This is a genomic window from Sphingomonas qilianensis (genome assembly GCF_039614825.1).
Lineage (GTDB): Bacteria > Pseudomonadota > Alphaproteobacteria > Sphingomonadales > Sphingomonadaceae > Sphingomonas > Sphingomonas qilianensis.
This window is the reverse complement of the sequence record NZ_JBDIMF010000002.1, coordinates 281,588-394,454: the sequence shown is the minus strand read 5'-3', so window position 1 is coordinate 394,454 and position 112,867 is coordinate 281,588. Positions and strand designations below refer to the sequence as shown.

Here is a 112,867-nt window from a genome sequence, read left to right as displayed (position 1 = left end):
ACGAGGCCCGTGACGTTGAGATCGCCCTTCAGATTATGCTCGATGCTCGATTTGTAGCTGATGCCGACGGTGGCGAAATCGTTGTGCAGCTGCACGCCCGCGGTCCAGCCGAAATCCCAGCCATTGCCCTTCAGCTCCTGCCGGCCATCGGCCTGGCTCGCCAAAATATTGGGCAGCGCGTTGCTCAACGTGGCATCGGTATATTCGACGTTGAGCGCACCGCCGACGCGCAACCAATCGGTCACCACCACGCCGATCGAGGGCTGGATGTCGATCGTGATCAGCTTGGTCTTGTCCGCGCTGTAGCGCGCCCAGCTGTCGCCATCATAATCGGTGGTGAAGCTGAACGGCGAGGTCACCGCCACGCCGAGCGCGATGCGATCGTTGACGCGATAGGCAAACGCGCCGGTGGGCACCACGCCCTTGTTGATCGGATCGCGCGACACGCGGTTGCCGGTGATCGGCACAAACGTCTGCCCGGGGCGGCGGATCAGCGTGCCGGTGTCGATCACATCGCCCTTGGGGAGCACGGCCGACGCCGCGATGGTCGCTTCGCTCTGCTCGATCCCGGCGATCGCCGCCGGGTTCCACCACAGCGAATCGGCACCGGTATCGGCGCCTTCACCCGAAAAGGCGCGGCCGGCGCCGCGCGCGGACTGCTCCTCGAGATAAAAGGCATTGGCATGCGCCACACCCTGCAGACCGAACATGGAGACAAGCGCGGACACGGCCAGCAACGGGGCCTTGGTACGAAACGACATTGGGGGGACTTTCTGGAAGATGTTTTAAAGGTCGGAACGCGGCGGCTTTAGCGCACGCGCGTCCAGGTCTGGGTCTTGCACAGCGGGAAGAATACGCAGCCGCGCAGCTTGAGCTGGCTGGCGCCGAGCGGGGTGATCTTGCCGCTATAGGTCTTGCCGTCCTCGGCATTGTAGACCTGGCCGGCGCTCCACACGCCATCGCCATCATGCTTGAAGCCGCTGAGCATCTGCATGCCCTGGATCGGGCGGCTGCGCAGCGCGGGGGCGGCGTTCTTGCTATCCTTCATTGCCGGATTGGCGCGCAGCGCATCCGAGCTCAGGATCTTGCCGCAGATCGATGGGCCGCAGCGGCTGATCTCGACGATCGCGTTATGCGTTTGCGTCTTCCAGCGGCCGAGCACGGTTTCCGCGGTGGCGGCGCCGGTCGGCCCGGCAAGCAATGCGGCGAAAATCAATAGCGACATTTTCTTCCTCTCCCGCCCGGGCGTGCCGGGCAAAACGACAATCTTGGATGCCAGCGCCGTATGATACGGTCTGTTCTCGTCGGCGGGGCGGCGCTGAAAGCGTCCGCCCGTTGACGTATACGGCATCTACCGTGTCCCGTAGAAATGTTTGCCGGCATGTCAACAACGCTGATTTGGCGAAGCGGCGCTTTTGCGACGAACAGCCCCCAAGAAGGCGCTTCCCCAGCGCGCTGAAATGCGCGACACGTGTGGCAGAACGATGGCCGGCCAGGCGATCCTCAACGGACCCTGGCCAGCCGCCCCGCAGGTAAGCGGGGCGGATACATCGCCCAGGGGGACGGATGACCGAGCACGAGGATCTGACCGGTATCAACGAAGTCGCGCGGATGCTCAGCATCACGCCGCGCACGTTGCGCTTCTATGAGGATAAGGGGCTGATCACACCGTGCCGCGTCGGCGCGATCCGCGCTTATACCAAAAAGCAGATCGCGCGCATGCAACTGATCCTGCGCGGCAAAAGGCTGGGCTTTTCGCTGCGCGATATCGAGGAGTTTCTCGATCTCTACGATGCCGATCCCCAGCATGTGGAACAGATGCGCGCGCTGGCCGAACGCTGCCGCCAGCGCATCGACCTGCTCGAGGGCCAGCGCGCGGCGATCGCCGAGACGCTGAGCGAGTTGGAAGAGATCGAGCGCCAGGCGCTGGCACGCGTCCCCGCGCGGCGCGGGCGACCGCCGCGGGCCCGGCTGGACGACGCGGGCGCGCATGCGGGCGGCGGGCACTGATCGGCGATTGGCAGCGGCGGGCGGAAGCGTCGCGGAGGCCGGAATGAGAATATTAATCTTCTATGCCTTGGTGGCGGGATGGCTTTTCTGGGTGTTCGCTGTTGACCGCTATAGCGCGCGGGGCATTCAAAACGCGCGCAGCGAATGCGACAGCAAGGGCATTTTGCGCGTGCTTGACCACCAACAATGAAAAAGTCTAATATCTAAACCGGCAATACGGACGCAACTAAAGAAGACGGTGCGTGATTATCAAGCCGACAGCCGCTTTTTTCGCTCGGTTTACACTTTATCTATTAATGATAAACCTATCGCAGAACTAAACATTCTTCGCGCTTATCATGTATCATCGCTATCGTGGACTGGCCTAGCGACGCCATCACCAGCCTTTATCTCTGCTACGGATGTAAGATCCGATCAGTACTAGCAATTACTTCCATCTTTTACGTAAGCCCGTACGCTTCTGACCGAAAACGGCGAGAAGCCGCTTAATCCGCTGGTGCAAAAAGCTGACGCAATTTGAAGCGCATTCAGTCGGCTTCCTATGGCACGATCCCGAAAGTGGTCATTCCTCTTTCCACAAAAAAAGCCGCCGTCCGACTCCCCGCTACTCCTTCGCCCACTCGGTCAGCAGCGTATAGGCGATGGCATAAGGCGGGGGCGGCAGGAATGGCCCCTCCTCGCCCGCCAGCACCGCGCGGACCATCGCGCGGGGCACCCACATGGCGTCTTCCAGCTCGTTCGTGTCGAGCGTGATTGCATCGTCGTCGGCGGTTGCGACGCAGGCGATCATCAGCGAGGAGGGGAATGGCCAGGGCTGGCTGGCGATATAGCGGACGTCGCGCACCCGCACGCCCGATTCCTCCTCGATCTCGCGCGCAACCGCTTCCTCGACCGATTCGCCGGGTTGGAGAAAGCCGGCCAGCGCGGAATACCGCCCGGCCGGCCAGTTCTTGCCGCGCCCGAGCAGCGCACGGCCATCATGTTCGGCGATCATGATCACCACCGGATCGACGCGGGGGAAATGCTCCGCCGCGCAACTGGGGCATTTGCGCGCCCAGCCGGCGCGATAAATGTCCGTTGCCGCGCCGCAATTGGCGCAGAAGCCGTGCCGCGCATGCCAGTCGATCAGGCTGCGCGCGGCGGCATAGATCGCCGCCTCGCCCGGCGCGAGATTGGCGAGCATCGCCATCAGCGCCGGGCTGCGCATCGCCGGCGCGCTGCTCGCCTGGAAGCCAGGCAAGAACGCGGCAAAATGCGGCCGGCCCTCTGCCAGCCCGAGCAGGATCGGCACGGCATCGTCGGGCAGATCGGCGAGCGTGGTCCAGACCAGCCGGCCGTCGCCGCCGATTTCGGGCATCAGCCCATCCAGCCTGAGCCACCGTGCCCGCCAGTCCCCCGCCGCCGCCGCGAACGCCGCCGGATCGTGGCGCAGGTCATCGGCGCGGTCGAGCGTGTTGCCGGTGAAACCGATCACTTCTGGAAGCGCGCCAGATCGCTGAGGAAGGCGGGCAGCACTTCCTGGCGCAGCGGATAGGTTTCGCCGGGGAAATAATTGACCATGATCGTGCCGCGCACGCGGCGCGCGGGATCGACGAACGCCACCGTGCCGGCCGCCCCGCCCCAGCCATAGGTGCCCTTGCTCGCGCCGCCGGCGAAATCCTCGAGATAGACCGAGCCGCCCGCGCCAAAGCCCATTTTCGGCCCCGCCGTATTGCCGCCCGTGCTGGCCACGGTGCCACCGAAGGTGACGCCGGCGGGCAGCAGATTGGACATGGCGAGCCGGGCCGTCTCTTCCTTCATCACGCGCGTGCCGTTCAACGTGCCGTAATTCTGCAGCATGTGCAGGAACGCGTCGTAATCGCGCGCCGACATGACGAGCCCGGCGCCGCCATAGGGAAAGCTGGGCTTCTTGAGCCAGGTCGACGTCGCCGCGGCATCGAGCGGCATGCGCGCCTTGGGGTCGATCTTCGACGTATCGAACGCCGGATTGATCTGCGCCATGCTGGCCTTGGTGAACGCGTAATTGGTGGCGAAGCGCGGGATCTCGCTCTGCGGCACCGTCCAATAGCTCGATGTCATGCCCAGCGGATTGAAGATGCGCTGCTGCACGAAGCCATCGAAGCTCATGCCGCTGGCCACTTCGATCACGCGGCCCATCACGTCGAGCCCGATCGAATAGCTCCATTTGGTGCCGGGTTCGTACATCAGCGGCACGCTGGCGACACGATCGGCGAAGTCCGCCAGCGTGGCCGGGCGGTTCTTGCGCGCTTCGGCCTCGAACTGGTTGTTGACCTGCGCCGGGTTGATGCCGAGCCGGTTATATTCCGCGAGCAACGCGCCCTTGGTGACGGTGCTGTAGCCGAGCCCGGCGCTGTGCGTGAGCAGCATGCGGATAGTGATCGGGTTTTTGGCCGGATGGCTCTTCAGGCTGTCCGGCCCATCAATCACGGTCACGGTCTTGAACGCCGGGATGAACTTGCTCACCGGATCGTCGAGCCCGATCTTGCCATCCTCGACCAGCATCATCGCCGCCATGCCGGTGATCGGCTTGGTCATCGAATAGACGCGCCACAGGCTGTCCGGCGCGGCGCGGGCCGCGCCGGCGCCGTCGGCGATCTTGCCCGCGGAAAGGAAGATCGTCGGCCTATCGGCCACGCCGAACGCGGCCGTGATGCCGGGCATCTTGTTGTCGCGAACATACCCCTCGATCACCGCCTGCGTGGTGGGCAGCAGCGACGGGACCGCGGTTATCGGATCGCGTTGCGGCTTGAGCCCGGCCTGTTGCGGCGCCGGCGCCGTCTGAACCTGCGGCGCCGCCTGCTGCGCCAGGCCCGCGCCGGCAAGCATGGTGGCGAGCGCGCCGGCGGATACCAAAAGCTTAAAACGTATCATGTCAGTCTCCTGATAGCGCCGCCCGGATGGCAGCCCCGGCCTTGGCAAAAACGGTCGGCAACCCGGCCGAATCGAGCTCGGCCACCGGCCACCACTCGCCGGCGTTCGAATGCCTGTCCAGCACGCCCACGGCAAGCGCCAGTTCGAGCCGGAAGTGCGTGAAAACATGGGCGACCGTGCCACCAAGCAGGCGCCAGTCGGCCGCGGTGGGCGGATCCGCCAGCCCCGGCGCGGCGTCCGCCCACGGCCCGGTCGGCAAGGCGCGCATGCCGCCGAGCAGCCCGCGTGGCGGGCGGCGGACGAGCAGCACCTGGCCCTGCCGCTCGGCCCAGAAGATCGTGCCATAACGCTGCGGCTTGGCCGCCTTGGCAGCCTTGACCGGATAGGCTTCAGGCGCGCCGCTGGCGAACCCGGCGCAGTCGTGATTGAGCGGGCAGGCCAGGCATTTGGGCGCGCGCGGCGTGCAGATGCCCGAGCCCAAATCCATCAGGCCTTGCGCGAAATCGCCCGAGCGCATGTCGGGCACGATGCGATCGGCGGCGGCGCGGATCGCCGGGCGCGCCGCCGGCAAAGGCTGATCGATCGCGAACAGCCGCGCGACGACGCGCTCGATATTGGCGTCGACCACCACCGCGCGCTGCCCGAAGGCGATGCTGGCGATCGCCGCGGCGGTATAGTCGCCAATGCCGGGCAACGCGCGCAGCGCCGCCTCGGTGCCGGGAAACGCGCCGCCATGCCGCGCCGTGACGACCTTGGCGCAGGCGATCAGGTTGCGCGCGCGGGCATAATAGCCAAGCCCCGCCCAGGCGGTCATCACCTCGGCTTCGTCCGCTGCCGCCAGCGCCGCGAAATCGGGCCAGCGCGCGGTGAACAGCGCGAACTTGGGGCGCACCGTCGCCACCGTGGTCTGTTGCAGCATGATTTCGGACAGCCACACGCGATACGGGTCCGGTGCCGGCTCCCCCGGCGGCGCGCGCCACGGCAGGGTACGGGCATGCGCATCATACCAGGCTAACAACACGGCAGAAATGGATCGGGGCTTTGCGGGCACGGTGCCGCTATGGCATGGAGCCCCAGATGAGCAAGCGCGCCGTTCCTCCCCCCAAGCCCGAGCATGTGCGCGGTGGCCGTGCGCGCAGCGTGGCCGAGTTGCTGCCCGATGCCGGGCGCGCCGCCTTCCGCCGCTTCGGCTTCGTGCAGAGCGCGGTCGTGACGCGCTGGGCGGAGATCGTCGGGCCGCGTTATGCCGGCGTGTCGGCGCCCGAATCGATCCGCTTCCCGCCGGGCAAGCGCGCCGAGGGCACGCTCAACCTGGTGGTGCGCGGCGCGCATGGCACGATGATGCAGCATATCGCGCCCGAGATCATCGACCGGGTCAATCGCTTCTTCGGCTATGCCGCGATCGCGCGCGTGCAGATGCGCCAGGGCGACGTGCCGGCGCCCCGCGTCCGCGCCGCGCCCCCCTCGCTCAAGCCGATCCCGGCGGACCTGGGCGAAAGCCTGCGGACAATCGCCGATCCGGAACTGAAAGCGGTGCTGGAGGCGCTGGCCGCCGGCGTCGCCGCCACCAGCGGCCCGCCGCGTATCGCCCCCCTGACTGGACATTACGACGAATGATCCGCCTGATTTTCGCGTTGCTGCTGCTGCCGCTGCTGGCCGGGGCCGCCCCTGCTCCCCGCGATTGGAGCAAAGCCGTCACGCGCAGCGCCGACGGCGCCTATGTGATCGGCAATCCGGCGGCCAGGGTGAAGCTGGTCGAATATCTCAGCTACACCTGCCCGCATTGCGCACGGTATGCGCAGGCCTCGACGCCGACCCTGCGCGATACGTTCATTCGCTCGGGCTCGACCCGTGTCGAACTGCGTCACGCGACGCGCGACCGGCTCGATCTCGCCGCGACGGTGATCGCGCGCTGCACCGGGCCGGCCGGCTTTGCCGCGACCAGCGAGCGGATCTTCGCAACGCAGGAAGACTGGTACGAGCGCGGCACTCGCTTCGAACAGCCCAATGCCGCGCGCATGGCGCTCTATCCGCAAGGCGCAAAGCTGCGCGCGCTGGCCTATGGCGCGGGGCTGGCCGAGATCGGCAAGGCGCGCGGGCTGAGCGATGCCGCGCTCACCGCGTGCTTCGATGACACCGCTGCGTTGCTGCAGATCGCCCGCATGAGCGATGCCTCCTGGAAGGCGATCGCTGCCGCCTCCGCCCCGCAGCCGGGCGGCACACCGACCTTCGTGGTCAATGGCAAAGCCTATGCCACGCTCGATTGGGCGGGGCTGGAAAAGATCCTCCGTGCCGCCGGCGCCAGATAATCCCTTGGAGTATTCCCGCATGAAACTGCCCATCGCCTGCCTCCTCCTGCCGCTCGCGCTCGCTGCCTGCGGCGATGACAGCAGCGGCAACGTGTCCGCCAATTCCCCCGCCACGCCGGTCGCCGCGGTGACCGCGCCCGCCGGCCAGACGTGGGAAGAAACCGTCGTCGCCACGCCCGAGGGCGGGCATCGCATGGGCAACCCCAACGCGCCGATCAAGCTCATCGAATATGGCTCGCGCTCGTGCCCGACCTGCGGCCAGTTCGGCCGCGAGGGCATGCGCCCGCTGGCGGAAAAATACGTCAACACCGGCAAGGTGAGTTACGAATTCCGCGATTTCTTCGTCCACGGCGCGCCCGATCTGGCGCTTGGCCTGCTCGGCAATTGCGCCGGCGTGCAGCCGTTCTTCCCGCTCCTCGAGCAGATGTACCAGAACCAGTCGAGCTATCTCGACAAGCTGCAGGGCATGTCCTCGGCGGTACAGGCGCAGCTCCAGAACCAGACCCCGGCACAGCAGCTGACCACGCTGGCCGAGCAGATGGGCATGATCGATTTCGTCAAGCAGCGTGGCATTTCCGAGCCGCAGGCGCGCGCCTGCCTGGCCGACAAGGCCAAGATCGATGCGCTGGCCAAGTTCAGCGATGCCGCGCAGCAGGATGGCAGCGTGACCGGCACGCCGACCTTCCTGATCAACGGCACCAAGGCCGATGCGGTTGGCTGGTCGACGCTCGAGCCGTTGCTCAAGGCGGCGGGCGCCTGACGCCTCACGTCTGAGCGAGGGCGCGAGAGTCTAGTGCAGATCAAGCGGCTCCGCCTGTCGGGCTTCAAGAGCTTCGTCGATCCGGCGGATCTGCGCATCGAGCCGGGGCTGACGGGGATCGTCGGCCCCAATGGCTGCGGCAAATCCAATCTGCTCGAAGCGCTGCGCTGGACGATGGGCGAGACGTCTGCGCGGTCGCTGCGCGGCGCGGGGATGGAAGACGTGATCTTCGCCGGTACCGCGACGCGGCCGGCGCGCGAATTCGCCGAAGTGTCGATGCTGATCGAGGGCGCCGACGCCGAGGAGACCGAGATCGTACGCCGGATCGAGCGCGGCGCGGGCTCCGCTTACCGCATCGACGGGCGCGATGTGCGCGCCAAGGACGTCGCCTTGCTGTTCGCCGATGCGGCGACGGGCGCACATTCCCCCGCCCTGGTCAGCCAGGGGCGGATCAGCGCGGTGATCTCGGCCAAGCCGACCGAACGGCGCGCGATGCTGGAGGAAGCGGCGGGGATCGCCGGGCTGCACGTGCGGCGAAAGGATGCCGAGCAGAAACTGCGCGCCACCGAGGCCAATCTGCTGCGGCTCGATGACGTGATCGCCGATCAGGATGCGCGCGCCGCCGCGCTCAAGCGCCAGGCGCGGCAGGCCGAACGCTACCGCGCCCTATCGGAGCAGATCCGGCTGGCCGAAGCGCGAACGATTTTCGCGCGCTGGCGTGAAGCGGCGGCCGCCGCCGATGCCGCCAAGGCCGAGGCAGCGGCGGCGGAGACGCGCGTTGCCGACACCGCCGAGCAGCAGCGCGCCGCCGCCGCCTATCAACAGCAGGCGGCGGAACAGCTGGCCAGCGCGCGCGCCGCGGCGCTGGCGGCGCGCGACCGCGCGAGCGAGGCGGGGCATCACTTGGCCGCGCTGCGCACCGAGCGCGCGACGGTCGACCGCCGGCTGCGCGAACTGGCGGAGAGCCGCACGCGGCTGGCCGACGACCGCCAGCGCGAGGGCGCGCTGGCGCATGACGCCGCCGAAGCGCTTGCCCGACTTGCCGCCGATGGCAAAACGCTGGAGGCGCGCATCGCCGACGCCACCGCGCAATTGCCGAGCATGGATGCCGCGCTGGCCGTGGCGGAGCGCGCCGCGCGCGATGCCGAGGTCGCATTGGCCCAGGCGCTCGCCGCGCAAGCCAGCGAAGCGGCCGAGGCACGCGTGGCGGAAGCCGCGCTGGCCGCGGCGCGCACGCGCGTCGAGCGCAGCGCGCGCGATCTGGCACGCGTGACGAGCGAGGCCGAAGCGATCGGCGATGCGGCACCGCTCGCCGCCGAACGCGACAACGCCGCGACCCGCCGGACGCAGGCGCTGCACGATGCCGAGGCGGCACGCGCGGCGCTCGCCGAGGCGGAGGCGCAGGAGCGCGCCGCGCTCGAGGCACGCGACGGCGCGCAATCCGCGCGGGCCGCCGCGCGCGCCGATCTTTCCGCGCTCGACAGCGAAGCCGCCGCCTTGACCCGCGCGACGCAGCATAGCGGGCGCGAGCGCGTGCTCGATCAGCTGCGCGCCGATGCCGGATATGAGCGCGCGCTGGCGGCGGCGCTGGGCGATGATCTGGAAGCCGGGCTGGACGCGGCCACCGAGCGGTTCTGGGGGGGCGCGACGGCGCTGCCCGGCGATCCCCCTGCCCCACCGCGCACGATCGCGCTGGCCGCTCATGTCGCAGCCCCCGCCGTATTGGCGCGGCGGCTGGCGCAAGTGTTCGTCGCGGATGCGGATGATGGCCAGCCCCTGGCGGTCGGGCAGCGGCTGGTGACGCGCGGCGGCGTGCTGCGGCGCTGGGATGGCTATATCGCCAAATCGGGCGGTGCGGCGGCGGCGGAGCGGCTCGAACGGCTCAACCGGCTGCGCGCGATCGCGGCCGAGCGACCGGCAGCAGCGGCAGGTGTAGATGCGGCAGAGGCCGCGCTGGCGCGCATCGATCAGGACATTGCCGCTGCGAAGCACCGTGCCGGCGGCGCGCGGCAGGCGCTGACCGCCGCCGAGGCGCAAGCACGCGAGGCCGCCAAAGCGGAGGATCGCGCCGCCGCCGCGCTGGAACGGCTGGCCACGCAACGCGCCGATCTGGAGGCGCGGCGTGACCGGATCGCCGCCGATCTGGCCGAAGCGCAAGCCGAGCTCGACGCCGCGATCCATGCCAGGGCGGCGCTCCCCGATGGCAGCGCGACGCGTGGCCGCGTGGCGGCTCTCTCCGCCGATGCCGAGCGGCGCCGCACTGCTGTGGCCACCGCGCGCGCCGATCGCACCGCGCTGGATCGTGCGCTGGCGCAGGATCGCGATCGGCTGGCCGGCGGCACGGGCGAGGCCAAGGGCTGGCGCGCGCGCGCCGGCGAGGCCGCACGGCGCATTGCCGATATGGACAAGCGCGATACGGAGCTCGCGCGGGAGGCGGCGGCGCTGGCCGATACGCCGGCGCAGATCGACACCGCGATCGCGGCGCTGGATGCCACGCATCAGGCAGCGCGCGCCGAGGCGGAAACGGCGCACGCCGCCGAACGCGCCGCAGAAACCTTGGTGCGCGATACCGAAGCGGTGGCGCGGCAAGCCAATGAGGCATTGTCGGCGGCGCGCGAAGTTCGCGCCGGCGCCGTGGCGCGCGCCGAAAACCAGGAATTGCGCCGCGTCGATCTGGGCCGCCTGTCGGGCGAGCGGTTTGAATGCCCGGCGCCGGTATTGCCCGAGCGGATCGGCTTTGCGATCGATAGCGTCGGCAATCCGGCCGACGAAAACCAGGCGCATGACCGGCTGACGGTCGAGCGCGACCGTATCGGCCCGGTCAATCTGGTCGCCGAACGCGAGCTGGCCGAGCTGGAATCGGCGAGCAGCGGCAATGCCGCCGAGCGCGAGGAACTGGGGCTGGCGGTCAACCGGCTGCGCGGCTCGATCGGCACGCTCAATCGCGAAGGCCGGCAGCGGCTGCTGGCCGCGTTCGAGGCGGTCAACGGCCATTTCCAGCGGCTGTTCACCACCTTGTTCAACGGCGGGCAGGCGCATCTCGAACTGATCGATTCGGACGATCCGCTGGAGGCCGGGCTGGAGATCATGGCGCAGCCGCCAGGCAAGCGCCTGCAATCGCTCACCTTGCTCTCGGGCGGCGAACAGGCGCTGACCGCCGTCGCTTTGATCTTCGGGCTGTTCCTGACCAATCCCGCGCCGATCTGCGTGCTCGACGAGGTCGATGCGCCGCTCGACGACGCCAATATCGAGCGCTTCTGCGGATTGCTCGATGCGATGACGCGCGAGACGCAGACGCGCTATCTGATCGTCACGCACAATGCCGTGACGATGAGCCGCATGCACCGCCTGTTCGGCGTGACGATGATCGAGCAGGGGGTCAGCCGATTGGTATCGGTCGATCTGGGTGGCGCGGAGAGTCTGCTGGCGGCGTGACCCAATCGGGCGCGGGCTGGCGCAGCGCCGCGACGATGATCCACAGCATCGCCGCCCCGCGGAACGCGGCGGCAAGCGCGATATCGTTCATCGTGGCGGAGGGGGTGCGCCCTTCCATCCCGGCAAACCACCAGAATTCGGCGAAATGGGCCGCCACATCGCCCAGCGCGAACCAGGCGAGCGGCCATAAGCGATAACTCGTCAGCACCAGCAACGGATAGAGCCACAGATCGAATTGCGGCGAATAGACTTTGTTGGTCAGCAGGAACCAGGCCAGCACGGGCGTGAACAACAGCCACAGCCGGTCGCCGTGCCGGCGCCAGCCGAGCAGCACGATCGCACCCGCGCCGATCATGAAGGCGGCGAAGCTCGCCACGTTGCGTAGCGGAACGGGCGCCTGCCACACGCCGAACGCGGCGAGCAATTCCCACACCGATGCCGCCGTGCCGCTGCGCGCGCCGGAAAAGGCGTAGAATTCGGACCAGTTGGTAAAGGCGGCGAGCGCCACGGGCAGATTGACCGCGCCCCATGCCAGCACCGCCGTGAGCGCCAGCAGCGCGGTGGAGAGGAGGCGATCGCGCCATGCGGTATCGCGGCGGAACAGCGCGCCAAGCCCGACCAAGGGCAGCAGCAGCACGGGAAACAGCTTGGCCGCCGCCCCCAGCGCAGCAAACTGCACGGCGCGGAATGCCGCCCCGCGCCGCGCCGCGAGCATCGCCGCAACCGCCAGCGCCGCCGCCGCCAGATCCCAATTATGCCCGAGATACAGGATCAACGGCGGCGCCGCCGACCAGGCATACAGCCGCGCCCGCGGCACGCCGGCGCGCTGCATCAGCCACAGGATGACAAAGGCGAGCCCGCTATTGACCGCCACGACGACGAACAGAAAGGTCGCCGGGTTAGCCCCCGCGCCACCGATCAGGCGCGCAATGCCCCCCTCGATCCAGATCTGCGCGCCGGTCAGCACGGGATATTCCATCCGCGCCTGCAGATACGGCACCGCCCCGTCGGCCACCCCGCGCAGCCCCCAGAACGGCACCACATCGCTGTAGCAGCCGCTGGTATACTGGATGCCGTCGATCCACCCGATGCCGCAATGCGCCTTGAAGAAATATCCGAACAGGCAGGTCAGGCCGAGCACGAGATAGGGGAGGCGAGTACGGTTATCGACTTCCATAAATCCCCCGTCACCCCGGATCTGTTCCGGGGTCTGCCAAGCGGCTTCCGCCACGCGCCATTGCAGTGCGCGTCCTAGCGGCACGGCAGACCCCGGAACAAGTCCGTGACGCATTTGCTACTTCAGCGCGCAATTCATTTCCCACACGGAACAACATTTCCCACTCGCTTGTTTGTCGCCTGAAAACACCAGGGAGTCCCATCATGTCCGAGATCAATTCCGACGAACGCGTCGTCGTCGCCAAGAGCAGCTTCAATGTCGCCAACATCATTCTCGCCATCACCGTGCTGATCGTCGCCGTCGCCGTGCTGCGCTATTTCGGCATGATCTGATGGATGAAAGCCGGCCCGGTCGTTCCGGGCCGGCTTGAGCCTGATCTATCGACATTGCCCCTATAAGAACATATGCCGAACGCATGGCCCAACTCGACGTTCAGCAAAAGCTCGCCATTCTCGCCGATGCGGCCAAATATGATGCTTCCTGCTCGTCCTCCGGCACCTCGAAACGCAACTCGCGCGACGGCAAGGGCATCGGCTCCACCGATGGCGGCATGGGTATCTGCCACGCTTATGCGCCGGATGGCCGCTGCATCAGCCTGCTCAAGATCCTGCTGACCAACAGCTGCATCTTCGATTGCCATTTCTGCATCAACCGCAAGAGCAGCAACGTGCGCCGCGCGCGCTTTACCGCGCCCGAAGTGGTCAATCTCACGCTCGCTTTCTATCGCCGCAATTATATCGAGGGGTTGTTTCTCTCCTCCGGCATCATCGGCTCATCCAATTACACGATGGAGCAGATCGTCGAGGTCGCGCGCAGCTTGCGCGAGGATCATCATTTCCGCGGCTATATCCATCTGAAAACGATCCCCGACGCCGATCCGGAGCTGGTCCATCAGGCCGGCCTTTATGCCGATCGCGTCTCGATCAACGTCGAACTGCCCACCGCCAGCGGCTTGAAACGGCTCGCGCCGGAAAAATCCGAAGGCCGGATCGAGACCGCGATGAAGGAAATGAAGACCGCGATCATCGACACGGCGGATGCCAAGAAGCGTTACAAATCGGCGCCGCGCTTTGCCCCCGCCGGGCAATCGACGCAGATGATCGTCGGCGCGGATGCGGCGACCGATGGCGACATCGTCACCAAGGCTTCCGGCCTGTACGACCGCTTCGGGTTGCATCGCGTCTATTATTCCGCCTTCTCGCCGATCCCCGATGCCAGCGCGATCCTGCCGCTCAAGCGCCCGCCGCTGATGCGCGAGCATCGCCTGTACCAGTCCGACTGGCTGATGCGCTTCTACGATTACACGCCCGCCGATGTGGTGGCGGCGACCGACCAGGCGACGGGCATGCTGCCGCTGGATATCGATCCCAAGCTCGCCTGGGCGCTCAAATTCCGCGGCTCCTTCCCGGTCGACGTCAACCGCTCCCCGCGCGAGATGCTGCTGCGCGTACCGGGGCTGGGCGTCAAAGCCGTGAGCAATATCCTTGCCGCGCGGCGCTGGCGGCGGCTCAGCCTGGCCGATGTCGGGCGGCTGACGCAGTCGATCGCCAAGGTGCGGCCATTCCTGATCGCCGATGACTGGCGCCCGCTGGCGCTGAGCGATCGCGCCGATCTGCGCCCGGTGATCGCACCCAAAAAGGAACAGCTCGAGCTGTTTGCGTGAAAACGAGTCGCAACTGAAACAAGCGCGCGCAAGATCGGTTGTGCTGCCAACCCCTCAGGAGCACGACATGGCCGACGCCCGCATCTTCGCCGATCTCAAAGCCGATCACGATCGCCACCGCGAATTGCTCGTGCAGATCGCCAGCACCGCGCCGGGCGATGCCGAGCGCGACCGTCTGTTCGCGGCGTTCCGCATCGAGGTCTCGGCGCATGCCGCGGCAGAGGAAGAGTCGCTCTACGCGATGATGCTGGGCAAGCCCGATCTGCGCGACGATGCGCGCCACTCGGTCTCCGAGCATAAGGAGATCGACGATTTCTTCGGCGAGATGGCCGAGCTGGATTCGGCCAGCGACACATGGCGCAAGACGTTCGACAAGATGCGTCATCGCTACGAGCATCATATCGACGAGGAAGAGCAGGAGATGTTCCCGGCGGCGGCGGACGAGCTTTCCGACGACGAGGAAGCAAAGCTCGCCCAGGTGTTCGAGGAGCGCAAGCCCGCGGAACTGGAACGCGCCGAGGCCGAGCCGGCGGGCGGCGACGCGCGCGAGTGAGCGAGCCCTTTGTCCGTCATCCCAGCAAAAGCTGGGATCTCATCGGGGCGTGCGCCACGCTCGCCCCACAAAGACCCCAGCGTTCGCTGGGGTGACGCTTAGGTGAGACTCGTAACCCTCACGGACGAAGACGATTTCGACGGCTGGCGTGATGCCGCCCGCGGCCTCGCCGCCGAGGCCATCCCCGCGTCCGACGTCGTCTGGCAGGTCGGCGACGGGCCGACCGATCTGTTCGCCGCCGACAGCGCCCCGCCCCCCGCCCCGCCGGCGGGCGGCTTCTCCGTCCCCCGCGCCTTTCTCGATCTCGCGCGCAGCGTCGTGCTGCACCGCGACCCCACGCGCTTCAGCCTGCTCTATACCTTGCTCGCCCGGCTGCGCACCGAGCCCAAGCTGATGGAGGACCATGCCGATCCGCTGCTCCGCCGGCTCGATCTGCTGGCCAAGGACGTGCGCCGCGATATCCACAAGATGCGCGCTTTCGTGCGCTTCCGCGAACTGGACGATGGCGGCGGCCCGCGCTTCGTCGCCTGGTTCGAGCCCGATCACCATATCGTGCGCACCAATGCCGCGTTCTTCATCGATCGCTTCGCCAGCATGCACTGGTCGATCCTCACGCCCGACATTGCGATCCACTGGGATGGCAAGAAACTGGAGGAAGGCCCGGGTGCTGCCAAGAGCGATGCGCCGGGCGGCGACCCGATCGAGGATGTGTGGAAGACCTATTACGCCTCGATCTTCAATCCCGCGCGGCTGAAGGTCGGCGCGATGCTCAAGGAAATGCCGCGGCGCTACTGGAAGAACATGCCCGAGACCGCGCTGGTCCCGGGGCTGATCGCCGGCGCGCAGGCGCGCGAGGCCGGCATGATCAGCACGGCGCGCGACGCGGTGGGCGGGAACATTCAATTGGCCTGGGCGGCGCTCCGCGACGAGGCGGCGGGCTGCGCGCGCTGCCCGTTGTACAAGCCCGCAACGCAAACCGTGTTCGGCGAAGGCCCGGTCGCGGCGCGGCTGATGTTCGTCGGCGAGCAGCCGGGCGATCAGGAGGATCTGGCCGGGCGTCCGTTCGTCGGCCCGGCGGGGCAGGTGTTCGATCGCGCCATCGCCGAGGCAGGAATCGATCGCGCGCAGGTCTATGTCACCAACGCGGTAAAGCATTTCAAATTCGAGCAGCGCGGCAAGCGGCGCATCCATTCAAAACCCGGCGCGGGCGAGATCGAGGCGTGCCGCTGGTGGATCGATCAGGAACGCATGCTGGTAAAGCCCCAGGTCACCGTGGCGCTGGGCGCGACCGCGGCGCGCAGCTTGTTCGGCCGCGTGGTGACGATCGGGCGTGAACGCGGGCGCGCGCTGGAACTGCCCGAGGGCGGCGGCGAAGCATGGATCACGGTCCATCCGAGCTTCCTGCTGCGCCTGCCCGACGAGGCGGCCAAACGCGCGGAATATGCCCGGTTTGTCGAGGATCTGCGCGCCGCGGCGGCACGGATCGCGGCGCCCTGAGCATCCTCCCGGCGGCTGCCGGACAGGGTCGCCGACCTATGCCGGCGACCGCCTATCCTCAGCGGCGCTCAGGCGCCGCCTGCCTCCCGCGCGCGCAATTGGCCGGGGGAGACGAACCCGATCGGCTGCAATGCCGCCGCATCCTGCTTCAGTTGCGCGGCGATCTGCTGATAATCGCGCTCCATGTCCGGCGTCACCGAGGCCCGCGAGTCGGTCAGCGCTTCCTCGAAATGCGCCATCGTCACCTGCGCCACCGACAGCGACTGGCGCAGCGCGATCAGCCCGGCGCGCCGCACCAGATCGCCCAGATCCGCACCGGTAAAGCGATCCGCGCGCGCCGCCAGCGCCTCCAGATCGACATCGTCCGCCAGCGGCATCTTGGCCGTCTGGATCTTCAGGATCCGCGCGCGCCCCGGCGCATCGGGCAGCCCGACATAGATCAGCTCATCGAACCGGCCCGGCCGCAGCAGCGCCGGATCGATCAGGTTGGGCCGGTTGGTCGCCCCGATCACGACGACCGATTGCAACTCCTCCAGCCCATCCATCTCGGCCAGGATCGTGTTGACCACGCGTTCGGTCACCTGTGGCTCGCCCATCCCGCTGCCGCGCGTCGGCACCAGCGAATCGAGTTCGTCGATGAACAGCACGCACGGCGCCACTTGCCGCGCGCGGCTGAACAGGCGCGCAATCTGCTGCTCGCTCTCGCCATACCATTTGCTCAGCAGGTCGCTCGATTTGGTGGCGATGAAATTGGCCTTGGCCTCGCGCGCCACTGCCTTGGCGAGCAGCGTCTTGCCGGTGCCGGGGGGGCCGTAAAGCAGAAAGCCCTTGGCCGGGCGGATGCCCAGCCGGCGGAACGCGTCGGGATCCTTGAGCGGCAGTTCCACGCCTTCCTTGAGCCGCGCCTGCGCGCCGTCCAGCCCGCCGACATCGTCCCACCGCACCTTGGGCGCCTCGACCATCACTTCGCGCATCGCGCTCGGCTGCACGCGCTTCAGCGCATCGAGGAAATCCTCGCGCGTGACGGCGAGTTCGTCCAGCACCTCGGGCGGGATCGTGCCTTCGGCCAGGTTGATGCGCGGCATGATCTTGCGCACCGCCTCGATCGCCGCTTCGCGCGCCAGCGCGGCGATATCGGCGCCGACAAAGCCATAGGTCGTGCTGGCCAGTTCATCCAGATCGACCTTGTCGCCCAGCGGCATGCCGCGCGTGTGAATGCCCAGAATCTCGCGGCGGCCGCGTTCATCGGGCACGCCGACGACGATCTCGCGATCGAACCGGCCCGGCCGGCGCAGGGCCTCGTCGATTGCCTCGGGGCGGTTGGTGGCCGCGATCACCACCACATTGGCGCGCGCCTCCAGCCCGTCCATCAGCGTCAGCAATTGCGCGACCAGCCGCTTTTCCGCTTCGCCCGACACCTGCCCGCGCTTGGGCGCGATCGAATCGATCTCGTCGATGAACACGATCGAGGGGGACGCCTTCTGCGCTTCCTCGAACACCTGGCGCAGCCGCTGTTCGGATTCGCCATAGGCCGAGCCCATGATCTCGGGCCCGTTGATCAGGAAGAATTCGGCGGCGGATTCATTGGCCACGGCGCGCGCGAGCCGCGTCTTGCCGGTGCCCGGCGGGCCATAGAGCAATACGCCCTTGGGCGGGTCGACGCCGAGCCGCTGAAACAGTTCGGGGTAGCGCAGCGGCAGTTCGACCATCTCGCGCAGCTGATCGATCGTGCCCGCCATGCCGCCGATATCGTCATAGGTGACATCGGCGCGGCGCGCTTCCTTGGGCTCCTCATATTCGGGGCGCAGCTCGATTTCGGTCGTCTCGTCGACATGCACGACGCCCTTCGGCGTGGTCGAAATCACCGCAAGGCGGATTTCCTGCAGCGCATAAGCCGGCGCACGGAGGAATTGCTGCACGCCCGGCGGCATATTGTCGACGCGCTGTTGCCCCGCCGTGGCGACGATGTCGCCCTGCGTCAGCGGGCGGCCGAGAAAGGTGCGCTTGAGCGCCTGTGACGAGCCCTGCAGCCGCAGATTCTGCTGCGCGGGGGCGAATACGACGCGCGTCGCCGGCTTCGATTCAACCTTGCGCACCTCGACGAAATCACCCGATCCGACCCCGGCATTGGCGCGCTGCAGGCCATCGATGCGCACGATTTCCAGCCCTTCGTCCTCGGCATAGGGGGCGACGGCGCGCGCGGGCGTGCTGGATTTGCCGACGATCTCGATCACATCGCCTTCGATCAAGGCCAGTGCCGCCATCAAGGACCGCGGCACATGCGCCAGCCCGCGCCCGCTATCTTCGGGGCGCGCATTGGCTACCTGCAATTTGCGTACGGGGTTTTCGCTGTCGGCCATCAACTCTCTCTTCGAACGCTGAAGTATGTCAGCGCGGGAGATAGGGGCCCGGTTCCGCTTATACGAGCCGGGCGGCATGATTAGGCCGCGCTGGCCAGGCGCGCAGAGCAAAAAAAGGGCCGGCTCCCGAGGGAACCGGCCTTGAAAGTTTTAGGAGAGGATGCCTGAAAGGCACCGCTCAAGTGGCGGCCGAACGCATATTGTGCAAGTGCGAAAGGATCCGGTACGATTGCAATTGCTGCAATCATGGCCTTAGGCGTGCTTGGACAAACGATCGTTACGGTGCAGAAATGGTTGGTGCGGCGCACAGCGTTGCACACCGATGGAGTTTTGATGCGTAGATTGCCGCCCCTTACCGCGATCGAGGCCTTTGTGCAGGTCGCCCGCCTGGGCTCGATCAAGGCCGCGTCGCAGGAGCTGGCGCTGTCGCCCCCCGCGCTCAGCCGCCGGGTGCAGGCGCTCGAGCGCTTCATCGATAAACCGCTGTTCGAGCGTCGCCATCAGGCGCTGGTACTCAACATGGATGGCGAACGGCTGCTGGCGCAGATCGCGCCGGCGATCGACAGCCTCTCCGATGCGGTCGAGATGATGACCAGCGGCACCGAGGTGTTGCGGCTGCGGCTGGGCATCCTGCCGTTGTTCGCCTCGCAGCGGCTGTTCCCGCGGCTGCCCGAATTGCGTGCGAAACATCCCGAACTGCATCTCGATATCGATACGGCGGGGCACGGCGTCTCGCGGCTCGGCGACGGGCTCGATGCGGTGATCGCCTTGGCGCGCGAGATCGATCCGGGCCTGTATGCCAAACGGCTCGATCGCAATTCGGTCTATGTCATCGGCGCCAGGTCGCTACTGCAGGGGCCCAATCCGGTCACCCGCCCCGAGCAGCTCGCCGGGCTCACCGCGCTGGTGCACCGCGAGATGGCGGATACGTTCACGGCCTGGCGCAAGGCGGCGGGCTTGCGCGACATGGAGCCGCTGGCGATCGATCATTTCGATTCGGGCGCGCTGATGCTGGAGGCCGCGGCGCAGGGTCTGGGCGTCGCCTTCATGCACGAAAGCCATTTCGCCGATGCGCATGACGAGCGGCTCGTACGTCTGTTCGATATTCCGGTCGAAAGTCCGTACAGCTACTGGTTCGTCTGCCGCCCCCGCGCGCTTACGCAAAAGCCGGTGAAGCTGTTTCATGACTGGCTGATCGAGGCAGTGGCCGATCCGGGGATCTGACGGCGCTTAACTGCCCTCTCTCCTCAATCGTCACCCCAGCGCACGCTGGGGTCTCGTGCGGCTCCTGCTGCGCCTAAGCCGCTTGAGATCCCAGCTTTCGCTGGGATGACGGTCGGGCTCGCGGCAGGGTCCTCGGGGCAGAGTCCCGGAACCGGGTCAGTCTAAACGATCGAACCCCCGCCACGGCAATGGCGGGGGTTCGGATTCAAGCGGCTAACCAAGCCGTTTGGCACCGACGATATACGCCTAAGCGCGCGCCAATTACTCAGCCTTGGCCGACACGATCTTGCCTGGCGTGCGCGGTGGCTCGCCCTTGGGCAGCGCGTCGACGGCGTCCATGCCCTCGGTCACTTCGCCCCACACGGTATACTGACCGTCGAGGAAGCGCGCATCATCGAGGCAGATGAAGAACTGGCTGTTGGCCGAATCCGGGCTCTGCGCACGCGCCATCGACGCGACACCGCGCTTGTGCGGCTCCTTGGAGAATTCGGCCGGCAGATTGGGGTGGTTCTTCGAGCCGTGCATGCCGGTGCCGGTGGGATCGCCGCCCTGCGCCATGAAGCCGGCGATCACGCGGTGAAACACCACGCCATCATAGAAACCGGCATTGGCCAGCTCGGCGATGCGCGCGACATGCTGCGGCGCGAGATCGGGGCGCAGCTTGATCTTCACCTCGCCGGTGTCGAGCGTCAGGGTCAGCGTTTCGAAAGTATCGGCCATGATGGGCTCCTGGAATGGGGAGGCAGTGAGGTAGCGATGGCGGCGGTCAGTTGCAATGTTGCGGCGGGGATGACGCGCGGGAAGCGCTGGTCTAGGGGTCGCTTTCTGCACTCGATCGGCCGGAGGTCCATTTCATGAGCGAGACCGACCTGATCCAGGACCAGCACGACGCGGCGACGCAGCTCGACGAGGACGATCGGCTGAAGCCCGCCTTCGTGCGCAACGTGCTCGATGCGGTCGAGGCCGGCGATAATGAGGCGGCACGCGCGCTGGTCGAGCCGCTGCACCCGGCCGACATCGCCGATCTGTTCGAGCTGACGCCCAATGATCGCCGCGCCGATCTGGCCAAGGCGATCACCGATCTGCTCGACGGCGATGTGTTCGCCGAGATGAACGATTATGTCCGCGAGGATCTGATCGATGCGCTCGAGCCGCACGAAGTCGCCGATATCGCTTCCGAACTCGATACCGACGATGCCGTCGCGATCATCGAGGATATGGAGGAGGACGATCAGCGTGCCGTGCTGCGCGCGCTCGATCCCGATGATCGCGCGGCGATCGAGGAGGCCTTGTCCTACCCCGAGGAATCCGCCGGCCGCCTGATGCAGCGCGAGCTGATCGCGGTGCCCGAGCATTGGACGGTGGGCAACGCGATCGATTATCTGCGCGGGCATGAAGAGCTGACCACCGATTTCTGGGAAATCTTCGTCGTCGATCCCACGCACAAGCCGGTCGGCACATGCCAGCTGTCGTGGCTGCTGCGCACCCCGCGCAGCATCCCGATCGGCGATGTCATGCAGCGCGAGCAGACCCTGATCCCGGTCGATATGGATCAGGAAGAGGTTGCGCTGCGCTTCCAGAAATATGCGTTGATCTCGGCCGCGGTGGTCGATCCCAATGGCCGGCTGGTCGGCATGATCACGGTCGACGATATCGTCCACATCATCTCCGAGGAAGCGGGCGAGGATACGCTGCGCCTCGCCGGCGCCGGCGATGGCGACATCAACGAGCCGTTGCACCTGACGATCCGCACGCGGATCACCTGGCTGGTGGTCAATCTCGGCACGGCGATGATCGCCGCCTCGGTGGTCGGGCTGTTCCAGGGGCAGATCGCGCGCTTTGCGCTGCTCGCGGTGCTGATGCCGATCGTCTCGGGCATGGGCGGCAATGCCGGCACGCAGACGCTCGCCGTGGTGGTCCGCGCGCTGGCGACCAACCAGCTGACCAGCAGCAACACGGCCCGCATGATCCTCCGAGAATTCCGCATCGCCGTCGCCAATGGCGTGATGCTCGCTTTGCTGATCGGCGGCGGCACCTGGCTGGTGTTCGGCAACGGCGATCTGGCCATCGTCATCGCGCTGGCGATGGTGATCAACAACATGATCGCCGGGCTGGCCGGGGTGCTCGTGCCGGTGACGCTGGAGCGTGCGGGGGTCGATCCGGCAGTATCCTCTGCCGTGTTCGTGACCACCAGCACCGATGTGATGGGATTCCTGTCCTTCCTCGGGCTGGCCACCTTGTGGGGGCTTGGCGGCTAGCGCCGCACTGACCACATCCGCACCATGCCGCTTCATCTGACCAAAGTCGCGTTCGGCGCCACCAGCGTCGAGCATCTCGCCGAACGCCTGCTGCTGCGCGGACAGGACGGCCCGGTATTTCTCACCACGCGTTATCTGCCCAAGCGGCATGAAGAAATCGCCGGTCCTAACGTCACCGGAGGTTCCATGTTCTGGATCCTCAAGCACCAGTTGATCGCGCGCTCCCCCATCCTTGGTTTCGGCGAGGCGGAGGGCGGGCGCGTGGCGATCCATATCGATCCTGCGCTGGTGCTGGTGCAGGGCCAGCCCAAACGCGCGCATCAGGGCTGGCGTTATCTCGAGGGTGCCGATGCCCCGGCCGATCTCGGTGTCGGCGCGGAAATCGATGCGGCGATGCCCGCCGGGCTGATCGGCCGGCTATCGGCGCTGGCGCTGCTCTAGCTGGGAAGCGGGCGGCATCATCTCGCCGCAGCTAACCCGCCCCGCGGGCACCCCGCGGATCGTGCAGGCAGGCTTGCCGTACACGGTGATCGCGCCGACCCCGGCCGGGAATATTTCCGCCGTGTAGCGCGCCTGCGCGACCAGCGTGCCATTGCCATCGGTGCGCACCCGCAGATCGCCGGCGATCAACGCGCCCGCCTGCAGCTCGACGGTGCCGTTGGTCGACAGCCGCACCTTGGCAGCGCGCCCGCCCAGCGTCAGGCGCCCCGCCCCGATGGCGCTGGCGACCAGTTGATCGGCATCGACAGCACGCGCCTGGAGCGAGCCGCTACCGGTCAACATCACATCGATGCGCTGGCCCTTGAGCGCCCCATTGATCGTCACGTCGCCGCCGCCGATCAGGCTCGCACTGCGGATCATACCGGTCGACAGGCGGATCAGCGGTGGCGCGGCGCCGCGGCCCGGCATCGCCTGCTCGCCCCAGCCGCTCAGCCCGGCACGCACCACCAGCGTGCTGCCCTCGACGCGGATATCGATCGTGTCGGTCACGCGCGGATCGCCTTCCGCCGTGGCGCGAGGCGATCGGCCGGTGGTCAGCACGACGCGAAACGGACCATCAACGCGCAGCCGATCGAAGCTGCCAACCGAATATTGCCGCTCGGCGGGCGCGGCGAGCGACAGGAGCAGCAGGGCGAGCGGCCGGATCATGCCGCACGGCATTCACCTTCCGCGCGCCCGAAGCAAGATCAGTTACCGCAGCGCACCTCGCCCGATCCCATCTTGCTGGTCGTGCACTCCGCGCCCTTGCCAAGATCGACATCGCCTGAACCGAGAATATTGATCTGCGCCGGTCCGTTCACTTCGGCGCGCACGCTGCCCGAACCGGCGATCGACACCTCGGCGCCTTCCGCCTTGAGCGCTGCGGCATCGACATCGCCCGATCCGGCCAGTTCGACCGACAATTGCTTGGCAGTGCCAGCGGCCTTGGTATTGCCCGATCCGGCAATCTCGAACTTGGCGCTCTGTACGCTGAGCGCGGCGATCGACAGATTGCCCGAGCCGGCGAGCTCACCGGAAAACTCCTGCCCCTCGGCGCGGTCGATGGTGAGATTGCCCGAGCCTGCCAGGCTGGCCTTGGCGATCCGCGGCATGGTCACGTACACGGTGACATTGCGCTTGCTGCCGCCCCAGCTGATGCCATTCGCGCTGCGCCGACCGATCTTCAACGTAGTGCCGTCGCGCTCGATCTTGAGCTTGTCGAGCTCCTCGCTTGGCCCCTCGGCGCGCACCGAGAAACCAGAGCCGACACGCACATCGACATCATCCGATCCGCGCAGTTCGATTGCGCTGAAATCGGTCGCGGCGAAGCTGCGCGTGTTGCCACTGCCCGACGCAGCCAGGCCGGGCGTCGAATCGCCATCCGAGCTGACCGAACATGCCGATAGCGACGCCATGATCAATGCCGAAGCGGCAGCGAAGCCAAATGAGCGCATGACAATCTCCCCCAAGACACTTTACCGTGTATTGTTAGGCTAACACACTCACATTGCCGCTGCAAGACCACGAAAAAGGGCGGCCGTTGCCGACCGCCCTTGGACGTTACGAACAGGATCGCCGTTCAGACGGCAACCTTGTCCTTGTTATGAATGGCGGCTGCCTTGCGCAGGATATCGAGGATTTTCTCCTGGGCAGTTGGCTCGTCGACCTGCTCCATCGCGGCCAGTTCGCGCGCGAGGCGGCTGGTCGCGCCTTCGAAGATCTGGCGCTCGGAATAGCTCTGCTCGGGCTGGTCTTCGGCGCGGAACAGATCGCGGACCACTTCGGCGATCGACACTAGGTCGCCCGAATTGATCTTCGCTTCATATTCCTGCGCGCGCCGCGACCACATGGTGCGCTTGACGCGCGGCTTGCCGGTCAACGTGTCGAGCGCTTCACGCAACGTCTTATCGCTCGACAGCTTGCGCATGCCGACGCTTTCCGCCTTGTTGGTGGGGACCCGGAGCGTCATGCGCTCTTTTTCGAAACGCAGGACATAGAGTTCCAGCTGCATGCCGGCGATTTCCGACTTTTGCAGTTCGATCACACGGCCTACGCCGTGCTTGGGGTAAACGACATAATCGCCGACGTCGAAGGACAGCGCCTTAGCAGCCATTCCGTTGAGCCTTTCCGTGAACTGGTCCCCTGTGGAAGCACTGCGAGGCTTGAACTAGCCGGCGCGGCGCGCGATACGGGGATTGGGGTTTTGGGTACGTCTCCAGATCGGACAACGCGCGAGCGCGCCTTCCGTCTCCATGTCTATAGCAGAGTCGTAATAAAATTACCAGCGGCGCGTCACATAGGGATGTGGACGTGCGCGCTATCCTTACAAAGACGTGCTCGCATCCTTACAAACCAGCACTTCCTGAACACGAAACAGGATCCGTTCCGCCGCTCGGACAATTACGCCTGAGACCCGATGATCCTGAACCAAGTTCAGGACAACGCCGATAGGTAGGCCCGCCAAATGCGGCGGCAGCCGTTGGCCGGATCAGGGGTTTGCCCCGTCCGCCGGCCGCGCCTGCGTCCGTCGGCGCCTATCAGTCCCCCGCGCCCGGCTCTGGCGAAAAGTATTTGTCGAACTTGCCTTCGACGCCCTTGAAGGCATCGGCATCGGCCGGCGTCTGGTTCGCATTGCGCGTCACGTTGGGCCATTGCGCGGAGAAGGTCGTGTTGAGTTCGAGCCATTGCTCAAGCCCCGATTCGGTATCGGGCAGAATCGCCTCGGCCGGGCATTCGGGCTCGCACACGCCACAGTCGATGCACTCGCTGGGATTGATCACCAGCATGTTTTCGCCCTCGTAGAAGCAATCCACCGGGCAGACCTCGACGCAGTCCATATACTTGCACTTGATGCAGGCGTCGGTGACGACATAGGTCATGGTAAGCGTTTCCTGAAGGCGACGAAGCGTGTCTGCTATGCGCGGGCGTGGCGGGCGTCAATCGGATGCGGGGCTTGAAGCGACATTCTGCCCCAACTCGCAATAGCAGGCGCGGGCTTCCGGGGCGGGGCCGCGGCGCGGCGGCAGCGCCTCGATGCGGATCACGCGCACGCGATCGTTGCACAGAAAGGTCAGCACGTTGCCCGGCCGCACCGGCGCGTGCGCCCGATCGATCGCGCGGCCATCGATGCGCAGCCGGGTATGCGTGGCGATGGTCTGCGCGGCGCTGCGCGTCTTGGCCAGCCGCGCGAACCACAGGAAGCGATCGAGCCGCATCGCGCCGGACTCGCCGCGCTCAGCCATGGCGCAGATCGAGCTCGGCCAGCGCGGCAAAGGCATTGTCGCGCGGCGGTGGCACCGCGCGGACCGGCGCACGGCCGCGCCATACCCAACGCGGGGATGCATCTTCCGCGCGGGCGATCTTGAAACCCAGCCCCGCCATCAGCCGCTCAAGCGTGGCGGGATGCACGCCGATCGAGATCGCCAGCGCGGGATCGGGCGCAAACGGCTTGCGCCCGGCGCGCGCATCGTGCGCCGCGCGGGCAATGCGTTCGACCAGATCGACACGCACCGCCTGCAGCGCGATCGCGCGATAGCCTTGCGCCAGATGCGCGCCGGGGGCGGTGCGCGGCAGCACGGTGGCGCCATCCGCCGGCGCGGCCGCAATCGGGGTGCCATGCCGCGCCGCCACTAACGCGCGGCGCCAGCGCGCGGCGGCGGGCTTCATCAGCCGTGGATCGAACAGATCGAGCGCGCCGATCGTCACGCCCAGGCTGCGCAGGCGCTTGCGCGCGGGCTGGTCGAGACCGTCGACCGCGATCTGGTGATCCATCCGCGGCAACAACCCGCCATGATCGACGAGCGCCGCGGCAATCGCGCGCAATGCTGGTCCCGCCGCCGCTTCCCGCGTTGTCGCATCGAGCGCAACCAGGGCGGGCACGTGTCTCGCCATCTGCCGCTCGAGCCAGGCGGTAAGCCGCGCCTTGATCCGCTCGCGCAGCGCGACGTCCAGGCAATCGAGCGCGCGATCGAGCTGGATCTTGGGGCGGGCCAGCGAAGTGCCCTGCTTGAGCGCGGCCACGACGAGCCCGTCCCAAGCCAAGCTCGGTTGCGCGCCTTGGTCGGCCAGCAAGGCCAGCGCCGCATCCTCGGCATTGGCCAGCGCGGTGCCCCGCCGCGCCCGTTCCTCGCCCAACCGGCGCTCGGCGGCGGCAAGCAGCAGCCGTCGATCGGTGGCGCGCGCATCGGGCGCAACGGTGAAGGCGAAACCGTGGAGATGCCCGATGGCGTGATCCTCGACCATCACTTCGCCCTCAGGCCCGATCGTCACCGGCAGGTCATGCGTGTTGGCGCCGATCTGACGCAACAGCATCGTCGTGCGCTTGTCGACGAAGCGCTGCGTCAGGCTGAGATGCAGCGCGTCCGACAGCCGTTCCTCGACCGCGCCGGCGCGCGCTGCCCACAAGGCCGGATCGGCCAGCCAGTCGGCCCGGTTGGCGATATAAGCCCAGCTGCGCGCCGCGGCGATGCGCCCGGCGAGCGTCTCGACATCGCCGGCGACGTTATCCAGCCGCGCGATTTCCTCGGCGAACCAGGTGTGCGGGATATGGCCCTGTGCGTCGCTCAGATAGCCGAACAGCTTGGCCACGAAGCGGGCATGCGGATCGAGCCCGACCTTGCGGAAATCGGGCACGCCGCATGCCGCCCATAGCCGCATGATCATCGCCGGCGCCCGCGCCCGATCGCGCACCCAGCCTTCCTCGGCGAGCCGCTTGAGCACCAGCAGATCGAGCGCCTTGGGCGCCGCGCGCAACTCGCGGGGCGCCGGGCGCACTTCGAGGCTGGCGATCAGATCGTCGATGCTGGAGAAATCGGGCTCGCCATCGCGCCAGAACAGATGATCCAGCTTGGGAAAGCGATGTTCCTCGATCGCCAGCACTTCTTCGGGCGTGAACGCGCCTGGCCCTTCCGCGACCAGCGCGCCGAACGTGCCGTCGCGCTGATGCCGCCCGGCGCGCCCCGCGATCTGCGCCATTTCGGCCACCGTCAGCCGGCGTGTGCGCTGCCCATCGAACTTGTTAAGGCTGGCGAACGCGACATGCGCGACATCCATGTTAAGCCCCATGCCGATGGCATCGGTGGCGACGAGATAATCGACCTCACCGGCCTGAAACATCGCCACCTGCGCGTTGCGCGTGCGCGGGGATAGAGCGCCCATCACCACCGCCGCGCCGCCGCGCAACCGGCGCAGCATTTCGGCCACGGCGTACACTTCCTCGGCCGAGAAGGCGACGATCGCCGAGCGCTTGGGCAGCCGGCTGATCTTCTTCGCGCCAGCATAGCTGAGCGTCGAAAAGCGTGGTCGATTGAGGATGTCGATGCCGGGCACCATCGCCTTCAACATCGGGCGCAACGCCTCGGAACCGAGGATCATCGTCTCCTCGCGTCCCCGCGCGCGCAAGATGCGATCGGTGAAGACGTGGCCACGCTCGCGGTCAGCGCCCAGTTGCGCCTCGTCGATCCCGACAAAGGCCAGATCCTTGGCCAACGGCATGCTTTCCGCGGTACACAGGAACCAGCGCGCATCCTTGGGCACGATCTTCTCTTCGCCGGTGATCAGCGCGACCTGGTTCTTGCCCTTGATCTTGACCACCCGGTCATAGACTTCGCGCGCCAGCAGGCGCAGCGGGAAGCCGATCATGCCGCTCGAATGGCCGCACAGCCGCTCGACCGCGAGATGCGTCTTGCCGGTATTGGTCGGGCCCAGCACCGCGGTGACCGGACGTTCTTGATGGGCGGTCATGTCATTGCCAACATCGGTGCGCAGCCTGCCTCGCGCAACCATAGACTGGCGCTGCCCGTGCCCAACCGCTCGAATCCTTTGTGGTTCCCATGTTGCTGATCGCTTCGTCGTGCGCCGGTACCATCTTGTCCGGAAGCCGCAGCCGGGCGGCGGCGGTTAATTTGACTTTAGCAGGTTGCCCCCACAGTGCTCGCACCTTGCCGAGGGGCTTTCGGCGACAACGATATGGGGCTGCTCGCCTTGTTCTTGCGTACCGATCAAGGAAACGATCAGGCCGGCGGCACGGCCACGGTGTCGTTCGGGCGCGCCGTGGTCCTCCCCACCCGGCTGTCGCGCGTCGATCGCTGGCGCGCGCGCCTTGCCCGCACCGATTGGGCGCCCGATCTCGGATCGCGCATCGGCTCGCGCGACTGGTGGCGTGGCGCCGCCACCTGCACCGCGCTGATCGCCGCCACCTGTTCTTTGGCGCCCGGCTTCGATCGCACGATCACCGGCAAGGTCGCCGCGCCGCTGGCGGGTGCGCAATGGCAAGAGGCGCGCGCGCAATCGATCGCGCCACTCGCCTGGGGCGCGGCTACCGGCCGCAGCATGGCCGCGGGCGATCTCGTCGCGCCGCTCGCGCATACGCCCGAACGTCCAATGATCGAGCTTACTGCGACCTATGGCAAGGGAGACGACTTTACCCGCCTGCTGCAACGCGCTGGCGTGTCGGCCAGCGATGCGTCGCGCGCTGCCGGGCTGGTTGCGGGCGTGGTGCCGCTCGAACAACTGCGCCCAGGGACGCGCATGGACATCATGCTCGGGCGTCGCGCCAACCGCAACGTGCCCCGCCCACTGCAGCGGCTGGATTTCCGCGCGCGCTTTGATCTAAATCTGTCGCTGGCGCGCAGCGGCGATGCACTGGCGATGACGCGGCAGCCGATCGCGATCGACAGCACGCCATTGCGTATCCAGGGACTGGCCGGCGCCAGCCTGTATCGTTCCGCGCGCGCCGCCGGCGCCCCGGCCAAGGCGGTCGAGGCGTATATCAAAGCGATCGCATCGCGCGTGTCGATCGGCGCGGTATCGCCCTCCGACCGCTTCGATTTCGTGCTGCAACAAGCGCGCGCCGCCACTGGCGAAGTGCAGCTCGGGCAATTGATGTTCGCCGGGCTCGATCAAGGCCGCAAGAAGACTCAGCTGGTCAAATGGGACGACGGCACCTGGTACGAGGCCAATGGCCAGACGCAGCGCCGGGGCTTTATGGGCATGCCGGTCAGCGGGCGAGTTACTTCGGGCTTCGGGCTGCGCATGCACCCGCTGCTGCGCTACGCCCGGATGCACAAGGGGCTGGATATCGGCGCGCCTTGGGGCACGCCGATTTATGCCGCAATCGCCGGGGTGGTGCGCATGGCCGGGCGCAATGCGGGTTACGGCAATTTCGTCAAGCTCGATCATGGCGGTGGGGTCGCCAGCGGCTACGGCCATATGAGCCGCATCCTGGTGCGCTCCGGCCAACATGTTGCGCGCGGGCAGCAGATCGGCACCGTCGGATCGACCGGCATGTCGACCGGGCCGCACCTGCACTGGGAAGTGTGGAAAAATGGCGTCGCGGTGAACCCAAAATCAATCAGTCTGGCGAGTATCACCGTGCTGTCCGGCGAGAAATTGCGCGCGTTCAAGGCGCGCGTCGCGATGCTGTTGGCGGTCAAACCCGGCGGACGCTGAGACCCGCGCTACCGCCCCTGCGAGCGCCACTTCTTGATCGTGCGCGCGATAATCTCTTCCTCGCCGCCCGTCTGGTGCCACAGGTTGGAAAACAGCGGATCATCTGACGCCGGGCGCTTATTCTCCTCCAGCCCGTCAAATGACACGCGGATCGGAATCGCCACGCCTTCGCCGCAGATAATGCATTCGCGGTTGCGCAGCGCCGGAATGGCATCGAGGAAACCACGCGCGCCTTCCGGCATGGCCGCGCGGACGAACGCCTGATCGCGATCGTTGTTGAGCCGCATCGCAATGATCGTGCCGCATTGCGACAGCACGCCTTCGGCCAGATCGGACGGGCGCTGCGTGATCAGCCCCAGCGACACGCCATATTTGCGGCCTTCCTTGGCGATGCGCCCGAGAATACGCCCCACCGATGAGGCATCGGCATTGCGCTCATTGGGGATGTAGCGATGCGCCTCCTCGCACACGAGCAGGATCGGGCGTTGCGGCTCGCCGCGACTCCAGATGGCGAAATCGAACACCATGCGGCTGAGCATCGCCACTACCACCGAGGTAATCTCGCTCGGCACGCCCGACACGTCGATGATCGAAATGGGTTTACCGTCGCCCGGCAAGCGGAAAATACGCGCGAGGAAGTCGGCCATGGTATCGGCCACCAGCATACCGGAGAACATGAAGCCGTAGCGCGGATCAGCCTTGATCTCGTCGATCTTGGTCTTGAGCCGCAGATAGGGCGCCGTATCGCCCGCGCGATCCATCTTGCCCATTTCCAGGCTGATCAGGTTGGTCAGATCGCTCAGCAGATACGGGATCGGCGCATCGACGGTAAGCTTGCCGATCTCCTGCCCCAAGCGGCCCTTGGCGCGTGCCATCAGGAGGCATTTGGCGAGAATATCCGAATCGATCTGGTTTTCGGAGCCATCGCTGGTGACGAACACTTCGCAATGTTCCTCGAAGTTCATCAGCCAGTACGGCATCTGCAGATTGCCCACATCGTACAGCGCGCCGTTGGTCTTGAACGCGGCAGAATATTCGCCGTGCGGATCGATCATCACGATGTGGCCCTGCGGCGCGAGCTCACAGATCTTGTGCAGGATCAGCGCCGCGCTGGTCGACTTGCCCGTACCGGTCGAGCCCAGCAACGCGAAATGCTTGCCGAGCATCGCATCGACATACAGTGAGGCGCGGATATCCTTGGTGGGATAGACCGTGCCGATTTCGATATTGGCGCGATCCTCGGCAGCGTAAACCTGCTGCAGATCGGCGGTCGAAACAGGATAGACCGGGCAGCCGGGCACCGGATAGCGTGTCACGCCGCGGCGGAAGCGGTAAAGCTTGCCGGTAAGCTTTTCCTCATCGCCTTCGCCGAGGAAATCGACCTGCGCGGCGATGCGATGCTCGCCGCCGTCAAGCAGCTTGAGCGAGCGGACATTGGCGATCAGCCAGGTGCTGCCGACGCGCATCTTGATCTGGCTGCCGACCGATCCCGCGCTGGCCATCACCGGATCGGCATGATCGACGAGCACCTCCAGCGCCTGCGGATCTAGCATCACCTGGCTGCTCGATCCGGCGATCTCAAGCACCATGCCAATCGGCGCGCCCAGCAGCAGGCCCGCCGGCGCCGACTTCGGCGTGGTGGAGGCAAACGCATCCCGGCCCAACAATTCAGTCATTCGGGGATGGTCCTTTGGGATGCTGCGAGGAAATCCTTGCCCATCAAAGGTAAAGATTGGGTTCGCCGACGTTACAGCCGCCGCGCAACCCACCCCGCCGACCAACCGAACAGGACTGACAGCCCGACCGCGATCAAGCCATAGAGAATCGAATGATTGTCGGCCGCACGCGCGACGAAACGCTCGAAACCGGATTTGCGGATGTCGATATCGCGCGTGGCGGCGGCGAGCACGCGGCCATCGCGGATCAGAAATGTTTCCGCGGTAAAGCGCCCTACCGGAACGCGGGCGGGGATCGAGATACGCGCGCGATACAGCACGCCGTCGGTGATCTCCACCGCGCCCGGCGCCTCGTAATACAGGCCCGACCGGCGCTTGAGATCGACCAGCCCGCGCGCGAAGCGATCCTGCTCGGCCGGCGGGGCACTGCTGGCGGGCGAAAGCTGCAGCGAATCCAGCCCGAGTTCGTAAATCGCCTGTGTGCGCTCATCGACCAATTTCTGGATCGGGCGCGACGAGGCGATGGCGTAAAAGCTCGGGGCCGAGCGATAACTGAGCCGTGCGGCATTGATCCAGATGCCGGCAATCTGCTCCTTCTCACGCATCAGGATCGATTGCACCGGGCCTTTGACCACGATCACTACGTCGGTCGGCTTGGTGTCATCGGGCAGCCGCCCGCCGGGATATAGGATCGCGCCGAACAGCAGCAGCTCTGCGCCGGTGAAACTGTAGGCGATCTCGATATTGCGCTGCGAGACATCGGGCACCAGCACCGGTTTGCGCCCCGGCACGCTCTGGCCCATCAGCAGCGGCGCGAGCAGCAGCGCGCCCCACGCCTTCACGACAATTCCACCGAATAGAGTTCGTCCGGCCGCCAGCCGAGCCCGATAGCCACACGCAGGCACACCAGCAGGACGATCACCGCCAGCGCAAAGCGAAGATATTCGGGCTTCACCTTATTGGCGAATCGCGCGCCGACCTGCGCGCCGACCACCGAGCCGAGCAGCAGCAGCACGGCGAGCACGATGTCCACCGCCTTAGTCGTCATGGCGTGCACCATGGTCGCCGCGGCAGTGACGAACAGCGTCTGGAACAGCGACGTGCCAACCACCACCTGCGTGCCCATGCCGAGCAGGTAGAGCATCGCCGGCACCATCACGAAACCGCCGCCGACGCCGAGCAGGATCGTCAGGATGCCGGTTAAGAAGCCGAGCAGCAACGGCGCGAGCGGCGAGATATACAGGCCCGAGGCATAGAAACGCGTGCGGAACGGCAACGACGCGACCAATGGATGATGCCGCCGCTTGCGCGGGCGCGGCGCAACGCGGCCACGAGTCGCCAGGATCGTGGTCAGCGATTCGCGCGCCATCAGCCCGCCGATCGAGCCCAGCATGACGACATAAAGCAACGCAATCACCGTATCGATCTGCCCGCTCGCCTGCAGCAGGCGGAACAGATAGGCGCCGGCGAAGGAGCCGAGCACGCCGCCCGCAACGAGCACCCCGCCCATTTTGAAATCCACGCCTTGCCGGCGGACATGCGCGAACACGCCCGACACGCTCGCGCCCGTCACCTGGCTCGCGCCCGACGCCGCAGCGACGGTCGGCGGGATGCCATAAACGATCAGCAGCGGCGTGGTGAGAAACCCCCCGCCGACCCCGAACATGCCCGACAACACCCCCACCCCGCCGCCGAGCAGCACGATGACGATCGCGTTGACCGACAGATTGGCAATGGGCAGATAGATGTCCACGACACCCGCGTTACCGCGAAGTGCCGCAGGGCGGAAGCGCCAGCGACCGGCGATCGACCTAGAAATCCGCGCCCAACGTCACCACCGGCCCCGAACCCGGTGCCGCATTGCCGGCCACGCGCTGGCGCCAATCGAGTGAAAGCCGCAGCGGTTGCGGCCCGATCGGTAGCGTGGCTGACAAGGATGGCCCGACATCCAGCCGCCGCGTGCCTTTCTGTGCGGCGCCCCAGCTGCCGCCGCCGAGATCAATCCGCACGCCGCCCAGCGTGGCGATCGGGCGTGCCACGCGTAGCGCGCCATCGGCATAACCTTCGCCGCCATCGCGGGCGATGACGCCGCCCTGCGCATAGGCCTCGAGCCGGAAGCCCGCGGCAAGCGGCGTCGGCCCGACTCCGCCGACCGCCGCCAGCGTCGGCCCGCCACGCCCCTCGCCCAGCGCGATGCGTTGTTCAGCGACGAGCCGCAGCGGCAGCCGGGTCGGTTGCCATTCGACGCCCAGCGCCAGCTCGCGCATGCCGTTGCCGAGCGGCGAGCTCACGCGCGCGGCAAGCGCCAGCCGACGATCCTCGCGCAACGCATAAGCCAGACGCAGTCCGGCTTGTGATCCGCCGAGCTGCGCCGGCGGGATTCCACCGGTGGCGTTGCCGCCGCCGCGCACGAACAGCCAGGCGCTGCCAAACAAGCGGGAGCGCGTGGCGTGTGCGGCAAGCGCCGGCCCGGCGACGGGCAGGCCCGCGATAATGCCGGATTCGTGCGAGGCGGGTTCGTGCAAGGCGGGGACGTGGGTCGCCTGGCGTTGCGGCGGCGCAGGGACGGTCTGGCGCGCTTCAGCTACGGACGTGGATGCAGCGCGCAAATGCGCCGCGGCACCGGCCGGCTCGGCGTGCCGTGACGTTGGCCGGGCAACTGGTGCCCAGGGGGGAACATTTGCAGCAAACGCCACCGGCGGCACCGCCGTCACCGGACGTGCGCGCGCCTGTTGCATGGCAATGTCGGGCGTTATCGGCCACAGCATCGCGGCGCGTATGCCGGTCCAGCCGCCCAGCACCACGATCAGGAAACGCAGCGGCCGGCCAGCGCCAGTCAGCATGTATCGCGCACCACATCATCGGGAAAGACGTGCGCGGTTTTGTCCCAGCGCGGCGGGCTGCCGCGTAGCATGGCAATGTAGCGGACCAGCGCGCGTTGCGCGGCGGCAATGGCGATCAGGTTACCGACGAACAGCCGCACAATCGACCACGCCGCCTGCCTTTTGCCATACACGCGCCCAGTGAACGTGGCGCGCACGGCAAGACGCCATAGAAACAGGCTGGCGTTGATGCTCAGCAATAAGGCGAGCGGCTCGGCCAGCGGCGCGATCGCTTCGCCTGTGGCCAGATGCAGTGCGACGCTCACCAGCCATAGGGCCGCCGCACAATAAGCCGCGGTCAAAACAACAACGGCGAGCGGGGCGCGCCGATCGCGCATTCGCATCCAGTGATCGCGCCAATCACGCCAGCGCGACCAGCCGATGCGATCCCAGCCGGCCAGCGCGATGCCGATCATCCAGCGCGTCTTCTGCCGCACTGCTGTTTCGAGCTTAGAGGGAAAATAGGCGCGTACCGCCACGAGCGGTCCGCCGTTACATTCCGCGACGCGGGCGAACACGCCGGTTCCCCCGAGCGCCGCGATCTGCAGGCCCAATTCGTAATCTTCCGTCAGACTGGCGGCATCGAACGGCGTACCGCCGCGTGCCGCGGCGATCCGTTCGAGGCAAGCGCGCTCGATCGCGCAGCCGACGCCGGCCAGCGGCAATCCCGCCCGCAAGACTTGGCGGACGATCAGCGTCTTGCCGTGGCTTTCGGCGAACTCGTCGGCATAATGACCGGAGACCAATCGCGCGCGCTGGTCGATCAGCGGCAGCACGGGTAGCTGGACGACGCAATGCGGCCCGATTAGCGCATCGAACACGCGCAGCTCGCCCGGATGAACGAGATCTTCGGCATCATGGAGCACCACTGCCTTGGCGCGCCAGCCGTCCGCTGCCTCGTCGCGCAACAATGCGCGCCAGACCGTATTGAGGCAATCCGCCTTGGTCGTCGGCCCGGAGTTGCCGCCAATCACCAGCCGCACCCGCGCGTCGCGCTCGGCTACCGCGCCGACCGCCTGAACCGTCGCCGGATCGTTGGGATAGCAACCGACATACAGCCGGTAATCAGGATGATCGAACCGCGCCAGCGCGGTACGCAACATCGCGCCGATCACCGCGGATTCGTCCCATGCGGCAACAAACACGACAAGCCGGCCGGGATTGGCCGCAACAGGATATTCGCCGAGCGTCGGCAAGGCGGTATTTCGTGAGAGCCGGCGGGCGCCGCGGTGCCACAGATACACCGCGTCCACCGCCAGATCGTCGAGCCCACCGATCAGGAAGCCGATCGCGGCAAACAGCATCGCCTCGCGCGCGATGACATCGACGACAACAATGACGTCCCCCCAGCCGCCCATCGCCTGCCCCCAATGCGAGTCGCGAACAAGCCACTGTTTCGGAAGCGAACCAGACGCGCAAGTATTGCCAACGCGGCGGCAATCGTTGCTACGCCAAAAAAAATGGCCCGGGCGTCGCCGCCCGGGCCAGTCTTCCTACCGGGAGCTACCAGTAGAAGTTGCGGATCACGTCCATCACGATGCCGCGCCGCGTATCGACCAGCAGCACGTCGTTATAATGCCGCACCCAACGCTGGTTGAAACCGGCATTGCGCAGGCGATAGCGGCCGGGATCGGTGATGAAATAGCGCGAGCCATAATAGTTCGGCGCGATCCGGATGCCGGTGCGGAACTGCGTGTAACGGAACGGCGCGTTCCAATTGCCGCGGGCATAGAGCGCGCGGTTACCTTGGCGATAGCCGCGCCAGTCGTTGCGGCCCCACTGACGGTTGCGATCGCGGCGGTCTTCGCGCAATTCCTGCCGCGCGTCGCGCACGTCCTCGCGCTGGTCGCGAATCTCGCGGCGGTCGCCGCTGCGATAGGCGCGGTTCAGTTGGCGCTGCTCCTGCCGCAAATCCTGGCGGTCGCGGCGGACTTCGCCCTGCGATTGCGCGCTGGCCATGGCAGGAAACGCCATGGTCGCCATCAGCGCAGTTATAATCAGTTTACGCATCGTCGCTCTCCATTCGTTGACCGGCCGCCTCATCGGCTACCGTCGATCTCCTTTTTGGAACACCGCCGCTGAACGATGCGCGAACGACTTGGTCAGCCAAATGAAAGGCGATTATGGCTCGTCGCGGCTGCCGCCCTGGCCACCCTGCCCGCCGATCGCGCCGACCGTGCCGATATTGCCGAACAATTCGTCGAAGAAGCCGCGCTTGCGGCCCAAGGTCGGCGTGCTCTTGTTCGACGGATTGATCGAGGCGACCTGCGACTGATCGCCCTTGGCAATGCCGGTGACCACGCCGCGCGGATCGAAGCTGATGCGGATCGTCGTCTGATCACGCACCTTGGGATTGTTGAACGCGTAATTGCGTGCATCGCGCGAGATATAATACCAGTCGCCCTGGTTGAACTGGCTGGTGAAGCTCGGTTTGCCCAGCACCTGCAGCACCGATGCGCGGTTATCGACGCCCGGCTGCACCGAATTTACCAGATCGGCATCGATGATATAGCCCTGATGCGAGCGGAGCGGGGTGCACGCGCCGGCGGCGACGCAGGCCAGGCCCAGCGCCGCGGCCGTCATCAACCGGTTCTGAAATACGCTCATCACATTCTCCCGAGGGCACCCGATCCGGGGCCGCCCGCCTAAACCCATGGCCACGATACGTTGCATCACGCGCCGATCGCCTCAATATGCCGAGCTTGATGGCCAAACAAGGGCCGTGCGGGAACGGATATGGGTTGGCTGGGAAGACTGTTTGGCGAGAAGCGCGATGAGGCGCTGCCGCTCTATACCGCGATTGTCGCGCGCGCGCGGCAGCCGCATTGGTATCTGGCGGGCGAGGTACCCGATACGATCGACGGGCGATTCGACATGATCGCCTGCATCCTGGGCTTTGTCGTGCTGCGGCTCGAGCAGGAGCCGGCAGGTGCGCCGATCAGCGCTGTTCTGACCGAGCGCTTCGTCGACGACATGGACGGGCAACTGCGCGAACAAGGCGTGGGCGACGTCGTTGTAGGCAAGCATATCGGCAAGATGATGGGCATGCTCGGCGGGCGGCTCGGCGCCTATCGCACCGGGCTGGCGGGCGACGGCATCGACGCTGCCCTGGTACGCAACCTGTATCGCGGCGAGGCCCCCGACCCGCAAGCGCTGGCGCACGTGCGCGATGGGCTGCTGGCATTCCGTGCCGAGCTCGTCGCCACACCGATTACGGCGCTCGCCGAAGGAACATTGGCATGACCCAGCCCGAATTTTCCCGCCTCGAACGCCGCGACACGATCGGCACGACCGAGCATAGCGTTTCGATTACCGCAACCGAAGCCGAACGCGCTGCGCTCGCCCAGCGATTCGGGCTGCGGGCGGTCGATCGGCTCGAGGCGACGCTGCGCATTCGCACCGAGGGAGGCGGGATCGTCGCGCGCGGCACCGTCTCCGCCAAGGTGGTGCAGTCCTGCTCTGTGACCGACGAACCACTGCCCGTCACGGTCACCGAAGACATTGCCGTGCGCTTCATCGAGGAACAGGCCGTCGACGGAGAAGAAATCGAGCTGTCCGAAGACGCGCTGGATACGATGTTCTATTCCGGCGGCGCGGTCGATCTGGGCGAAGCGGCAGCAGAGACCGTCATGCTGGCGCTCGATCCCTTCCCCCGCGGGCCAAACGCAGCGCGTGCGCTGAAGGCCGCGGGGGTGATTGGCGAAGATGAGGTCCAGCCGGTCAAGGCGCTTGCCGGGCTCAAGGATCTCCTAAGCAAAACTTGATCATCAAGCATCATATAAAGAATTCTTTATATGATGCTTGACAATGCATTGCGGCAAGCGGATGCGCGGCGCACAGCAGCGTGAAGCTGATGCTGACGACCTATTTCGGCGCGCTCGACGACAATCTTGCGCTGGCCGCCGCCTTGCCGACGGCGGGGCTGCACATCGATCTGGTCCGAGCGCCCGAGCAACTCGACGCCGTCCTGGCCGCCGTCTCTGCCGACAAGCTGTTGTCGCTTGGCGTGATCGATGGTCGCAACGTGTGGCGCGCCGATCTGGCGGCGCTGCTCGAAAGGCTCGAGCCGATCGCGGCGACGCGCGATCTGATCCTCGCGCCATCCTGCTCGCTGCTGCATACCCCGGTGGATCTGGCGCTCGAGCGCAAGCTGGATGCCGAGCTGACGCAGTGGCTGGCCTTCGCGGTACAAAAGATCGACGAACTGGCGATCCTCAAGCGCGCGCTCAACGACGGGCGCGACAGTGTCGCCGAGCAACTGGCCGCCTCCAGCGCCGCGGCCCGGGCACGCACCACGTCGCCGCGCATCCATGACGCGACCGTCGCCGCGCGCGCCGCCGCCGCCACGCCCGACATGCGCCAGCGTCGCTCGACCTATGACGTGCGGCGCGGCGTTCAGGCCGCCGCGCTCCGCCTGCCGGCCTTTCCCACCACGACGATCGGCTCGTTCCCCCAGACCGCCGAGGTGCGCCATGCCCGCGCCGAGCATAGCCGTGGCAATCTCGACGCGGCGGCCTACGCCACGTTCCTGCAGGACGAGACTGCACGGGCGATCCGCTGGCAGGAGGACGTCGGGCTCGATCTGCTGGTGCACGGTGAATTCGAGCGCAACGACATGGTGCAGTATTTCGGCGAGGAACTGGCGGGCTTCGCCTTCACGGTGAGTGGCTGGGTGCAATCCTATGGCTCGCGCTGCGTCCGTCCGCCGATCCTGTACGGCGATGTGTCGCGCCCCGCGCCGATGACGGTGGACTGGTGGCGCTATGCCCAGTCGCTCACCGACCGCCCGGTGAAGGGCATGCTCACCGGCCCGGTGACGATCCTCAACTGGTCGTTCGTGCGCGACGATCAGCCGCGCGCCGCGTCGTGCCGTCAGATCGCGCTGGCGATCCGCGACGAGGTCGTTGATCTCGAAGCCGCCGGCTGCCGGGCGGTTCAGATCGACGAAGCGGCGCTGCGCGAGGGCCTGCCGCTGCGCCAGCACGACTGGGAGCAGTATCTCGCTTGGGCCGTGGAGTGCTTCCGGCTGTCGGCCGCCGGCGTTGCCGATGCCACGCAGATCCATACTCATATGTGCTATTCGGAGTTCAACGATATCCTGCCGGCGATCGGCGCGATGGACGCCGATGTCATCTCGATCGAGACGGCGCGGTCGCAGATGGAATTGCTCGAAGGTTTTGCGCGCTATCGTTATCCCAGTGCGATCGGGCCCGGCGTGTACGATATCCACGCGCCGCGCGTGCCGGGCGAGGCGGAGATGGTCGCGCTGATGCGTCTCGCGCAAGCGCATCTCCAACCCGAGCAATTGTGGGTAAACCCGGATTGCGGTCTGAAGACGCGCAACTGGGCCGAGGTGAAACCGGCGATCGCCGCAATGGTCGCGGCGGCGCGAACGCTGCGGGCCGATCTGGTAAAGGTATAACGATGACGACGAACAGCGTGATCAGGGTGGCGGGCGGCGCCGTGCAGTTGATCGATATGATCTTCCCCGGCGATACCAATCATCACGGCACGTTGTTCGGCGGCGTGGCGCTGGCGCATATGGACAAGGTCGCGTTCCTTGCCGCTGCGCGCCACGGCCGCGCGCCCTTCGTCACCGCATCGTGCGAGCGGATCGATTTCACCGCACCGGCGCGGCTGGGCGAGCTGATCGAGGCGACCGGGCGCATCGTCCGCGTCGGCAACAGCTCGCTCGATGTCGAGGTCGAACTGGTCGCCGAGGAATTGATCAGCGCGAGCGGCGGCTGTGCACGCGTGGTCTGTTCACGCTGGTGGCGATCAAGGGCGCCGATACGCGGTTGCCGCTGCCCCCGCTTGAGGCGGCGATCACCGATAGCGACGATGGCGCGCTGCACATGGCCGACATCGTCTTTCCCTCGCAGACCAATCATTACGGCACGCTCTACGGCGGCGACGCGTTGAAGATGCTGGGCCGCGCCGCGTTCATCGCCGCCACGCGCCACGCGCGCGCCGTGATGGTGATGGCCGCCTCAGACCGGATCGATTTCCGCGCGCCGATCCGCGAGGGCGAAATGACCGAATGCATCGCGCGCGTGCGCATGACGGGGCGCAGCTCGGTCTCGATCCTGGTCGATCTGCATGCCGAAAATCTGCTCACTGGCCGCCGCGAGCATGCGGCGACGGCCACGTTCACGATGGTGGCGGTGGATCCGGCAGGGCGGCCCTTGCCGCATGGGGTGGGCACCCCGACCAGGTAGGGGCAGGACAGCGGGCGCCCACCCTAGTGGTGCGGCTCGAGCCCTTCGTCGCGCAAATATCCCGCACGGTGCGCAGCGCGGAACAGCGGGTTGATCACCGGATTGGACCAGCCGCAATTGGTGGCGAAATCCTGCTTGAGCGTCGCATGGTGCTTTTCATGCGCTGCCGGCGTCATCAGCAGGCGGCAGGCGCGCATTACATGGACAATGCGGGGATTGTCGTCGCGGTGCAGCGTGCCGTGGAAATATTGCGCGAAGGCCGAGCCCAACAGGAAGGAAAAGCCCCCGGCCATCACCGCGCTTGGCAAATCGACCACCGCCCATAGCGCGAGCAGCAGCAGCGACACCGGCAAGGTGCCGACAATGACCGTCGAGCCGATCTGCCGCCACACGCTGCGCCGCCCCAGCGCATCGGGCCGCGGATGATGATTCTTGAAATCATAGGTCAGCCGATCGAGTGGCCCGATCCGCGCCATCGCGGCATCGCGCAACTGCACGTAATCCGCCGATTCACGGCTGCCTTCGTAAAAATAAATCTGCGCCAGCCCCCGCCCCGACGGGCAGGGACGATAATCCATGATCATATGCGTCAGACCGGACGCGGCATCGGCGAGAAACCAGCCGACCAACAACGCCGGCACCGTCCACAGCCCCACATCGCGCACGGCAAGGGCGAGGATCCCGATCATGGCCGCCACAAAGGCGCCGACCGCAAGACGCGAGAGCAACATGACGCGGCTCTGGTGACCGAGCCCACCGGGCAGGTCAAGCTTTGCCATCAGCCGAACAGGGTTGCCGCGCCCGTCTCCCACAGCGCCGGCGAGGCTGCCGCCAGCAGCCCCTTGCCGCCGATCGCCGCGCGATAATCGCTGCCATCGGGACGCGCGACCTTGCCGCCGGCTTCCTCCACCATCAGCGCGCCAGCCAGATGATCCCACGGCATCGTTCGTTCGAACAAGGCGATATCGTTCTGCCCGTCGATCAACCGCGGATATTGCTCGCCGGCGCAACGCGGGATCGCCACCAGATCGAGCCGCCCGGCAGCGCGTGTCTCGATATCAGCGCGTCGCTCTGGCAACAGGAAATGCAGCGCAATTGCCGCACGGGGCTGCGCAGCGCCGGTCGGCCGCGCCATGACGCGTGCACCATCGAAGAACATGCCGCCGCCGCGCACTGCATGGCACATCCGCCCGGACACCGGATCGAGAATCCAGCCGGCTTCGCACCGGCCCTCGTCGAGCAGCGCGACCATCACCGCGAACGGCGTCTTGCCCTCGGCAAAATTCTTGGTGCCGTCCAGCGGATCGATCACCCAGATGCGCCCCTGCCCGAGATCGCCGAGCAGCGAAAGATCATCCGACGCCGCTTCCTCGCCGACGACGCGGTTGCCCGGCGTCAGCGCCGCCAATGCCTCGGTCAGCCGCGCTTCCGATTCCTGATCGGCGATCGTCACTGGATCGCCCGGCGCCTTGTCCCGCACCTCGCCCGCCGCCAGGTTGCGGAAGCGCGGCAGGATGATCGCGGACGCGACCTCGCGCATGGCGGCGGCGACGGGGTCGTAGAGGGGATGCATGGGTGTCCCTAAGAGCATTGAAAATGATGGTGGAAGGCTGCACGACTGCCTCGTCTGCCCAACTGGACAGGCATAACGTACAACTGACCGTCTATAGGTCTCGATCAGTATCTGACCATAAGTTGGCCTTCTGCACTCCGGTAGAGATCACCTTCGGTGAGCCCCGCCTTGGCCGCCGCCTGATTGTCGGCATGAACGGGAAGATTTCCAATGTTTAAAGTTCCACCACCATGTACATTCGCGGAAATATTAGCGATCGGCTTGCCCGCGCCGCTGTACCAGCTAATACGGTAGTCGGCCGGCAATGTTAGTGCTTCGAGCGTACCTTTTTCGTCCAGTGATCCAACGCGAAAAACCAACCCGCGTCGAAATACAGCCCCGTTTGGAATAACTGTCGCGGCAGCCGATACCGGATTGTTGTACGTTAAATCAGTGCGGCCGGCAGAAAGCCACGTCGCTGCCGTTATAGCGCCAAGTGCGTTATAGGGATCAATATCAACGGTCGTGCCGCCGTTCAACGCGTTGAATTCGCTTGCCTGCGACGCGCCTGTGCCGGGCAGACGCCGCGCCTCGCCGTAGATGCCGTAGGCGCTTTGAATGAATGCCGTATTGTCGTTGATGGCGATGCCGGAGAAGCCGATCGTCCGCTGTGGGTGAATCGGATTGTCGCTCGACAGATTTTCGACGAACCATCCCGATCCTGACCGCACTTCGGCCGATTGACGATCGACTGTCCAGATCGTGCGCTCCCCCCCGGCAGGATCGATCGAGCGGAGCAACAGGTTCGCATCCGTGCTGTTCTCGATCTCGATCCGCCAACGCTCCTTGTTGTTGTTGCCCAGGAGATCGACCCGGCTGAGGTCAGGCGCAAGCCCAGAGGGTGGGGGCACCGAGGGCGCTGGCGATGCCGCCTGAGGAGCAGGTTCTGCCTTCTGCGCGTGCGCCGAAGCGGCAGCCGCGATGGCGAGCAGCCAGACAAGTGCCGAGCGTTTCACATCAAACCCGATCAATCGAAGCGCTTCCGCCGCGAGGTCCGCGCGGCTTGACGTTCCACGCCGCCACCGTGCGGGCGATCCCCTCGTCAAAGCTCGTTTGCGCCCGCCAACCAAGCAGATCGGCGGCGAGCGTTGGATCCAGCACATTGGAACTGGCGTCGGTCGGGCGTGCGCTAGTGAATTCGACCATGATCGGCTCGCCGATCGCGCGTTCGAGCGATCCAATCACGTCGAGGATGGATTTGCCGACGCCGCTGCCGATATTGATCGGGCGTCGCACGGCGGGCCGGTCCATCGTGGACATTATCGCATCGATCAGATCGTCGATATAGATATAATCGCGCAGGCTGGTGCCGTCCCCCCACACTGTCACGGGCAGGCCGCGTTCATGATTCTTGATGACGGTAGCGACGAGGCCCTGCCCGCGCTTGTTGTCCTGCCCCGGCCCGAACGGGTTGGAAACGCGCAACGCGGCATACCCCATGGCGGATGGGCCGGTGAGCATGTCGAGATATTGTTCGACGACCTTTTTGGTCATACCGTAGGAATTAAGCGGCCTGGTCGGGTGATCCTCGGAAATCGGCACCGAATGCGGATTGCCGTAGATGGTGCCCCCGGACGACATGAACACGAACGATCCGACGCCCGCCATGATACAGGATTCGATGAAGCTGACCTGCGGCAGGATATTAACGGTAATGTCAGACGTGACCCGATTATTCGCCATGCCGGGGCTCGACGAATTGATCAATTGCACGACAGTTGTCACGCCTTGCAGCAGAGCATGGGTTTCGAGCACGTCCGTGAGATCGATGATTCGCGTGTCGACCCGGAAGCCGATAATCTCATCGTAATCAGGGGGGAAGTTTCGCCCGAACGCGATCACTGGGATATTGTTGGCACGAAGCCGCCGGACGAGATGCCGACCGATGAAGCCGTTGGCGCCGAGCACCCCGACCACTCTCGAAGTGTCCATATTTACCATGAGGCGTTTCTCGTAAGGGACAAATCGGCATAGCGGTTCGTCGGCGGGCTCGACCTTGCGCGGCCATGCCCTGGCACGGCGAACCCGCGCGATAAAGCGACCCGGCTCAAAGCGCGTTGTAGATGGTGAGCGCCTCGTCAAGGTCGCCGTACATCACGCCCTTGCCGTCGCTCAGCACCATCGCACGGTTGCAGAATTCGCGAATCGTATCCGCGCTATGGGAGGCGAGGATCAGTGCGCGATCGCCGCGCTTCTCGAACAATTCATAACGGCACTTCTCGTGAAAGTTATGATCGCCGACCAGGATCACCTCGTCGATCAGATAGCAATCGAACTCGATCGCGATCGACAGCGCGAAGGCGAGCCGCGCCTTCATGCCGGAGGAATAGGTCTTTACCGGCATACGCAATTGCCGGCCAAGCTCAGTAAAATCCTCGACGAAGCCGCGGATCATGTCATAATCTTGGCCGTAGATTCGCGCGATGAACCGGGCATTGTCATAGCCGGTAAGACTGCCCTGGAACCCGCCGCCGAATCCCAGCGGCCACGACACGCTCATTTCACGCCGCACGGTGCCACTGGTTGGCATTTCCACGCCGCCAATCAGCTTGATCAGCGTCGTCTTTCCGGCGCCGTTGCGCCCGAGGAAACCGACATGGTCGCCTTTTCGAATCTGGAAATCGAGCCCCTTCAGGACATGTTTCTTGCCATGCCCCATCGGGTAGGACTTGTGCAGGTTTTCACAGATGATCATTCGACCACCAGCGTCTTGCGGATGCGGCGGCACAACACCAGCCCGACCAACATGCATACCATCGACACCCCAATCGCATAGGGGACATCAAAATGCGGCGTCACCCGATCGCCGAAGATGCCATACCGCATCAATTCCATCGCGCTGACCGGCGGCGAATACAGCATGATCTCCTGCGCGCCGGGGGCCAGCCAGGACACCATCGTGAATGTCCCGGAGAACGGAACCATAATGTAAACGGTCACCGGCATGAACTTCTCGAGCACTTCCGACATCTCGCTCAACGGCGCGACCATCAAGCAGATTGACAGTGTGAAGAACGCGTAGATCACGAAACCCACAAGGAGGTAGCCAATATCGTGCGGCACGGGAAATTCGCCGATCGCGATCAGCAACGTCGCGATGAAGACGTAGGCCATCATCGTCCCGATCATCTCGATCAGAAAACGCACCAACACGAAATCGAGTATCTTGATCTGGCGATGATACATCAGGCTGCCATTGGCGGTGAAGATTCCCAACGCGCGCGACACGGCGTGACGGAACAGCGTAAGCGGTATGTATCCGGTCGCGACGAACGCGATCACGCTGACACCGTGCTCCTCCGGCCCATGCATGAACCGCCACACGAGGCCAACCAGCCCGGCGAACAGCAAGGGTTCAACCATAATCCACAGGAAGCCGATATTCTCGCGCCCGAAACGCGTCGTCAGCTCGCGGATCATCAGCGCGCCGATCACCCGCGTCTGAATGCGCCAGCCTTCTCGAAAGGAAGCCATGCCGCTCATTTTTCGGGCGCATGTTCCAAAATACCGACGACCAGCATCCAGCCGATCAGGTAAAGCGCCAGCGCGGCGGCGGCGATCGTCAGGATTTTGATCAGGCGGTTGGGATACAGTGCAAGATCGGGTGCGTTCGGTTCAACCACGCGCTCGAGATAGAATTGCTGCTTTTGCGCCTCGGAGCGCGATTGTTCGAGCGAGGCATTGGCCGCCGTCAGCATTTGGGAGGCAAATTCCTGCTCGAGCGACAAATTCTCGTAATTGCCCAAGTTGGACGCGATCGCACCGCTGCCGCCGACGGCGCGGCCGTTCTGAGCGGCAATCGCGGCGCCTATCGCCGCAACCCGACCACGCAACGATGGAATGTTCGGATTGCGCGGCGTGACCCGCTGCATGAGATCAAGCTGCGCCTTCAGCCCAGCCTGCTCGGCGATGAGCTTGTTGGATACATCGTACACGCCGACCGCCTGTTTTGCCGGATCGATCAATTCAGTAGAATTGCGGAATACGCCAAGCGCGGCACGCGCGCGACGCATCCGCGCCTCGGCTCCGGCCACGCGCCGCTCACCTTCGGCTATTGCCTTGAGGCGCGAGCGATCGTTAAGCCGGTTGACCAGCGCTTCGGATAGCCCGAGCAATTCGGCGTTGATCGCGCGCGCATCGCCGGAAGTGAAGGCGCGCACCTCCAGGATGGCGAGCCCGGAATCGTTGTCCAGCCGCGTCTCTACCTTGGAGCCGTAATATTTGAACAGGTTCTCGAACCGATCATCCTTGAACGGCGCGGGATAGCGCGACAAGGCGTCTATGTCGGGCATTCCGAATGCCGCGCGCACGTTCGTGCGTTTTTGCAGATCGACCAGCGCGTTGCGCGAGCGCAGATAATCCAGCACCTCGTTGGTTTGCTCCTGCCCCGAAGACAGGCCGGTGGTCTGGATAAGATTGGCCAGCGTCGACATCTGCGACTGTTTCTGGCTGGGGCTTTTTATTACGAACCGCGATTGCGACATATATTGATCTGAAGCGATCAGGCCGTAATATACGATGGCCAACAGGGTCGGCAGGCCTACGAACAACAAGAACCAGCGGCGGCTGTGAAACCACCCCGTCAGCTTCGAATTGGTGCTGCGAGTCGTCCGCACGGCAAGGGCAAGATTCTGATCATTCATCGGTTTCCCCTTTAGCGGACTTTCGAGACGGGGCTAGCCCCCCACCGGCGATTCGACCGAGCGGGGGGGCGGCTCGGCCGGCGTTGAGCGCAGGCCTCGCGGCGCGCCGGTTAAGGCCGCAACACGGTGATAACTTATTGCCCGGTTGATTAGTCCGCGCTAAGCGACAAGCAGTAGTTCTTCGAGAAGAAAATGGGGATGGACGTTGTCGAAAGCAATTGAAGATCTGCTGTTTGATGTGCGCGCGGGCAATGAATGGCACATGCAGTTTAGCGAGCGCTGTGCGCTGCTTTATATACTGGACCGGATCAAGCCCGATATAAGTATCGAGATTGGAACTTTTCAGTGCGGCAGCCTTGCAGCAATCGCCGCGGCCAGCCAAAACGTCTATACGTTTGATATCGATACGATCGATCACGGGTCTCGATTTCCAAATACAAGGTTTATCACGGGAGACTCAGCGGAAACCTTGCCGAAGATTATCGACGATGCGAATAATTCGTCGCGAGAGATCAATTTTATACTGGTCGATGGCAGTCATTCCGAGGAAGGCGTGCTCCGCGATTTGATCGAATGTCTGCGGTATCGACCGAAAACGCGGCCCACCGTCGTCGTGATGCACGACAGCGCCAATCCCGCCGTCCGGCGCGGGATCGAACACGCGCCATGGAATGAAAGCCCGTACGTGCACATGCTGGATCTCGATTTCGTGCCCGGCATGCTCTACGATCGTAGCGATATCATGGGCCAGATGTGGGGGGGCTTGGCGGTCGCGGTGATGCTTCCGACACCGCGCGATGGGCATGTCGCAATCCATTCGACCTTCGCCCATTCGTTTGCCGTTTTGGCAGAGAAATCAATATACGCTACAGCGCTATAGGCTAAACGGTAAAGCAATATCGCGCCGGGGCGTTACGATCTCTGGCAAAGCCCTTTTGAGGCGACTTCGAACTACATAATCTGGCTTTCGCCGTGATCACGCGGCGCCGCTAACACGCGGCGGTAAAGATCAGCGTAAACCTTGACGAGTCGATCCATGTCGTAATGCTCGCCGAGCAGCGCCGCGCCGGCGGCGTAGCGCGCGCGGGTGGGCGCATCGAGCATTTGCTCCATCCCAAGCAGCAGGTTGTGCGTGAATTTCTTGGTGTCGCGCACCGGATCGATCACGATGCCGCCCTTTCGACCATCCTCGATCAGCATTGAGCGGATCTCACCGACGTCCGAGGCGACCACCGGCGTGCCGACCTGCAGCGCCTGGATGATGCACAGCGGGAACGACTCCCCCGAAAAACGGGTGGGTACGATGGCGACGTCGGTCATGCGGTAAAGCCCGTTGATATGCGATTGATATCCAAGGAAGCTGATATCGGGATCGCGGCCATGCAGCTTCGCCAGCGCGTCGGGCGTATCGCCTTCGCCCACCAAACACAGATGCATAGACCGCCCAGGATGGCGCTTCCGGAGCTCGACGAACGCGCCGACCGCCGCCCGCCACCCCTTGCGGATGATGCCGCGCGCGACGAGCGTGAAGACGATCGCATCGTCCGCTATACCCATTTCGGCCCGCGTCCGGGGGAAGGGCGCGGGATCGATCGGCATGGCGTTGGGCAATTTGGTGAACCGCTCCGCCGGTAGCCGAAGCGGCTCCAGAGGCTTGAGATTTTTGTCGGCCGTATAGACAAAGTGGTCGACCGGGGCCGCCAGTTGCCGAACCATCTCCGGCCCCAGTTCGGAAGCTTCGTACGAGCCATGCAAGGTCACGACATAGGCGACGGAATCATCGACCTTCCAAATATGGAAAAAGCGCATTTCGGCACCGACCGTATGCGAATGGATGATCGTGATCCCGGCCTCGTCAAGAAAGCGTTGCGCTCCGTATTCGACCGCCCAAGCAGCTTCATAAATCGCCACGGCGGGGTTCAGCGACCGGCGCATGAACTCGTTCGTCGTGCTTGTCTCGAAGATAATGAACGACACCAGCCAGCCGGCGGCGACCAAATGGTTTGCAAGGTGGATAGGGAAATTTTCCCCGCCGCCGGGGATAAAGCCGTACATCGCCATCAGCAAATGGGGCCGCGTTCGTTGGGTCTGCAGCATTTTGGTAAGGCTGCAATGCCGTTCGAGCGGCCCAAATTTGGGTTCCAGTTCGAACCACTCATATTGGCGGACGATGTGACTGTAAAAGTGGCGCACGGTCGCTTCGGGAACGGTCCACGCGGATCGCAGTGTCACCATCAGCCGTTCAAGCTCGTTGTAGAAATTCGGGCCCTGAAAGGATTTGGACGACGTATTTGATCCATGCCGCCTAAAGTACGATACCGCGCTCGGCTCCCAGGCAATCTGTCCACCGCCGGCAACCTGGATATATAGATACCAGTCGCCGACGACCCGGTAGGTCTGCGCTTCCTGCCAGACGTCGTCGGAAATCGGCGCCCGACGCCACAAACACCCACCGACGTTGGCGATGACGTTGCTCACGCCAAAGCCATTAGCGAACCATTCCGCCGCCGGCCGCACCAGCGAGACATCCCAGATGCCGGGTTCAGCATTTTCGCGATAGGTGTCGAGCGAATCATTCGGAACACCATCGATATCGGTTTCCAGAATGCGCCCGAAAGCGACATGCACGCTGCGGTCGCGAAAATGCGGTACCAGCCTTTCGACGAAATCCGGTTCGCAGAAATCGTCGCTTTCGCAGATCCAGACCAGATCACCCTCGGTCTCAGCGATCGCCTTGCGCCACTGGCGGAAGACGCCGCCCGAATTGGTTTCGTTGTAGATCGCGCGAATCCGGCCGGGGTATCGCGCCACATACTCGTCGATGACATCGCGGCTATCGTCCGACGAACAATCGTCGAGCACAGTAATACTGATATTGTCGTAGGTCTGGCACAGAATGGAATCGATGCGCTGCGCCAGAAAGCGCCCATGGTTGTAATTCGGCACGATAGCCGAGACGCTCGGGCGAGCGGTGACCTTCGCCAGCCCCTGCCGAAACGATAAAGCCCCGCGACGCTCATCCCGGCCAAACAGCACCCAGTGACGGAAGGGATTGATGCCGGCGGCGGCGATGTCGGCGTGCGACTTCAGATAATATTCGGTCGAGAAATCTGGCGAGGGATCGAGCTTCCGCCGCCAGCCGACTGCCATGTAATGCAGGAACGGGTCGGCGAGCGTCGCCAGCGCCGTATCCTGAGCAAGATAATAGTCGATGTCGAACGCTTCGCGTAGCGTTGCGACCTCGCGCGCGGTCAGCCCTTCCAGTCCGGTGGGGTTGTAGCCGCCTTCGGGCTCGGTCTCGCCCGAAAACAGTGGCGCTAAACTTTCAGCAGGCTGAGCCGCGTAAACGACGGGCGCTGCCGCTTGGGCCGCGTAAGCGACGGGCACCGCTGCCGCTGAAACCGGCACAGGCGCCACGGTCGCAGCGCTATCCAGACCAGCCCAGGTCGAACCGGATCCGACGTTCGTCTCGGCCTCCAGCCAATGCACGAAGGGGTTGGTGCCGGCGCGCAGCACATCGCGGTGCGCCATGAGATAGGCGAGCGTCTCGAAATGCGCGCTCGGATCGCGCCCCTCGCGCCAGCCCTGCGTCATATAATGAACGAAGGGATCAACGCCGCGGTCATCCAGCTCGGGATTGGCGGCGAGATAGAAATCGCGATCGAACGCCGCTTCCGCGATCTCTACCTGTTTCTGGGTCAAGCCCATCGACTGAGGCGATATAGTCCAATTTCGTGTTGGTGAATTCACCGTCTGCACTTCCTTATGACGGGTCGCGGGCGAGCCTGTCGATGATCAATTCCGGCCAATACCGATAACAAATTCAGCGCCGTCAGCGCCGCGGGCTCAATCGATGTCGGTATTGCCTCGCCGGCCTTCCATCATGCCGTGGCAGATGAAGTGCTGCAGCGCATCCATGCGCGCCGCGGCGACATCGGGGTAGCGCTCCAGATAGGCCGTCGCGTCGAACAGCCCCCGGCGTTGCAATGCGCGAAGATCGCGTTGGCGACGCCACGACGGCGGCACGAACGCCCACCAACCCCTGTCCCCGGCCGACAGCACCCGGTTGACGGCGCGGAGCCATTCCAGTCGTTCGCCATTCTTCTTGGCCCGCGACTGCTCGTTGTGTAGCGCGCCAGAACGCGTGGCGAGCTCCAGCTGCGCGGCGCGCAATTGCTTGTGCGCGTCGGCCAGATCGGCGTTTGCCGAGACCTGTTGCTGACGCATGGCGTCGATCTGCTGCTGCAAGCTATCGCCGCGCTGCGCCGTATCGGCGATCTCTTCCTCACGCACGCGCAGCAGATTGATCAGCTCGGCGATCCTGTCGAACTGACGGTCGATCCGCTGCCCCGATCGATCCTGCAGATCGGGCGAGCCCCGCGCGGAGGAAGAATCCGCCTGCAGCGCCGCCTCCGCGTCCGCTGCGCGGCGCTCCGCGGCAGCCTGTGCCTCGGTCGCCGCTCGCAAGTCTTGCAACCCGCGTGTCGACGCCGCCCGCTCGGCCGCCAGCGCCGCCGCCGCGGCCTCCGCACGCTGCTCCGCCGCGCGGCGCTCGCCCGCTAGCTTGAACGTCCAGGCGCTTTCTTCGTCCAACTTGAGCGCCTGCGCCTTGAGACGGTCGCTCAGCGCATCGAACGCCGCCTGCAAAGCAACCTTCGATTCCCGCTCGGCCTCAAGCTCAGACCAGGCCTGCGCGATCTCTTCCTCACGCTGACGCAGCGTACTGTCGCTGTCGGCCAGTCGATTGGCGAGCGCATATCGTTCGGCCTCCAACGCTTCGAGCCGGTTGGCATCGGCCTCGATCTGAGCGTCTTTTTCGCCCAGCGCGTCTGCAAATTTGGCGATTCGCGTGTCGAGCGCCGCGGCATGCTCGCGCAGCTGGCCGATCTCCCGATCGGACGCCGCGACTTGCTCACGCAACTTGCCGACCTGTGCCGCCTCTTCGGAAAGTGCGTGCGACAGCGTGTCGAAGGCCGCGGCCTTTTCGTGGAACGCCGTTTCGCTGACCGCTAACTCCTCGGCCAATTGCCGTTCGCGGCCGCTGAGCCGCGCAATCTCGCCGTCCGCCTCGGCAACCCTCGAAATCGTCTGCTCGAGGTCCCGTGCCTTGTCGGCTAAATCCGCCTCCAGCCGGGTCGCGCTTGCCGAGATAGTCTCGATCAGCACCATATCTTCGGTGCGGTCACGGCGGTTGATGATCGCATCCGATTGCCAAGTGATCGCATTCGAACAGGCGACGCGCTGGTACAGAAAGTCGTCATTGAGGTCGGCTTCCGTCGGCCCCTTGCGGAACACCGCGACGTAATCGTTCCAGGTATCCCGATCGCGTTCGGCGATGAAACTTTCGACCAAGATAACATCCAGGTTCTGACTGCGCGCCCATTTGGCCAGCGCAAGCCCCGAATCGGGATAGAAGCGCCAATTATCCTGCGGGTAGCGGTGCACCAGCCCGTTGGAGGGCACGCTGATATAAATGTGCCCTCCAGGCTTCGCCTTCCGACACATTTCGAGAAAGGTCACCCAAAAGGCATCGTCATGCTCGAATGCTGACGACGCCAGGATCATGTCGAACTGTTCGTCCTCAAGCGGGAATGGCTTGCCCGGCTGTGCGACGACATCCACGCCAGGCCCGGCCTCGATATCGAGGCCGACATATTCGTTGGCGGACGATGCATGATCGCGCAGCGCACCGTTGACGGCATAGGATCCCACTTCCAGGATCCTAGCGCCGTCGCGCGGGCAATATGTCTCCATTGCCATGCCGCCGATGATGTACGCAGTATGATGCATGATTAGTGTCTTTCCCCGCGCCGGGATTGAAGGAAGATTAGGCCGGCCCGCCCAGCAGCCGATTCCAGCGCGAACGCTCGACGTGCCGGTAGATTACGCACAGCCGGCAATATCCGCCAGCCTACCCATTACCGCCTCCATCTCCCGAAGCGGCATCGCATTCGGCCCGTCCGACAGCGCCTCATCCGGCCGCGGATGGCATTCCATGAAGAAGCCTGCCACGCCGACCGCCGCCGCCGCCTTCGCCAGATAGGGGACGAATTCGCGCTGCCCGCCCGATGACGTGCCCAGCCCGCCGGGCAATTGCACGCTATGCGTCGCATCGAACACGACCGGGCAACCAGTATCGCGCATCTGCACCAGGCTGCGCATGTCGACCACGAGGTTGTTGTAGCCGAAGCTCGTGCCCCGCTCGCAGACCGTGAAATTATCGGGCTCGACGCCGGCGCGCGTCGCCGCGGCGCGGGCCTTGGCGATAAGCGGCACCATGTCGGCCGGCGCCATGAACTGCGCCTTCTTGAAATTGACCGGCTTGCCGCAGGCTGCCGCCGCCTCGATCAGATCGGTTTGCCGCGCGAGAAACGCCGGGGTTTGCAGCATGTCTACCACCTCAGCCGCCGCCACACACTGCTCCGGCGTGTGGACGTCGGTCAGGATCGGCAGACCGGTTTCGCGGCGCACCTTCTCCAGCACACGCAGGCCTTCGTGCATGCCCACGCCGCGGAACGACGTACCTGAGGTCCGGTTGGCCTTGTCGAAGCTCGCCTTGAAGATAACCAGCAGCCCCTGCCGCTCGGCGATCTGCTTCAGATGCTCGGCGATCTCCAGGCACAACGCCTCGCTTTCGATCACGCATGGCCCGGCGATCAGGAACGGGCGCTGGCCCAGCGCTATATCGTGACCGCAGAGCTTCATTCGGTTCGTCCCATCAATCCGATCCACGCTGGCGAAGCATCGCCTCGACGATAGGCACGTCGCTGGGATTGTTCAGTTCGACCACATCCCAATCCGGTGCGGCGCATTCGACGATCGCCACCGGCGCGCCATAATGAAGAAAGCGGAGCTGTTCCAGCCCCTCGACCTGCTCCAACACGCAGACCGGCCAGGCCGCATAGGCCGCGAGCGCCGCTGGACGATAGGCATAGACGCCGAGATGCAGAAACGCCGGACACGCTCGATCGTCCGGCCAGTCGTCCGGGAGATAAGGCAAAACACGCTTGGAGAAATACAACGCCCGCGATTGCCCGTCCGCCACCACCGTGGTGCCACCGACGCGGCCGGCCTTCTGATCATCGGTCAGATGGCGATACAGCGACGGCGTACAGCGCACCGCAGGCGTGGCCATCGCCGCGCTGGCATCGCCGCGCAAGCGCGCGATCAAATCGGTCACGACATAGGCGGGAGTGAGCGGCGCATCGCCTTGCAGGTTGACGACAATCTCAGGAGGGTTGGCCATCTGCGCGACCGCTGCCGCGCAGCGCTCGGTGCCGTTGGCGCAGGATTCCGGCGTCATGATCGCCGTGCCGCCGAACCGCTCGACCTCTTGGGCAATGCGTGTATCGTCCGTCGCCACGGCGACGAAATCCACCCCCGGCACGGCGGAGGCCGCACGCCAACTGCGCTCAATCAGCGTGCGCGCCACCCCGCCGGCGCCCGCCAATGTGGCCAGCGGCTTGCCCGGATAACGCGTCGAGGCAAAGCGCGCGGGGATGATAATCCCCACACCGGGGGTGGCTGGCCCGCTCATGTCACGCGGCTAACAGCGATCGAAGGTAGCGCGCGTAATCACTTTTGCCCAACCGGACGGTGGAACGCTCGAGACCGGCATCGTCGATGAAGCCCATATGCCAGGCGATTTCCTCGGGGCAGGCGATCTTCATACCCTGCCGGCGTTCCAGCGTGGCGACGAATTCGCCCGCTTCAAGCAGGCTGTCCGGCGTGCCCGTGTCCAGCCAGGCATAGCCGCGTCCCATCACCTCGACCGACAGCTTCTCACGCTCGAGATACACGCGATTGATATCGGTGATCTCCAGCTCACCACGCTCCGATGGCTGCAGATTTGCCGCAATATTCACCACCTCCGCATCGTAAAAGTACAGCCCGGTGACTGCCCAATGCGACTTGGGGTTGGCTGGTTTTTCTTCGATACTCAGCGCCCGCATGTTCTGGTCGAAGTCGACCACGCCATAGCGTTGCGGATCCGCGACATGATAAGCGAACACGGTAGCCCCATCCGGACGGCCGCGCGCGCTTTGCAGTGCGGCAGGCAGGCCGTGCCCGAAGAAGATGTTGTCCCCAAGCACAAGGCACGACGGGCCGCCGGCAACGAAATCGGCGCCGATCGTATAAGCCTGCGCCAGCCCCTTGGGCTCGGGCTGCACGGCATAGCTGATTGCCATGCCCCATTGCGATCCATCGCCGAGCAATGTCTCGAAATTACCCGCATCATGCGGCGTGGTTATGATCAGCACCTCGCGAATGCCGGCCAGCATCAGCGTGGTCAGCGGGTAATAGATCATCGGCTTGTCATAGACTGGCATCAGCTGCTTGGAGACCGCCAGCGTCATCGGATAGAGCCGCGTCCCGCTGCCTCCGGCTAGAATGATACCCTTCATGATACTGATACTCCGTCGGTCTTAGCAGATGGATCATTGAGGCGGGCGACGACGGCACGCAGCGCCATCGGCCAGTCCCGCAAGCGCACGCCGTGGCGCGCTTCCAGCAATGTGCAGTCGAGCCGCGAATTGGCCGGGCGCGGGGCCGGCGTGGGATAGTCCGTCGTGGGGATCGCGCGCACCATGGCGGAAGGCCCGCCAGCCGCCGCCGATGCCACGAAAATGGCCTCCGCCAACTCGGCCCAGCTTGCCTCCCCGCCGCCGGTCATATGAAAAATACCGCGCAGCGCCGGATCGGGGTCAGCAACGAGATGCGCGGCGACGGCGATCACGCCATCGGCAATATCGAGCGCGCTGGTCGGGTTGCCGCGCTGGTCCGCCACCACGCCCAGTTCGTCGCGCGTTTCCGCCAGACGCAGCATCGTTTTGACGAAATTGGCACCGAACGGGCTGTATACCCAGGCCGTCCGCAGCACCGCGCTATCCGGCTGCGCCGCGCGAACCAGCTTTTCGCCGGCCAGCTTGGACGCACCATAGATCCCGCTGGGGCCGGTCGCATCGCTTTCCACATACGGCGTCGGCTTGGTGCCATCGAACACGTAGTCGGTCGACAGATGCACCAGCGGCACGCCGAGCGAGCGCGCCGCCTGCGCCACCGCCTCGGCGCCGGTCGCGTTAATCGAGAAGGCGAGATCGCGTTCGCTTTCGGCGCGATCCACAGCTGTATGCGCCGCCGCCGAGACGATAACGTCGGGGTGGACGGCAGCGATCGCAGCGTGGATCGCAGCGGCGCTTGACGTCAGGTCCAGTTCCGGGCGCCCGAGCGGCAGCACGACGTGCCCCGCTGCGCCGCCGCGCTCGATCAGCGCCCGGACCACTTGCCCTTCACGTCCCGTGACGGCGATCCTCATGCGGCTTTGGCACCTGTCGGCAGCCCCAGCCGCTGCCCGGCATAGGCATCGCGCAAGGGCTGCCACCACCAGTCATTATCGAGATACCATTGCACCGTCTTCTCGATGCCGCTGTCGAAATCCTCCTGCGCCGTCCAGCCCAGTTCGGTTTCCAGCTTGGTCGCGTCAATGGCATAACGGGCGTCATGGCCCGGCCGATCGGTAACGAATTCGATCAGTTCCTCGCGCGGTTGGTTGCCCGGGGCGAGACGGTCGAGCACCTGGCAGATGCGTCGTACGACGTCGATATTCTGCCGCTCGTTGCGCCCGCCGACATTATACGTCTCGCCGACGCGGCCGCGTTCGGCGATCAGATCCAGCGCACGGGCGTGATCCTCGACGAACAGCCAATCACGCACGTTCTCGCCGGTGCCGTAGATCGGCAGCTTTTCGCCGGCGAGGGCATTGAGAATGGTCAGCGGAATGAGCTTTTCCGGAAAATGGAACGGCCCGTAATTGTTCGAGCAGTTCGAAACCACCACGGGCAGCCCATAGGTGCGGTGCCACGCCTTGGCGAGATGATCCGAGGCCGCTTTGGACGCCGAATAAGGCGAGCTCGGATCGTACGGAGTCGTCTCTTCGAACAATCCGGTGTCGGCGAGCGAGCCATAAACCTCATCGGTCGAAACGTGCAGAAAGCGGAATGCGTCACGCTCATCTGCGGCCAACCCCGCCCAATAAACCCGCGCCACCTCGAGCAGCGTGAACGTACCGATCACGTTGGTCTGGACGAAATCGGCCGCCCCGGTGATCGACCGGTCGACATGGCTCTCCGCGGCCAGGTGCATGATGCGGTCTGGGGCAAAATCGGCCACGGCAAGATCCATTGCGGCGCGGTCGCAAATGTCCGCTTGCAGGAAGCGGTAACCGGGCCGGCCTTCGACGGCGCGCAACGAGGCGAGATTGCCGGCATAGGTCAGCGCATCGACGTTGAGCACGTCATAGCCCTTGTCGAGCACGAGATGACGCACAAGGGCCGAGCCAATGAAACCGGCCCCGCCGGTCACCAGAATGCGCATGTTAATCCTTAAGCGAAAAGAGAGGGGGAAGCGCCGCCAATGCGGGCTGGGCACGATCTTTAGGCGATAGTGATGTCGCATCAGCCACAGCAGGCCAAGTAATAGCGATATCGGGATCATCCCACGCGACGCCCAGGTCATCCGCCTTGCTGTAATAAGCCGTCACCTTGTAACTTACCACGGTGTCCGGCTCGAGTGTGCAAAAGCCGTGACCGAAACCCGGCGGGATCCACAGTTGATTGCCCTTGACAGCCGAGAGCGTAACACCGGCCCACTTGCCATAATTAGGCGAATCCGCGCGAAGATCCACCGCGACATCAAAAACCGACCCCGCAAGACAACTGACCAGCTTTCCCTGCGCAAACGGATGGGTCTGAAAATGAATGCCGCGAACCGTACCGCAGCGAGTGCTCAGCGACTGATTATCTTGAACGAAGCGATATTCGCCAGCTTCCTCGAAAAACTTCATCTCGCGAAATGTTTCCACGAAATAGCCACGATCGTCGGAAAAACGAGACAGTTCGATTTCCATCGGACCTGCTAGGTCTAAAGAATTGAACTTCATCAACTATCCCGATACTGCCAATCCGCTGCGACAGTCCGCAGCGGCACGCGTTAAAAGATTAGGCTACCGGTTTCAACCCGTCTGTGACAGTGCGTCGCCGGTCTCATTGCCCACCCATTATCGGATTGGTGTTGTCGCACAAGAATTTAACCCCCGCGCACTGCGCAAATGCGACTGGCCCCACAGCTGGCGCGATGAAGCCTCGAATATCCGCGTGACAGATCAACGAGCCCCTCGTTGGTGGCCGGCGATGCAGCCGTCCTCGCTATTCGCAGTGCCGCCATTTCCAGGCCGCAAGCCCGATAAGTGGGTGATCCCGCAGCCATTCGATGCGCGGACGCGGGAGGAGGTCGCCGCTTGTATCGAGGCCATGCGCCACCACCGCGTCGGTGGCACTTTCTGGGACTCACACCCAGTGAGCGCAAACAGCGACGTTTTGGTGCGCCCGCGTGATGCCGGGCAATATCAGCGCGCCGCAGCACTGGCTGAAACTCGTCGCTTGCGGGCGACGTATTGGTTCCCCGATGCCGCTGCAGCGCTGACTAGCGGCGCGAATGCGGCCAGCGTGGTGATCGGCCCATGCGATCCATGGTACCTGCTGACCCGCGCCACCGAACTATGGACCGATGCCGAGGACGAAGTTGGGCTTATCGCCACCATCGCGGGGACCCCGCAAAGCTCGCTCGACCCTGGAAGCGAGGCGATCGATCCCGTCGCTCGGCTGGCGAAGTTGCTTGGCAGCGTCCGCTTCGAAGATCCCTTTTCGCGCGCTGAGGTGGGGCCGTCGCGGTTCGTCGAACTACTCGGCTTCTGGCGCATGCTAATCGACGCCAACCGCCCTATCAGGCGCATTTACGGCGTGGCCCACTGGAAGCGCGAAGCCGTCGCGCCGCTACTGTGGGATGGCAGCATGGTTGACCGTTTCCATGGCACGATCGACCAGCCTGACGGGGCTGCCGCGGCCTGGATCGCGCGCACGCCAGCGTCTGTTCTGCTAGAGCTAGCCCATAACAATACACCGGTGTACCAGCTTGAGGACGGGTTCATTCGTTCGGTCGGGCTTGGCGCGGATTGCGTCCCGCCCCTATCGATCGTCGTCGATGCGCAGAGTGCGCATTACGACCCCGCACGGCCAAGCGAACTGGAAATGCTGCTGCAGCATGGAGACTTCGACCGCGATCTGCTTGAACGCGCGCGGGCGCTGCGGACAACCATCGTCGCACAAGGAATTAGTAAATACGCTCAGGGCACGCAGATATTGGCGCGCACCAGCTGTGACCGCCGACGGGTATTGATCACTGGCCAGGTGGAGGACGACCAATCGGTGCTGAAGGGAGGGGGTGGCATCGTGTCCAACCTAGAACTGCTGCGTCGCGTCCGCGAGCGCGAGCCCCAGGCGCATATCACGTACCGCCCCCACCCGGACGTCGACGCCGGACATCGCAAGGGCCATATTGCGGACGATGTGGTACTGACCCTTGCCGATGCCATTGCGCGCGACGTAGGAATAACCGCGTTGATCGATGCGACCGATCACCTCCATGTACTGACTTCGCTCGCCGGGTTCGAAGCATTGATGCGCGGCACATCTGTCACGACACACGGCGTCCCCTTTTACGCCGGCTGGGGCCTGACCGAGGATCTCGGACCGGTTCCAGCGCGCCGCACCACGCGGCGCTCGCTGGACGAATTGGTTGCGGCGACCTTGATGCAATATCCGCGCTATCTCGACCCCATCACTGGCTTACCCTGCCCGCCCGAAATTCTCGTAAAACGCATCGCCGCGGGGGTCCGTCGTCAAAATACGCCACTGGTCATCGCCCGGCGACTGGTTGGCAAGATGCGGCGTTACGTCCGCCGCATGCCCGGAGCACGATGATGAACAGCTCCACAATGGTCGATTTTGGACCGGCCGGCAAAACGGCGGCTACGCCAGCCCCTAAGGCGGCCGGGGAGCGGACGTTCCTGATGCTGCAGGGACCGCCCGGTCCGTTTTTCTGGGAACTAGCGCAAAGATTGCGCCGCGATGGCGCCGTCGTGCACCGAATCAATCTCAGCGGTGGTGATGATTACGACTGGCCTGGCGAAGCGGTGAATTATCGCGGCCGAATGTCGGATTGGACGTTGTATGTCGATCGCTTCATGCGTGGCCACGGGGTGACCGACGTCCTGTTGTTTGGCGATTGCCGCCCCGTGCACATCGCCGCGCGACAAATGGCACAACTGCGCCATATCCAAGTGCATGTGTTCGAAGAAGGATATATCCGGCCAAATTGGATGACGCTGGAACTAAGCGGGGTAAATGGCAATTCGCGGTTCGAGCGAGACCCGCAGCGGCTGTTAGCGCGAGCGACCGATCTGCCGCCGGTGCCGAATCTGCCGCCAATCATCGCAAATTCCAAAAGGCGCGCACGCGATAGCTATTGGCACTATCACTATGTATGTGTCGGAAGACTTCTACGCCGCTACCCGCATTATTGGTCGCACCGACCGGGCTCGATTCTAAGCGAGGGTATCGCCTGGCTGCGCAAACTGGCCCTGCGCAAGCGCGTCGCACGAGAGGCAGAGCGCACGCTCGCGGCGGTGGTGCCGGGCAGCTACTTCCTGTTTCCACTGCAGCTAAGCACCGATTACCAGATCCGCGCGCATTCCCCGTTTAGCACGATGCACCAAGCGGTCGATTATGTGATGGCGAGCTTCGCCGAGCATGCGCCGGCGGATTCACTGTTACTTATCAAGGAGCATCCGCTCGATATTTCATTTCGCGATTGGGGCACCTTAATTTCCGCGCACGCCAAGCGGCTGCGTATTGCCGATCGCGTGCTTCATGTGGCTGGCGGCGACCTGAACGATCTGGCGGTAGGATCGCGCGGCGTAGTCGTGGTGAACAGCACCTCGGCCACGTTTGCGCTGGCAGAGGGGCGCCCCGTGATCACGCTGGGGTCGGCAATCTATTCAATGCCAGGTATTACGCATCAAGGGCCTCTCGATACGTTTTGGTCGGCCCCCACCCCGCCGCGCCGCGAACTTTATGACGCCTTCCTGCGCTGTCTGCACGATTATTGTTTGGTGCGTGGCGGGCTGGCGAGCCAGTCCGCCACGCGCATCTTGGTCGCCAGCGCGGCGGAGCGGCTGCTCCGCCCGTTTAATTGTTAGTGTTGAGCGTCTGCCGCACGGTGACGATCGGTGCAAAGAGCTGGCTGAATATCTGGATGAGCTTGCTTGGCTGATTGGCCCGCGCGTTGCCGATGTACAGCACATCTTTATCGCGCATCGCGAAACGCTGCGAGATGAAATAAGCTCCGGCGCGCATCATGTTCAGGTGGTATACGGTCGGCTGCTCCGTGCCATCGGCATTACGCACGAAGCGGAACACGAAGATCGCCGCGGGATCGCCACGGTCGGGGCTAGAACCGCCCGCCTGCGCCACTGCTTCAGCCAGCGTCAGTGCCGAGCGAGTAAAGCGGATTTCCTCGACTCGGTTCGGAGCCCCCATAACCGAGAAAGTCTGTGCCGAGCTGACCAACGTGATGCGATCGCCCGGATAAATCTGAACATTGTCCTGCACGCCCGCCAGCAGATCACTTACGCGCACGTCGTAACTGCGATCATCGCGGTTGATGCGGGCGACGACGTCCTTCGCGTCGCCGCGTACGCCGCCCGCCAGTGCGATCACGTCGGACAGGGTTTCACGGTTGGTGCTCAGCACAAGCCGGCCCGGACGGGTGACCTCGCCACCCAGAATGACGCTGTTAGTTATCGACTGCTGGATCGTCACCAGAACACGCGGATCCTGAGACAGGCCGCGCAGCGCCGTCCGGATCATCGTCTGTACCTGCGCCGCCGTGTGCCCGGCAGCGCGAATGTCACCCGCAAAAGGAATGCGGATGATGCCACCATCATCGACGCGGATGAGCGGCAGTTTTTGGACCCTAGCTGACGAGTCGGTAACGCCCTGCCCGCCAGCACCGCTCATGCCAGAACTGCCGAACAACGCGACACCGGGTTCATAAATGTTGATCTCAAGCACGTCGCCGGGCCCAATGAGGTCGGTCGGGGGGGCAATTCCGGCAGGCAGCGATGACAAGACTGGTGCTTGCGGCCCAGGCACGGCCGCTAGCGTATCCAACTCTATCAGCGGAAACGGCAGTGGCTGCTCGGGATCACCGGCGGCGCGCGTAATCTGGCGCCCGGTTGGGCCGCTTGACGGCAGGGTCGCACACCCACCCAGCAGCAGGGCAACGATACAGGAGATGCCAACGGCCGTCGGGCGCGGGCCGGTTTGCGGCAACACAGCATTCAACATGAAAAACATTATCCTGGAAATTACGCGGCCAGAAGCGTTGGCGCGCCTTTACCACCGCCTCGGAAAGAAACGCAATGACATGGCTGTTGTAGTGTCGTCAGTATCGAGCGCTGCCCCCAAACCGCTCCATAACCACGCGCGCCAGCCGTTTGTGCCAGCGTCCTCTTTTGCCCCGCGCGCTTGAGGGGGCCGTGATCGGCGCGCCAAGATAGCGATTCGCCACCGGTTTGCCGGTCGAGATGTCAACGATGTTGCGCACCGCGAATTGCCCCACCGCCTCATCCGAATAGGCTGGCGTGTAATAAATGCAGTCGTCGAAATAGTAATGCGTGACCTGCGACCATCGCGTCAGCGTTGGATCATGCTGCGGGCTGCCGCCATGGAGCAGATTTGCCGCCCAGATTAGCGCCTGCCCTTTGCGCGCCAGGAAGGTTTCCGGCGCGATCCCAACCGCATCGACCATCGCCATCCAGGCCTGTTCGAACGGCTGTTGCGCCGGCGTCTCAACATCCTTGAACCCACGTCGCCCGATCATCGCATTGCTGATGATCGGCCATTTATGCGTGCCGGGCAGATATAATAGCGGTCCGGCGTCCGGGTGGATATCTTCCAGCGCCAGCCACACACCGCACATGAAGCGCTCCGGCAAACTGGAAAAATGGATCGAATCGCTGTGCGGATGCTGTTGCGTGCCTACGGGAAAATTGAGCGTCTGAAACGGAAACGCACGACGACCGTACAATTTCGATAACAGATCTACGATGCCCGGGCTGGCGGCGATCGCCATGACGTCCTCGTCGAAGGTCCAGGCATCCTGAATGCGCTGATCGCCAATCGCCTTGATGCTCGCCGGATCATCGAGGTGGCTGCCAAAACGCGGCGTCAGATTCGCCCGTACCCGATCGATCCGCGCGAGAATGTCAGCATCGGGAAAGTCGATCACCGCGTAGCCGCGCGTGTGAAGCTGCTGCGCTATCTCGCGCTCGTTCTCGGTCAGTCCCATCTGATCGAGCGATCGCGTGAACAAGGGGGACTCGACCAGCGGGATGCCGGGCAGCAGATTTTGCGCAGGCGCCATCATATACGCTCCTTATAACCGGATCACGAAGGTTTCGCTCGATCGTTCGAGATTGGGGTGGTGCGACGGGTCGGCATGCGTCTTCGTGCCCCAGCGTTGCTGCAACACGCCCAATTCACGCATGTAACGATCGATATGGGCCGGCGAGTGATCCTTGCCACGCGATTTCGATTCGTGATGGATCATCACTGCGGCCGGCGCATAGACGTTGCGCCAGCCCTCGCGATCCAATTTCAGGCAAAGATCGACGTCGTTAAACGCAATTTGCAGTCGCTCTTCATCAAGCCCACCGACGGCCAGGAACTTATCCCGCGCGACCACGAGGCAAGCGGCGGTGACAGCACTGGCATATTGCGGCACATGCGCCTGACGGAAATAGCCGGGATCGTCTTGCCGCAGAAAGCGATGCGCATGGCCAGCGGCCTCGCCCATCCCAACGATCACACCAGCATGCTGGATCGAACCATCATCGTACAGCAGCTTGGCACCCACCGCGCCGACATGCGGTCGCACTGCCTGGCGCATAAGCTCAGTCAACCAGTCCTCGTCGAGCACTTCAGTATCGTTGTTGAGCAGACACAGATAATCACCTTGCGCTTGGGCAACGGCGAAATTGTTGATCGCCGAATAATTGTACGGCAGATCATACGGGATCACGCGTACTTGCGGATGTTCTTGGATCGTATCCAGATAGCGCAAACTGTCCGGCTCGACGCTGCCGTTATCGACGACGAGCAATTCGAAATTGCGGTAGCGCGTACCCGATAAAACGCCCGAGACGCAGGCACGCAGCAGCTTTTCCTTGTCGCGCGTCGGCACGATGATACTCACCAGCGGTGCCGGATCGGGCAACGGCCACTGGACGCGAACCGATCGGTGCGGCCCAGCACTGACAATTGCCCTGGCATCGACCAGATGCCGCGCCGCGGCCCGGACACGGGCGGCCTGATTATCCGGTAGTACCTGCGCTAAATGCACTTGCACAAACGGCACGTGCACAATCCGCGCCGATGCCGCGCCGCTCACCCGAAGCAGGAGCGCGAACAGCGCAGCGTCGGCTAGATCGGACGCGATCGGCCCGGCGGCGCGTGCATCGGCGGTGTGCACCGCGCAGGCCGGCGAAACATAATCCTGCGCGAGAAACATCTCCGCATTCCATTGCGGCTTGAACCACGGGCGTTTGCGGCGGCGGTGCTCGATCTCGTCATGATCGCCGAACAGGATGGCCGGTTTGTCGCCCGCCAGAATGGCCTCGGCGTATCGATACAAGGCGATCGGCGATAGTAGCGCGCCCGGCGCCAGGGGCACGATATAGTCGTTTCGCGCCAATGCGATTGCCATGTCCAAGGCCTGCGCCGCGTCTTGCGCGCGCGCTTCTGCCACGGAGATCCGCGCATCGCTCGTCGGGAAAGAACGCCGATCGCCCTCTGCCAGGACGATGATCGCGGCCCAATCAGGCAGGCATTGCGCCTGCACCGAGCGCAGCGAAGCCAACACCGCCGCATGCTCGTCGGCGGTCGATACCGAGATCACGATCGTGAAGGTCGGCCTGCGGAGCCATCGTTCCGCCGCGGTTTTGGCGTCGGCCACCGCCTCATGTCGGCGTTCGATCGTATCGATCCACATCTGATAAGCATGCGGCAATTGTGCTGCCACCATGCGCAGCCGGTTGCGCGCACGGACGCGACGACCAGTGGCATACCAAAAGAGCGCGCCCAGCGCTCGATGCGGACGGCGCATCAGCGTCTGAACGAAAACAGGCAGGAATTTCATGTCACATCGCAATGTTGAGCAAAGTGCTCCAGGTGGCGCGCTGCATAGCGAGATTGTTAATTGCGGGCAATTGATCTCCCGCAACTAAAGCGGGCTCTACCAGCAACTGTGGATGGTCGATCCTCGTCGCCAGCGTGTCGAACCAATCGGCGGGCGAGTCCGGGGCGAGGATCGCCCCATCGCCGATCCGCTGCGCCGGCAACCAATTTGCGGGATAGACGCCGACCGCGCCGACAATGCCATGTTCGATCAGCTTGTTGGCCGATCGTGCCCGGTCGAACGGCGTGTCGGCCAGCGGATAAAGGCCCATATGAAAGCGTTGCCGGCGCAGCCAGTGGCGGTAGCGCGGCCAGCTGCGTGGCGCGATCCGCTGCGCGCGCGGATGCGCATCAAGCGCGGGATGGACGCCCGCCTTGGCAATGAAGGTGAAACGCAGATCGCGCCCGCTGTCGAGCAGGCGCAGCAACACCGGCTGGAGCAGGGCCAGGCCGCCTGCGTGGCTGCCGCTGCCAAGATGCGCGAGCTCGATCACCCCTGGCGCCAGAAAATGCACGGTATCGGCGAGCGGCAACGACCAGAAGGGGTCGATTTCCGTGATCGCCGGATGGCCGGCAAAAACCGCGCGCAACGCCGCCGACGCCACGAGCAGGTGATCAGCACGCGCCACCATCGGCCGATGATAATCCCGATCGAACGCGGCCAGCCGCCGGCGGTAATCATCGGGCAAATCGGCGCTGGCCGCCGCCCCGGCGACGTCGTCGTCGATCAGATAGATCAGTCGACCGGGCCAGCGCAACGCCCGGGCCATCAACTCGTCGGTATCGCGACGGATCAAGATGAAGGCGTCGCCGCACTGGAAACTGTTCGCGCCGAGCGCATGGATCGGCCCCGCGCGCCACCAACGCTGGATACGGTGCGCACAGGCATTGTAAAAATACAGATCAGTCGTGGGCAGCCGGCTCATTGCGCAGCCAGCATGGCGGCGCGCCCGGCGGCAACGTGGTCGATCGCCTGTTCCGCGGTCCAGACGTTGCCGGTGGTGGGGTCGACATAACGTGGCCCGTCGATCAGCGCGGCGTACACCAGGCTGTCCAGGCTCGCCGGCCCGCGCCGCGGCGGGGCGGGCAAGGCATCCTCGGTCAGCGACCAGCCGGCATAGAAGGGCATGCCAAAGCAGCGCACCCGCTTTCCCCACAACAGCGCCTCGAAACCCATCAGCGAGGTAACGGTATACACGGCGTCCGCCTTAGCCAGCAGGCGCACGGCATGGCACGCGTCGGCGATCACGCGCACGCGCGGCTGCGCCAGCTGCGCGGCGGTGAAATTGCCCTGTTTGGCATGGGTGAAGCGGTCGGGATGCACCTTTACGATCACCGTGCAGGCGGGATTTTCGGCCAGCGCGGCGCTGAGCATGGCGGAGAAGCTATCGCCATCGGCCTGCCCCTTGCGCAGCGAGAGGTCGCCCGCGGTCTGGTCGACGACGAGCACGTAACGCGCGGGCAGATCGCCCGCAAAATCGCGCGCATGATTATATTTGGACACGCCCGCGGCCCGCCAGCGCTGCATCAGCGCCGTCGCGCGCGCCGCCTGCGCTGCGGTCACGCCCTGCGCGATCCGCTGCTCGATGCGTGACGGCCCCGCGGCATCGTAATAGACGCCAACGTCATCGACGATCAGCGAAACAGGCGCGCCGCGACGATCGACCGAACGCAGAAAGCCGTCTTCCAGCAGCACCCATGGCCGCCTCAGCACGCGCGCCAGCAGCCACGCCAACGTACCCGATCGTTTGCGGCCCCAGCCGACGATCGCGTCCGGATGCTCGGCGAGAAAAGCATCGAGTTGGGGGATGGCCCTGATGGTTGGGTTGACGGCAAACACCATGAACGCGCGTTAGAGCCGCCCGACGATCGCGTCGAGGCGGCTCAGCCGATCATCGCCAGATCGTGGAGATGGATCACCCCTACCGGCCGCCCCTCAACCTTCGGATCGGTGACGAACACCACGTTGATCCGCGCCTCCGCCATCAGCGCCGCCGCGTCGCCGATCGTCGTGTTGGTGGTCACCGTCTTGGGATTGCGCGTCATCACCTGGTCCGCCGAACTCGACAGGATCGAGGCGAAGCCGCGGCGCAGATCGCCGTCCGTGATCACCCCGAGCAACAGCCCGGCATCGTCGACGATGCCCGCGACGCCCTTGCCCGCCTCGGTCATCTTCAGAATCACGTCATGCAGCGAGGTACCGCATGTGGCGAGTGGCAAGGGGAAATCATGCCGGATCAGCCGCGCGACCGGCTGCGTGCGCCAGCCGATCGATCCGCCGGGATGCAGGCGCGCCAATTCCGCGCGCGAAAAGCCACGCGCGCGCATCGTCGCGATCGCCAATGCATCGCCCAGCGCAAGCTTCATCGTGCTCGACGTCGTCGGCGCAATGCCCTCCGGGCAAGCCTCGGCCACCGCGGGCAACACCAAGGCGACGTCGGCGATCTTCGCCAGCGGCGATGCGCCATTGCCGGTAATGGCGATCACCGGCACCCCCGCCGCCAGCATATGCCGGACGACGAGCAATACTTCCGGGGTCGAACCCGAATTCGAAAGGGCCAAGACCGTGTCGTTGTTCTTCAGCATCCCGAGATCGCCATGGGCGGCTTCGCTGGGATGAATGAAAAAGGCCGGCGACCCGGTGGCCGACAAGGTCGCGGCGATCTTGCGCCCGACATGGCCAGCTTTGCCCATGCCGGACACGATCACGCGCCCCGATGTCGTCAAGATATGTTGGACGGCCAGATCGAACGCACCGTCAAGTTGGTCGGCGAGCAGCGTCAAGGCCGCCGCCTCGCACCGGATCACCGCCGCCCCTTCGGCTCGCCAGCTTTGGGCCGGGGGCGCCTTCGGGAAAGCTGTTTGGATCTTCATGATACCACAAACTCGATTTTGGACATCAGCATGTCGGAAATTCCCTAAGATACTAAGCCGCTTCTGTCGATACGCCGCCCGACGGCCGAACCGGGCGACGGCCCGCCAGCGACTACTTCACCCGCAAGGTCGTATACGGCAGCTGGAAATATTGTGTGACCGAACGCGCGGCGCGGCCCGCGGTGGAGCGGCTGCGCTTGAACAGCAATTCACCGAAATTGACGCCGACACCGACAAAGATCTTGCGCGCTGGGGTCCGGCCCGCGGCCCGCTCGCGTTGCGTAAAGCCCGTGCCGTAATAGCCCAGGTGCACCTCGGCAAACCGCAGCGGGCTGCGCGCCACGCCATCAAAGCCAGCAAGCTTCACGGCAAACAGATAGCGCTGCTGCCGATAATGCTCTTTGCCCTTGAACGTATAGAAATCACGGTTGGGGATGACCGACAGCCGAAAATCGAGTTTTTCCTTCAACCCCGGCACGCTGTTGCGCAGCACGGAAAATCCGCCCCCGGCCAGATTGAAGGCCAGATCGTTGACCGAAAAGCCGCTGCCGGTATGAAATCCGTCGGTTACTTCGCCCAGCGATTGCATGCCCGCGGCAAGCGCGACCGAAGCCAGCGCCGTCGGCAGACCGCCGCCCGCTTTGCGCGCCATGCGATGATAAAGCAGGTCGGAAAAGATGTAGGTGTTGTAGGCGTGGGCCAGCTTGTCGAGGCCAAGATTGTTGGTGTCGCGGCCGAACCAACCCTCATCCTGAAAACGCAGCGGCTGCGGATCACGCAGCGTGGTGCCGACATGAACGACGGAAAATAACGCCAGCATGCCGGCAAATTCCCATTTTACCGCGCCGACACGTGCGCCAAAACTGTCGTAGCGATCGGGATCGGGTCCGACCGCCTCGCCCGCGCCGAGATCCGCTCGGCCCGTCGCCGGCGGCATCGTGGCGTCGACCGGCTCATGATCCGTTGGCGCCGCGGTAGGCGCCGTCGCTTGCACATCATAGCTGATCGGCATGACCGAACCGGGCTCGAGCTCCGGCGGGGCAACCGGCAAGTCAGCCGCGAGCGCCTGGGCTTTAGCCTCCGCAACGGGCAAGCAACCCGCCAGCAACATCATGACGGCGGCTTGACGAGACAGGTTTATCCGCAACGTGGCATTCTTCGCCCTTGCCTCGTTGCGCATCACAGTCCTCAAGATACTTGCACGAAGCCGTGCGCCTATCGCGCATTATTGGATCGCGAAAGCCCTTATTGTTCAAGGCCTTTCGCGAATCGCCGACCGAGTTCTTTCGGCAACAGTATTAGGCTGACCGGTAATCCTGCGCTGCGTGACCCGCGGCAAATGCCGGGCCCGCGGCGACCATAAGGATGACATTGCTCCGTGCTCCACACCGCGGCACCGTGTGAAGCGCCATTACTTGAGGTGTGGAATTCTTGGTCGGGGCGACAGGATTCGAACCTGCGACCCCCACACCCCCAGTGTGATGCGCTACCAGGCTGCGCTACGCCCCGACCGAGGGCGGGCGTGTATGCCCCCTCGGCGCAGGATGCAAGCGCCGCGATCGCGGCGCGGCCCGCCGTGATCCGTTTGTTGCGCCCCTGCCGCGTTCCTGATAGCGCGCGGCGCTTGCAGCGTGGGGTATGTCCCGCGCCTCCATTCAGGTAGCCGCATGTTGATTCCTCAAGCTTTCGCCCAGACCACAGGCGCCGCCGCAAGCGCCGGCCCGCTTGGCATGTTTGCCAGCATCGCGCCGTTGCTGCTCGTCTTCGTGGTGTTCTACTTCCTGATGATCCGCCCACAGCAACGCCGCATGAAGGCAATGCAGGCCGCGGTGAATGCGGTGAAGAAGGGTGATTCGGTCGTTACGGCGGGCGGCATCCTGGGCAAGGTGACCAAGGTCGAGGACACGATCGTCGAGATCGAGATTGCGCCCAATACGCGTGTCCGCGTCGTGAAGGCGACGCTCACCGACGTGACCGGCACCGGCACGGCCAAGCCCGCGAACGACTGACCCGCACGATGCTCGATTTCCCGCGCTGGAAAGTGTTGTCGATCCTCGGTTTCCTGGCGGCGCTGATGCTGCTGGCGGTGCCGAGCTTCCTGCCCGAATCCACCACCAATAAATGGGGCCGCTTCCCCCACCCGCGGATCAATCTCGGGCTCGATCTCGCCGGCGGTTCCTATCTGCTGCTCGAGGCCGATACCAAGGATGTCGCCGCGACCCGGCTCGACGCCATGCGCGACCGTGTCGTCACCGAGCTGCGCCGCGGCTCGCCCCGCATCGAGACCGGTGACGTCTCGGTGCGCGACGGCAAATTGAGCTTCATGCTGCGCGATTCCAGCCAGGTGGATGCGGCGCGGGAGAAACTGCTCGAGATCGCCGGCAGCGGTGTCGGCATGACCGGCCAGCGCGAATGGGATCTGCAGGTCGTCGACGGTTCGCGCTTCGTCATGACGCAGAGCGAGGCGGGGCTGAAAGCCGCGATCAAGACCGCGGTGGACGACGCCACCGAGGTGGTGCGCACACGCATCGATCAGCTCGGCACGCGCGAGCCGACCATTGTCCGCCAGGGCGATACGCGCATCGTCGTGCAGGTGCCGGGGCTGCAGAACCCGCAGGCGCTGAAGGATCTGCTCGGCAAGACCGCCAAGCTCGAATTCAAGCTGGTCGATACGACCGCGACCGATCCCGCCGCGCTGGCCAAGGGGCAGGCGCCGATCGGCAGCCAGGTGCTGCAATATCAGGAGGGCGGCGCGCCCATCGCGGTCAAGCGGTCGGCGATCATCAGCGGCGATCAGCTGACCGATGCGCGCCAGGGCTTCTCGCCCGAAGGCAATGAGCCGCAGGTGATCATCACCTTCAACAGCGAAGGCGGGCGTCGCTTCGCCCGCGTGACTCAGGAAAATGTCGGCAAGCCGTTCGCCATCATCCTCGACAACAAGGTGATCTCCGCGCCCAACATCAATGAGGCGATCCTCGGCGGCACGGCGAGCATTTCGGGCAGCTTCACGGTCGATTCGGCCAACCAGCTGGCGATCGCGCTGCGCTCGGGCAAATTGCCCGTGCCGCTTAAGGTGATCGAGGAATCGACCGTCGGGCCGGATCTTGGTGCGGATTCGATCCGGGCGGGCATCCTCGCCTCGATCATCGCGGTCACCGCGGTCATCATCTTCATGTTCCTGACCTATGGCCGCTTCGGTTTTTACGCGAACCTCGCCGTCGTCATCAACGTGATCGTCATCGTCGGTGTGCTGGCGCTGCTCAACGGCACGCTGACCTTGCCCGGCATAGCTGGCTTCGTGCTGACGATCGGCACTGCGGTCGATGCCAACGTGCTGATCAACGAGCGTATTCGCGAGGAACGTCGGCGTGGGCGCAACGTCGTTCAGGCCGTGGAGCTCGGGTATAAGGAAGCGAGCCGGACGATCTTCGAGGCCAACGTGACGCACGCCATTTCGGGCGTGATCATGCTCGTTCTGGGCTCAGGGCCGGTCAAGGGCTTCGCCGTTGTGTTGTTGATCGGCATCGCCACCTCGGTGTTCACCGCCGTCGTGTTCACCCGCATGATGATCGCGTTGTGGCTGCGTAAGAACCGCCCGACGGATATCAATATATGATCCGCCGCTCACCCATCTCCACGTCGTCACCCCAGCGCATGCTGGGGTCTCCCCGGGGCGCGGCTGATGCCCGCCTCCACGATATCCCAGCTTTCGCTGGGGTGACGGGAATTTAAGATGCGCCTGCTCAAAATCGTCCCCGACAATACCAACCTCCCGTTCGTTTCGCTGCGCAAATGGGCGTTCGCGCTGACGCTGGCGCTGAGCCTCGCTTCGATCGGGCTGGTCTGGGCCAAGGGCCTCAATTTCGGCGTCGATTTCGTCGGCGGCCTGATGATCGAGGAAAAGTTCACCACCGCCCCCAATGTCGATCAGTTGCGCCAGACGATCGATCGCCTGGGCGTCGGCGAGGCTCAGTTGCAGCCGTTCGGTGACGGCACGACGATGACGATCCGCCTGCCGGTGGTGGAAAGCGCCGATGAAGGCGCCACCAACGCGGTGGTGCGCAAGGTTGAGGCAGCGGTCGGACAGGCCTTCCCGGGCGCGACCTTCTCGCGTTACTCGACCGTGTCGGGCAAGGTGTCGGACGAGCTGATCCGCAACGGCATCCTCGCCGTGGTGCTCGCCGTGCTCGGCATCGGCCTGTTCGCCGTGGTGCGGTTCGAGTGGCAGTTCGGCGTCTCCACCGTCGTCGCCATCGTCCACGATCTGCTCATGACGCTCGGTTTCTTTGCGCTGACGCAGTTCGAATTCGATCTCAACATCGTCGCGGCGGTGCTGACCATCATCGGCTATTCGATCAACGACAAGATCGTCATCGATGATCGCATCCGCGAAAACATGCGCCGCTATCGCAAGATGGACATGCCCGGGATCGTCGATCTGTCGGTCAACGAAACACTGCCGCGCACGGTGATGACCTCGCTGACCATCCTGCTGGCGCTGTTCGCGTTGCTGTTCATCGGCGGGCATGTGCTGCGCGGGTTCACCGCGGCGATGATCCTCGGCATCTTCGTCGGCACCTATTCGTCGATCTATGTCTCGTCCTCGCTGCTCATAACGCTCGGTCTGCGCGCCAATCCTGATGCGCCGGACAAGCCCGCACGCGGGCAAAGCGGCGCCGAGCGGGTCGGCCCCAAGGGCTGATCCGCAGGTGCGCATGGATAAGCCAAAGACCGATGGCCCGATCATCGCCGGCTTCTCCGCCGGCGGATTCAAGGTCGATGATGGTGTCTATAACGCGCTGCTGATCACCCCGCAGCGCGCCGATGGCTGGGCGCCGCCGCCGCTCGCCGAACTTACCGACGCCGATCTCGCGCCGATCCTGGCGCTCGATCCGCCGCCGGAATTCATCCTCATCGGTACCGGCCCCGCACTGGTCCGCCCCGCGCCGAAACTGATCCGCGCGATCGAGGCGATGGGTTTCGGCGTCGAGGCGATGGACAGCCGCGCGGCGGCGCGCGCCTGGGCCGTGTTGCGCGGCGAAGGCCGCTGGATCGCCGCGGCCTTATACCCGCTTAGCTAAGGCAAACGGGCCAACGCCGCCGGGGTTGGCCAATTACCACCGGGGGTGGAGCGACTTGCGGGGGCGATCCGTCGTCCGGGTTCAGTCCGGGACGACAGATCGGAGCATGTCAGATCCGCGTATCGCCCGGATAGGCGAGCAACACATCGCTCCCCGTTTCGGCGCTGACATGTGTCGTGCCGGTAAACTGCAGGCATTCACCTGCCTTCCACGCCACCCCGTCCGCCGTGCCTGCACCGGTGATCGGCACGAACCAGCCCGGCACGCCCTCGGGCAGCGTCACCACGCGACTGCCCGCCGGCCAGCGCTCAAGCACGAATTTCGGCCCTTCGACCAGGATCACACGGTCGTCCGCCACGCGCCCCGGCGCGGCGGGGGCCACATAGGGTACGGGTTCCGAGACATCGACGCCGTCATCGAGATGCAGTTCGCGGTCGCTGCCATAATCGTACAGTCGGTACGTCGTGTCCGAATTCTGCTGCACCTCGATCACCGTCACGCCGCCGCCGATGGCGTGAACCGTGTTGCTCTTGGCATAATAGAAATCGCCCGCCTTGACCGGCTTCCAGTCGAGCATGTGCTCGATCGAGCCGTCCAGCGCGGCGGCGCGCAGCGTCTCCTTGCTCAGCGGCTCGAGCGTGCCGATCGCGATCGTCGCGCCCGGCTCTGCCGCCAGCACGACCCAGCATTCATCCTTGCCGCGCGGCAGGCCGCGCGCATGCGCCTGTTCATCATTGGGATGAACCTGCACCGAGAGCTTTTCCGAGGTGAACAGATATTTGATCAGCAGATCGGGCTTGCCCGCATCGGGCGTCTGGAACCACACTTCGCCGATCTTTTCGGCGCCCGGCGCCGCATCGGCAAAGCCCGGCCACAATTGATGGCGGCCCCACGGCTTTTCGACACGTCGCGTGGTGAGCAGGGTGGCGGTCATTGTGGGGCGCTCCTCGGCGTATCGTTAGTGCACGCGTGCAACGCACCATATCCCGCCAGGCTCCGCCGCACAGCCCCGCCGGCCCTCCGCGCGAAAAACATTGTGAGCGCGGGCTTCCCTGCGTTATGGAACCCGCATGCGCACCCCCCAGTCCCGCCGCTTTTCCCGCCCGCTGTCGCTGGCGATCATCGTCGCGCTTGCCGCAACCACCGCCGGCTGTGCCCGTGACACCGCCAAGAACGACGTGCCCTACGTCGCGCGCGATGTCGGCACGCTCTATTCGGCCGCTAAGGGGCGGCTCGATCAGCAGCGCTACAAGGAAGCCGCGGCCTTGTTCGACGAAGTCGAGCGCCAGCATCCTTATTCGATCTGGGCGCGCCGCGCGCAGCTGATGAGCGCGTTCAGCAATTATCTCGGCCGGGACTATACCAGCTCGATCCAGTCGGCGCAGCGTTTCCTGTCGGTCCATCCCGGTAACCGCGACGCGCCTTATGCCTATTATCTGATTTCCTTGGGCTATTACGAACAGATCAGCGATGTGACGCGCGATCAGAAGATCACGCAACAGGCGCTCGATGCGCTCGGCGAGCTGGTCCGCCGTTATCCCAACACGCGTTATGCCTCGGATGCGCGGCTCAAGATCGATCTGGTCCGCGATCATCTCGCCGGCAAGGAAATGGAAATCGGCCGCTGGTATGAAACGCGCGGCCAGTGGCTCGCCGCGACGATGCGCTTCCGCCGCGTGGTCGACGATTTCCAGACCACCACGCACGCCCCCGAAGCGCTGATGCGCCTGACCGAAACCTATCTCGCGCTCGGCGTGCCCGAGGAAGCCAAGAAGTCCGCCGCCGTGCTTGGCGCCAATTATCCCGGCAGCGATTGGTATGAGCGGGCGTATAAGCTGGTCAACGACAATCCCGGCAAGGCCTATGCCGCGATCCAGCCCGGCCAGCCGGTCGTGCCGACGACGGCACCGGTCGCGGCCGACCAGCGCACGCTGCCCGGCAGCGACGCGATCGCGCCGAAGGACGAAGGCCGCGCCGCGCCGACGCCGGGCAATCCCAACGGCGGCTGATCCGCTGGATGCCCTCGCAAAGAACAATTCCGGAACGCTGGTTTATGCGCTAGGGGCCGTGCGACTATGTTGACCGCGCTTGCCATCCGGGACGTCGTGCTGATCGAGGCCTTGGACCTCGATTTCGCAACCGGCCTTGGCGTGCTGACGGGGGAAACCGGCGCGGGCAAATCGATCCTGCTCGATGCGCTGGGCCTGGCGCTCGGCGCTCGCGGCGATAGCGCGCTGGTCCGGCACGGCACCAAACAGGCAGTGGTCACCGCCAGCTTCGAGACGCCGCGCGAAGGCGGCGCGATCGCCGCGCTGCTCGACGAAAACGGTCTCGACATGGAACCAGGCGAGCCGCTGATCATCCGCCGCATCGTCAAGGCCGATGGCGGCAGCCGCGCCTTCGTCAATGATCAGCCCGCCTCCGCCGGGCTGCTCCGCGAACTCGGCAGCCAGTTGGTCGAAATCCACGGCCAGCATGACGATCGCGGCCTGCTCAACCCCCGCGGCCACCGCGCGTTGCTCGACACGTTTGCGCGGATCGATCCGGCCCCCGCCACCGCCGCGCACCGCGCCTGGCGCACGGCCGAGACCGCCCTCGCCGAAGCGCGCGAGGAACTCGATACGCAGACGCGCGATCAGGAATGGCTCGAACATGCCGTGGCGGAACTGCGCGCCTTCGGCCCGGAGGAAGGCGAGGAGGAAACGCTCGCCACGCGCCGCGCCGACATGCAGCGTGGCGAAAAAATCGCCGATGATCTGCAGGCGATCGCCGATTTGCTCGAAGGATCGGATGGTGGCCTTGCCAGATTGCGCCAGGCCGCGCGCATCCTGGAGCGGGTCGGGCAGGACCACGAGGCGTTAGGCGAGGCGCTCGAAGCGATCGATCGCGCGATCATCGAGGGCGCCGAGGCGCAGGAGAAGGTGGATGAGGCCGCCGCCGCCTTGGCCTTCGATCCCGCACAGCTCGAATCCGACGAGACACGGTTGTTCGATCTGCGCGCGCTGGCGCGTAAGCATCGCGTGCAGCCCGACGGTCTCGCCGCACTGGCGCAGGAATTGTCCGACAAGCTCGAGCGAATCGAGAGCGGTGGCGCCGGGCTTGCCGCGCTGGAACGCACGCTGGCCGCCGCCGCCAAAAGCTATGAGACCGAAGCCGACCGGCTGACGCAACAGCGCCGCGATGCCGCCGCCCGGCTCGATGCCGCCGTGAAGGCGGAGCTTGCCCCGCTCAAGCTGGATGCCGCGCGTTTCCGCACCGCCATCGCGCCCTTGCCGCGTGACGCCTGGGGGCCGGCGGGCAAGGACCGCGTCGAATTCGAGATTTCCACCAACCCCGGCGCGCCGTTCGCACCGCTGACCAAGATCGCCTCGGGCGGCGAACTGTCGCGCTTCATCCTCGCGCTGAAGGTGGCGCTGGCGGAAGAAGGCGGCGCGGCAACGATGATTTTCGACGAGATCGATCGCGGCGTCGGCGGTGCGGTCGCCAGCGCGATCGGCGAGCGACTCGCGCGGCTGGCCGGGCACACGCAATTGCTCGTCGTAACGCACAGCCCGCAGGTCGCGGCGCGCGGCGAGCGCCATCTGTTGATCGCCAAGAGCCATGACGGCACCGTCACGCGCACCGGCGTGCGCGCGCTGGACGACGCCGAACGTCGCGAGGAGATCGCCCGCATGCTTTCGGGCGCGACGGTCACCGATGAGGCGCGCGCGCAGGCCGTGCGTTTGCTGGAAACGGCGTGAACCGCCGCCGCACCCCTTTTAGGAATTGAACCCCATGTCCATCGACGACCAGATGATCGACACGCCCGATGGCCCGATGAGCTGGGCCGAATGGAAGAAGAAGCACCCCGTTCAGGTGCCGTCGCGCCGCACCAAGGGCAAGGACCTGCCAGTCAAGGTCAAGATGTTCACCGAGGATCCCAAGCCGAGCAAGCCCAAAAAGGGCTGAGGCGCGCATTTCCCACGGCGTGGATTTTCGCCACGCCGTTCGCAATGCAGCAAACCACTGCGCGTGGCCGGGCTGGTCAACACGGGCGTTTGCTGCGCTGCATTGTCGCTGTAGAACGGCGTCGGCCAGAGCGGGCACCGGCCAGAATGGGGCATTGACGATGAGCGACCTCGGCACGCGCCAGCACCAGATGTTTCCTTTGCTCGACGCAGGCCAGATTGCCACCGCACGGCGCTTCGCCAGCGGCCCCGCGCGGCAGTTCGCCGCGGGAGAGACGATCTACGCGATCGGCGAACAAGATGCGCCTGCCTGGCTGGTGTTGCAGGGCGCGATCGATGTGTTCCGCCGTGATGGCCTCAGCCATGAAGCGCCGATCACCACGCATGGCGTTGGCCAGCTGACCGGCGAGGTCAATCAGCTCGCCGGTCGCCCGTCGATCGCCGCGGGCCGCGCGGGCGCCGAGGGCTGCACGGCGCTGCCGTTCGATGCGGCGCATTTGCGCGCATTGATGGTCGGCTCGGCCGATGTCGGCGAGATCGTGATGCGCGCGCTGATCCTGCGCCGTGTCGGGTTGATCGAGCAGGGCGGCGCGGGCACGTTGCTGATCGGCGTGCCGAACAGCCCGGCCATCGTGCGGCTACAGGGCTTTCTCACCCGCAGCGGATACCCCAATCTGGTGCTCGATGCGGCCACCGACGAGGAGGGACGCGCGCTGATCGAGCGCATCGGCGTGCTGCCCGATGAATTGCCGCTGGTCGTCTGCCCCGACGGCCATCTGCTCAAAAATCCCAGCGACGTCGAGGTCGCCGCCTGCCTCGGCATGACCCCCGAGATCAATCCGGACGCGCTGTACGATGTGGCCATCGTCGGCGCTGGCCCGGCGGGCCTCGCCGCATCCGTGTATGCGGCCTCCGAAGGCCTTTCGGTGATCGTGCTCGATGAGCGCGCCATGGGCGGCCAGGCCGGCGCCTCCGCGCGCATCGAGAATTATCTCGGCTTCCCGACCGGGATTTCGGGCCAGGCGCTGGCCGGGCGCGCGTTTAATCAGGCGCTCAAATTCGGCGCGGAAATCGCCGTGCCGCTGCAGGTCGATTGCCTCGATTGCCAGGCGTCGCCGTTAACGCTTGAGCTCGCCGGCGATCGCCAATTGCGCGCCAGGACCATCGTGGTCGCCTCGGGCGCGCGGTATCGCCGGCCCGATATCGCCAATCTCGCGATGTTCGAAGGCGCCGGTATTTCCTATTGGGCCTCGCCGATCGAGGCGCGGCTGTGCGCCGGCGAAGAGATCGCGCTGGTCGGCGGCGGCAATTCGGCGGGCCAGGCGGTCGTGTTCCTCGCGCCGCAGGTCAAGCATCTGCATCTGATCGTGCGGCGCGATCTTGCCGAGACGATGTCGCGCTATCTGATCGATCGCATCGCCGCTTTGCCCAATGTCGAAATCCATGTCGGCGCCGAAATCGCCGCGCTGGAGGGCGATGCTACCACCGGGCTGACCGCTGCGACGTTCCGCTACAATGCCGATGGTGCGCTGGTGCGCCGCGAATTGCGCCATGTGTTCCTGTTCATCGGCGCCGATCCCAATGCGGCCTGGCTGCATGGTTGCGCCGAAACCGACGCCAAGGGCTTTATCGTCACGGGCACGGGCGCGCTGTCGCTGGAAACCAGCGTGCCCGGCGTGTTCGCGATCGGCGATGTGCGCGCCGGATCGACCAAGCGCGTCGCCGCCGCGGTCGGCGAAGGTGCCGCGGTGGTCGCGCAGATCCACGCCAAGATCGCCGAGTTGGCCAAGGAGGATGCATGACGCGCTGCCCGCACACCGCCACGATCGACCAGGTGACGCCAAGCGCCAAGGGCTGCGAGGAATGCCTCGAGCTCGGCAGCGCCTGGGTGCATCTGCGGCTGTGTCGCAGGTGCGGGCATGTCGGCTGTTGCGACGATTCCCCTCATCGCCACGCCACCGCGCATTTCCACGCCACCGGGCATCCGATCATCGAAGGCTATGATCCGCCGGAAGGCTGGGGCTGGTGCTATGTCGACGAGATCGAAGTGGATCTGCCGGATCAGACTCCGCAACGCGGCCCGATCCCGCGCTACTTGTGACCCCGCATCCCCCGGCCGAGCAATCGTCGCCGCTGCGCGCCTGATGCCTTGACGGCACCGCCCGGCATGTACGATACCGCTAACACAGATGGAGGGGATCAAGGTGCCGCAGGACTATTTGCCGCTCGCCGAGGCGATGCCGCACGACTGGCGTACAGGCCGGTTCATCGGGCGTATTGCGAGCGAGAGCGGGCCGACGCCGATTATGATCCGCGATGGCGTGGTGTTCGACGTGTCGCACGTGGCGCCCACCGTATCGGCGCTGATCGAGGCGCGCGCGTTTGACGGCGGTGAGCGCATCGGCGATCTCGATGCGATCGACACGGCGCAACTGCTGAGCCCGATCGATTTGCAATGCGTGAAGGCGGCCGGCGTTACCTTCGCCGTATCCGCACTCGAGCGGGTGATCGAAGAGCGCGCGCGCGGCGATCATCATCGCGCGGTCGAAGTCCGCGGCCGCATCGAGGAGGCCCTGGGCGGCAATATCCGCGCCGTTGTGCCGGGCTCGCACGAAGCCGCGGCGCTGAAGGATGTGCTGATCGCTGACGGCCTGTGGTCGCAATATCTTGAAGTCGCGATCGGCCCCGATGCCGAGATCTTCACCAAGTCGCCCGTACTGTCCACGGTCGGCCTCAACGCGCCGATCGGCGTGCGATCCGATTCGACCTGGAACAATCCCGAACCGGAAATCGTGCTGGTGGCGGATGCGCACGGCAAAGCGGTGGGCGTCACGCTCGGCAACGACGTCAATCTGCGCGATTTCGAAGGCCGCTCGGCGCTGCTGCTGGGCAAGGCCAAGGATAACAACGCCTCGTGCTCGCTCGGCCCGTTGATCCGCCTGTTCGATGACGGCTTCTCGATGGATGATGTGCGCCAGGCCGATGTCGCGCTGACCATTCACGGCACCGACGATTATGTGCTGGAAGGCGCCAGCAACATGCGCGAGATCAGCCGCGATCCCGAGGATTTGCTCGCCCAGGCGATGAGCGAGCATCATTATCCCGACGGTTTCGTGCTGTTTTGCGGCACCTTGTTCGCGCCGACGCAAGATCGCGACGAGCCCGGCCGCGGCTTTACGCACAAGCCCGGCGATGTCGTGACGATCGCCAGCGAGCGGCTCGGCACGCTGATCAATACCGTAACCACCTCGCGCGATGCGCCCGCCTGGAGCTTCGGCGTTGGCGCGCTGATGCGCAATCTTGCTGCCCGCGGGCTGCTCAAATGACGCCCTCGGAGACCGCGATGCTACAGCAGACCACCACGCAGAGCCGGGCGCTGTACCCCAGCCTGCAAGACAAGAGCGTGATCATCACCGGCGGCGCCTCGGGCATCGGCGCCGGGCTGGTCGAGGCGTTCGTCGCGCAGGGCGCGCGCGTCGGCTTTGTCGATATTGCCGATGGCGACGGCGCCGCGCTGGCCACGCGGCTGGCCGATGCGCGTCATGCGCCGGTCTATCGCCGCTGCGATCTCACCGATCTCGATCAGGTCGCCGCGGTGATGGCCGATCTGGAACAGGCGCTGGGCGGCGTCGATGTGCTGCTCAACAATGCGGCGAACGACGATCGTCACACGATCGACGATGTCACGCCGGCGTTCTGGGAAGACCGGTTCAACGTCAATCTGCGCCACCAATTCTTCGCCGCCAAGGCGGTGATCCCGGCGATGAAGCGCGCCGGGGGCGGCGCGATCGTCAATTTCGGCTCGATCAGCTGGCATCTCGCCTTGCCCGATCTGGTATTGTACCAGACCTGCAAGGCGGCGATCGAGGGGCTGACCCGCGCGCTGGCCCGCGATCTCGGCCGGAGCAACATTCGCGTGAACACGATCGTCCCCGGCAACGTCCAGACGCCGCGCCAGGAGCGCTGGTACACGCCCGAGGGCGAAGCCGAGATCGTCGCCGCGCAATGCCTTGATGGCCGCATCCAGCCCGCCGACGTCGCCGCGCTGGCCTTATTCCTGGCCTCGGACGATGCCCGCATGTGCACCGCGCACGATTATTTCGTCGACGCTGGATGGCGCTGATGCAGGCCGGCCATCTGCTGGCGATCGGTGCGGAGCTGGGCGAAGGTCCGATCTGGATCGATGGGGCATTGTGGTTCGTCGATATCAAGGGCAGTCGGATTTATCGTCACGTACCGGAAACGGGCGCGCTCGATCGGTGGGATGCGCCCGAATTCGTCGGCTGGGTCGTGCCCTCCGCCAAGGGTGATCTGATCGCCGGGCTGCAATCCGGCCCGCATCGTTTCTCGCCCGAGATGGGGGCGTTCGACCGCATCGCGGAGATCGACGCGCATCTGCCCGCCAACCGGCTGAACGACGCCGCGATCGATCCCGCTGGCCGCTTGTTCTTCGGCACGATGGACAATGACGAGGCGGCGCCGAGCGGCCGGGTGTTCATGCTTGATGCCGGCGCGGTCAGCGCCACGGCGATCCATCCCACCGTGATCACCAACGGCCCGGCGATCGCGCCCGGCGGCACGCACCTTTATCATGTCGATACGCTCGCGCGGACCATCACCGTGCACGCCATCGCCGCCGATGGCAGTGTCGGCCCCGCTGCCCCGTTCCTGCGTTTCACCGGCGACGAAGGCCATCCCGACGGCGCGATCTGCGATGCCGAGGGCGGCGTGTGGGTGGCGTTCTACGGTGGCTGGGCGGCGCGCCGGTACAATACCAGCGGCCAGTTGACTGACGAGGTGCGTTTCCCGGTCTCCAACGTCACCAAGATCGCCTTGGGCGGCCCGGACCACCGCACCGCTTATGCCACCACGGCGCGCCAGGGCCTGTCGGCTGAGGCGCTCGCCGCGCAGCCGCTGGCGGGCGACATCTTCACTTTCCCGGTCTCCATCCCCGGCTTGCCCATCCCCCCCGCCAATAGCTGAACGCCGCCCATAGAGGCGCGAAACCAGAGAGGATACCGCGTGGAACACGCTCACGGCACTAGCGAGATCAATCGCACCCTGATCTTTATGGTCGTCGCCGTCGCGACGATCGGCGGCTTCATGTTCGGATACGATTCGGGCGTGATCAACGGCACGCAAAAGGGGCTCGAAGCGGCCTTCGATCTCGGTCGCCTCGGCATCGGCGTCAATGTCGGCGCGATCCTCGTCGGCTCGTCGATCGGCGCGTTCGGCGCGGGGCGGCTGTCCGATCTGATCGGCCGCCGCAACACGATGATGGTCGCCGCGGCCTTGTTCATCGTCTCCGCGCTGCTGGCCGGGGCCGCCGAATCCTCGGCGATCTTCATCTTCGCGCGGATCATCGGCGGCTTCGGCGTCGGCGCGGCCAGCGTCACCTCGCCCGTCTATATTTCGGAAGTCACCCCGGCCAATGTCCGCGGGCGGCTGTCGAGCATCCAGCAGGTCATGATCATCTCGGGTTTGACCGGCGCGTTCGTCGCGAACTTCGCGCTCGCGCGCTATGCCGGCGGCTCGACCGCGGTCCTGTGGGGCGGCTATGAAGCCTGGCGCTGGATGTTCTGGCTGCAGGTGATCCCCGCCGCGCTGTATTTCGTTGCCTTGTTCTTCATCCCGGAAAGCCCGCGCTATCTGGTCGTCAAAGGCCGCGACAACGAAGCCGAAGGCGTGCTGACGCGGCTGTTTGGCGCGGCCGAAGCCAAGCGCAAGGTAAGCGAGATCCGCGCCAGCCTCGCCGCTGATCATCATCGCCCGAAACTGTCCGATCTGGTCGATAAGAACACCCGCAAGATCCGCCCGATCCTGTGGGTCGGCATTGGTCTCGCCGTGTTCCAGCAGCTCGTCGGCATCAACGTGGTGTTCTATTATGGCGCCACGTTGTGGGAAGCCGTCGGCTTCACCGAAGATTATGCGCTGCAGACCAACATCCTGTCGGGCGTGCTCTCGATCGGCGCGTGCCTGCTGGCGATCGCGCTGATCGACAAGATCGGCCGCAAGCCGCTGTTGCTGGTCGGTTCGGCCGGCATGACGGTGACGCTGGGCGTCGTCGCCTGGGCCTTCTCGACTGCGGTGACCGACGCCGCCGGCGCCGTTTCGCTGCCGGGCAATAACGGGCTGATCGCGCTGATCGCCGCCAATCTGTACGTGATCTTCTTCAACGTCAGCTGGGGCCCGGTGATGTGGGTGATGCTCGGCGAGATGTTCCCGACGCAGATCCGCGGCTCGGCGCTTGCCGTGGCGGGCTTTGCGCAGTGGATCGCCAATGCCGCGATTTCGGTAAGCTTCCCGTCGCTGGTCGTCTCGCCGGGCCTCGCCGTCACCTATGTCGGCTATGCCATTGCTGCGGCGGTATCGTTCTTCTTCGTCAAGGCGATGGTCAACGAAACGCGCGGTCGGGAACTGGAGGATATGGAAGGTTGAGGATCGCCGCTGGCGACTGGGTCGCGACGCTCGAGCCGATGGGCGGCGCAATCGCGTCGCTTACCCGGCGGGGGGTGGACATATTGCGCCCCACCCCGGCGGGCGCGCGCGATCCGCTCGCTTTCGCGAGCTTTGCCTTGGTGCCTTATGCCAACCGCATCGCCGGCGGCGCGTTTACCTTTGCGGGCGGCAGCCACATGCTGCCGCGCAATTATCCCGGCCAAGCCCATCCGCTGCACGGCATGGGCTGGCTCTCTCCATGGGACGTCGCCGCCTCGGATGAGGCCAGCGCAACGCTGGTCCATCGCCACGCGCCCGACGCTGCCTGGCCCTGGGCCTATACCGCCACGCAGCAGATCGCGCTCGACGCTACCGGGCTGACCGTATCACTGGCGCTGCAAAATACCGGCGACGGCGCTATGCCTTACAGTCTCGGCTTCCACCCCTATTTCGTCCGCGCGGGCGTGCAGGCCTTGGCCTTCGCGGCAGAGGGCGTGTGGCAAGCGGATGCCGCGATGCTGCCGACCACGTTGGCCGCACCGGACACGTTTGGCGACTGGTCGCGCGGCGCGCCCCTCGCCCGCCCCGATCTGATTGATCATTGCTATGCCGGCTGGAACGGCAGCGCGACGATTGAGCGTGACGACGGCGCCGTTACGCTGTCGGGCATCGGCACTGGCTTGCTGCATTTCTTCCTGCCGTCGGGCGAAGCCTATTTTTGCGCCGAGCCGGTCACGGCGATGCCCGATGCGGTCAATCGCGACGCAGCAGACGTGCTCGCGCCAGGCGCACGCCGCGAGATCGCGATGATCATCCGCGGATAGCCCCGTTCTTCACTCGGCAAGCGGGGGCCGCATTGGCGGCTTATTTCTTGACCCGCGCCGGGGGGCGCCGACGCGGCGCGGCATCGGATTGCCGGCGGATCAGCGTATAATCCAGCGTCACATGCCGCACATCGGCGGCGCGCTTGCCGCGCAACATGCCGGTTAGCAATTCCACCGCGGCGCGCGACATATCCGCGATCGGCTGATGGATGGTGGTCAGTTCGGGCCAGATCGTCGTGGCCAGCGCGCTATCGTCAAACCCGCACACGGTGAGATCGCCTGGCACATCGAGCCCGCGGCGATGCGCCACCGCCACGGTCGCCGCCGCCATATCGTCATTGCTGGCAAAGATCGCCGAGGGCGGGCTATCCCGTTCGAGCAGTTCGTCGGCCGCATCGAGCCCCGAGCGATAGGTGAACAGCCCGGCAGTCACGAGCCGCTCGTCGAACGGTATGCTGGCATCGGCCAGCGCCGCGCGATAGCCCTCCAGTCGCTGCCCGCTGGCGGTGAGATTGGGATTGCCGGAGATAAACCCGATCCGCGCATGGCCCAGTTCGATCAGATGGCGCGTCATTTCGCGCGCCGCGCCGCGATCATCGATCGAGATCGCCGCGCATTCCGCTGGCGGACAGCCCGTCGCCACCACCACGGTCGGTACCTTGGCGGCGATCAGCACATCAAGCACGCTGCGTGAATCGCACAAGGGCGGGGGCAGGATCACGCCATCGATGCCGCTGGCGATCATGCGTTCGACCACGCGGCGCTCATGATCGCCCAGCTCGCATTTCTCGACCACCAGCTGGATGTCCGAACGCCCCGCCTGATCGAGGCTGCCGACGAGGAACTCGCTGAGATACGCGCTGCTCGGGTTTGAATAGAGCAGCCCAAGCCGCAGATGAGAGGCTCCGGCCAGGCTGCGCGCGGCGCGGTTGGGCGCGTAATTGAGCTGTCCGATCGCGGCGTTCACCGTTTCGCGCGTCGAATCGCGCACATTGTTTTCGGCATTGATCACGCGGCTCACCGTCATGGTCGAAACACCGGCCAGCGCCGCGACATCGGCAATCGTCGGCGCGCCATTGTGTCGGCCGGAACCGGCGCGGGGCTTGCGGGGAGTTAGGGACATGATGCTCGCATGGCCCCATCGTTAGCGTAGCACACGGCCTCAGTGCAAATGCCGCGGGCGATCATTTATGATAGCGCTCGCACAGCGAGCCGTTATGCTAATTCAAAATTTGCGGGAGAGTGAGCATGGGACGTTTTCATAAGGTGATGCTGATCGCCATGCTGGGCGGCACCACGCTCTCGGCCAGCGCCCAGGCGCCATCCGTTACCGCGCAAGCCGCGCAATGGCCCACAGCCAAAAGCCCCAGGCTGATTGACGCGGCGACCGAGCGGAAAATTACCGAGCTGATGCGCCAGATGACGCTCGAGGAGAAAATCGGCCAGATGATCCAGGCGGATATCGGCGCGATCACGCCCGAGGATCTGCGCAAGTATCCATTGGGCTCGATCCTCGCCGGCGGCAGTTCGGCGCCGCTCGGCAACCCCGATCGTTCCCCGGCCGCGCCATGGATCGCGACATCGCGCGCCTTCAATGCCGTCGCGCTGGCGCCACGCCCGGGCCATGTCGCCATTCCGCTGATGTTCGGGGTCGATGCGGTGCACGGCAACAATAATGTGATCGGCGCAACGATCTTTCCGCATAACAGCGCGCTCGGCGCGATGCGCGATCCCGCGCTGATCCAGCGCATCGGTGCAGCGACGGCGGAAGAAACCGCCGCTGCCGGGATCGATTGGGCATTCGGCCCGACCTTGGCCGTGCCACAGGACGATCGCTGGGGCCGCGCCTATGAAGGCTATTCGGAGGATCCGGCGATCGTCGCCTCCTATGCCGGCGCGATGATCACCGGGCTGCAGGGTAAGCCCGGCGCCTGGGGCATCCAGCGCGGCCGTGTCGCCGCCTCGCCCAAGCATTTTCTGGGGGATGGCGGCACGCATGACGGCATCGATCAGGGCGATGCGCAAATCGATGAAGCAACGCTGATCGGCACGCATGCCGCAGGCTATCCCGGCGCTATCAATGCCGGCGCGATGACCGTCATGGCCAGCTTCTCGAGCTGGAACGGCGCCAAGATGCACGGCAACAAAAGCCTGCTCACCGATGTGCTCAAGGGCCGGATGGGTTTCGATGGCTTTATCGTCGGCGATTGGAACGGCCATGCCCAGATCCCCGGCTGCACCGCCACCGATTGCCCGGCCACCTTCAACGCCGGGCTGGACATGGCGATGGCGCCGGACAGCTGGAAAGGGCTGTTCGACAGCACGCTGGCCGCTGCCAAGGCGGGGACGATCCCGGCGACGCGGATCGACGATGCCGTGCGCCGCATTCTGCGCGTGAAGATGAAGCTCGGCCTGTTCGATGCCGCGCGCCCGTGGGAAGCCAAGAGCGACACGATCGGCTCCCCCGCGCACCGCGCGGTGGCGCGCGAGGCGGTGGCCAAGAGCCTCGTGCTGCTCAAGAACAGCGGGGTGCTGCCGCTCAAGGCCAGCGCCAACATCCTGGTGGCGGGCGATGCCGCGGACGATATCGGGCGCCAATCGGGTGGCTGGACCCTGTCCTGGCAGGGTGACGGCAACACCAACAAGGATTTCCCCGGCGCGACCTCGATCTTCGCCGGGATCGCCGCGGCGGCCAAGGCTGGCGGTGGCACCGCGACGCTGTCCGCCGATGGCAGCTTCACGGCTAAGCCCGACGTGGCCATCGTCGTATTCGGCGAGCAGCCTTATGCCGAGATGCGCGGCGATGTCCGCACGCTGGAATTCGAACCCGGCGACAAGCAGGCCTTGGCCTTGCTCAAGAAGCTGAAAGCGGAGGGCGTGCCCACCGTCTCGGTGTTTCTCTCGGGCCGCCCGCTGTGGGTCAACCCCGAGCTCAATCAGTCCGATGCCTTTGTCGCTGCCTGGTTCCCGGGCTCGGAAGGCGCCGGGATCGCCGACGTCCTGATCGGCGGCAAGCGTGATTTCAACGGCAAGCTCGCCTTCAGCTGGCCGAAGACCGCGGGCCAGTTCACGCTCAATCGGGGCATGCCCGGCTATGATCCCTTGTTCGCGCTTGGTTATGGTCTGCGTTATGCCACGCCGGGGGCGGTCGGGGTGCTTAGCGAGGTCGCCGGGATCGATGCCAGCCTGGCCAATACCAGCCTGTTCTTCGCGCGCGGCAAGGTGCCCGCGCCCTTCGCGCTGGCGGTCGATCCGGCAGTGCGGCGCAGCATGGTCGATAGCGCGACAACGCAGGAAGGCGCGATGCGCTTGGCCTGGACCGGCGCCGGCACGGCACGGCTGAGCGGCCCGCCGCTGGCTATGGTGCGCGAGCTGAACGCGGATCTCAACCTGCAGCTGACTTATCGCACGCAAGCCGTGCCGACCGGCCCGGTCACGCTGTCGCTCGGCGGTGGCAAGGTCAATATCGCGCCGATCGTCTCGGCAGCACAGGGCTGGCAGGTATTGCGCGTGCCGCTCAAATGCTTCCGCGATGCCGGCGCGACGCTCGATAGCGTGACCGAGCCCTTCGCGCTGAGCGCGACGGCGCCATTTGCCATCGACATCTCCGATCTGCGCCTTGCCACCGATCCGGCCAATGCGGTCTGCCCCCGATAGGCGCAGCCCGCCCCGGATCGACGACATAATAATGTCATTAAAATCGCGTTTACTGGACCCCAGAGCAAACACGCCTATATACCGTCTGGTATGAATATCTCCTGTGCCCTGTCTGCGACCAAAGGCCGCCCGCGCGAATTCGATCTCGATGTCGCGCTGGCGGCGGCGCTGCGCGTGTTCTGGGAACATGGCTACGAAGCGGCGTCGATGTCCGAGCTGACCGCGGCGATGGGCATCACCAAACCCAGCCTGTATGCCGCGTTCGGCAATAAGGAAGCGTTGTTCCACAAGGCGCTCGATCTCTACGAACGCGAAAAGCTCACTTTCATGAGCACTGCGCTCGAGGCGCCGACCGCGCGCGGCGTGGCCGAACGGCTGCTGCGCGGTGTGCTGCAGATGCAGATGAGCACATGCGACCCCAAGGGCTGCCTGGGCGTGATCAGCAGCGTGGCGTGCGGCGCCGAAGCGGCGCCGATCAAGGCGGAAGTGGTCAAGCGTCGCGCCTCCTCCACCGCCGCATTGATCGCGCGCTTCCAGCAGGCCAAGGATGCCGGCGAATTGCCCGAGGGCATGGAGGCAGATGCCTTGGTCAACTACGTCGTCGCGCTGATGCAAGGCATCGCGTTACAGGGCGGATCGGGCGCGACATGCGAGCAGCTGCAGCAACTGGTCGACACCGCAATGGCGATGTGGCCGACGCGCTAGCGCGCGACAGCGCCGGACGTTCGCCTACGCTACCGATCGTTATAAAAAGCGGTTGACGGCCGCTGGGTCGTTTAATATACCGCCTGGTACGGAACGGGCCTGACCCCGTATTGCTGCATTATTATCAAGGCGCCTCTCGCACGGCCGCTGCCCGAACCATCGGGCGGCGCACCGCTCGATGACCGCTCGTGTCTAAAGGGGACATGCCATGGCCTATCTCGATCTCGACAACATGTTTCCCGCCCCCGCGCGCTGCCGCGCCGAGAGCGCCACCGGCACGACTGTATCGACCGGCTTCACCGCACTCGAATGGAGCGTGATCGCGCTCGCGCGTAACGATAGCCTGTCCAGCCTGGCCACCCCCGGCCGCATGTCGCGCGCGATCGGCAGCGTGTTTGGGCTGGGCACCAAATCGCGGCTCGCCGATCCCCGGCTCGAAGCGCTGCGCCGCCTCGCCGTCTATGCCTGGCGCCGCGGCTTCGCGCTGCCGATCGACGAGATCAGGAATTTCGTCGCCGCCGGGTTCAGCGAAGCGCAGATCGAGACACTGGTGACCAGCGTCACCGGGTTGCGCCGCGACGCCAGCCGCCGCCCGCGCTAAGGCGCGGTCACTCCAGATCCGGCCCCAGCGCCGGATCCAGATCGCGCGGGCGAATGAAGCGCGTCAGCATCGCGCGGTCCGCGCCAACCTCGGCCCAGGCGCCGTCGAAGGTCAGTTCGGCGGTGCTGGCGGTGGGGAATTTCTCCTCCAGCGTATCGCGCAAGTCGCTCGCCGAATCGTCCGGCACCAGCATCAGCACGAGATCCTCCAGCCCCGGATTGTGCCCGATCATCAGCACATGTTCGGCGGTCTCCGGCAAATCGTGGATCACGTCGAGCAAGGTCACCGCCGAGGCGAGATAGATGCGGCGATCCTCGACCGCCGCGAGATCGCTGCCATAACCCGACACGAGATGGGTGATCGTCTCTGCCACGCGCAGCGCGGGCGAGGCGACGACATGATCGAAAGCCAGCCCCAGCCCGCGCCAATGCTTGCCGACGGCGGCGGCGGCGCGCTTGCCCTTGCCGTTGAGCGGACGATCCACGTCCCGCGTAACCGTGTCGTTCCAGCCCGATTTGGCATGGCGAAGCAGCGTCAGCGTTTTCATGGGCTCTCCGTCAGGCGTCCAGCGCCGCCTCATGCACCAGCGGCGCGGGCGAAGGAAGCCGCGACGCGCGCAGCACCGCTTCGTCCAGCGTGACGCGCTCGATTGTCACGCCCGGCGGAAACGCGCGGAGCAGCCGCGAGGGCATCGCAGCGGACAGCAACACGAACATGCCGCGATCGTCGGCGCGTCGAATCAGCCGCCCGAACGCCTGCGCCAATCGCGCGCGGACGATGCGATCGTCATAGGCGCTGCCTCCACCGGCCAGCCGCCGCGCCGCATGCAGCACGGTCGGCTTGGGCCAGGGCACGCCCTCCATCACCACCAGGCGGAGCGAATCGCCCGGCACATCGACGCCGTCGCGCAGCGCATCGGTGCCGAGCAACGAGGCGCTGGCATCGTCGCGGAAAATATCGATCAGCGTGCCGGTATCGATCGGATCGACATGCTGCGCATAGAGCGGCAGCCCGTCGCGCGCGAGCCGATCGGCGATCCGCGCGTGCACACCGCGCAGCCGCCGGATCGCGGTGAACAGGCCGAGCATCCCGCCATGGCTGGCGCAGCCCAGCCGCGCATAAGCATTGGCCAGTGCGCCCATATCGCCGCGCTTCACGTCGGTAACAATCAGCACTTCGGCCTGCGTGGCATAATCGAACGGCGACAGCGCCTCGAACCGGCTGGCGCCGCGCAGCAGATGGTTAGCGCCGGTGCGCGCTTCTGCCACGTCCCATTCCCCGCCACCGCGCAACGTCGCCGACGTCACCAGCGCGCCATGCGCCGGCTTCAGCACCGTCTCGGCAAACGGCTTGCTCGGATCGAGCCAGTGGCGGTGCAGCCCCATGTCATATTCGCGCCCCTCGACGCGATCGACCGCCAGCCAGTCGACGAAATCGGGCGAGGCCGGGCCGCCGACACGCGCGAGCAGCGACACCCACGCCGCCACCGTCTCGGCGCGCCAGCCGATCGAGGCGATCGCCCCCTCGATCCGCGCCCGCGCCGGCCCGTCCATCCAGTCCGGCGCCTCGGCCAGCACGGCTTCCAGCCGCCGCCCCAGCGTCACCAGTGGCCGCACCAGATCATCCAGCGCCTGCGCCGCCGGCCCCGCCGCCTCGACCAGCGCCGCATCGGGCTCGGCCAGTTCGGTCTCCAGCCCATAGCCGGCATCCCCCGCCGCCTCGGCGCGCGCATAGGTCAGGCCCCGCACCGCCGCGAGCAACGTCTCGATCGGCCCGAACGGCGCGCCTTCGCCGACCCGCTGCAGCCAGCCATCCGCGGCCAGCGCCTGCGCCGCGATCACCGCCTCGCCGATCGCGCGCGCGCCGCCCTCGTCATAGCTCGCCACGTCGGAAAGGCGTGCCTGCAGCCCCCGCCGTCGCCCGCGCCCGCCCGATTCGGGGCCGAGAATCCAGCGCCGGATCTCGATCGTCTCCTGCCCGGTAAGCGCGGTGGAGAACATCGAATCCGCCGCATCGAAGATATGATGCCCCTCGTCGAACACATAGCGTGTCGGGCGCGTGGTCAGCTCGCGCCCGCGCGCGGCGTTGACCATCACCAGCGCATGATTGGCGATCACGATATCCGCCTCGCTGCTCGCCCGCGCGGCGCGCTCGATGAAGCATTTGCGGTAATGCGGGCAGCCGGCATAGACGCATTCGCCGCGCCGATCGGTCAGCGCCGTCGAGCCGTTGCGGCGGAACAGCGTGGGCAGCCAGCCGGGCAGATCGCCGCCGACCATATCGCCGTCGGCGCTATACGCCGCCCAGCGCGCCACCAGCTGCGCCAGCACCGCGGCGCGGTTTTGGAACCCGCCTTGCAACGCATCCTCCAGATTGAGCAGGCACAGGTAATTCTCGCGCCCCTTGCGCGTCACCACCTTCTGCTTGCGCACCGCGGCATCGGGGAACAGGCGCGCGCTTTCCTGCCCCAATTGCCGCTGCAGCGCCTTGGTGAAGGTCGACACCCACACCGCGCCGCCGGCCTTCTCCGCCCACAGCGACGCGGGCGCCAGATAGCCCAGCGTCTTGCCGATCCCCGTCCCCGCCTCGGCCAGCACCATGTTGGGCGATTCGCGCACCATGCGCGGTGAAAAGGCATCCATCGCCGCCTGCGCAAACGCGCGCTGCCCGGGGCGCTGCTCGGCCGCCGATCCGGTCAGGTGCGCCAGCCGCGCCTGCGTCTCTTCGCCATCCAGCGTGATCGTACGCGGCTGCGGGCGGGGCGCGGTTTCCGACCATTCGGGCAGCTTCGAGAATAGCCAGCGCTCGGCTTCCGCGGGCTTGGTCAGATGATCGCCGATCACCGGCGCCCACGGCCAGCGCAGGCGGAACAGCGACTGCGCGGACATCCACGCGCCTTCCTTTTCCGGCCAGTCGCCCTTGGGCAGATCGAGCAGCGCCTGCGCCGCCGCGCGCAGGAAGGCAGCGACATCCTCGTCGCGCGCCGGCGTCTCCAGCCCCGTCGCGCGCGCCAGCCCACGCGGCGTCGGCACCATGAACCGCGCCGGGCACATGAAGGCGAACAATTCGAGCACATCGAGCCCGGCCAGCTCGGCATAGCCGAGCCGCTGCCCGACCAGCGCCGCGTTGAGCACGATCACCGGCGTATCCGCGGCGATGCGGATCGCCTCGCCACGCCCGATCGGCCGCGTGCCCTCATCGGTCGCGATCCAGATGCCGCTATGGCTGGCGTGGAGGGCAGGATAGCGGAGACTCGTCACCCAGCGACAGTGGCGCGCACGGAACGAAATGGCAACGGTTTCCGGGACCCATCCATGCGACCGTCACCCCAGCGAAAGCTGGGGTCTTGATGAGGCGCGCGCGGCACCCGCCCCAGGGATACCCCAGCTTTCGCTGGGGTGACGGTAATGGCTGGGGTTACGATTTTGCCCAAGGGATGACGAATCCCGCACTTCCCGCTAGAGCCCCCTGATGACGACTGACCTGCGCACCGCCGCTCTCGATTCCAAAGCCTGGCCCTACGAAGAAGCGCGCAAGCTGCTTAAGCGCTATCCCGATGGCGCGCCCGCCAAGGGCCATGTGCTATTCGAAACGGGTTATGGCCCGTCGGGCCTGCCGCATATCGGCACGTTCAACGAAGTGCTGCGCACCACGATGGTGCGCCGCGCGTTCGAAACCCTGTCCGACATCCCCACGCGGCTGATCGCGTTCAGCGACGATATGGATGGCCTGCGCAAGGTGCCAGACAATGTGCCGAACAAGGAAATGCTGACCGAGCATCTCGGCAAGCCGCTGACGCGCATCCCCGATCCGTTCGGCACGCACGAAAGCTTCGCCGCGCATAACAATGCGCTGCTGCGCGAATTCCTCGATCGCTTCGGCTTTGAGTATGAGTTCGTCTCGTCGACCGATTATTATGCCGACGGCACGTTCGACGACGCGTTGAAGGGCGTCCTGCGCCACTATCAGGGGATCATGGATGTGATGCTGCCGACGCTGCGCAAGGAACGCCAGGCGACCTATTCGCCGGTCCTGCCGGTCAGCCCCAAGAGCGGCATCGTGCTGCAGGTGCCGATCGAGGTGCTCGATGCCGACACCGGCATGATCGCGTTCATCGATGAGGGCGAACGGATCGAGCAATCGATCCTCGGCGGGCAGGCCAAGCTGCAGTGGAAGGTCGATTGGGCGATGCGCTGGGTCGCGCTCGGCGTCGATTACGAGATGGCGGGCAAGGATCTGATCGATTCGGTCACGCAAAGCTCGAAGATCGCGCGCGTGCTCGGCGGGCGCCCGCCCGAGGGGTTCAATTACGAGATGTTCCTCGACGAGAAGGGCGAGAAGATCTCCAAGTCGAAAGGCAATGGCCTCAGCCTCGATCAGTGGCTGACCTACGGCCCCGACGAGAGCCTGGCCTTCTACATCTATCGCGAGCCCAAAAAGGCCAAGGCGCTGCACCTCGGGCTTATCCCACGCGCGGTCGACGATTATTGGGGCTTCCGCGAAAAATATCCGCATCAGCCGGTCGAGCAGCAGCTCGGCAACCCGGTGCACCATATCCATAACGGCCCGCCCCCCGCCGAGACGCTGCCGGTAACGTTCGGGCTGCTGCTCAATCTGGTCGGCGTGATGGGTGATGCCACCAAGGAGCAGGTATGGGGCTATCTGGCCAATTATGTGCCCGATGCGACGCCTGAGGCCTATCCCGCGCTGGACGACCTGATCGGCTATGCGCTGGCCTATGGTCGCGACTTCGTGACGCCGACGCTCAAGCGCCGCGCGCCTGCGGGCATCGAGGTCGCCGCGCTGGAACGGCTCGATGCCGATCTGGCAGGGCTGGCGGCGGATGCGCGGCCCGAGGATATCCAGAACATCGTCTATGAAATCGGCAAGAGCCAGTTCGGCGACGCGGGCGGGTTCGAGAACCTGCGCGACTGGTTCAAGGCGCTGTACGAAACGCTGCTCGGCTCCGAGCAGGGCCCGCGCATGGGCAGCTTCATCGCGCTCTACGGCATCGACAATACGCGCAAACTGATCGCCGAGGCACTGGGGCGGTAAGTTGCCCCCTCTTCGTCACCCCGGACTAGATCCGGGGTGACAGTTGAGGATTACCCCGCCGGCAACCCCGCCAGAAACCCGCGCACCGCATCCGAAATCGCCACCGGCCGATGCGTCGCCAGATCGACGTTCACGCTGACCATCTGGATCACGCAGTGCAGTTCGCCGGTCACCGCGTGGCACAATTCGAAGCGCTTGGTGATGCTCGTGCCGCCGATCTTTTCCACGCGCACGAACGCCTCGATCTCGTCGCCCCACACGAAGGGCTTCAGATAATCGATCTCGCTGCGCCGCACGTGAAATTCGCTCATCGCCCATTCCGGCAGCGCCGCGGCAATCCCGCTCCAGCTCCAGAACTCGCTCACCGCGACATCGGCATATTCGAGATAGCGTGAGTTGAAGACGATCTTCTGCCCGTCAATCTCGGCATAGCGCACCTTGAACCGGGTCGAGAATGCAAATCCCTCCCTCATGCGGGCGTCACCGGTGATCCGGCTTGCGCCGGTTGGCCCAGCGCAAACCGCTCCATGATCCACACTTCGGCATCGTTCCAGTCGTCGATCCGCGCATGCGCCGCTGGCGCCTTTGGCACATGCGGCGCGAGTGCGGGTTCGGACACCATGTGTAGCCGGTGTACGGCGGGGGCATGCTCCGCCACCGACTGGTGATGCACCGCGAGATCATCGACGAACACGGTGACGGGATTGCCATGCTCCGCCATGAGGCGGGCGACGGGGTCGCCCTTGCCGCCCTGGTTGCAATCGACGCGGTGATCGATGCCGAATTTGGCCAGCTGCGCGATGCGCGGCTGGCGGCAATGATCCTGCAAATTGGTCAGGATCACGATGTCGGCGGTTTCCGCCAACGCCGCCAGCGCTTCGCGCGCATGCGGCACCAGCGTCTGGCGATCCATCTCGCCCGGGAAGAACCCGTCGAGCATGCCCCACATATCCTCGCGCGACAGCGGCGGCCCGCCGTCCCGCCTGGTCATGCTGTTGGCGAAATCGCCGCCGGCGAGCGCGAAATCGATATCGTGCGTCTCGCCCAGCCAGGTGCCGAAATGCCGCACCATATGCAGCAGCACTTCGTCGCAATCGCAGATTAGCAGCGGCCTCATGCTTCCGGCTCCCCGCCATCCAGTGCGGCGCGCGCGGCGACCAGGGCGGCGGGCGTCACCTCCAGCCCCTCGGCGCAGGCCAGCAAATCGGGCTCGTAATTCTCCAGGAAACCAAGCACCGCGGCCAGCACGGCGGGTTCGCCCGCGCGGGCGCGCAGATCCTGCGGGTCGAGCCCGGTCGTATCCAGCAGCCGCTGCGCGCGATCCTGCTCGCCCAGCGTCCACACCAGTGCGCGCAGCGCCAGCGCGCCCGCGTCTTCGTTTGTCTCGCGCGCGCGCATTGCCTATCACTCTCTCGCATGACGGTAAGGAATGGCGCGGACGTGGCGAAAAAGGTGCTCGTTGTCGAGGACAATGAACTCAATTTAAAGCTGTTCTGCGATCTGCTGCGGGCGCACCACTATCTCACGCAAGGGGTCCGTGACGGTCGCCAGGCCGTTGCGCAGGCACGGGAATTCGCGCCCGATCTGATCATCATGGACATCCAGCTGCCGCACGTCAGTGGCTTCGAACTGATCGGCCACCTAAAAGCCGACGCCTCCCTCCGCACGATTCCGATCATGGCGGTGACGGCGTATGCCGGGCGCGAGGATGAGGAGCGCATCCGCGGCGCGGGCGCGGATGCCTATGTCTCCAAGCCGATCTCGCTCGCGCGCTTCGTCGAATCGGTGCGCGCGCTGCTCTAGGCTTGGCGTCCCCGGATATGGGTCGCACACGCAAAAGCCGCAAGGGGCTGCCCCTGCGGCTTGCGACCGGCGTCTGCCGGAATCAGGTAACCCGCGCGAAGCGGCTTACTTGATCTTCGTTTCCTTGAACTCGACATGCTTGCGCACGACGGGATCATATTTCTTGAACGAGAGCTTCTCGGTCTTGGTGCGCGGGTTCTTCTTCGTGACATAGAAGAAGCCGGTGTCTGCCGAGCTCAGCAGCTTGATCTTGACGGTTGTTGGCTTGGCCATGAGCCCGGTTCCTGAATCTGTAAAAAAGCAAAGAGCGGCGAACAAGCCGCCGCTCACAAGCCGCGTCCGTTGGCCCAAAGGGTATCGCAAGTCAAGCCAAACGCGCATCCAAGCCGCCGTTCAGCCGTTGAAGCGCACGATTGTGGCGGCGTTTCGTATCACGGTGACGCACGATCCGATCAAGCGCCGCGCGGTGGCGCGAATCGGCCGGGCGGTTCGCGCGCCGGTTTGCCCGGCGTTGCGCCGACCGGATCGCTCGTGCCGGCGTTCTCGCGGGGGGCGATCAGACTGATCCAGAATTTGATTGGCGCGGCGCGGAGCGTTTGCTTCACTCGAATCGTTGTCGCAACGACCCTTCAAGGAGAATTCCCATGGCCGAACCCGCAGCACCGCTGAAAACGCCGACCGATATCCAGAGCAACGCCGCCAAATCGGTCGCCGAATCGCTGAACGGCATCCTTGCCGACAGCTTTGCACTGTATTTCAAGACGAAGAATTTCCACTGGCACGTCTCCGGCCCGCATTTCCGCGATTATCATTTGATGCTGGATGATCAGGCGACCCAGATCCTCGGCACCACCGATGCGATCGCCGAACGCGTGCGCAAGACCGGCAACACCACGCTGCGCTCGATCGGCGACATTGCCCGCCACCAGACGATCAAGGACAATGACGCACCGTTCGTCAGCGCGACCGACATGCTGATCGAGCTGCGCGAGGATAATCTCAAGCTCGTCGAAGCGCTGCGCGAAGCCAAGGATATCGTCGACGAGGCCAAGGACAACGCCACCAGCGGCATTCTCGACGAGTGGACCGATCTCGCCGAAGAACGCGCCTGGTTCCTATTCGAAGCCAGCCGCAAGGGCTAAGCACCGATCCCGGCCCCGCATCGCCCCCGTGCGGGGCGATGCCCAGCCCAGCACTCCCTCATGACCATTCCGGAACAACCGCTGGCGTCCGGTGGTTGGTCAATCACCACTATCGGAGAGTTGCCATGTTGCGTTGGGCTATCATCTTTCTCGTCATCGGGCTGGTCATGTCGGTGCTGGGCTTTGGCGGCGTCGGCGGCGCCTTTGTCGGGATCGCCAAGATCCTTTTCTTCGTCGCCATTGCCATCTTCGTGATCCTGCTCGTGCTCGGCCTGCTGGCCGGCAAGGGCATCAAGAACGCGATCGATTAACCGCGTCGCGTCGCCGGGCCGAGGGTCACCACCCACAGGTCCGGCGGCGCGCCGAACCGCACCGGCACGATGCTGGTGCCAAGCCCGCCGGTCACGATCAGCAACCGCCGCCGCACGCGCGCCACACCGCACAGCAGCAGGTCCTGCCGCTCGGTCAGCGTGGAGAGCGGGCCGAGCGCGCCCAGCACGATCTGTCCGCAATGCGTATGCCCGGCGAACAGCGGCTCGCCGCTGCGCCGCATCCAGCTCGCCACGCCCGGCGCGTGGGACAGCAGGATGCGCGCCCCGGCGAATCGCTCCATGCTGCGGAACGTGGCGTTGGGACTGGCATGCGCGGTGACCTCGTCACTGATCCCCCCGATCACCAAGGGCCCCCGCTGCACTGCGCGATTGGTCAATTCGGTGATTTGCGCGGTCGCCAACAGCCGCGAGACGACGACAGGATCGGTATCGTAATCGTGATTGCCCAGCACCGCGATCACGCCAAGCGGCGCCGACAGCCGGCCGAGTTCGCGCGCCAGCCCCGGCGCGACGGCACGCGCCGTGGCCGCGTCGTGGCCGAAGATGAAATCGCCCGCCAGCAGGATCAGATCCGGGCGCTGCGCCCGCACCTGATCCACGATACCGTGCAGCCGCTGCGCGTCCATCGCCATGCTGCCGCTATGGATATCGCTCATCAGCAACACGCGCACCGGCGCCGCGCCACGCGGCCAATCGGCCAGCGCGATCCGCGCCGTGCGCACGATCGGTGCCCGCCGCGCATTGGACAGGCCGAGCCAGAAGGCCAGCAGTCCTACGAACAGCAGGCTCACGATGACGATCAGCAGCTTTCTCATCGGCCGACGCCTAGCGGGAGCCAGTCGTATACGCCATGCGTTAGCGCGATATGCGCGCCTTTGCTGACCTGCTCGATGCCCTGATCTACACGCGGTCGCGCAATGCGAAAGTGAAGCTGATCGGCGATTACCTGCGCGCCACGCCCGATCCCGATCGCGGCTGGGGGCTCGCCGCGCTGACCGGCGATCTCGATCTCCCGGGCGTGAAGCCGGCGGTGATCCGCGCGCTGATCGAAGCACGCGTCGATCCGGTGCTGTACCGGATGAGCCGCGAGTATGTCGGCGACAGTGCGGAAACGATCGCCTTGTTGTGGCCAAAGCCGCCCGTCCCGCCCCCCGAAGCCGCGCCGCTGAGCATCGGCCAGGCAGTCGATACGCTCAATGCACTGGCGCGCTCCGATGCTCCGGCAGCGCTCGCCGGCATGCTCGATCGGCTCGATGCCGAGGAGCGTTTCGCCTTGCTCAAGATGGCCACCGGCGCGCTGCGCATCGGTGTCTCCGCACGGCTCGCCAAGACCGCGCTGGCCACTGCCTTCGGTCTGGATGTCGAGGCGGTCGAGGAAGTGTGGCATGGCATCGATCCGCCCTATGCCAGCCTGTTCGCCTGGGCCGAGGGCACGGGCGCGCAACCCACTGCGGCCGATGTGCCCGTGTTTCGCCCGTTCATGCTGGCGCACCCGCTGGACGAGCTGCGCGTCGATCTCACGGACTATGCCGCGGAATGGAAATGGGACGGCATCCGCGTGCAGATCGTCCATGTCGCGGGCGAGACGCGGCTGTTCAGCCGCACCGGCGATGACGTGACCGGCAGTTTCCCCGATGTCGCACGCGCCTTCTCCACCCCCGGGGTGATCGACGGCGAATTGCTCGTCAAAGGCGAGCATCAGGGCGGCACGCTGGAGGATGGCGGCGGCGCCGCCAGCTTCAACGCGCTGCAGCAGCGGCTCGGGCGCAAGACCGTCTCGAGCAAGATGCTGAGCGATTACCCCGCCTTCGTCCGCGTCTACGATATCCTGTTCGATGGCGCGGAGGATCTGCGCGAACTGCCCTGGACCGAACGCCGCGCGCGGCTCGAGGCGTTCGTGCCGCAGCTCGATCCCGATCGCTTCGATCTCAGCCAGGTGATCGAGGCGACCGACTTTACCGAGCTGGAAGGCATCCGCGCCGGCGCGCGCGATGCGGCGATCGAAGGCGTCATGCTCAAGCGCCGCGATTCACCCTATGTCACCGGCCGCCGCGTCGGGCTGTGGTACAAATGGAAGCGCGATCCGCTGACCGCCGATTGCGTGATGATGTATGCCCAACGCGGCTCGGGCCGGCGCTCATCCTTCTACAGCGATTATACGTTCGGCTGCTGGACGGAGGACGGCGAGTTGCTTCCCGTCGGCAAGGCCTATTCGGGCATCACCGATGAGGAATTGAAGTTCCTCGACAAGTTTGTGCGCAACAATACGTTGAACCGATTCGGACCAGTCCGGGAAGTCGAACGCGCGCTGGTGCTGGAGATCGCGTTCGATTCGATCCACGAATCGAAGCGCCACAAATCCGGCGTCGCCATGCGCTTCCCGCGCATCGCGCGCATCCGCACCGACAAGCCGGCGGCCGAAGCCGATACGGTCGCGGCGCTCAAACGGCTGATCGTTTAGCAAAAGCGGATTTCGCACGAAGCCGCACAGCCGCAAAGATGATGCGTCCGCCCGCACCGCGGCTATAAATCGTCAATCACACGCGAACGCCGGTATCGGCGATGGCCGCGCCGCGACACCTTGGCGTCTTCGCGTCTTAGCGCGAAACCCCTTCCGCAGCCGCCACGCACACACCCAAAGAAAAACCCGGCGGACCGCCAGGGTCCGCCGGGTTTTCTCAGATCACTGATCGAACCGCTTACGCGATCGACGTCAGGTTTACCGCTGCATGCTTGCCACGACGATCGACTTCGAGCTCGAATTCGAGCCGGTCGCCTTCGTTCAGGCTGGTCATGCCGCCGCGCTCTACGGCGGAGATGTGCACGAACGCATCGGGCTGCCCGTCATCGCGCTGAATGAAGCCGAAGCCCTTCATCGCGTTGAAGAACTTGACCGTTCCGGTAGCCTTCTCGCCGGTCAGCTGGCGCTGCGGTGCGCCGCCCTGGGCGCCGCCCCGCGGGCCATCATTGCCGCCGGCTTCACGCTCGCGCGGCGGGCCGCGGTCGGTGACAGCCATCGGCTCGCCGTCGATCTTGAGATCGGTCGCCGAAATGCGGCCGCCACGATCAACCAGGGTAAAGCCCAACGGCTGACCCTCGGCCAGACCAGTCAGGCCAGCCTGCTCGACTGCGCTGATGTGCACGAACACGTCCTCGCCGCCATCATCGCGCACGACAAAGCCGAAGCCCTTCTGCCCGTTGAAAAATTTGACCACGCCGGTGCCTTCACCAACGACCTGGGGCGGCATGCCGCGCCCGGCGCCGCCGCCGCCGGGTGCGCCACCGAAGCCGCCGCCACCGCCGCTGCGAAAGCCGCCGCCGCTCGGTGCGCCGCCGCCGAAGCGATCACCGCCGCCGCCGCCGCCGAAGCGATCACCACCGCCACCGAAACGATCGCCGCCGCCACCGCCAAAGCGATCGCCGCCGCCGCCGAAGCTGCTGCCGCTGTTAAAATCATCGCCGCCGAAGCCGTCGCGCTTGTCGCGGCCACGCCCACCGCGATCCCCGCGGCGTCCTTTATCGAAACTCATGCCCTGTTCGTCTTCCCGGCTCGTCCAACATGCCTAACGAAACCACATCGCCGGACGAATAGCGCGGGTCTCGGAGCACCAAACCGATCGTGCCACAGAGTCGGTTTAGCCTAAAAAAAGCAGGGCTGCGAATAAATTCGTCCAAAATGCGGCATAGTTTAAATCGCTGCATTGCAACGGCGGCTTCCGCCCGGCACATGCATCCCCATGTCGCTATTAGAATTGCTCGCCGATCCCGCCACTTGGGCGGCACTCGCCACCTTGATCGTGCTCGAAGTCGTGCTCGGGATCGACAATCTGATCTTCATTTCAATTCTGTCGAATAAATTGCCGCCGGCACAACAGAATAAGGCGCGCAAGCTGGGTATTGCACTGGCGCTGGTGCTGCGACTCGCGCTGTTGTCGATGATTGCGTGGATCGCCGGGCTGACAGTGCCGGTATTCGATCTGGGCCTTCAGGGTGCTCCCGGGCTGGGCGGCGCGCCGTCGTTCGAAACGGCGTTTTCGTGGCGTGACCTGATCCTCATTGCCGGTGGGCTATTCCTGCTGTGGAAAGCCACCAAAGAAATTCATCACACGATGGATCCCGAGCCGACCGGCACGCAAATGGACAAAAAGGGTCACAAGGCGCTCAGCTTCGGTGCGGCGATCGCGCAGATTCTGGCGCTCGATCTGGTCTTCTCGATCGATTCGATTTTGACCGCGATCGGCATGACGGACGATCTGCCGGTAATGATCATCGCCGTGATAGTGGCGGTGGGCGTGATGCTGATTGCCGCCACGCCGCTCGCCAATTTCATTGAGGCCAACCCGACGGTGGTGATGCTGGCGCTGGGTTTCCTGCTGATGATCGGTGCGGTGCTGATCGCCGACGGCTTCGGCGTGCATGTGCCCAAAGGCTATATCTATGCCGCAATGGCCTTTTCCGCCGGCGTCGAGATGCTCAACATCCTGGCGCGCCGGCGCCGCGAGCGGCGCAATAGCGCGGCAACGCGCCATTGAGCGTTCATCCGTTCCCCGCTAGGCGGATCGGATGACCGTATATCTCCACGAAGAAGACATCCCCGCCGGCCTGTTCGCAGATGGCGTTGATATTGCCGTTGATACCGAAACGATGGGCCTCCTCACCCCCCGCGATCGCCTGTGCCTCGTGCAGCTTTCGGATGGCGGCCCGGATGAGCATCTCGTGCGCTTTTCGCCCGCCAGTGATTACGAAGCCCCCAATTTGCGCGCCTTGCTGGCTGATCCCGACCGTGTGAAGCTCTATCATTTCGGGCGCTTCGATCTGGCCGCGATCGATCATTATCTGGGCGTCACCGCCGCGCCGGCATATTGCACCAAGATCGCCTCACGCCTGGTGCGCACCTATACCGATCGCCACGGGCTGAAGGAGCTCGTCCGCGAATTGCTCCAGACCGATATCTCCAAGGCGCAGCAATCCTCCGATTGGGGCGGGCCGGTGCTGAGCGACGCGCAGAAGGATTATGCCGCGTCCGACGTGCGCTATCTGCACCGCTTGCGCGAGGAGCTCGACCGCCGGCTGGCGCGCGAGGGCCGGACTGAGCTGGCGCAGGCCTGTTTCGATTTCCTGCCGCACCGCGCCGCGCTCGATCTCGCCGGCTGGCCGGAAACGGATATCTTCGCGCATGTCTGACATTGCGGCGCGGGTCCGCTCCGAGCGACAGATATGGGCCGCGCCCGGCAGCAGCCACGATCGTTTCGTGCGCTTCTCCGCCTTTGCGCTGCCCGTCGCGATCGGCGTGCTCGCGGCATTTCTGGTCATGGCGCCGCTGACCACGCGCGGCGATGTTTCCTTCCTGCTCGACAAGAACAAGGTCGAGGTCGCCAAGGAACGCTTGCGGCTGCAAAGCGCGCGCTATCGCGGCGAGGATAATGAACGCCGCCCGTTCACGCTCACCGCCGGCTCCGCCGTGCAGCGCAGTTCCAGCGAACAGGTGGTGCAGCTCAACGCCTTGTCGGCCGAGCTGCAAATGCCCGAGGGCCCGGCGCGGCTGGTGGCCAATAAGGGCCATTACGACATGGCCAGCGAGCAAGTGAAGGTGGATGGTGCGGTCCGTTTCCAGGCCGCCAATGGCTATAAGATCGATACGCACGATGCCACGGTCGATCTCAAGACGCGCAAGCTGCAAAGCGGTGGCGCGGTGACCGGCACGGTGCCGCAAGGCAATTTCAGCGCGCAGAGCATGAAGGCCGATCTCGATACGCATGTCGTAACGTTGGACGGCAACGCCCGCTTGCGGATCGTGCCCGGAAGGAACAGATAAGCGCGATGCATATGTCTGTCCGTCTTTTCGCGCTCGTCGCCCTTGCCACTGCCGCGGGCGCGGCTGCGCAGACGCGGCACAATTCCAACGCGCCGATCGATTTCGGCGCCGATCATATCGAGTTGCAGGACAAGGCCAACCGCGCGGTGCTCGCCGGCAGCGTCACGGTGCGCCAGGCCGAGTTGACGCTGCGCGCCGCGCGCATGACCGTGTCCTATACCGGGCAGGTCGTTGATGGCTCGCCCCAGGTCTCGCGGCTCGATGCCTCGGGCGGCGTGGTCGTCACCCGTCCTGATCAGACGGCGCGCGGGCAATATGCGGTGTACGATCTAAACCGCCGCGTCGTCACCATGCTGGGCGCGGTCACGCTGGTGCAGGGTGGCAACACCGTGAATGGAGGGCGGCTGTCGATCAACCTCGATACGGGTCGGGCGGTGATCGACGGGTCCTCGGTCGGCGGCACGCGCACCGGCGCGGATGGCAGCACGACGACGGCGCCAGGCGGTCGCGTAACGGGGCGCTTCTCGGTGCCCAAGCGGAACTAGCCATTGCCGGTCGATGGCGCGTGATCGGCCTCACCCGTCACCCCGGACTTGTTCCGGGGTCTGCTGTGCCGGTTGCGTAGCGCCGCCGGTTTCGGTCATCGCAAGCCGCTTGGCGGAGCCCGGAACAGTCCGGGGTGACAGCGGAAACTTCTTTCCAACGCTTCCCACTTCCAACAATCCCCGGTTTGCGGCAATGTTTCCGCCAACCCCTGATGCGAGCACGGGCCTCTGATGACCGATACCGCGACCCTTGAGGCGATGCCGCCGATCCACGAAATGCCCAGCGGCACCGGCCTGTCGGTCGTGTCGATCGCCAAATCGTACGACAAGCGCGTCGTACTCACCGATGTGTCGGTCACGGTCGGGCGCGGCGAGGTGATCGGGCTGCTCGGCCCCAATGGCGCGGGCAAGACGACCTGCTTCTATTCGGTGATGGGGCTGGTGAAGCCCGATTCGGGCCGCATCATGCTGGATGGCGACGATATCACCGGGCTGCCGATGTATCGCCGCGCGATCCTGGGGCTCGGTTATCTGCCGCAGGAAACCAGCATCTTCCGCGGCCTGTCGGTCGAAAAGAACATCCTCACCGTGCTCGAATTGTCCGAACCCGACAAAGCGGCGCGCGCCGACCGGCTCGAACAATTGCTCGGCGAATTCGGCCTCACCCGCCTGCGTGATGCCCCCGCCATGGCGTTGTCAGGGGGCGAACGCCGCCGCGCGGAAATCGCCCGCGCGCTGGCCGCCGATCCCTCGATCATGCTGCTCGACGAGCCGTTCGCGGGGATCGATCCGATCTCGATCTCGGACATTCGCGATCTCGTCTGCCAGCTCAAGGATCGCGGTATCGGCGTGCTGATCACCGATCACAACGTGCGCGAAACGCTCGATATCGTCGATCGCGCGTATATCATCTATGATGGCCGCGTGCTGTTCACCGGCTCGCCGGCCGAGCTGGTCGCCGACGAAAGCGTCCGCCGCCTGTATCTCGGCGAGGGCTTCTCGCTCTAGCCGCATGAGCCTCGCCCCGCGTCTCGACCTGCGGCAATCGCAATCATTGGTGATGACGCCGCAGCTGCAACAGGCCATTCGCCTGCTCGCGCTGTCCAATCTCGAGATCGAGGGCTTCATTGCCGAGGAAATCGAGCGCAATCCCTTGCTCGACGCGTCCGCACCCGATGATGACGGCCCCACGCTGGAGCGCGAACCGCCAGCCGAACGCTCCGCCGAGCCCGCCACCGCCGATCAGCTCGTGCTGAGTGGCGATGCCACCGGCGAAGCCGCGCTCGACGTGGATTTCGCCACGGAAAGCTTTCATCATGACAGCCCCTCGGACGGCGCTGGCATGGACGGCGCCCTGGGCCTGACCGGCGCGGGCAATGGCGGGACCGGCGACGAAGGCCTCGATTTTGATTCCCTCGCCGCTGCCGATACCAGCCTTGCCGATCATCTGATGGCGCAGGCCGGCACGGTGGTGGACGGCGCGGACCTGTTCATCGCCGCGCATCTGATCGATCAGATCGATGAATGCGGCTATCTCACCGTGCCGTTGCTCGAATTGGCCAACCGGCTCGGCGTGCCGCTGGCCCGCGTCGAAACCGTGCTCGGCATCATCCAGACGTTCGAGCCTACCGGCGTCGGCGCGCGCGATCTCGCCGAATGCCTCAAATTGCAGGCGATCGAGGCCGATCGCTACGATCCATGCATGGCGCGGCTGATCGACAATCTCGATCTGCTCGCCCGCGGCGAACTCGCCCGGCTCAAGCGCCTGTGCGATGTCGATGACGAGGACATGGCCGACATGATCCGCGAGCTGCGCGGCTATGATCCCAAGCCCGGCTGCCGCTTCGGCGGTGAACCCGCGCAGGCGGTGACGCCCGACATCTTCGTCGCGCGCCGCACGATCGGGGGCAAGCATGGCTGGGGCATCGAAATCAACGCCGCCACCCTCCCCCGCCTGCTGGTCAATCGCGGTTATTATGTCGAACTGTCGGGTGGGCATCAGGACAAGGCCAGCAAGGCATGGCTCGGCGACATGCTGGCCAGCGCCAATTGGCTGGTCAAGGCGCTCGATCAGCGCCAGCGCACGATCATCAAGGTGGCGACCGAGATCGTCAAGCAGCAGGAAGCCTTTTTCCTCCACGGCGTCGCGCATCTGAAGCCGATGACGCTGCGCCAGGTCGCCGATGCGATCGACATGCACGAATCGACCGTCAGCCGTGTCACCAGCAACAAATATCTCTCCTGCGCGCGCGGGCTGTACGAGCTCAAATTCTTCTTCACCTCGGCGATCCAGTCGTCGGACGGCGGCGATGCGGTGTCCGCGCAAGCGGTCAAAGCCGCGATCCGCGCGCTGATCGACGGTGAAGGCAACAAGATCCTCTCCGACGACACCTTGGTCGAACTGCTCAATGCCAAGGGCTTCGACATCGCCCGGCGCACCGTCGCCAAATATCGCGAGGCATTGGGCATCGGCAGCTCGGTCCAGCGCCGCCGCGCCAAGGCGCTGGAGGGGGCAGGCTGAGCCCTCACTGTCATCCCAGCGAAAGCTGGGATCTTGTCGGGGTAGGTGCTCCGCGCGCCGCGTGAGATCCCTTTTGCTGGGAAGACGAGCGGGGGCGGGCGTGCGGCGTCAGTCGTCCTCATCCTCATAGCCGACCAGCGCCAGCGCGCGCGCCTTGATCTGGTGCGTCATGCACCAATGCACCAGCGCATCCTCGCGGCCATGCGTCACCCACACTTCCCTGGGCGCGATTTCGGTCAGCGTGTCGGTCAGCTCGTCCCAGTCGGCGTGATCGCTGAGAATCAGCGGCAGCTCGACATTGCGCTGCACCGCGCGCTGCCGCACGCGCATCCACCCCGACGCCATCGCGGTGATCGGATCGGGCAACCGCCGCGACCAGCGATCGTTGAGCGCGCCCGGCGGCGCCACCACCACCTTGCCCATCAGGTCCGCCTTGGGGGTATCCGCCACCAGCCGGAGCTCGCCAAGATCGACGCCCAGCTCGACATACAGGTCGCACAGTCGCTGCACCGCGCCGTGCAGATAGATCGGATCGTCATGCCCGCGATCGCGCAGCTCGCGGATCACGCGCTGCGCCTTGCCGAGCGCATAAGCGCCGACCAGCACGCAGCGCGTCGGGTTGGCGCGGAGCGCCGCGGTCAGCTTGTCGATCTCGTCGCCCGTCTCGGGATGGCGGAACACGGGGAGACCAAAGGTCGCCTCGGTGATGAACACGTCGCATTTGACCGGCTGGAACCCGGTACAGGTCGGATCGGCGCGGCGTTTGTAGTCACCCGAAACGACGATGCGCTCGCCGCGATGATCGAGCACGATCTGCGCCGATCCCAGCACGTGCCCCGCCGGCACGAACGTCGCCTCGACCCCGCCGCCGCAATCCACCGTCTCGCCATAAGCGACCGGGATGCCGGCCTGCGGGCCATAGCGCACGCCCATGATCGCCAGCGTCTCGGGCGTCGCCCACACTGCCGCATGCCCACCCCGCGCATGATCGGCATGGCCATGCGTGACCAAAGCGCGCGGCACCGGGCGCGAGGGATCGACCCAGATATCGGCGGGCTTCACATAGATGCCGTGCGGTTGCGGATCGATCCAGTCGCCGAGCTTTGCCATCGTCCCTATATGGTTGGGATGACTGGTTGTTCCATCAGCGCGATGTGCGATTGCCCCACAATAAGCCGTCACCCCGGACTTGTTCCGGGGTCCGCCGGCCCGCAAACGCCACCGTCCGTTGGCTCGGTGGCACGGTGGACCCCGGAACAAGTCCGCGGTGACCGGGTCTTTGTGTGCTGATGTCAGCCGTATCATTGCCCGCCCCCCTCACCGACTGGTTCGCCGCGCGCGGCTGGTCCCCCCGCCGCCACCAGCTCGCCATGCTCGATGTCGCCCGCGCCGGGCATCACGGGCTGCTCGTCGCTGCCACCGGCGCGGGCAAGACGCTTGCCGGTTTCCTCCCCACGCTGACCGAACTGATCGAGCATCCGACCGAAGGCCTGCACACGCTCTACGTCTCCCCGCTGAAAGCGCTCGCGGTCGACGTCCAGCGCAATTTGATCAATCCGATCGAGGAAATGGGCCTCGATATCCGCGTCGAAACCCGCACCGGCGACACGCCATCGGACCGCAAGGCGCGCCAGCGCGTGCGCCCGCCACAGATCCTGCTCACCACCCCCGAATCGCTCAGCCTGCTGCTCAGCTATCCCGACAGCAATCTGATCTTCGAGAATCTCAGGACGATCGTCGTCGACGAAGTCCACGCCTTCGCCACCGGCAAACGCGGCGACCTGCTCGCGCTCTGCATGGCGCGGCTGCAGCGCCTCGCCCCCGGCCTGCGCCGCGTTGCGCTCTCCGCCACCGTTGCGGATGCCGATGGCTATCGCGCCTGGCTCGCCCCCGATGGCGATATCGACACGGTAGATCTGGTGCAGGGCGAGCCCGGCGCCCCGGCCAATATCGATATCCTGCTGCCCGAGGGGCGCGTGCCCTGGTCGGGCCATTCCGGCCGCTATGCCGCCGAACAGGTGATGGCCGAGATCGAGACGCACAAGACCTCGATCGTGTTCTGCAACACGCGCAGCCTGGCCGAACTGATCTTCCAGGATCTGTGGAAGGTCAACGCGATGGGCCTGCCGATCGGCATCCATCACGGCTCCTTGAGCCTGGAGGCGCGCCGCAAGGTCGAATCCGCCATGGCCGATGGCAAGCTGCGCGGCCTCGTCGCCACCGCCTCCCTCGATCTCGGCGTCGATTGGGGCGATGTCGATCTCGTCATCCAGATGGGCGCGCCGAAGGGCTCGTCGCGCCTGCTGCAGCGCATCGGCCGTTCCAATCACCGCATGGACGAGCCATCGGAAGCGGTGATCGTCCCCGGCAACCGCTTCGAATATCTCGAGGCGCGCGCCGCTTTGGACGCGGTCGATGCCGGCGAGCTCGATCCCGATATTTTCCGCATGGGCGGGCTCGACGTGCTCGCGCAGCACATCATGGCCTGCGCCTGCGCCGCGCCGTTCACCTCCGCCGACATGCTCGATGAAATCCGCTCGGCCTTGCCCTATTCCGCGCTGACCGCGGAGACCTTCGATCGCGTGCTCGGCTTCATCCGCGACGGTGGCTATGCGCTCAAGGCATATGAGAAATTCAAGCGGCTGACGCAGGACGAGGATGGGCTGTGGCGCGTCAGCCACCCCAAATTCGTCACCCAGCACCGGCTCAACGCGGGGATCATCGTCGAGGCGACGATGCTCACCGTGCGCTTCAAGAACGGCCGCAGCCTCGGCAAGGTCGAGGAAGCGTTCGCCGCCACGTTGATGTCGGGCGACACCTTCTTCTTCGCCGGCATGAGCCTGGAAGTGATGGGGGTATCGACCGAGGATCTGCTGGTCCGCGCCACCGCCCGGCCAGCGCGTATCCCGACCTATGGCGGCGCGCGCATGGCGATGTCGACCAATCTGGCCGAGCGGGTCCGCGGCTTTCTCGCCGATCCCGGCCAATGGTCGCGCTTCCCCAATGACGTGCGCGAATGGCTCGAAGTGCAGATGCGCCGCTCGACCCTGCCCAATCCCGGCCAGCTGCTGGTCGAGACGTTCCCCCGCGAAGGCCGGCATTACATGGTCGCCTACAGCTTCGAAGGCTGGAACGCGCATCAGTCGCTGGGCATGCTGGTCACGCGCCGGATGGAGACGCTGGGGCTGAAGCCGATGGGCTTCGTGTCGAACGATTATGCTTTGGCCTGTTACGGGCTGGAGCCGATCACCGACCCGCAATCCCTGTTCTCGCCCGACATTCTGGAGGACGAGTTCGTCGATTGGGTGCAAAGCTCGGCACTGCTCAAGCGCGCCTTCCGCGAGGTCGCGGTGATCGGCGGGCTGGTCGAGCGCCAGCATCCCGGCAAGCGCAAGACGGGCAAGCAGGTCACTTTCTCGACCGACCTGATCTACGATGTGCTGCGCAAATACGAACCCGGCCATCTGCTGCTGCAAGCCGCGTGGGAAGACGCGCGCGCGCGCATGACCGATGTCGGGCGCCTCGCCAGCCTGCTCGATCGCGCGGTGGATACCATGCTGCACGTCGATCTCGATCGCGTCTCGCCGCTCGCGGTCCCCGTGCTGACGCTGATCGGTCGCGAGAAGATCGCCACTGGCCTGGCCGACGATGCGCTGCTGATCGAAGCCGAAGCGCTCGCCGCGGAAGCCATGCGCCTGGACTGACCTTCTCATTCCTCCCCCGACGGGGGAGGGGGACCGCCAGCCTTCTTCAGGCTGGTGGTGGAGGGATGGCCACGAGCGCTGCCGCCGCTGCGCTACCCGCCACCATTTGCCGAAGGGGAGTAATAAGGAAGGATTGCAAAAGGTCCGCATCGGGCGCACCCTTGGTGCATGCCGCTTATAGCCGCCCTGTCCCTCGCGCTGATGGCACCCGCAACTCCGCAAGCGCCCCCCGCCCCCAGCACCATGCCCGCACCGGACCCGGCCCCCGCCGCGCTCGATTTTGCCACCGAGCAGGAGCGCATGACGCTCCCGGTCAAAATCGCCGATTCCGGGCCTTACGCCTTCATCGTCGATACCGGATCACAACGCACCGTCATCTCGCGCCAATTGGCCGAACGGCTCAGGCTCGCGCCGGGCCGCAACGTCCGCATCACCGCCATGACCGGGCAAAGCAACGTCACCACCGCGATCATTCCGCTGATCACCGTCGGGCTGCTCGCCGGCAGCCGCATCGAGGCGCCGATGCTGGAGGCACAGCATCTTGGCGCCGATGGCCTGCTCGGGCTCGATACGTTGCAGGGCCGCAAGTTGACGATCGATTTCGATCGCCGCCAGATGACCGTCACCACCGCCGAGAAACGCCGCCGCACGTCGCGCACCCTGCCCGGCGAGATCGTCGTCACCGCGCGCAGCGTGCTCGGGCAATTGGTCGTCACCGATGCAGTGTATCGCGGTAGCAGCATCCGCGTGATCCTTGATACCGGCGCCGCCGTAACGATCGGCAATCTCGCGCTGCAACGCCGCGTCGGCCGCCGCAAGCTCACCCCGGTGGCGGTGACCAGCGTCACCGGATCGGTGCTGCAGGCGGCCTATACGCAGATCCAGGAAGTCAGCGTCGGCGACATCAAGTTCCAGAACCTGCCCGTCGCCTTTGCCGATGCCGCGCCGTTCGAACGGTTCGGGCTGCACAAGCGCCCCGCGCTGCTGCTCGGCATGGATGCGATGCGGCTGTTCCGTCGGGTTGATATCGATTTCACCAATCGCGAAGTGCGCTTCGCCCTGCCCCGCGGATAAAGGCAGCGCGTTCCGCGACTTGCGCGCGATCGAATGCGCGTTACGCTGGCCCCAAATCATCAAGGGGCGTGGGCGATGCGGACGATCAAGCTGGCGACATTCGGGATCACGGCGCTGCTGGGGGCGCAGCCGATCGCCGCTTCCGCGCCAGCGCTCAGCCCCGATCAGCAGCGTTTCTTCGGGCTTTACAAGGAACTGGTGGAGACCAACACGACGCTCTCCGCCGGCTCCTGTACGCAAGCCGCCGATCAGATCGCCACGCGGCTCAAGGCGGCGGGCTTCGCCGATGCCGACATCACGCAATTCTCCGTCCCCGATCATCCCAAGGATGGCGGCTTGGTCGCGATCCTCCCGGGCAGCGACCAGAAGCTGAAGCCGATGCTGCTGCTCGGTCATCTCGATGTGGTCGAGGCCAAGCGCGAGGATTGGGTGCGCGATCCGTTCAAGCTGACCGAGGAAGACGGCTATTATTACGCGCGCGGCACGGTCGACGACAAGGCGATGAGCGCGATCTGGGCCGACAGCCTGATCCGTTTCAAGACCGCGGGCTATAAACCCAAACGGACGATCAAGCTCGCGCTGACCTGCGGCGAGGAAACCACTTTCGCGTGGAACGGCGCGCAGTGGCTGGCCAACAACAGACCGGATCTGATCGCTGCGGAATTCGTGCTCAACGAAGGCGGCGGCGGGCGGCTCGATGCGCAGGGCAAGCGCGAGGTACTCGCCGTGCAAGTCGGCGAAAAGGCCGCGCAGAATTACACCTTCGCCGCCACCAACCCCGGCGGGCACAGCTCACAGCCCGTGCCCGATAACGCGATCTACGAGCTTGCCGACGCGGTCGAGGCGGTGCGGGCGTATGAATTCCCCGTCAAATTCACCGATACGACACGCGCCTTCTTCGCCGCCACCGCCAAGGCCGTGCCCGGTGCGATGGGCAGCGCGATCACGCGCTTGCTCGCCAACCCGGCCGACGCCGCCGCGGACAAGATCGTCAGCCAGGACAAGACGTTCCATTCCACGCTGCGCACCACCTGCGTGGCGACGTTGCTGAATGCCGGCCACGCCGAAAACGCGCTCCCGCAGCGCGCCACCGCCAACATCAATTGCCGCATCTTCCCCGGCGAAACGGTCGACGCGACGCTCGCCAGATTGGAGGAACTGGCCGGCCCCAAGGTCAAGGTCAGCATCAACCCGCCGGTCCGCCCCACCGCGATCCCCACCCCGCTCGATCCCAGGATCCTCGGCCCCGCCACCACGCTCGCCGCCAAGCATTTCCCCGGCGTGCCGGTCGTGCCGCTGATGTCCACCGGCGCCACCGACGGTATCTTCTTCCAGGCCATCGGCATGCCCGTTTACGGCGTGCCCGGCATCTTCATCGACAGCGATTTCAGCGGCATCCACGGCCTCAACGAGCGCATCCGCGTCAAGTCGCTCTATGACGGCCGCGCGTATCTCTACGATCTGATCAAGGTGTACGCCGGCTGATCACCGTCAGCTCATACGGCAGTTCACACCGT

The 112,867-nt window shown here is 65.3% G+C and carries 108 protein-coding genes, 1 tRNA gene and 1 pseudogene (2 of these 110 cut by a window edge); 53 read left to right on the top strand and 57 right to left on the bottom strand.

The annotated features are described in order from the left end of the window. A protein-coding gene (locus tag ABC969_RS08370; RefSeq protein WP_345864218.1) for an OmpP1/FadL family transporter crosses the window boundary here: on the bottom strand, positions 1-761 show its 5' portion. The gene continues 529 nt to the left of window position 1, outside the view; only the first 761 of its 1,290 coding nucleotides appear in the window; the start codon lies at positions 759-761; its stop codon lies beyond the left edge, outside the window. A gap of 47 nt (positions 762-808) precedes the next feature. Then, entirely contained in the window at positions 809-1,225 is a 417-nt protein-coding gene (locus tag ABC969_RS08365; RefSeq protein ID WP_345864217.1) for a DUF2147 domain-containing protein, read from the bottom strand. A 341-nt stretch (positions 1,226-1,566) separates the two neighbouring features. On the opposite strand from ABC969_RS08365, the gene ABC969_RS08360 reads away from it, so the two are divergent. Together ABC969_RS08360 and ABC969_RS08355 are read left to right on the top strand one after the other, a co-directional pair. Next, positions 1,567-2,010, top strand: a complete 444-nt coding sequence (locus ABC969_RS08360) for a MerR family transcriptional regulator (protein WP_345864216.1) — start codon at positions 1,567-1,569, stop codon at positions 2,008-2,010. Between the two features lie 43 nt (positions 2,011-2,053). Beyond that, positions 2,054-2,200, top strand: a complete 147-nt coding sequence (locus ABC969_RS08355; protein WP_345864215.1) for a hypothetical protein — start codon at positions 2,054-2,056, stop codon at positions 2,198-2,200. A gap of 414 nt (positions 2,201-2,614) precedes the next feature. Here ABC969_RS08355 and nudC read toward each other — a convergent pair whose 3' ends face one another. The 3 genes from nudC to ABC969_RS08340 are packed head-to-tail and all read right to left on the bottom strand — an operon-like array spanning position 2,615 to position 5,920. Continuing rightward, on the bottom strand, positions 2,615-3,484 hold the full coding sequence (gene nudC, locus ABC969_RS08350; protein WP_345864214.1) for an NAD(+) diphosphatase: 870 nt from the start codon (positions 3,482-3,484) through the stop codon (positions 2,615-2,617). Continuing rightward, positions 3,481-4,902, bottom strand: coding sequence for a serine hydrolase domain-containing protein (locus ABC969_RS08345; protein WP_345864213.1), 1,422 nt, complete (start codon positions 4,900-4,902; stop codon positions 3,481-3,483). Before ABC969_RS08345 ends, nudC begins: the two co-directional genes overlap by 4 nt. A 1-nt stretch (position 4,903) precedes the next feature. Beyond that, positions 4,904-5,920, bottom strand: a complete 1,017-nt coding sequence (locus tag ABC969_RS08340; protein WP_345864314.1) for an A/G-specific adenine glycosylase — start codon at positions 5,918-5,920, stop codon at positions 4,904-4,906. Between the two features lie 47 nt (positions 5,921-5,967). Between ABC969_RS08340 and ABC969_RS08335 the strand changes: the two genes are divergently transcribed. Genes ABC969_RS08335 through smc form a run of 4 tightly spaced genes read left to right on the top strand, consistent with a single transcriptional unit; the run spans position 5,968 to position 11,406 of the window. Further along, positions 5,968-6,519 carry a DUF721 domain-containing protein gene (locus ABC969_RS08335; RefSeq protein ID WP_380808055.1) on the top strand — a complete coding sequence of 184 codons (552 nt, stop codon included), beginning with the start codon at positions 5,968-5,970 and terminating at the stop codon, positions 6,517-6,519. Beyond that, positions 6,516-7,211, top strand: coding sequence for a thioredoxin domain-containing protein (locus ABC969_RS08330; protein WP_345864211.1), 696 nt, complete (start codon positions 6,516-6,518; stop codon positions 7,209-7,211). Before ABC969_RS08335 ends, ABC969_RS08330 begins: the two co-directional genes overlap by 4 nt. A gap of 19 nt (positions 7,212-7,230) precedes the next feature. Then, on the top strand, positions 7,231-7,971 hold the full coding sequence (locus ABC969_RS08325; RefSeq protein WP_345864210.1) for a thioredoxin domain-containing protein: 741 nt from the start codon (positions 7,231-7,233) through the stop codon (positions 7,969-7,971). Between the two features lie 33 nt (positions 7,972-8,004). After that, positions 8,005-11,406 (top strand): chromosome segregation protein SMC, encoded by a 3,402-nt coding sequence (smc, locus tag ABC969_RS08320; RefSeq protein ID WP_345864209.1) that lies wholly within the window; start codon positions 8,005-8,007, stop codon positions 11,404-11,406. Here smc and ABC969_RS08315 read toward each other — a convergent pair. Continuing rightward, positions 11,351-12,583 (bottom strand): hypothetical protein, encoded by a 1,233-nt coding sequence (locus ABC969_RS08315; RefSeq protein ID WP_345864208.1) that lies wholly within the window; start codon positions 12,581-12,583, stop codon positions 11,351-11,353. The genes smc and ABC969_RS08315 overlap by 56 nt on opposite strands. A 203-nt stretch (positions 12,584-12,786) precedes the next feature. On the opposite strand from ABC969_RS08315, the gene ABC969_RS08310 reads away from it, so the two are divergent. The 4 genes from ABC969_RS08310 to ABC969_RS08295 all read left to right on the top strand — a co-directional run bounded on the left by ABC969_RS08310 (position 12,787) and on the right by ABC969_RS08295 (position 16,296). Next, complete coding sequence (locus ABC969_RS08310; RefSeq protein WP_345864207.1) at positions 12,787-12,915, top strand: hypothetical protein; 129 nt, start codon at positions 12,787-12,789, stop codon at positions 12,913-12,915. Between the two features lie 83 nt (positions 12,916-12,998). After that, positions 12,999-14,246 (top strand): putative DNA modification/repair radical SAM protein, encoded by a 1,248-nt coding sequence (locus ABC969_RS08305; protein WP_345864206.1) that lies wholly within the window; start codon positions 12,999-13,001, stop codon positions 14,244-14,246. Positions 14,247-14,313: 67 nt separating this feature from the next. Continuing rightward, positions 14,314-14,799: a hemerythrin domain-containing protein gene (locus tag ABC969_RS08300; RefSeq protein WP_345864205.1), complete on the top strand. Its 486-nt coding sequence runs from the start codon at positions 14,314-14,316 to the stop codon at positions 14,797-14,799. Positions 14,800-14,901: 102 nt separating this feature from the next. Further along, complete coding sequence (locus ABC969_RS08295; RefSeq protein WP_345864204.1) at positions 14,902-16,296, top strand: UdgX family uracil-DNA binding protein; 1,395 nt, start codon at positions 14,902-14,904, stop codon at positions 16,294-16,296. Positions 16,297-16,364: 68 nt separating this feature from the next. On the opposite strand, the gene ABC969_RS08290 is transcribed toward ABC969_RS08295, so the two are convergent. Then, positions 16,365-18,656, bottom strand: a complete 2,292-nt coding sequence (locus tag ABC969_RS08290; RefSeq protein WP_345864203.1) for a CDC48 family AAA ATPase — start codon at positions 18,654-18,656, stop codon at positions 16,365-16,367. Between the two features lie 333 nt (positions 18,657-18,989). Between ABC969_RS08290 and ABC969_RS08285 the strand changes: the two genes are divergently transcribed. Beyond that, positions 18,990-19,880 (top strand): LysR substrate-binding domain-containing protein, encoded by an 891-nt coding sequence (locus ABC969_RS08285; RefSeq protein WP_345864202.1) that lies wholly within the window; start codon positions 18,990-18,992, stop codon positions 19,878-19,880. Positions 19,881-20,141: 261 nt separating this feature from the next. Here ABC969_RS08285 and ABC969_RS08280 read toward each other — a convergent pair whose 3' ends face one another. Further along, the gene (locus ABC969_RS08280; protein ID WP_345864201.1) at positions 20,142-20,600 is read right to left on the bottom strand and encodes a peptidylprolyl isomerase; all 459 of its coding nucleotides are present in this window, start codon (positions 20,598-20,600) and stop codon (positions 20,142-20,144) included. Between the two features lie 134 nt (positions 20,601-20,734). Between ABC969_RS08280 and mgtE the strand changes: the two genes are divergently transcribed. After that, on the top strand, positions 20,735-22,138 hold the full coding sequence (gene mgtE, locus ABC969_RS08275) for a magnesium transporter (protein WP_345864200.1): 1,404 nt from the start codon (positions 20,735-20,737) through the stop codon (positions 22,136-22,138). A gap of 24 nt (positions 22,139-22,162) precedes the next feature. Continuing rightward, a complete protein-coding gene (locus ABC969_RS08270) occupies positions 22,163-22,579 on the top strand; it encodes a DUF1489 family protein (protein WP_345864199.1) in 417 nt (138 codons plus the stop codon). Here the strand turns inward: ABC969_RS08270 and ABC969_RS08265 are convergent. The 6 genes from ABC969_RS08265 to ABC969_RS08240 form a co-directional block, all read right to left on the bottom strand. After that, positions 22,556-23,287 (bottom strand): GIN domain-containing protein, encoded by a 732-nt coding sequence (locus ABC969_RS08265; protein WP_345864198.1) that lies wholly within the window; start codon positions 23,285-23,287, stop codon positions 22,556-22,558. The two genes, ABC969_RS08270 and ABC969_RS08265, sit on opposite strands and share 24 nt — an antisense overlap. Positions 23,288-23,325: 38 nt before the next feature. Continuing rightward, positions 23,326-24,072: a head GIN domain-containing protein gene (locus tag ABC969_RS08260; protein ID WP_345864197.1), complete on the bottom strand. Its 747-nt coding sequence runs from the start codon at positions 24,070-24,072 to the stop codon at positions 23,326-23,328. Between the two features lie 125 nt (positions 24,073-24,197). Then, complete coding sequence (locus ABC969_RS08255; RefSeq protein WP_345864196.1) at positions 24,198-24,731, bottom strand: CarD family transcriptional regulator; 534 nt, start codon at positions 24,729-24,731, stop codon at positions 24,198-24,200. A gap of 424 nt (positions 24,732-25,155) precedes the next feature. After that, complete coding sequence (gene fdxA / locus ABC969_RS08250) at positions 25,156-25,497, bottom strand: ferredoxin FdxA (RefSeq protein WP_345864195.1); 342 nt, start codon at positions 25,495-25,497, stop codon at positions 25,156-25,158. A 57-nt stretch (positions 25,498-25,554) separates the two neighbouring features. Further along, entirely contained in the window at positions 25,555-25,860 is a 306-nt protein-coding gene (locus ABC969_RS08245; protein ID WP_345864194.1) for an RNA-binding S4 domain-containing protein, read from the bottom strand. Then, positions 25,853-28,360, bottom strand: a complete 2,508-nt coding sequence (locus tag ABC969_RS08240; RefSeq protein ID WP_345864193.1) for a helicase-related protein — start codon at positions 28,358-28,360, stop codon at positions 25,853-25,855. Before ABC969_RS08240 ends, ABC969_RS08245 begins: the two co-directional genes overlap by 8 nt. Positions 28,361-28,585: 225 nt before the next feature. Between ABC969_RS08240 and ABC969_RS08235 the strand changes: the two genes are divergently transcribed. Beyond that, entirely contained in the window at positions 28,586-30,067 is a 1,482-nt protein-coding gene (locus ABC969_RS08235; RefSeq protein ID WP_345864192.1) for a M23 family metallopeptidase, read from the top strand. A gap of 8 nt (positions 30,068-30,075) precedes the next feature. Here ABC969_RS08235 and ABC969_RS08230 read toward each other — a convergent pair whose 3' ends face one another. The 7 genes from ABC969_RS08230 to ABC969_RS08200 form a co-directional block, all read right to left on the bottom strand. Beyond that, positions 30,076-31,743 (bottom strand): ATP-binding protein, encoded by a 1,668-nt coding sequence (locus ABC969_RS08230; RefSeq protein WP_345864191.1) that lies wholly within the window; start codon positions 31,741-31,743, stop codon positions 30,076-30,078. 71 nt (positions 31,744-31,814) lie between these two features. Then, positions 31,815-32,546: a TIGR02186 family protein gene (locus ABC969_RS08225; protein ID WP_345864313.1), complete on the bottom strand. Its 732-nt coding sequence runs from the start codon at positions 32,544-32,546 to the stop codon at positions 31,815-31,817. A gap of 35 nt (positions 32,547-32,581) precedes the next feature. Continuing rightward, positions 32,582-33,496 carry a sulfite exporter TauE/SafE family protein gene (locus tag ABC969_RS08220; protein WP_345864190.1) on the bottom strand — a complete coding sequence of 305 codons (915 nt, stop codon included), beginning with the start codon at positions 33,494-33,496 and terminating at the stop codon, positions 32,582-32,584. A gap of 58 nt (positions 33,497-33,554) precedes the next feature. After that, the gene (locus tag ABC969_RS08215) at positions 33,555-34,586 is read right to left on the bottom strand and encodes a hypothetical protein (protein WP_345864189.1); all 1,032 of its coding nucleotides are present in this window, start codon (positions 34,584-34,586) and stop codon (positions 33,555-33,557) included. Continuing rightward, a complete protein-coding gene (locus tag ABC969_RS08210; protein WP_345864188.1) occupies positions 34,580-35,983 on the bottom strand; it encodes a glycosyl transferase family protein in 1,404 nt (467 codons plus the stop codon). Before ABC969_RS08210 ends, ABC969_RS08215 begins: the two co-directional genes overlap by 7 nt. A 145-nt stretch (positions 35,984-36,128) precedes the next feature. Further along, positions 36,129-36,635 (bottom strand): RcnB family protein, encoded by a 507-nt coding sequence (locus tag ABC969_RS08205; RefSeq protein WP_345864187.1) that lies wholly within the window; start codon positions 36,633-36,635, stop codon positions 36,129-36,131. A 111-nt stretch (positions 36,636-36,746) separates the two neighbouring features. After that, entirely contained in the window at positions 36,747-37,232 is a 486-nt protein-coding gene (locus ABC969_RS08200) for an outer membrane protein assembly factor BamE (protein WP_345864186.1), read from the bottom strand. A 129-nt stretch (positions 37,233-37,361) separates the two neighbouring features. Here ABC969_RS08200 and ABC969_RS08195 point away from each other — a divergent pair, with 129 nt between their 5' ends. The 5 genes and pseudogenes from ABC969_RS08195 (at position 37,362) to ABC969_RS08175 (ending at position 40,843) form a co-directional block, all read left to right on the top strand. Continuing rightward, positions 37,362-37,868, top strand: coding sequence for a ubiquinol-cytochrome C chaperone family protein (locus tag ABC969_RS08195; RefSeq protein WP_345864185.1), 507 nt, complete (start codon positions 37,362-37,364; stop codon positions 37,866-37,868). Continuing rightward, positions 37,865-38,389, top strand: a complete 525-nt coding sequence (locus ABC969_RS08190; protein ID WP_345864184.1) for a YceD family protein — start codon at positions 37,865-37,867, stop codon at positions 38,387-38,389. Before ABC969_RS08195 ends, ABC969_RS08190 begins: the two co-directional genes overlap by 4 nt. 77 nt (positions 38,390-38,466) lie before the next feature. Further along, a pseudogene (gene metE / locus ABC969_RS08185) lies at positions 38,467-40,047 on the top strand (5-methyltetrahydropteroyltriglutamate--homocysteine S-methyltransferase); the annotation flags it as partial. Positions 40,048-40,049: 2 nt separating this feature from the next. Further along, the gene (locus tag ABC969_RS08180; RefSeq protein WP_345864183.1) at positions 40,050-40,547 is read left to right on the top strand and encodes an acyl-CoA thioesterase; all 498 of its coding nucleotides are present in this window, start codon (positions 40,050-40,052) and stop codon (positions 40,545-40,547) included. Continuing rightward, the gene (locus tag ABC969_RS08175; protein ID WP_345864182.1) at positions 40,481-40,843 is read left to right on the top strand and encodes an acyl-CoA thioesterase; all 363 of its coding nucleotides are present in this window, start codon (positions 40,481-40,483) and stop codon (positions 40,841-40,843) included. The genes ABC969_RS08180 and ABC969_RS08175 overlap by 67 nt, the downstream gene beginning before the upstream one ends. Positions 40,844-40,866: 23 nt before the next feature. Here the strand turns inward: ABC969_RS08175 and ABC969_RS08170 are convergent, their stop codons facing one another. The 7 genes from ABC969_RS08170 to ABC969_RS08140 all read right to left on the bottom strand — a co-directional run bounded on the left by ABC969_RS08170 (position 40,867) and on the right by ABC969_RS08140 (position 47,098). Next, on the bottom strand, positions 40,867-41,622 hold the full coding sequence (locus tag ABC969_RS08170; RefSeq protein WP_345864181.1) for a fatty acid desaturase CarF family protein: 756 nt from the start codon (positions 41,620-41,622) through the stop codon (positions 40,867-40,869). Further along, entirely contained in the window at positions 41,622-42,416 is a 795-nt protein-coding gene (locus ABC969_RS08165) for an inositol monophosphatase family protein (RefSeq protein ID WP_345864180.1), read from the bottom strand. Before ABC969_RS08165 ends, ABC969_RS08170 begins: the two co-directional genes overlap by 1 nt. Before the next feature lie 104 nt (positions 42,417-42,520). Then, positions 42,521-43,426, bottom strand: a complete 906-nt coding sequence (locus tag ABC969_RS08160) for a hypothetical protein (protein WP_345864179.1) — start codon at positions 43,424-43,426, stop codon at positions 42,521-42,523. Continuing rightward, a complete protein-coding gene (locus ABC969_RS08155; protein WP_345864178.1) occupies positions 43,413-44,387 on the bottom strand; it encodes an NAD-dependent epimerase/dehydratase family protein in 975 nt (324 codons plus the stop codon). The genes ABC969_RS08160 and ABC969_RS08155 overlap by 14 nt, the downstream gene beginning before the upstream one ends. A 115-nt stretch (positions 44,388-44,502) precedes the next feature. Continuing rightward, positions 44,503-45,150: an ABC transporter ATP-binding protein gene (locus ABC969_RS08150; protein WP_345864177.1), complete on the bottom strand. Its 648-nt coding sequence runs from the start codon at positions 45,148-45,150 to the stop codon at positions 44,503-44,505. Beyond that, positions 45,147-45,890 carry an ABC transporter permease gene (locus ABC969_RS08145; protein ID WP_345864176.1) on the bottom strand — a complete coding sequence of 248 codons (744 nt, stop codon included), beginning with the start codon at positions 45,888-45,890 and terminating at the stop codon, positions 45,147-45,149. Before ABC969_RS08145 ends, ABC969_RS08150 begins: the two co-directional genes overlap by 4 nt. Before the next feature lie 44 nt (positions 45,891-45,934). After that, the gene (locus ABC969_RS08140) at positions 45,935-47,098 is read right to left on the bottom strand and encodes a KpsE/RkpR family capsule polysaccharide export protein (RefSeq protein WP_345864175.1); all 1,164 of its coding nucleotides are present in this window, start codon (positions 47,096-47,098) and stop codon (positions 45,935-45,937) included. A gap of 205 nt (positions 47,099-47,303) precedes the next feature. Here ABC969_RS08140 and ABC969_RS08135 point away from each other — a divergent pair, with 205 nt between their 5' ends. Further along, on the top strand, positions 47,304-47,978 hold the full coding sequence (locus ABC969_RS08135; RefSeq protein ID WP_345864174.1) for a class I SAM-dependent methyltransferase: 675 nt from the start codon (positions 47,304-47,306) through the stop codon (positions 47,976-47,978). A gap of 71 nt (positions 47,979-48,049) precedes the next feature. On the opposite strand, the gene ABC969_RS08130 is transcribed toward ABC969_RS08135, so the two are convergent. From ABC969_RS08130 to rfbC, 8 genes are all read right to left on the bottom strand, one after another. After that, entirely contained in the window at positions 48,050-50,857 is a 2,808-nt protein-coding gene (locus ABC969_RS08130; protein ID WP_345864173.1) for a glycosyltransferase, read from the bottom strand. A gap of 87 nt (positions 50,858-50,944) precedes the next feature. Next, on the bottom strand, positions 50,945-52,888 hold the full coding sequence (locus tag ABC969_RS08125; protein ID WP_345864172.1) for a methyltransferase domain-containing protein: 1,944 nt from the start codon (positions 52,886-52,888) through the stop codon (positions 50,945-50,947). A 93-nt stretch (positions 52,889-52,981) separates the two neighbouring features. After that, positions 52,982-53,803 carry a 3-deoxy-8-phosphooctulonate synthase gene (kdsA, locus tag ABC969_RS08120; RefSeq protein WP_345864171.1) on the bottom strand — a complete coding sequence of 274 codons (822 nt, stop codon included), beginning with the start codon at positions 53,801-53,803 and terminating at the stop codon, positions 52,982-52,984. A 13-nt stretch (positions 53,804-53,816) separates the two neighbouring features. Further along, positions 53,817-54,635, bottom strand: a complete 819-nt coding sequence (locus tag ABC969_RS08115) for a 3-deoxy-manno-octulosonate cytidylyltransferase (RefSeq protein ID WP_345864170.1) — start codon at positions 54,633-54,635, stop codon at positions 53,817-53,819. Position 54,636: 1 nt separating this feature from the next. After that, positions 54,637-55,503, bottom strand: a complete 867-nt coding sequence (gene rfbA / locus ABC969_RS08110) for a glucose-1-phosphate thymidylyltransferase RfbA (protein WP_345864169.1) — start codon at positions 55,501-55,503, stop codon at positions 54,637-54,639. Then, the gene (rfbD, locus tag ABC969_RS08105; RefSeq protein ID WP_345864168.1) at positions 55,500-56,414 is read right to left on the bottom strand and encodes a dTDP-4-dehydrorhamnose reductase; all 915 of its coding nucleotides are present in this window, start codon (positions 56,412-56,414) and stop codon (positions 55,500-55,502) included. Before rfbD ends, rfbA begins: the two co-directional genes overlap by 4 nt. Then, positions 56,411-57,472, bottom strand: coding sequence for a dTDP-glucose 4,6-dehydratase (rfbB, locus tag ABC969_RS08100; RefSeq protein ID WP_345864167.1), 1,062 nt, complete (start codon positions 57,470-57,472; stop codon positions 56,411-56,413). The genes rfbD and rfbB overlap by 4 nt, the downstream gene beginning before the upstream one ends. A gap of 1 nt (position 57,473) precedes the next feature. Beyond that, positions 57,474-58,037, bottom strand: a complete 564-nt coding sequence (gene rfbC / locus ABC969_RS08095; RefSeq protein ID WP_345864166.1) for a dTDP-4-dehydrorhamnose 3,5-epimerase — start codon at positions 58,035-58,037, stop codon at positions 57,474-57,476. Between rfbC and ABC969_RS08090 the strand changes: the two genes are divergently transcribed. Next, on the top strand, positions 58,027-59,916 hold the full coding sequence (locus ABC969_RS08090; protein ID WP_345864165.1) for a capsular polysaccharide export protein, LipB/KpsS family: 1,890 nt from the start codon (positions 58,027-58,029) through the stop codon (positions 59,914-59,916). The two genes, rfbC and ABC969_RS08090, sit on opposite strands and share 11 nt — an antisense overlap. Further along, a complete protein-coding gene (locus tag ABC969_RS08085) occupies positions 59,916-61,193 on the top strand; it encodes a capsule biosynthesis protein (protein ID WP_345864164.1) in 1,278 nt (425 codons plus the stop codon). Before ABC969_RS08090 ends, ABC969_RS08085 begins: the two co-directional genes overlap by 1 nt. On the opposite strand, the gene ABC969_RS08080 is transcribed toward ABC969_RS08085, so the two are convergent. The 8 genes from ABC969_RS08080 to ABC969_RS08045 form a co-directional block, all read right to left on the bottom strand. Continuing rightward, the gene (locus ABC969_RS08080; protein WP_345864163.1) at positions 61,183-62,343 is read right to left on the bottom strand and encodes a polysaccharide biosynthesis/export family protein; all 1,161 of its coding nucleotides are present in this window, start codon (positions 62,341-62,343) and stop codon (positions 61,183-61,185) included. The two genes, ABC969_RS08085 and ABC969_RS08080, sit on opposite strands and share 11 nt — an antisense overlap. Positions 62,344-62,440: 97 nt before the next feature. After that, entirely contained in the window at positions 62,441-63,421 is a 981-nt protein-coding gene (locus ABC969_RS08075; protein ID WP_345864162.1) for a phytanoyl-CoA dioxygenase family protein, read from the bottom strand. A 12-nt stretch (positions 63,422-63,433) separates the two neighbouring features. Then, positions 63,434-65,194, bottom strand: coding sequence for a glycosyltransferase family 2 protein (locus ABC969_RS08070; protein ID WP_345864161.1), 1,761 nt, complete (start codon positions 65,192-65,194; stop codon positions 63,434-63,436). A gap of 1 nt (position 65,195) precedes the next feature. Further along, positions 65,196-66,158 carry a hypothetical protein gene (locus tag ABC969_RS08065; protein ID WP_345864160.1) on the bottom strand — a complete coding sequence of 321 codons (963 nt, stop codon included), beginning with the start codon at positions 66,156-66,158 and terminating at the stop codon, positions 65,196-65,198. Continuing rightward, on the bottom strand, positions 66,155-67,075 hold the full coding sequence (locus ABC969_RS08060; RefSeq protein ID WP_345864159.1) for a capsular polysaccharide export protein, LipB/KpsS family: 921 nt from the start codon (positions 67,073-67,075) through the stop codon (positions 66,155-66,157). The genes ABC969_RS08065 and ABC969_RS08060 overlap by 4 nt, the downstream gene beginning before the upstream one ends. 41 nt (positions 67,076-67,116) lie before the next feature. Continuing rightward, positions 67,117-68,040, bottom strand: a complete 924-nt coding sequence (locus ABC969_RS08055) for a KpsF/GutQ family sugar-phosphate isomerase (RefSeq protein WP_345864158.1) — start codon at positions 68,038-68,040, stop codon at positions 67,117-67,119. Between the two features lie 178 nt (positions 68,041-68,218). Beyond that, positions 68,219-69,118: a DUF2279 domain-containing protein gene (locus ABC969_RS08050; RefSeq protein ID WP_345864157.1), complete on the bottom strand. Its 900-nt coding sequence runs from the start codon at positions 69,116-69,118 to the stop codon at positions 68,219-68,221. Positions 69,119-69,538: 420 nt separating this feature from the next. Then, positions 69,539-69,615, bottom strand: a tRNA-Pro gene (locus ABC969_RS08045). A gap of 158 nt (positions 69,616-69,773) precedes the next feature. On the opposite strand from ABC969_RS08045, the gene yajC reads away from it, so the two are divergent. The 4 genes from yajC (at position 69,774) to ABC969_RS08025 (ending at position 73,187) form a co-directional block, all read left to right on the top strand. Next, positions 69,774-70,115, top strand: a complete 342-nt coding sequence (gene yajC / locus ABC969_RS08040) for a preprotein translocase subunit YajC (RefSeq protein WP_345864156.1) — start codon at positions 69,774-69,776, stop codon at positions 70,113-70,115. Positions 70,116-70,123: 8 nt separating this feature from the next. Further along, positions 70,124-71,722 (top strand): protein translocase subunit SecD, encoded by a 1,599-nt coding sequence (gene secD, locus ABC969_RS08035; protein WP_345864155.1) that lies wholly within the window; start codon positions 70,124-70,126, stop codon positions 71,720-71,722. 117 nt (positions 71,723-71,839) lie between these two features. After that, positions 71,840-72,808 carry a protein translocase subunit SecF gene (secF, locus tag ABC969_RS08030; RefSeq protein WP_345864154.1) on the top strand — a complete coding sequence of 323 codons (969 nt, stop codon included), beginning with the start codon at positions 71,840-71,842 and terminating at the stop codon, positions 72,806-72,808. A gap of 13 nt (positions 72,809-72,821) precedes the next feature. Next, complete coding sequence (locus ABC969_RS08025) at positions 72,822-73,187, top strand: Mth938-like domain-containing protein (RefSeq protein WP_345864153.1); 366 nt, start codon at positions 72,822-72,824, stop codon at positions 73,185-73,187. A 109-nt stretch (positions 73,188-73,296) separates the two neighbouring features. Here ABC969_RS08025 and ABC969_RS08020 read toward each other — a convergent pair whose 3' ends face one another. Further along, the gene (locus ABC969_RS08020) at positions 73,297-74,121 is read right to left on the bottom strand and encodes a class I mannose-6-phosphate isomerase (RefSeq protein ID WP_345864152.1); all 825 of its coding nucleotides are present in this window, start codon (positions 74,119-74,121) and stop codon (positions 73,297-73,299) included. 136 nt (positions 74,122-74,257) lie between these two features. On the opposite strand from ABC969_RS08020, the gene ABC969_RS08015 reads away from it, so the two are divergent. The 10 genes from ABC969_RS08015 (at position 74,258) to ABC969_RS07970 (ending at position 84,396) form a co-directional block, all read left to right on the top strand. Beyond that, on the top strand, positions 74,258-75,196 hold the full coding sequence (locus tag ABC969_RS08015) for an outer membrane protein assembly factor BamD (protein WP_345864151.1): 939 nt from the start codon (positions 74,258-74,260) through the stop codon (positions 75,194-75,196). 66 nt (positions 75,197-75,262) lie between these two features. Then, complete coding sequence (gene recN / locus ABC969_RS08010) at positions 75,263-76,927, top strand: DNA repair protein RecN (protein WP_345864150.1); 1,665 nt, start codon at positions 75,263-75,265, stop codon at positions 76,925-76,927. A gap of 34 nt (positions 76,928-76,961) precedes the next feature. Continuing rightward, positions 76,962-77,135, top strand: coding sequence for a hypothetical protein (locus tag ABC969_RS08005; protein WP_345864149.1), 174 nt, complete (start codon positions 76,962-76,964; stop codon positions 77,133-77,135). A gap of 160 nt (positions 77,136-77,295) precedes the next feature. Then, positions 77,296-78,936, top strand: coding sequence for an FAD-dependent oxidoreductase (locus tag ABC969_RS08000; protein ID WP_345864148.1), 1,641 nt, complete (start codon positions 77,296-77,298; stop codon positions 78,934-78,936). Further along, positions 78,933-79,235 (top strand): UBP-type zinc finger domain-containing protein, encoded by a 303-nt coding sequence (locus tag ABC969_RS07995; RefSeq protein ID WP_345864147.1) that lies wholly within the window; start codon positions 78,933-78,935, stop codon positions 79,233-79,235. The genes ABC969_RS08000 and ABC969_RS07995 overlap by 4 nt, the downstream gene beginning before the upstream one ends. Positions 79,236-79,371: 136 nt before the next feature. Beyond that, positions 79,372-80,460, top strand: a complete 1,089-nt coding sequence (locus ABC969_RS07990; protein ID WP_345864312.1) for a fumarylacetoacetate hydrolase family protein — start codon at positions 79,372-79,374, stop codon at positions 80,458-80,460. 17 nt (positions 80,461-80,477) lie between these two features. Further along, positions 80,478-81,257, top strand: coding sequence for a D-xylose 1-dehydrogenase (gene xylB, locus ABC969_RS07985; protein ID WP_345864146.1), 780 nt, complete (start codon positions 80,478-80,480; stop codon positions 81,255-81,257). Further along, positions 81,257-82,117 carry an SMP-30/gluconolactonase/LRE family protein gene (locus tag ABC969_RS07980; protein WP_345864145.1) on the top strand — a complete coding sequence of 287 codons (861 nt, stop codon included), beginning with the start codon at positions 81,257-81,259 and terminating at the stop codon, positions 82,115-82,117. Before xylB ends, ABC969_RS07980 begins: the two co-directional genes overlap by 1 nt. Positions 82,118-82,156: 39 nt before the next feature. Beyond that, positions 82,157-83,572, top strand: coding sequence for a sugar porter family MFS transporter (locus ABC969_RS07975; RefSeq protein WP_345864144.1), 1,416 nt, complete (start codon positions 82,157-82,159; stop codon positions 83,570-83,572). Next, positions 83,569-84,396, top strand: a complete 828-nt coding sequence (locus ABC969_RS07970) for an aldose 1-epimerase (protein WP_345864143.1) — start codon at positions 83,569-83,571, stop codon at positions 84,394-84,396. The genes ABC969_RS07975 and ABC969_RS07970 overlap by 4 nt, the downstream gene beginning before the upstream one ends. A gap of 40 nt (positions 84,397-84,436) precedes the next feature. On the opposite strand, the gene ABC969_RS07965 is transcribed toward ABC969_RS07970, so the two are convergent. Continuing rightward, positions 84,437-85,519, bottom strand: coding sequence for a LacI family DNA-binding transcriptional regulator (locus ABC969_RS07965; RefSeq protein ID WP_345864142.1), 1,083 nt, complete (start codon positions 85,517-85,519; stop codon positions 84,437-84,439). Positions 85,520-85,644: 125 nt separating this feature from the next. On the opposite strand from ABC969_RS07965, the gene ABC969_RS07960 reads away from it, so the two are divergent. From ABC969_RS07960 to ABC969_RS07950, 3 genes are all read left to right on the top strand, one after another. Then, entirely contained in the window at positions 85,645-88,053 is a 2,409-nt protein-coding gene (locus tag ABC969_RS07960; RefSeq protein WP_345864141.1) for a glycoside hydrolase family 3 protein, read from the top strand. Between the two features lie 90 nt (positions 88,054-88,143). Beyond that, positions 88,144-88,758: a TetR/AcrR family transcriptional regulator gene (locus ABC969_RS07955; RefSeq protein ID WP_345864140.1), complete on the top strand. Its 615-nt coding sequence runs from the start codon at positions 88,144-88,146 to the stop codon at positions 88,756-88,758. A gap of 208 nt (positions 88,759-88,966) precedes the next feature. Continuing rightward, on the top strand, positions 88,967-89,359 hold the full coding sequence (locus ABC969_RS07950; RefSeq protein ID WP_345864139.1) for a hypothetical protein: 393 nt from the start codon (positions 88,967-88,969) through the stop codon (positions 89,357-89,359). 7 nt (positions 89,360-89,366) lie between these two features. Here the strand turns inward: ABC969_RS07950 and ABC969_RS07945 are convergent, their stop codons facing one another. Further along, positions 89,367-89,906 (bottom strand): SixA phosphatase family protein, encoded by a 540-nt coding sequence (locus ABC969_RS07945; protein ID WP_345864138.1) that lies wholly within the window; start codon positions 89,904-89,906, stop codon positions 89,367-89,369. A 10-nt stretch (positions 89,907-89,916) separates the two neighbouring features. Then, positions 89,917-92,619 carry an ATP-dependent DNA helicase gene (locus ABC969_RS07940; protein WP_345864137.1) on the bottom strand — a complete coding sequence of 901 codons (2,703 nt, stop codon included), beginning with the start codon at positions 92,617-92,619 and terminating at the stop codon, positions 89,917-89,919. Between the two features lie 211 nt (positions 92,620-92,830). Here ABC969_RS07940 and ABC969_RS07935 point away from each other — a divergent pair, with 211 nt between their 5' ends. Beyond that, entirely contained in the window at positions 92,831-94,414 is a 1,584-nt protein-coding gene (locus ABC969_RS07935; protein ID WP_345864136.1) for a lysine--tRNA ligase, read from the top strand. A gap of 50 nt (positions 94,415-94,464) precedes the next feature. Here ABC969_RS07935 and ABC969_RS07930 read toward each other — a convergent pair whose 3' ends face one another. The 3 genes from ABC969_RS07930 to ABC969_RS07920 are packed head-to-tail and all read right to left on the bottom strand — an operon-like array spanning position 94,465 to position 95,812. After that, complete coding sequence (locus ABC969_RS07930) at positions 94,465-94,887, bottom strand: acyl-CoA thioesterase (RefSeq protein ID WP_345864135.1); 423 nt, start codon at positions 94,885-94,887, stop codon at positions 94,465-94,467. Further along, positions 94,884-95,531, bottom strand: coding sequence for an HAD family hydrolase (locus tag ABC969_RS07925; protein ID WP_345864134.1), 648 nt, complete (start codon positions 95,529-95,531; stop codon positions 94,884-94,886). The genes ABC969_RS07930 and ABC969_RS07925 overlap by 4 nt, the downstream gene beginning before the upstream one ends. After that, positions 95,528-95,812 carry a DUF3572 family protein gene (locus ABC969_RS07920; protein ID WP_345864133.1) on the bottom strand — a complete coding sequence of 95 codons (285 nt, stop codon included), beginning with the start codon at positions 95,810-95,812 and terminating at the stop codon, positions 95,528-95,530. The genes ABC969_RS07925 and ABC969_RS07920 overlap by 4 nt, the downstream gene beginning before the upstream one ends. A gap of 42 nt (positions 95,813-95,854) precedes the next feature. Between ABC969_RS07920 and ABC969_RS07915 the strand changes: the two genes are divergently transcribed. Further along, positions 95,855-96,217, top strand: coding sequence for a response regulator (locus tag ABC969_RS07915; protein WP_345864311.1), 363 nt, complete (start codon positions 95,855-95,857; stop codon positions 96,215-96,217). 105 nt (positions 96,218-96,322) lie between these two features. Here the strand turns inward: ABC969_RS07915 and rpmG are convergent, their stop codons facing one another. Next, entirely contained in the window at positions 96,323-96,490 is a 168-nt protein-coding gene (gene rpmG / locus ABC969_RS07910) for a 50S ribosomal protein L33 (protein WP_034157855.1), read from the bottom strand. Positions 96,491-96,669: 179 nt separating this feature from the next. After that, positions 96,670-96,822, bottom strand: a complete 153-nt coding sequence (locus ABC969_RS07905) for a hypothetical protein (RefSeq protein WP_345864132.1) — start codon at positions 96,820-96,822, stop codon at positions 96,670-96,672. Between the two features lie 39 nt (positions 96,823-96,861). Here ABC969_RS07905 and ABC969_RS07900 point away from each other — a divergent pair, with 39 nt between their 5' ends. Together ABC969_RS07900 and ABC969_RS07895 are read left to right on the top strand one after the other, a co-directional pair. Then, positions 96,862-97,359 (top strand): Dps family protein, encoded by a 498-nt coding sequence (locus tag ABC969_RS07900; protein WP_345864131.1) that lies wholly within the window; start codon positions 96,862-96,864, stop codon positions 97,357-97,359. 125 nt (positions 97,360-97,484) lie between these two features. Beyond that, positions 97,485-97,670 carry a DUF1328 domain-containing protein gene (locus ABC969_RS07895; protein ID WP_345864130.1) on the top strand — a complete coding sequence of 62 codons (186 nt, stop codon included), beginning with the start codon at positions 97,485-97,487 and terminating at the stop codon, positions 97,668-97,670. Here ABC969_RS07895 and ABC969_RS07890 read toward each other — a convergent pair. Next, positions 97,667-98,506, bottom strand: coding sequence for a metallophosphoesterase (locus tag ABC969_RS07890; protein ID WP_345864129.1), 840 nt, complete (start codon positions 98,504-98,506; stop codon positions 97,667-97,669). The two genes, ABC969_RS07895 and ABC969_RS07890, sit on opposite strands and share 4 nt — an antisense overlap. Positions 98,507-98,556: 50 nt before the next feature. Here ABC969_RS07890 and ABC969_RS07885 point away from each other — a divergent pair, with 50 nt between their 5' ends. Beyond that, positions 98,557-100,152 (top strand): cisplatin damage response ATP-dependent DNA ligase, encoded by a 1,596-nt coding sequence (locus ABC969_RS07885; protein WP_345864128.1) that lies wholly within the window; start codon positions 98,557-98,559, stop codon positions 100,150-100,152. 238 nt (positions 100,153-100,390) lie between these two features. On the opposite strand, the gene ABC969_RS07880 is transcribed toward ABC969_RS07885, so the two are convergent. After that, complete coding sequence (locus tag ABC969_RS07880) at positions 100,391-101,221, bottom strand: cold-shock protein (RefSeq protein WP_345864127.1); 831 nt, start codon at positions 101,219-101,221, stop codon at positions 100,391-100,393. Between the two features lie 207 nt (positions 101,222-101,428). On the opposite strand from ABC969_RS07880, the gene ABC969_RS07875 reads away from it, so the two are divergent. From ABC969_RS07875 to rpoN, 6 genes are all read left to right on the top strand, one after another. Further along, the gene (locus ABC969_RS07875; RefSeq protein ID WP_345864126.1) at positions 101,429-102,223 is read left to right on the top strand and encodes a TerC family protein; all 795 of its coding nucleotides are present in this window, start codon (positions 101,429-101,431) and stop codon (positions 102,221-102,223) included. Between the two features lie 31 nt (positions 102,224-102,254). Beyond that, entirely contained in the window at positions 102,255-102,875 is a 621-nt protein-coding gene (locus ABC969_RS07870) for a ribonuclease D (RefSeq protein ID WP_345864125.1), read from the top strand. Continuing rightward, positions 102,868-103,506, top strand: coding sequence for an LPS export ABC transporter periplasmic protein LptC (gene lptC / locus ABC969_RS07865; protein WP_345864124.1), 639 nt, complete (start codon positions 102,868-102,870; stop codon positions 103,504-103,506). The genes ABC969_RS07870 and lptC overlap by 8 nt, the downstream gene beginning before the upstream one ends. 5 nt (positions 103,507-103,511) lie before the next feature. Further along, complete coding sequence (locus ABC969_RS07860; RefSeq protein WP_345864123.1) at positions 103,512-104,051, top strand: LptA/OstA family protein; 540 nt, start codon at positions 103,512-103,514, stop codon at positions 104,049-104,051. A 231-nt stretch (positions 104,052-104,282) separates the two neighbouring features. Further along, positions 104,283-105,059 carry an LPS export ABC transporter ATP-binding protein gene (lptB, locus tag ABC969_RS07855; protein WP_345864122.1) on the top strand — a complete coding sequence of 259 codons (777 nt, stop codon included), beginning with the start codon at positions 104,283-104,285 and terminating at the stop codon, positions 105,057-105,059. A 4-nt stretch (positions 105,060-105,063) separates the two neighbouring features. Further along, on the top strand, positions 105,064-106,572 hold the full coding sequence (gene rpoN, locus ABC969_RS07850) for an RNA polymerase factor sigma-54 (protein ID WP_345864121.1): 1,509 nt from the start codon (positions 105,064-105,066) through the stop codon (positions 106,570-106,572). Positions 106,573-106,680: 108 nt separating this feature from the next. On the opposite strand, the gene ABC969_RS07845 is transcribed toward rpoN, so the two are convergent. Further along, complete coding sequence (locus ABC969_RS07845) at positions 106,681-107,682, bottom strand: ligase-associated DNA damage response exonuclease (RefSeq protein WP_345864120.1); 1,002 nt, start codon at positions 107,680-107,682, stop codon at positions 106,681-106,683. A gap of 179 nt (positions 107,683-107,861) precedes the next feature. On the opposite strand from ABC969_RS07845, the gene ABC969_RS07840 reads away from it, so the two are divergent. From ABC969_RS07840 to ABC969_RS07830, 3 genes are all read left to right on the top strand, one after another. Then, complete coding sequence (locus tag ABC969_RS07840; RefSeq protein WP_345864118.1) at positions 107,862-110,276, top strand: ligase-associated DNA damage response DEXH box helicase; 2,415 nt, start codon at positions 107,862-107,864, stop codon at positions 110,274-110,276. Positions 110,277-110,519: 243 nt separating this feature from the next. Beyond that, positions 110,520-111,350, top strand: coding sequence for an aspartyl protease family protein (locus ABC969_RS07835; RefSeq protein ID WP_345864117.1), 831 nt, complete (start codon positions 110,520-110,522; stop codon positions 111,348-111,350). A 75-nt stretch (positions 111,351-111,425) separates the two neighbouring features. Beyond that, entirely contained in the window at positions 111,426-112,835 is a 1,410-nt protein-coding gene (locus tag ABC969_RS07830) for a M20/M25/M40 family metallo-hydrolase (RefSeq protein WP_345864116.1), read from the top strand. Between the two features lie 23 nt (positions 112,836-112,858). Here ABC969_RS07830 and ABC969_RS07825 read toward each other — a convergent pair whose 3' ends face one another. Continuing rightward, positions 112,859-112,867: the final stretch of a potassium transporter Kup gene (locus ABC969_RS07825; protein ID WP_345864115.1), read on the bottom strand. 1,926 nt of this gene lie beyond the right edge of the window; only the last 9 of its 1,935 coding nucleotides appear in the window; the start codon falls outside the window, past its right edge; it ends in the stop codon at positions 112,859-112,861.

Excerpts from the sequence above, each read along its gene's own strand:
- rpoN (WP_345864121.1), top strand. The coding sequence starts at position 105,064 with ATGAGCCTCGCCCCGCGTCTCGACCTGCGGCAATCGCAATCATTGGTG.
- ABC969_RS07990 (WP_345864312.1), top strand. The coding sequence starts at position 79,372 with ATGCCGCACGACTGGCGTACAGGCCGGTTCATCGGGCGTATTGCGAGC.
- ABC969_RS08065 (WP_345864160.1), bottom strand. The coding sequence starts at position 66,158 with ATGAGCCGGCTGCCCACGACTGATCTGTATTTTTACAATGCCTGTGCG.
- ABC969_RS07995 (WP_345864147.1), top strand. The coding sequence starts at position 78,933 with ATGACGCGCTGCCCGCACACCGCCACGATCGACCAGGTGACGCCAAGC.
- ABC969_RS08155 (WP_345864178.1), bottom strand. The coding sequence starts at position 44,387 with ATGGACACTTCGAGAGTGGTCGGGGTGCTCGGCGCCAACGGCTTCATC.
- ABC969_RS08165 (WP_345864180.1), bottom strand. The coding sequence starts at position 42,416 with ATGCATCCCCTCTACGACCCCGTCGCCGCCGCCATGCGCGAGGTCGCG.
- ABC969_RS08330 (WP_345864211.1), top strand. The coding sequence starts at position 6,516 with ATGATCCGCCTGATTTTCGCGTTGCTGCTGCTGCCGCTGCTGGCCGGG.
- ABC969_RS08305 (WP_345864206.1), top strand. The coding sequence starts at position 12,999 with ATGGCCCAACTCGACGTTCAGCAAAAGCTCGCCATTCTCGCCGATGCG.
- ABC969_RS08075 (WP_345864162.1), bottom strand. The coding sequence starts at position 63,421 with ATGGCGCCTGCGCAAAATCTGCTGCCCGGCATCCCGCTGGTCGAGTCC.
- ABC969_RS07860 (WP_345864123.1), top strand. The coding sequence starts at position 103,512 with ATGCATATGTCTGTCCGTCTTTTCGCGCTCGTCGCCCTTGCCACTGCC.
- recN (WP_345864150.1), top strand. The coding sequence starts at position 75,263 with ATGTTGACCGCGCTTGCCATCCGGGACGTCGTGCTGATCGAGGCCTTG.
- ABC969_RS07830 (WP_345864116.1), top strand. The coding sequence starts at position 111,426 with ATGCGGACGATCAAGCTGGCGACATTCGGGATCACGGCGCTGCTGGGG.
- ABC969_RS07835 (WP_345864117.1), top strand. The coding sequence starts at position 110,520 with ATGCCCGCACCGGACCCGGCCCCCGCCGCGCTCGATTTTGCCACCGAG.
- ABC969_RS08215 (WP_345864189.1), bottom strand. The coding sequence starts at position 34,586 with ATGCTGACTGGCGCTGGCCGGCCGCTGCGTTTCCTGATCGTGGTGCTG.
- ABC969_RS08260 (WP_345864197.1), bottom strand. The coding sequence starts at position 24,072 with ATGCGCTCATTTGGCTTCGCTGCCGCTTCGGCATTGATCATGGCGTCG.
- ABC969_RS08170 (WP_345864181.1), bottom strand. The coding sequence starts at position 41,622 with ATGGCAAAGCTTGACCTGCCCGGTGGGCTCGGTCACCAGAGCCGCGTC.
- ABC969_RS08245 (WP_345864194.1), bottom strand. The coding sequence starts at position 25,860 with ATGGCTGAGCGCGGCGAGTCCGGCGCGATGCGGCTCGATCGCTTCCTG.
- ABC969_RS08000 (WP_345864148.1), top strand. The coding sequence starts at position 77,296 with ATGAGCGACCTCGGCACGCGCCAGCACCAGATGTTTCCTTTGCTCGAC.
- rpmG (WP_034157855.1), bottom strand. The coding sequence starts at position 96,490 with ATGGCCAAGCCAACAACCGTCAAGATCAAGCTGCTGAGCTCGGCAGAC.
- yajC (WP_345864156.1), top strand. The coding sequence starts at position 69,774 with ATGTTGATTCCTCAAGCTTTCGCCCAGACCACAGGCGCCGCCGCAAGC.
- ABC969_RS07980 (WP_345864145.1), top strand. The coding sequence starts at position 81,257 with ATGCAGGCCGGCCATCTGCTGGCGATCGGTGCGGAGCTGGGCGAAGGT.
- xylB (WP_345864146.1), top strand. The coding sequence starts at position 80,478 with ATGCTACAGCAGACCACCACGCAGAGCCGGGCGCTGTACCCCAGCCTG.
- ABC969_RS07845 (WP_345864120.1), bottom strand. The coding sequence starts at position 107,682 with ATGGCAAAGCTCGGCGACTGGATCGATCCGCAACCGCACGGCATCTAT.
- ABC969_RS08180 (WP_345864183.1), top strand. The coding sequence starts at position 40,050 with ATGACGACGAACAGCGTGATCAGGGTGGCGGGCGGCGCCGTGCAGTTG.
- ABC969_RS08210 (WP_345864188.1), bottom strand. The coding sequence starts at position 35,983 with ATGGGCGGCTGGGGGGACGTCATTGTTGTCGTCGATGTCATCGCGCGC.
- kdsA (WP_345864171.1), bottom strand. The coding sequence starts at position 53,803 with ATGAAGCTCTGCGGTCACGATATAGCGCTGGGCCAGCGCCCGTTCCTG.
- ABC969_RS08290 (WP_345864203.1), bottom strand. The coding sequence starts at position 18,656 with ATGGCCGACAGCGAAAACCCCGTACGCAAATTGCAGGTAGCCAATGCG.
- ABC969_RS08355 (WP_345864215.1), top strand. The coding sequence starts at position 2,054 with ATGAGAATATTAATCTTCTATGCCTTGGTGGCGGGATGGCTTTTCTGG.
- ABC969_RS07960 (WP_345864141.1), top strand. The coding sequence starts at position 85,645 with ATGGGACGTTTTCATAAGGTGATGCTGATCGCCATGCTGGGCGGCACC.
- secF (WP_345864154.1), top strand. The coding sequence starts at position 71,840 with ATGCGCCTGCTCAAAATCGTCCCCGACAATACCAACCTCCCGTTCGTT.
- ABC969_RS08125 (WP_345864172.1), bottom strand. The coding sequence starts at position 52,888 with ATGCATCATACTGCGTACATCATCGGCGGCATGGCAATGGAGACATAT.
- ABC969_RS08115 (WP_345864170.1), bottom strand. The coding sequence starts at position 54,635 with ATGAGCGGGCCAGCCACCCCCGGTGTGGGGATTATCATCCCCGCGCGC.
- ABC969_RS07880 (WP_345864127.1), bottom strand. The coding sequence starts at position 101,221 with ATGAGTTTCGATAAAGGACGCCGCGGGGATCGCGGTGGGCGTGGCCGC.
- ABC969_RS08360 (WP_345864216.1), top strand. The coding sequence starts at position 1,567 with ATGACCGAGCACGAGGATCTGACCGGTATCAACGAAGTCGCGCGGATG.
- ABC969_RS07920 (WP_345864133.1), bottom strand. The coding sequence starts at position 95,812 with ATGCGCGCGCGCGAGACAAACGAAGACGCGGGCGCGCTGGCGCTGCGC.
- lptC (WP_345864124.1), top strand. The coding sequence starts at position 102,868 with ATGTCTGACATTGCGGCGCGGGTCCGCTCCGAGCGACAGATATGGGCC.
- ABC969_RS08285 (WP_345864202.1), top strand. The coding sequence starts at position 18,990 with ATGCGTAGATTGCCGCCCCTTACCGCGATCGAGGCCTTTGTGCAGGTC.
- ABC969_RS07930 (WP_345864135.1), bottom strand. The coding sequence starts at position 94,887 with ATGAGGGAGGGATTTGCATTCTCGACCCGGTTCAAGGTGCGCTATGCC.
- ABC969_RS07955 (WP_345864140.1), top strand. The coding sequence starts at position 88,144 with ATGAATATCTCCTGTGCCCTGTCTGCGACCAAAGGCCGCCCGCGCGAA.
- secD (WP_345864155.1), top strand. The coding sequence starts at position 70,124 with ATGCTCGATTTCCCGCGCTGGAAAGTGTTGTCGATCCTCGGTTTCCTG.
- ABC969_RS08080 (WP_345864163.1), bottom strand. The coding sequence starts at position 62,343 with ATGTTGAATGCTGTGTTGCCGCAAACCGGCCCGCGCCCGACGGCCGTT.
- ABC969_RS07965 (WP_345864142.1), bottom strand. The coding sequence starts at position 85,519 with ATGTCCCTAACTCCCCGCAAGCCCCGCGCCGGTTCCGGCCGACACAAT.
- ABC969_RS07935 (WP_345864136.1), top strand. The coding sequence starts at position 92,831 with ATGACGACTGACCTGCGCACCGCCGCTCTCGATTCCAAAGCCTGGCCC.
- ABC969_RS07890 (WP_345864129.1), bottom strand. The coding sequence starts at position 98,506 with ATGAGAAAGCTGCTGATCGTCATCGTGAGCCTGCTGTTCGTAGGACTG.
- lptB (WP_345864122.1), top strand. The coding sequence starts at position 104,283 with ATGACCGATACCGCGACCCTTGAGGCGATGCCGCCGATCCACGAAATG.
- ABC969_RS07900 (WP_345864131.1), top strand. The coding sequence starts at position 96,862 with ATGGCCGAACCCGCAGCACCGCTGAAAACGCCGACCGATATCCAGAGC.
- ABC969_RS08195 (WP_345864185.1), top strand. The coding sequence starts at position 37,362 with ATGGGTTGGCTGGGAAGACTGTTTGGCGAGAAGCGCGATGAGGCGCTG.
- ABC969_RS08280 (WP_345864201.1), bottom strand. The coding sequence starts at position 20,600 with ATGGCCGATACTTTCGAAACGCTGACCCTGACGCTCGACACCGGCGAG.
- ABC969_RS08205 (WP_345864187.1), bottom strand. The coding sequence starts at position 36,635 with ATGCGTAAACTGATTATAACTGCGCTGATGGCGACCATGGCGTTTCCT.
- ABC969_RS08050 (WP_345864157.1), bottom strand. The coding sequence starts at position 69,118 with ATGCCGATCAGCTATGATGTGCAAGCGACGGCGCCTACCGCGGCGCCA.
- ABC969_RS07885 (WP_345864128.1), top strand. The coding sequence starts at position 98,557 with ATGCGCGCCTTTGCTGACCTGCTCGATGCCCTGATCTACACGCGGTCG.
- ABC969_RS08020 (WP_345864152.1), bottom strand. The coding sequence starts at position 74,121 with ATGACCGCCACCCTGCTCACCACGCGACGTGTCGAAAAGCCGTGGGGC.
- ABC969_RS08240 (WP_345864193.1), bottom strand. The coding sequence starts at position 28,360 with ATGACCGCCCATCAAGAACGTCCGGTCACCGCGGTGCTGGGCCCGACC.
- ABC969_RS08315 (WP_345864208.1), bottom strand. The coding sequence starts at position 12,583 with ATGGAAGTCGATAACCGTACTCGCCTCCCCTATCTCGTGCTCGGCCTG.
- ABC969_RS07875 (WP_345864126.1), top strand. The coding sequence starts at position 101,429 with ATGTCGCTATTAGAATTGCTCGCCGATCCCGCCACTTGGGCGGCACTC.
- rfbB (WP_345864167.1), bottom strand. The coding sequence starts at position 57,472 with ATGCGCATTCTGGTGACCGGCGGGGCCGGTTTCATTGGCTCGGCCCTT.
- ABC969_RS08310 (WP_345864207.1), top strand. The coding sequence starts at position 12,787 with ATGTCCGAGATCAATTCCGACGAACGCGTCGTCGTCGCCAAGAGCAGC.
- ABC969_RS08070 (WP_345864161.1), bottom strand. The coding sequence starts at position 65,194 with ATGAAATTCCTGCCTGTTTTCGTTCAGACGCTGATGCGCCGTCCGCAT.
- mgtE (WP_345864200.1), top strand. The coding sequence starts at position 20,735 with ATGAGCGAGACCGACCTGATCCAGGACCAGCACGACGCGGCGACGCAG.
- ABC969_RS07840 (WP_345864118.1), top strand. The coding sequence starts at position 107,862 with ATGTCAGCCGTATCATTGCCCGCCCCCCTCACCGACTGGTTCGCCGCG.
- ABC969_RS08005 (WP_345864149.1), top strand. The coding sequence starts at position 76,962 with ATGTCCATCGACGACCAGATGATCGACACGCCCGATGGCCCGATGAGC.
- ABC969_RS08300 (WP_345864205.1), top strand. The coding sequence starts at position 14,314 with ATGGCCGACGCCCGCATCTTCGCCGATCTCAAAGCCGATCACGATCGC.
- ABC969_RS07870 (WP_345864125.1), top strand. The coding sequence starts at position 102,255 with ATGACCGTATATCTCCACGAAGAAGACATCCCCGCCGGCCTGTTCGCA.
- ABC969_RS08335 (WP_380808055.1), top strand. The coding sequence starts at position 5,968 with ATGGAGCCCCAGATGAGCAAGCGCGCCGTTCCTCCCCCCAAGCCCGAG.
- rfbD (WP_345864168.1), bottom strand. The coding sequence starts at position 56,414 with ATGAGGATCGCCGTCACGGGACGTGAAGGGCAAGTGGTCCGGGCGCTG.
- ABC969_RS07895 (WP_345864130.1), top strand. The coding sequence starts at position 97,485 with ATGTTGCGTTGGGCTATCATCTTTCTCGTCATCGGGCTGGTCATGTCG.
- ABC969_RS08270 (WP_345864199.1), top strand. The coding sequence starts at position 22,163 with ATGCCGCTTCATCTGACCAAAGTCGCGTTCGGCGCCACCAGCGTCGAG.
- ABC969_RS08230 (WP_345864191.1), bottom strand. The coding sequence starts at position 31,743 with ATGACTGAATTGTTGGGCCGGGATGCGTTTGCCTCCACCACGCCGAAG.
- rfbC (WP_345864166.1), bottom strand. The coding sequence starts at position 58,037 with ATGAAGTTCAATTCTTTAGACCTAGCAGGTCCGATGGAAATCGAACTG.
- ABC969_RS08085 (WP_345864164.1), top strand. The coding sequence starts at position 59,916 with ATGAACAGCTCCACAATGGTCGATTTTGGACCGGCCGGCAAAACGGCG.
- ABC969_RS08225 (WP_345864313.1), bottom strand. The coding sequence starts at position 32,546 with ATGGGCCAGAGCGTGCCGGGGCGCAAACCGGTGCTGGTGCCCGATGTC.
- ABC969_RS08200 (WP_345864186.1), bottom strand. The coding sequence starts at position 37,232 with ATGAGCGTATTTCAGAACCGGTTGATGACGGCCGCGGCGCTGGGCCTG.
- ABC969_RS08140 (WP_345864175.1), bottom strand. The coding sequence starts at position 47,098 with ATGAATGATCAGAATCTTGCCCTTGCCGTGCGGACGACTCGCAGCACC.
- ABC969_RS08025 (WP_345864153.1), top strand. The coding sequence starts at position 72,822 with ATGGATAAGCCAAAGACCGATGGCCCGATCATCGCCGGCTTCTCCGCC.
- ABC969_RS08325 (WP_345864210.1), top strand. The coding sequence starts at position 7,231 with ATGAAACTGCCCATCGCCTGCCTCCTCCTGCCGCTCGCGCTCGCTGCC.
- fdxA (WP_345864195.1), bottom strand. The coding sequence starts at position 25,497 with ATGACCTATGTCGTCACCGACGCCTGCATCAAGTGCAAGTATATGGAC.
- ABC969_RS08015 (WP_345864151.1), top strand. The coding sequence starts at position 74,258 with ATGCGCACCCCCCAGTCCCGCCGCTTTTCCCGCCCGCTGTCGCTGGCG.
- ABC969_RS08060 (WP_345864159.1), bottom strand. The coding sequence starts at position 67,075 with ATGGTGTTTGCCGTCAACCCAACCATCAGGGCCATCCCCCAACTCGAT.
- ABC969_RS08175 (WP_345864182.1), top strand. The coding sequence starts at position 40,481 with ATGGCCGACATCGTCTTTCCCTCGCAGACCAATCATTACGGCACGCTC.
- ABC969_RS08365 (WP_345864217.1), bottom strand. The coding sequence starts at position 1,225 with ATGTCGCTATTGATTTTCGCCGCATTGCTTGCCGGGCCGACCGGCGCC.
- ABC969_RS07945 (WP_345864138.1), bottom strand. The coding sequence starts at position 89,906 with ATGAAAACGCTGACGCTGCTTCGCCATGCCAAATCGGGCTGGAACGAC.
- ABC969_RS07950 (WP_345864139.1), top strand. The coding sequence starts at position 88,967 with ATGGCCTATCTCGATCTCGACAACATGTTTCCCGCCCCCGCGCGCTGC.
- ABC969_RS07925 (WP_345864134.1), bottom strand. The coding sequence starts at position 95,531 with ATGAGGCCGCTGCTAATCTGCGATTGCGACGAAGTGCTGCTGCATATG.
- ABC969_RS08150 (WP_345864177.1), bottom strand. The coding sequence starts at position 45,150 with ATGATCATCTGTGAAAACCTGCACAAGTCCTACCCGATGGGGCATGGC.
- ABC969_RS08190 (WP_345864184.1), top strand. The coding sequence starts at position 37,865 with ATGACCCAGCCCGAATTTTCCCGCCTCGAACGCCGCGACACGATCGGC.
- ABC969_RS08265 (WP_345864198.1), bottom strand. The coding sequence starts at position 23,287 with ATGATCCGGCCGCTCGCCCTGCTGCTCCTGTCGCTCGCCGCGCCCGCC.
- ABC969_RS08345 (WP_345864213.1), bottom strand. The coding sequence starts at position 4,902 with ATGATACGTTTTAAGCTTTTGGTATCCGCCGGCGCGCTCGCCACCATG.
- ABC969_RS08235 (WP_345864192.1), top strand. The coding sequence starts at position 28,586 with ATGGGGCTGCTCGCCTTGTTCTTGCGTACCGATCAAGGAAACGATCAG.
- ABC969_RS08255 (WP_345864196.1), bottom strand. The coding sequence starts at position 24,731 with ATGGCTGCTAAGGCGCTGTCCTTCGACGTCGGCGATTATGTCGTTTAC.
- rfbA (WP_345864169.1), bottom strand. The coding sequence starts at position 55,503 with ATGAAGGGTATCATTCTAGCCGGAGGCAGCGGGACGCGGCTCTATCCG.